The organism is Pseudoalteromonas aurantia 208, assembly GCF_014858725.1.
Taxonomy (GTDB): Bacteria; Pseudomonadota; Gammaproteobacteria; order Enterobacterales; family Alteromonadaceae; genus Pseudoalteromonas; species Pseudoalteromonas aurantia.
On sequence record NZ_AQGV01000009.1, the window covers coordinates 173,014 to 288,356 of the forward strand.

At 41.4% G+C, this 115,343-nt stretch carries 114 protein-coding genes and 1 tRNA gene (2 of these 115 only partly in view); 40 read left to right on the forward strand and 75 right to left on the reverse strand.

What is annotated here, in order from left to right; genetic code table 11:
• Window positions 1-596, forward strand: the 3' portion of a protein-coding gene (locus PAUR_RS00735) for a glycerophosphodiester phosphodiesterase (RefSeq protein WP_192505931.1). The gene continues 109 nt to the left of window position 1, outside the view; only the last 596 of its 705 coding nucleotides appear in the window; the start codon falls outside the window, past its left edge; its stop codon occupies window positions 594-596.
• A gap of 60 nt (window positions 597-656) precedes the next feature.
• Window positions 657-1,862: a methyl-accepting chemotaxis protein gene (locus PAUR_RS00740; protein WP_225738235.1), complete on the forward strand. Its 1,206-nt coding sequence runs from the start codon at window positions 657-659 to the stop codon at window positions 1,860-1,862.
• A gap of 14 nt (window positions 1,863-1,876) precedes the next feature.
• On the opposite strand, the gene epmA is transcribed toward PAUR_RS00740, so the two are convergent.
• Both epmA and efp read right to left on the reverse strand, forming a co-directional pair.
• Window positions 1,877-2,851 carry an elongation factor P--(R)-beta-lysine ligase gene (gene epmA / locus PAUR_RS00745; protein WP_192505933.1) on the reverse strand — a complete coding sequence of 325 codons (975 nt, stop codon included), beginning with the start codon at window positions 2,849-2,851 and terminating at the stop codon, window positions 1,877-1,879.
• A gap of 70 nt (window positions 2,852-2,921) precedes the next feature.
• A complete protein-coding gene (efp, locus tag PAUR_RS00750) occupies window positions 2,922-3,488 on the reverse strand; it encodes an elongation factor P (protein ID WP_192505934.1) in 567 nt (188 codons plus the stop codon).
• Window positions 3,489-3,529: 41 nt separating this feature from the next.
• Here efp and epmB point away from each other — a divergent pair, with 41 nt between their 5' ends.
• Window positions 3,530-4,543 (forward strand): EF-P beta-lysylation protein EpmB, encoded by a 1,014-nt coding sequence (gene epmB, locus PAUR_RS00755; protein ID WP_192505935.1) that lies wholly within the window; start codon window positions 3,530-3,532, stop codon window positions 4,541-4,543.
• A gap of 9 nt (window positions 4,544-4,552) precedes the next feature.
• Here the strand turns inward: epmB and PAUR_RS00760 are convergent, their stop codons facing one another.
• Window positions 4,553-4,762 (reverse strand): hypothetical protein, encoded by a 210-nt coding sequence (locus PAUR_RS00760; protein WP_192505936.1) that lies wholly within the window; start codon window positions 4,760-4,762, stop codon window positions 4,553-4,555.
• 72 nt (window positions 4,763-4,834) lie between these two features.
• Here PAUR_RS00760 and PAUR_RS00765 point away from each other — a divergent pair, with 72 nt between their 5' ends.
• Both PAUR_RS00765 and PAUR_RS00770 read left to right on the forward strand, forming a co-directional pair.
• Window positions 4,835-5,128 (forward strand): prephenate dehydrogenase, encoded by a 294-nt coding sequence (locus PAUR_RS00765; protein WP_192505937.1) that lies wholly within the window; start codon window positions 4,835-4,837, stop codon window positions 5,126-5,128.
• Window positions 5,129-5,303: 175 nt separating this feature from the next.
• Entirely contained in the window at window positions 5,304-8,471 is a 3,168-nt protein-coding gene (locus PAUR_RS00770) for an HD domain-containing phosphohydrolase (protein ID WP_192505938.1), read from the forward strand.
• 63 nt (window positions 8,472-8,534) lie between these two features.
• Here the strand turns inward: PAUR_RS00770 and PAUR_RS00775 are convergent, their stop codons facing one another.
• From PAUR_RS00775 to PAUR_RS00795, 5 genes are all read right to left on the reverse strand, one after another.
• Window positions 8,535-9,023, reverse strand: a complete 489-nt coding sequence (locus tag PAUR_RS00775) for a DUF3016 domain-containing protein (protein WP_192505939.1) — start codon at window positions 9,021-9,023, stop codon at window positions 8,535-8,537.
• 660 nt (window positions 9,024-9,683) lie between these two features.
• The gene (locus PAUR_RS00780; protein ID WP_192505940.1) at window positions 9,684-12,752 is read right to left on the reverse strand and encodes an efflux RND transporter permease subunit; all 3,069 of its coding nucleotides are present in this window, start codon (window positions 12,750-12,752) and stop codon (window positions 9,684-9,686) included.
• Window positions 12,752-13,822, reverse strand: coding sequence for an efflux RND transporter periplasmic adaptor subunit (locus tag PAUR_RS00785; protein ID WP_192505941.1), 1,071 nt, complete (start codon window positions 13,820-13,822; stop codon window positions 12,752-12,754). Before PAUR_RS00785 ends, PAUR_RS00780 begins: the two co-directional genes overlap by 1 nt.
• 9 nt (window positions 13,823-13,831) lie before the next feature.
• Window positions 13,832-14,533 carry a DUF3313 family protein gene (locus PAUR_RS00790; protein WP_192505942.1) on the reverse strand — a complete coding sequence of 234 codons (702 nt, stop codon included), beginning with the start codon at window positions 14,531-14,533 and terminating at the stop codon, window positions 13,832-13,834.
• 294 nt (window positions 14,534-14,827) lie between these two features.
• The gene (locus PAUR_RS00795) at window positions 14,828-15,028 is read right to left on the reverse strand and encodes a hypothetical protein (RefSeq protein ID WP_192505943.1); all 201 of its coding nucleotides are present in this window, start codon (window positions 15,026-15,028) and stop codon (window positions 14,828-14,830) included.
• 543 nt (window positions 15,029-15,571) lie between these two features.
• On the opposite strand from PAUR_RS00795, the gene PAUR_RS00800 reads away from it, so the two are divergent.
• A complete protein-coding gene (locus tag PAUR_RS00800) occupies window positions 15,572-17,755 on the forward strand; it encodes a winged helix-turn-helix domain-containing protein (protein WP_192505944.1) in 2,184 nt (727 codons plus the stop codon).
• 131 nt (window positions 17,756-17,886) lie between these two features.
• Here the strand turns inward: PAUR_RS00800 and PAUR_RS00805 are convergent, their stop codons facing one another.
• The 19 genes from PAUR_RS00805 to PAUR_RS00895 form a co-directional block, all read right to left on the reverse strand.
• Window positions 17,887-18,093, reverse strand: coding sequence for a hypothetical protein (locus tag PAUR_RS00805; RefSeq protein ID WP_119859938.1), 207 nt, complete (start codon window positions 18,091-18,093; stop codon window positions 17,887-17,889).
• A gap of 537 nt (window positions 18,094-18,630) precedes the next feature.
• Window positions 18,631-19,860 carry a helix-turn-helix domain-containing protein gene (locus PAUR_RS00810; protein ID WP_192505945.1) on the reverse strand — a complete coding sequence of 410 codons (1,230 nt, stop codon included), beginning with the start codon at window positions 19,858-19,860 and terminating at the stop codon, window positions 18,631-18,633.
• Window positions 19,861-20,678: 818 nt separating this feature from the next.
• The gene (locus PAUR_RS00815) at window positions 20,679-21,170 is read right to left on the reverse strand and encodes a hypothetical protein (protein WP_192505946.1); all 492 of its coding nucleotides are present in this window, start codon (window positions 21,168-21,170) and stop codon (window positions 20,679-20,681) included.
• Between the two features lie 43 nt (window positions 21,171-21,213).
• Window positions 21,214-21,852 carry a hypothetical protein gene (locus tag PAUR_RS00820; protein ID WP_192505947.1) on the reverse strand — a complete coding sequence of 213 codons (639 nt, stop codon included), beginning with the start codon at window positions 21,850-21,852 and terminating at the stop codon, window positions 21,214-21,216.
• A gap of 3 nt (window positions 21,853-21,855) precedes the next feature.
• Window positions 21,856-22,056: a hypothetical protein gene (locus tag PAUR_RS00825; protein ID WP_192505948.1), complete on the reverse strand. Its 201-nt coding sequence runs from the start codon at window positions 22,054-22,056 to the stop codon at window positions 21,856-21,858.
• 39 nt (window positions 22,057-22,095) lie between these two features.
• Window positions 22,096-23,334, reverse strand: a complete 1,239-nt coding sequence (locus PAUR_RS00830; RefSeq protein WP_192505949.1) for an ATP-grasp domain-containing protein — start codon at window positions 23,332-23,334, stop codon at window positions 22,096-22,098.
• Window positions 23,335-23,371: 37 nt separating this feature from the next.
• Window positions 23,372-24,616, reverse strand: a complete 1,245-nt coding sequence (locus PAUR_RS00835; RefSeq protein WP_192505950.1) for a pyridoxal-dependent decarboxylase, exosortase A system-associated — start codon at window positions 24,614-24,616, stop codon at window positions 23,372-23,374.
• A 12-nt stretch (window positions 24,617-24,628) separates the two neighbouring features.
• Window positions 24,629-25,561, reverse strand: a complete 933-nt coding sequence (locus PAUR_RS00840) for a 3-oxoacyl-[acyl-carrier-protein] synthase III C-terminal domain-containing protein (protein WP_192505951.1) — start codon at window positions 25,559-25,561, stop codon at window positions 24,629-24,631.
• Window positions 25,548-26,519 (reverse strand): transglutaminase domain-containing protein, encoded by a 972-nt coding sequence (locus tag PAUR_RS00845; RefSeq protein WP_192505952.1) that lies wholly within the window; start codon window positions 26,517-26,519, stop codon window positions 25,548-25,550. The genes PAUR_RS00840 and PAUR_RS00845 overlap by 14 nt, the downstream gene beginning before the upstream one ends.
• The gene (locus PAUR_RS00850) at window positions 26,503-27,456 is read right to left on the reverse strand and encodes an alpha/beta hydrolase family protein (RefSeq protein ID WP_192505953.1); all 954 of its coding nucleotides are present in this window, start codon (window positions 27,454-27,456) and stop codon (window positions 26,503-26,505) included. Before PAUR_RS00850 ends, PAUR_RS00845 begins: the two co-directional genes overlap by 17 nt.
• 16 nt (window positions 27,457-27,472) lie before the next feature.
• Window positions 27,473-29,056, reverse strand: coding sequence for an AMP-binding protein (locus PAUR_RS00855; protein ID WP_192505954.1), 1,584 nt, complete (start codon window positions 29,054-29,056; stop codon window positions 27,473-27,475).
• A gap of 4 nt (window positions 29,057-29,060) precedes the next feature.
• Window positions 29,061-32,159 carry an efflux RND transporter permease subunit gene (locus PAUR_RS00860; protein ID WP_192505955.1) on the reverse strand — a complete coding sequence of 1,033 codons (3,099 nt, stop codon included), beginning with the start codon at window positions 32,157-32,159 and terminating at the stop codon, window positions 29,061-29,063.
• Between the two features lie 7 nt (window positions 32,160-32,166).
• On the reverse strand, window positions 32,167-33,240 hold the full coding sequence (locus PAUR_RS00865; protein ID WP_192505956.1) for an efflux RND transporter periplasmic adaptor subunit: 1,074 nt from the start codon (window positions 33,238-33,240) through the stop codon (window positions 32,167-32,169).
• A gap of 119 nt (window positions 33,241-33,359) precedes the next feature.
• Window positions 33,360-34,937, reverse strand: a complete 1,578-nt coding sequence (locus PAUR_RS00870) for a class I adenylate-forming enzyme family protein (RefSeq protein ID WP_192505957.1) — start codon at window positions 34,935-34,937, stop codon at window positions 33,360-33,362.
• A gap of 45 nt (window positions 34,938-34,982) precedes the next feature.
• Window positions 34,983-36,335, reverse strand: a complete 1,353-nt coding sequence (locus PAUR_RS00875) for an MATE family efflux transporter (RefSeq protein ID WP_192505958.1) — start codon at window positions 36,333-36,335, stop codon at window positions 34,983-34,985.
• 28 nt (window positions 36,336-36,363) lie between these two features.
• A complete protein-coding gene (locus tag PAUR_RS00880; protein ID WP_192505959.1) occupies window positions 36,364-37,461 on the reverse strand; it encodes an acyl-CoA dehydrogenase family protein in 1,098 nt (365 codons plus the stop codon).
• Window positions 37,454-38,113 (reverse strand): hypothetical protein, encoded by a 660-nt coding sequence (locus PAUR_RS00885; protein ID WP_192505960.1) that lies wholly within the window; start codon window positions 38,111-38,113, stop codon window positions 37,454-37,456. Before PAUR_RS00885 ends, PAUR_RS00880 begins: the two co-directional genes overlap by 8 nt.
• Window positions 38,110-39,021 carry a hypothetical protein gene (locus tag PAUR_RS00890; protein WP_192505961.1) on the reverse strand — a complete coding sequence of 304 codons (912 nt, stop codon included), beginning with the start codon at window positions 39,019-39,021 and terminating at the stop codon, window positions 38,110-38,112. Before PAUR_RS00890 ends, PAUR_RS00885 begins: the two co-directional genes overlap by 4 nt.
• Window positions 39,022-39,318: an acyl carrier protein gene (locus PAUR_RS00895; protein WP_192505962.1), complete on the reverse strand. Its 297-nt coding sequence runs from the start codon at window positions 39,316-39,318 to the stop codon at window positions 39,022-39,024. It lies immediately after the preceding gene.
• Window positions 39,319-40,408: 1,090 nt separating this feature from the next.
• Between PAUR_RS00895 and PAUR_RS24015 the strand changes: the two genes are divergently transcribed.
• The 4 genes from PAUR_RS24015 (at window position 40,409) to PAUR_RS00910 (ending at window position 41,293) form a co-directional block, all read left to right on the forward strand.
• Window positions 40,409-40,672 (forward strand): DUF7151 family protein, encoded by a 264-nt coding sequence (locus PAUR_RS24015; RefSeq protein WP_450091385.1) that lies wholly within the window; start codon window positions 40,409-40,411, stop codon window positions 40,670-40,672.
• Window positions 40,575-40,811 carry a hypothetical protein gene (locus tag PAUR_RS00900; RefSeq protein WP_192505963.1) on the forward strand — a complete coding sequence of 79 codons (237 nt, stop codon included), beginning with the start codon at window positions 40,575-40,577 and terminating at the stop codon, window positions 40,809-40,811. The genes PAUR_RS24015 and PAUR_RS00900 overlap by 98 nt, the downstream gene beginning before the upstream one ends.
• Before the next feature lie 13 nt (window positions 40,812-40,824).
• Window positions 40,825-40,998, forward strand: a complete 174-nt coding sequence (locus tag PAUR_RS00905) for a hypothetical protein (protein WP_192505964.1) — start codon at window positions 40,825-40,827, stop codon at window positions 40,996-40,998.
• A gap of 127 nt (window positions 40,999-41,125) precedes the next feature.
• Window positions 41,126-41,293 carry a hypothetical protein gene (locus PAUR_RS00910; protein ID WP_192505965.1) on the forward strand — a complete coding sequence of 56 codons (168 nt, stop codon included), beginning with the start codon at window positions 41,126-41,128 and terminating at the stop codon, window positions 41,291-41,293.
• A gap of 179 nt (window positions 41,294-41,472) precedes the next feature.
• On the opposite strand, the gene PAUR_RS23505 is transcribed toward PAUR_RS00910, so the two are convergent.
• From PAUR_RS23505 to PAUR_RS00930, 4 genes are all read right to left on the reverse strand, one after another.
• Entirely contained in the window at window positions 41,473-41,694 is a 222-nt protein-coding gene (locus PAUR_RS23505) for a hypothetical protein (RefSeq protein WP_225738237.1), read from the reverse strand.
• Between the two features lie 693 nt (window positions 41,695-42,387).
• Window positions 42,388-44,037 carry a chaperonin GroEL gene (groL, locus tag PAUR_RS00920; protein WP_192505966.1) on the reverse strand — a complete coding sequence of 550 codons (1,650 nt, stop codon included), beginning with the start codon at window positions 44,035-44,037 and terminating at the stop codon, window positions 42,388-42,390.
• A 47-nt stretch (window positions 44,038-44,084) separates the two neighbouring features.
• The gene (locus tag PAUR_RS00925) at window positions 44,085-44,372 is read right to left on the reverse strand and encodes a co-chaperone GroES (RefSeq protein ID WP_010365634.1); all 288 of its coding nucleotides are present in this window, start codon (window positions 44,370-44,372) and stop codon (window positions 44,085-44,087) included.
• A gap of 111 nt (window positions 44,373-44,483) precedes the next feature.
• Entirely contained in the window at window positions 44,484-44,990 is a 507-nt protein-coding gene (locus PAUR_RS00930; protein ID WP_192505967.1) for an FxsA family protein, read from the reverse strand.
• 400 nt (window positions 44,991-45,390) lie between these two features.
• Between PAUR_RS00930 and PAUR_RS00935 the strand changes: the two genes are divergently transcribed.
• From PAUR_RS00935 to PAUR_RS00955, 5 genes are all read left to right on the forward strand, one after another.
• Entirely contained in the window at window positions 45,391-47,181 is a 1,791-nt protein-coding gene (locus PAUR_RS00935; protein WP_192505968.1) for a protein-disulfide reductase DsbD, read from the forward strand.
• Between the two features lie 207 nt (window positions 47,182-47,388).
• Window positions 47,389-47,850 carry a type II 3-dehydroquinate dehydratase gene (aroQ, locus tag PAUR_RS00940; protein WP_192505969.1) on the forward strand — a complete coding sequence of 154 codons (462 nt, stop codon included), beginning with the start codon at window positions 47,389-47,391 and terminating at the stop codon, window positions 47,848-47,850.
• Window positions 47,851-47,869: 19 nt separating this feature from the next.
• Window positions 47,870-48,325, forward strand: coding sequence for an acetyl-CoA carboxylase biotin carboxyl carrier protein (accB, locus tag PAUR_RS00945; RefSeq protein WP_192505970.1), 456 nt, complete (start codon window positions 47,870-47,872; stop codon window positions 48,323-48,325).
• 24 nt (window positions 48,326-48,349) lie between these two features.
• Window positions 48,350-49,693: an acetyl-CoA carboxylase biotin carboxylase subunit gene (gene accC, locus PAUR_RS00950; RefSeq protein WP_192505971.1), complete on the forward strand. Its 1,344-nt coding sequence runs from the start codon at window positions 48,350-48,352 to the stop codon at window positions 49,691-49,693.
• Between the two features lie 216 nt (window positions 49,694-49,909).
• Window positions 49,910-49,986 (forward strand) — tRNA-Ile (locus PAUR_RS00955).
• A 745-nt stretch (window positions 49,987-50,731) separates the two neighbouring features.
• Here the strand turns inward: PAUR_RS00955 and PAUR_RS00960 are convergent.
• A complete protein-coding gene (locus tag PAUR_RS00960; RefSeq protein WP_192505972.1) occupies window positions 50,732-51,223 on the reverse strand; it encodes a hypothetical protein in 492 nt (163 codons plus the stop codon).
• A gap of 123 nt (window positions 51,224-51,346) precedes the next feature.
• Window positions 51,347-51,511 carry a hypothetical protein gene (locus PAUR_RS00965; protein WP_192505973.1) on the reverse strand — a complete coding sequence of 55 codons (165 nt, stop codon included), beginning with the start codon at window positions 51,509-51,511 and terminating at the stop codon, window positions 51,347-51,349.
• Between the two features lie 300 nt (window positions 51,512-51,811).
• Here PAUR_RS00965 and PAUR_RS00970 point away from each other — a divergent pair, with 300 nt between their 5' ends.
• Both PAUR_RS00970 and PAUR_RS00975 read left to right on the forward strand, forming a co-directional pair.
• Window positions 51,812-52,246 carry a transcriptional repressor gene (locus PAUR_RS00970; protein WP_192505974.1) on the forward strand — a complete coding sequence of 145 codons (435 nt, stop codon included), beginning with the start codon at window positions 51,812-51,814 and terminating at the stop codon, window positions 52,244-52,246.
• Window positions 52,247-52,326: 80 nt separating this feature from the next.
• On the forward strand, window positions 52,327-52,794 hold the full coding sequence (locus PAUR_RS00975) for a chemotaxis protein CheX (RefSeq protein ID WP_192505975.1): 468 nt from the start codon (window positions 52,327-52,329) through the stop codon (window positions 52,792-52,794).
• Window positions 52,795-53,061: 267 nt separating this feature from the next.
• Here the strand turns inward: PAUR_RS00975 and PAUR_RS00980 are convergent, their stop codons facing one another.
• The gene (locus PAUR_RS00980; protein WP_192505976.1) at window positions 53,062-53,247 is read right to left on the reverse strand and encodes a hypothetical protein; all 186 of its coding nucleotides are present in this window, start codon (window positions 53,245-53,247) and stop codon (window positions 53,062-53,064) included.
• 730 nt (window positions 53,248-53,977) lie between these two features.
• Here PAUR_RS00980 and hisI point away from each other — a divergent pair.
• The 6 genes from hisI (at window position 53,978) to PAUR_RS23875 (ending at window position 59,382) form a co-directional block, all read left to right on the forward strand.
• Entirely contained in the window at window positions 53,978-54,406 is a 429-nt protein-coding gene (gene hisI, locus PAUR_RS00985; protein WP_192505977.1) for a phosphoribosyl-AMP cyclohydrolase, read from the forward strand.
• Window positions 54,406-55,734 carry a dihydroorotase gene (locus PAUR_RS00990; protein ID WP_192505978.1) on the forward strand — a complete coding sequence of 443 codons (1,329 nt, stop codon included), beginning with the start codon at window positions 54,406-54,408 and terminating at the stop codon, window positions 55,732-55,734. Before hisI ends, PAUR_RS00990 begins: the two co-directional genes overlap by 1 nt.
• Window positions 55,721-56,632 (forward strand): GTP cyclohydrolase FolE2, encoded by a 912-nt coding sequence (gene folE2, locus PAUR_RS00995; RefSeq protein ID WP_192505979.1) that lies wholly within the window; start codon window positions 55,721-55,723, stop codon window positions 56,630-56,632. The genes PAUR_RS00990 and folE2 overlap by 14 nt, the downstream gene beginning before the upstream one ends.
• A 12-nt stretch (window positions 56,633-56,644) precedes the next feature.
• On the forward strand, window positions 56,645-57,013 hold the full coding sequence (locus PAUR_RS01000; RefSeq protein ID WP_192505980.1) for an SgcJ/EcaC family oxidoreductase: 369 nt from the start codon (window positions 56,645-56,647) through the stop codon (window positions 57,011-57,013).
• Window positions 57,014-57,136: 123 nt separating this feature from the next.
• Window positions 57,137-58,153 (forward strand): tetratricopeptide repeat protein, encoded by a 1,017-nt coding sequence (locus tag PAUR_RS01005; protein ID WP_192505981.1) that lies wholly within the window; start codon window positions 57,137-57,139, stop codon window positions 58,151-58,153.
• 62 nt (window positions 58,154-58,215) lie between these two features.
• Window positions 58,216-59,382, forward strand: a complete 1,167-nt coding sequence (locus tag PAUR_RS23875) for a GGDEF domain-containing protein (protein ID WP_192505982.1) — start codon at window positions 58,216-58,218, stop codon at window positions 59,380-59,382.
• Between the two features lie 25 nt (window positions 59,383-59,407).
• Here PAUR_RS23875 and PAUR_RS01015 read toward each other — a convergent pair whose 3' ends face one another.
• Window positions 59,408-60,448 (reverse strand): sensor domain-containing diguanylate cyclase, encoded by a 1,041-nt coding sequence (locus PAUR_RS01015; RefSeq protein WP_192505983.1) that lies wholly within the window; start codon window positions 60,446-60,448, stop codon window positions 59,408-59,410.
• Between the two features lie 201 nt (window positions 60,449-60,649).
• On the reverse strand, window positions 60,650-62,275 hold the full coding sequence (gene panP, locus PAUR_RS01020) for a pyridoxal-dependent aspartate 1-decarboxylase PanP (protein WP_192505984.1): 1,626 nt from the start codon (window positions 62,273-62,275) through the stop codon (window positions 60,650-60,652).
• A gap of 499 nt (window positions 62,276-62,774) precedes the next feature.
• On the opposite strand from panP, the gene PAUR_RS01025 reads away from it, so the two are divergent.
• A complete protein-coding gene (locus tag PAUR_RS01025; RefSeq protein ID WP_192505985.1) occupies window positions 62,775-64,640 on the forward strand; it encodes an EAL domain-containing protein in 1,866 nt (621 codons plus the stop codon).
• Here the strand turns inward: PAUR_RS01025 and trmB are convergent.
• The 7 genes from trmB to rph all read right to left on the reverse strand — a co-directional run bounded on the left by trmB (window position 64,637) and on the right by rph (window position 70,814).
• Window positions 64,637-65,302 carry a tRNA (guanine(46)-N(7))-methyltransferase TrmB gene (trmB, locus tag PAUR_RS01030; RefSeq protein WP_192505986.1) on the reverse strand — a complete coding sequence of 222 codons (666 nt, stop codon included), beginning with the start codon at window positions 65,300-65,302 and terminating at the stop codon, window positions 64,637-64,639. The genes PAUR_RS01025 and trmB overlap by 4 nt on opposite strands.
• Complete coding sequence (locus PAUR_RS01035; RefSeq protein ID WP_192506074.1) at window positions 65,302-66,069, reverse strand: ABC transporter permease; 768 nt, start codon at window positions 66,067-66,069, stop codon at window positions 65,302-65,304. The genes trmB and PAUR_RS01035 overlap by 1 nt, the downstream gene beginning before the upstream one ends.
• 2 nt (window positions 66,070-66,071) lie before the next feature.
• Complete coding sequence (locus tag PAUR_RS01040; RefSeq protein WP_192506075.1) at window positions 66,072-66,992, reverse strand: ABC transporter ATP-binding protein; 921 nt, start codon at window positions 66,990-66,992, stop codon at window positions 66,072-66,074.
• 1 nt (window position 66,993) lies between these two features.
• Window positions 66,994-67,617, reverse strand: a complete 624-nt coding sequence (locus PAUR_RS01045) for a flavin prenyltransferase UbiX (protein WP_192505987.1) — start codon at window positions 67,615-67,617, stop codon at window positions 66,994-66,996.
• Window positions 67,618-67,645: 28 nt separating this feature from the next.
• Window positions 67,646-69,028, reverse strand: coding sequence for a UDP-N-acetylmuramate:L-alanyl-gamma-D-glutamyl-meso-diaminopimelate ligase (mpl, locus tag PAUR_RS01050; protein ID WP_192505988.1), 1,383 nt, complete (start codon window positions 69,026-69,028; stop codon window positions 67,646-67,648).
• Between the two features lie 378 nt (window positions 69,029-69,406).
• On the reverse strand, window positions 69,407-70,051 hold the full coding sequence (gene pyrE, locus PAUR_RS01055; protein ID WP_192505989.1) for an orotate phosphoribosyltransferase: 645 nt from the start codon (window positions 70,049-70,051) through the stop codon (window positions 69,407-69,409).
• Between the two features lie 49 nt (window positions 70,052-70,100).
• Entirely contained in the window at window positions 70,101-70,814 is a 714-nt protein-coding gene (gene rph, locus PAUR_RS01060; RefSeq protein ID WP_010363685.1) for a ribonuclease PH, read from the reverse strand.
• A gap of 169 nt (window positions 70,815-70,983) precedes the next feature.
• Here rph and PAUR_RS01065 point away from each other — a divergent pair, with 169 nt between their 5' ends.
• Entirely contained in the window at window positions 70,984-71,844 is an 861-nt protein-coding gene (locus PAUR_RS01065) for a YicC/YloC family endoribonuclease (RefSeq protein WP_192505990.1), read from the forward strand.
• Window positions 71,845-71,983: 139 nt separating this feature from the next.
• Here PAUR_RS01065 and PAUR_RS01070 read toward each other — a convergent pair whose 3' ends face one another.
• Complete coding sequence (locus tag PAUR_RS01070) at window positions 71,984-74,896, reverse strand: immunoglobulin-like domain-containing protein (RefSeq protein WP_192505991.1); 2,913 nt, start codon at window positions 74,894-74,896, stop codon at window positions 71,984-71,986.
• A 505-nt stretch (window positions 74,897-75,401) separates the two neighbouring features.
• Between PAUR_RS01070 and PAUR_RS01075 the strand changes: the two genes are divergently transcribed.
• From PAUR_RS01075 to PAUR_RS01110, 8 genes are all read left to right on the forward strand, one after another.
• Entirely contained in the window at window positions 75,402-75,668 is a 267-nt protein-coding gene (locus PAUR_RS01075; protein ID WP_192505992.1) for a helix-turn-helix domain-containing protein, read from the forward strand.
• Window positions 75,669-75,891: 223 nt separating this feature from the next.
• Window positions 75,892-76,497, forward strand: coding sequence for a hypothetical protein (locus tag PAUR_RS01080; protein WP_192505993.1), 606 nt, complete (start codon window positions 75,892-75,894; stop codon window positions 76,495-76,497).
• A gap of 442 nt (window positions 76,498-76,939) precedes the next feature.
• A complete protein-coding gene (locus tag PAUR_RS01085; RefSeq protein WP_192505994.1) occupies window positions 76,940-77,764 on the forward strand; it encodes a helix-turn-helix domain-containing protein in 825 nt (274 codons plus the stop codon).
• A gap of 410 nt (window positions 77,765-78,174) precedes the next feature.
• Window positions 78,175-78,507 carry a hypothetical protein gene (locus tag PAUR_RS01090; RefSeq protein ID WP_192505995.1) on the forward strand — a complete coding sequence of 111 codons (333 nt, stop codon included), beginning with the start codon at window positions 78,175-78,177 and terminating at the stop codon, window positions 78,505-78,507.
• A gap of 1 nt (window position 78,508) precedes the next feature.
• The gene (locus tag PAUR_RS01095; RefSeq protein WP_192505996.1) at window positions 78,509-78,793 is read left to right on the forward strand and encodes a helix-turn-helix transcriptional regulator; all 285 of its coding nucleotides are present in this window, start codon (window positions 78,509-78,511) and stop codon (window positions 78,791-78,793) included.
• 406 nt (window positions 78,794-79,199) lie between these two features.
• Window positions 79,200-79,379: a hypothetical protein gene (locus PAUR_RS01100; RefSeq protein WP_192505997.1), complete on the forward strand. Its 180-nt coding sequence runs from the start codon at window positions 79,200-79,202 to the stop codon at window positions 79,377-79,379.
• Between the two features lie 107 nt (window positions 79,380-79,486).
• On the forward strand, window positions 79,487-79,945 hold the full coding sequence (locus PAUR_RS01105) for a cyclic nucleotide-binding domain-containing protein (protein ID WP_192505998.1): 459 nt from the start codon (window positions 79,487-79,489) through the stop codon (window positions 79,943-79,945).
• Window positions 79,946-80,130: 185 nt separating this feature from the next.
• The gene (locus PAUR_RS01110) at window positions 80,131-80,301 is read left to right on the forward strand and encodes a hypothetical protein (protein ID WP_192505999.1); all 171 of its coding nucleotides are present in this window, start codon (window positions 80,131-80,133) and stop codon (window positions 80,299-80,301) included.
• A gap of 145 nt (window positions 80,302-80,446) precedes the next feature.
• On the opposite strand, the gene PAUR_RS01115 is transcribed toward PAUR_RS01110, so the two are convergent.
• From PAUR_RS01115 to PAUR_RS01220, 22 genes are all read right to left on the reverse strand, one after another.
• Window positions 80,447-81,688: a cysteine desulfurase-like protein gene (locus PAUR_RS01115; RefSeq protein ID WP_192506076.1), complete on the reverse strand. Its 1,242-nt coding sequence runs from the start codon at window positions 81,686-81,688 to the stop codon at window positions 80,447-80,449.
• 10 nt (window positions 81,689-81,698) lie between these two features.
• Window positions 81,699-82,331, reverse strand: a complete 633-nt coding sequence (locus tag PAUR_RS01120) for a 2OG-Fe dioxygenase family protein (protein WP_192506000.1) — start codon at window positions 82,329-82,331, stop codon at window positions 81,699-81,701.
• Between the two features lie 220 nt (window positions 82,332-82,551).
• The gene (gene acnB, locus PAUR_RS01125; RefSeq protein ID WP_192506001.1) at window positions 82,552-85,149 is read right to left on the reverse strand and encodes a bifunctional aconitate hydratase 2/2-methylisocitrate dehydratase; all 2,598 of its coding nucleotides are present in this window, start codon (window positions 85,147-85,149) and stop codon (window positions 82,552-82,554) included.
• Between the two features lie 503 nt (window positions 85,150-85,652).
• Window positions 85,653-86,051: a 50S ribosomal protein L17 gene (gene rplQ / locus PAUR_RS01130; protein ID WP_192506002.1), complete on the reverse strand. Its 399-nt coding sequence runs from the start codon at window positions 86,049-86,051 to the stop codon at window positions 85,653-85,655.
• Window positions 86,052-86,090: 39 nt separating this feature from the next.
• Window positions 86,091-87,077, reverse strand: coding sequence for a DNA-directed RNA polymerase subunit alpha (locus tag PAUR_RS01135; protein WP_192506003.1), 987 nt, complete (start codon window positions 87,075-87,077; stop codon window positions 86,091-86,093).
• Between the two features lie 24 nt (window positions 87,078-87,101).
• Entirely contained in the window at window positions 87,102-87,722 is a 621-nt protein-coding gene (gene rpsD, locus PAUR_RS01140; protein ID WP_119861573.1) for a 30S ribosomal protein S4, read from the reverse strand.
• 21 nt (window positions 87,723-87,743) lie between these two features.
• On the reverse strand, window positions 87,744-88,130 hold the full coding sequence (gene rpsK / locus PAUR_RS01145; protein WP_010363724.1) for a 30S ribosomal protein S11: 387 nt from the start codon (window positions 88,128-88,130) through the stop codon (window positions 87,744-87,746).
• A gap of 13 nt (window positions 88,131-88,143) precedes the next feature.
• A complete protein-coding gene (gene rpsM / locus PAUR_RS01150) occupies window positions 88,144-88,500 on the reverse strand; it encodes a 30S ribosomal protein S13 (protein WP_010363725.1) in 357 nt (118 codons plus the stop codon).
• 127 nt (window positions 88,501-88,627) lie between these two features.
• Window positions 88,628-88,741, reverse strand: coding sequence for a 50S ribosomal protein L36 (gene rpmJ / locus PAUR_RS01155; RefSeq protein ID WP_002959476.1), 114 nt, complete (start codon window positions 88,739-88,741; stop codon window positions 88,628-88,630).
• A 23-nt stretch (window positions 88,742-88,764) separates the two neighbouring features.
• The gene (gene secY, locus PAUR_RS01160; protein ID WP_192506004.1) at window positions 88,765-90,093 is read right to left on the reverse strand and encodes a preprotein translocase subunit SecY; all 1,329 of its coding nucleotides are present in this window, start codon (window positions 90,091-90,093) and stop codon (window positions 88,765-88,767) included.
• Window positions 90,094-90,104: 11 nt separating this feature from the next.
• Window positions 90,105-90,539 (reverse strand): 50S ribosomal protein L15, encoded by a 435-nt coding sequence (rplO, locus tag PAUR_RS01165; protein ID WP_192506005.1) that lies wholly within the window; start codon window positions 90,537-90,539, stop codon window positions 90,105-90,107.
• Between the two features lie 5 nt (window positions 90,540-90,544).
• Window positions 90,545-90,727 carry a 50S ribosomal protein L30 gene (gene rpmD / locus PAUR_RS01170; RefSeq protein WP_016710201.1) on the reverse strand — a complete coding sequence of 61 codons (183 nt, stop codon included), beginning with the start codon at window positions 90,725-90,727 and terminating at the stop codon, window positions 90,545-90,547.
• A gap of 6 nt (window positions 90,728-90,733) precedes the next feature.
• Entirely contained in the window at window positions 90,734-91,240 is a 507-nt protein-coding gene (gene rpsE, locus PAUR_RS01175; protein ID WP_010363754.1) for a 30S ribosomal protein S5, read from the reverse strand.
• Between the two features lie 9 nt (window positions 91,241-91,249).
• Window positions 91,250-91,600: a 50S ribosomal protein L18 gene (gene rplR / locus PAUR_RS01180; RefSeq protein WP_010363756.1), complete on the reverse strand. Its 351-nt coding sequence runs from the start codon at window positions 91,598-91,600 to the stop codon at window positions 91,250-91,252.
• 9 nt (window positions 91,601-91,609) lie between these two features.
• On the reverse strand, window positions 91,610-92,140 hold the full coding sequence (rplF, locus tag PAUR_RS01185) for a 50S ribosomal protein L6 (RefSeq protein ID WP_010363759.1): 531 nt from the start codon (window positions 92,138-92,140) through the stop codon (window positions 91,610-91,612).
• 13 nt (window positions 92,141-92,153) lie between these two features.
• Entirely contained in the window at window positions 92,154-92,546 is a 393-nt protein-coding gene (rpsH, locus tag PAUR_RS01190; RefSeq protein WP_138593396.1) for a 30S ribosomal protein S8, read from the reverse strand.
• A 21-nt stretch (window positions 92,547-92,567) separates the two neighbouring features.
• Entirely contained in the window at window positions 92,568-92,873 is a 306-nt protein-coding gene (gene rpsN, locus PAUR_RS01195) for a 30S ribosomal protein S14 (protein WP_010363762.1), read from the reverse strand.
• Window positions 92,874-92,883: 10 nt separating this feature from the next.
• Complete coding sequence (gene rplE, locus PAUR_RS01200) at window positions 92,884-93,423, reverse strand: 50S ribosomal protein L5 (protein ID WP_192506006.1); 540 nt, start codon at window positions 93,421-93,423, stop codon at window positions 92,884-92,886.
• Window positions 93,424-93,438: 15 nt separating this feature from the next.
• Window positions 93,439-93,753 carry a 50S ribosomal protein L24 gene (gene rplX, locus PAUR_RS01205; protein ID WP_138593398.1) on the reverse strand — a complete coding sequence of 105 codons (315 nt, stop codon included), beginning with the start codon at window positions 93,751-93,753 and terminating at the stop codon, window positions 93,439-93,441.
• A 10-nt stretch (window positions 93,754-93,763) separates the two neighbouring features.
• Entirely contained in the window at window positions 93,764-94,132 is a 369-nt protein-coding gene (gene rplN, locus PAUR_RS01210) for a 50S ribosomal protein L14 (protein WP_010363768.1), read from the reverse strand.
• A 554-nt stretch (window positions 94,133-94,686) separates the two neighbouring features.
• Window positions 94,687-95,505, reverse strand: coding sequence for a phytanoyl-CoA dioxygenase family protein (locus tag PAUR_RS01215; protein WP_192506007.1), 819 nt, complete (start codon window positions 95,503-95,505; stop codon window positions 94,687-94,689).
• Window positions 95,506-95,595: 90 nt separating this feature from the next.
• Complete coding sequence (locus PAUR_RS01220; RefSeq protein WP_192506008.1) at window positions 95,596-97,548, reverse strand: AsmA family protein; 1,953 nt, start codon at window positions 97,546-97,548, stop codon at window positions 95,596-95,598.
• A gap of 317 nt (window positions 97,549-97,865) precedes the next feature.
• Here PAUR_RS01220 and PAUR_RS01225 point away from each other — a divergent pair, with 317 nt between their 5' ends.
• Window positions 97,866-99,032 carry a hypothetical protein gene (locus PAUR_RS01225; RefSeq protein WP_192506009.1) on the forward strand — a complete coding sequence of 389 codons (1,167 nt, stop codon included), beginning with the start codon at window positions 97,866-97,868 and terminating at the stop codon, window positions 99,030-99,032.
• 265 nt (window positions 99,033-99,297) lie between these two features.
• A complete protein-coding gene (locus PAUR_RS01230) occupies window positions 99,298-99,969 on the forward strand; it encodes a TorF family putative porin (RefSeq protein WP_192506010.1) in 672 nt (223 codons plus the stop codon).
• Between the two features lie 58 nt (window positions 99,970-100,027).
• Here PAUR_RS01230 and PAUR_RS01235 read toward each other — a convergent pair whose 3' ends face one another.
• Entirely contained in the window at window positions 100,028-100,915 is an 888-nt protein-coding gene (locus tag PAUR_RS01235; protein WP_192506077.1) for an aldo/keto reductase, read from the reverse strand.
• An 8-nt stretch (window positions 100,916-100,923) separates the two neighbouring features.
• A complete protein-coding gene (gene purT, locus PAUR_RS01240) occupies window positions 100,924-102,111 on the reverse strand; it encodes a formate-dependent phosphoribosylglycinamide formyltransferase (RefSeq protein WP_192506011.1) in 1,188 nt (395 codons plus the stop codon).
• A gap of 185 nt (window positions 102,112-102,296) precedes the next feature.
• Here purT and PAUR_RS01245 point away from each other — a divergent pair, with 185 nt between their 5' ends.
• Window positions 102,297-103,319 (forward strand): sulfite exporter TauE/SafE family protein, encoded by a 1,023-nt coding sequence (locus PAUR_RS01245; RefSeq protein ID WP_192506012.1) that lies wholly within the window; start codon window positions 102,297-102,299, stop codon window positions 103,317-103,319.
• Between the two features lie 8 nt (window positions 103,320-103,327).
• Here the strand turns inward: PAUR_RS01245 and PAUR_RS01250 are convergent, their stop codons facing one another.
• Entirely contained in the window at window positions 103,328-103,999 is a 672-nt protein-coding gene (locus PAUR_RS01250; protein ID WP_318782590.1) for a fumarylacetoacetate hydrolase family protein, read from the reverse strand.
• A gap of 119 nt (window positions 104,000-104,118) precedes the next feature.
• Between PAUR_RS01250 and PAUR_RS01255 the strand changes: the two genes are divergently transcribed.
• Window positions 104,119-104,796, forward strand: coding sequence for a nitroreductase family protein (locus tag PAUR_RS01255; protein WP_192506013.1), 678 nt, complete (start codon window positions 104,119-104,121; stop codon window positions 104,794-104,796).
• A gap of 112 nt (window positions 104,797-104,908) precedes the next feature.
• Here PAUR_RS01255 and PAUR_RS01260 read toward each other — a convergent pair whose 3' ends face one another.
• Window positions 104,909-105,211 (reverse strand): ArsR/SmtB family transcription factor, encoded by a 303-nt coding sequence (locus tag PAUR_RS01260; protein WP_192506014.1) that lies wholly within the window; start codon window positions 105,209-105,211, stop codon window positions 104,909-104,911.
• A 132-nt stretch (window positions 105,212-105,343) separates the two neighbouring features.
• On the opposite strand from PAUR_RS01260, the gene PAUR_RS01265 reads away from it, so the two are divergent.
• Together PAUR_RS01265 and PAUR_RS01270 are read left to right on the forward strand one after the other, a co-directional pair.
• Complete coding sequence (locus PAUR_RS01265) at window positions 105,344-105,691, forward strand: rhodanese-like domain-containing protein (protein ID WP_192506015.1); 348 nt, start codon at window positions 105,344-105,346, stop codon at window positions 105,689-105,691.
• A 168-nt stretch (window positions 105,692-105,859) separates the two neighbouring features.
• Window positions 105,860-108,421 carry a serine hydrolase gene (locus tag PAUR_RS01270; protein ID WP_192506016.1) on the forward strand — a complete coding sequence of 854 codons (2,562 nt, stop codon included), beginning with the start codon at window positions 105,860-105,862 and terminating at the stop codon, window positions 108,419-108,421.
• A gap of 240 nt (window positions 108,422-108,661) precedes the next feature.
• Here the strand turns inward: PAUR_RS01270 and PAUR_RS01275 are convergent, their stop codons facing one another.
• Together PAUR_RS01275 and PAUR_RS01280 are read right to left on the reverse strand one after the other, a co-directional pair.
• Window positions 108,662-109,285, reverse strand: a complete 624-nt coding sequence (locus PAUR_RS01275) for an OmpA family protein (RefSeq protein WP_225738239.1) — start codon at window positions 109,283-109,285, stop codon at window positions 108,662-108,664.
• A gap of 67 nt (window positions 109,286-109,352) precedes the next feature.
• The gene (locus tag PAUR_RS01280; protein WP_225738240.1) at window positions 109,353-110,153 is read right to left on the reverse strand and encodes a substrate-binding periplasmic protein; all 801 of its coding nucleotides are present in this window, start codon (window positions 110,151-110,153) and stop codon (window positions 109,353-109,355) included.
• 178 nt (window positions 110,154-110,331) lie between these two features.
• On the opposite strand from PAUR_RS01280, the gene chrA reads away from it, so the two are divergent.
• Window positions 110,332-111,456 carry a chromate efflux transporter gene (gene chrA / locus PAUR_RS01285; protein ID WP_192506018.1) on the forward strand — a complete coding sequence of 375 codons (1,125 nt, stop codon included), beginning with the start codon at window positions 110,332-110,334 and terminating at the stop codon, window positions 111,454-111,456.
• On the opposite strand, the gene PAUR_RS01290 is transcribed toward chrA, so the two are convergent.
• The 3 genes from PAUR_RS01290 to speA form a co-directional block, all read right to left on the reverse strand.
• Window positions 111,418-112,638: a mechanosensitive ion channel family protein gene (locus PAUR_RS01290; protein WP_192506019.1), complete on the reverse strand. Its 1,221-nt coding sequence runs from the start codon at window positions 112,636-112,638 to the stop codon at window positions 111,418-111,420. The genes chrA and PAUR_RS01290 overlap by 39 nt on opposite strands.
• Window positions 112,639-112,799: 161 nt before the next feature.
• The gene (locus PAUR_RS01295; protein ID WP_192506020.1) at window positions 112,800-113,675 is read right to left on the reverse strand and encodes an acyltransferase; all 876 of its coding nucleotides are present in this window, start codon (window positions 113,673-113,675) and stop codon (window positions 112,800-112,802) included.
• A 124-nt stretch (window positions 113,676-113,799) separates the two neighbouring features.
• Window positions 113,800-115,343, reverse strand: partial view of a biosynthetic arginine decarboxylase gene (speA, locus tag PAUR_RS01300; RefSeq protein ID WP_192506021.1) — the 3' portion only. 337 nt of this gene lie beyond the right edge of the window; the window shows 1,544 of its 1,881 coding nt (coding positions 338-1,881); the start codon falls outside the window, past its right edge; it ends in the stop codon at window positions 113,800-113,802.

Sequence of the window (115,343 nt, forward strand, 5' to 3'; positions counted from 1 at the left end):
AAAGTTGCCAAGATAATTACGCCATTATTCATGACACTTGGTTAGATAGAACCACTTCAGGTCAAGGGAAGGTTAATACAACTTCGCTCGAAACAATTCAATCATATGACGCAGGTATGGGTGAAGCAGTCCCAAGTTTACAGCAAGTACTCAGCACCATAAGCACCAGAACAATTATCAATTTAGAACTCAAACATACCTTTGAGCTAAACAAATTTGTATCATGCATTGAGCGTAACATTAGCGATGGCACATTAACACGTTCCCAACTTCTCATATCCTCCTTTGACCATCATCAATTATTGTGGTTAAAGCGGCAACTGCCTTGGGTTAAAATTGGAGCACTGACAGCTTCAATCCCATTACAGTATGCACAATTTGCTCAACAGTTAAATGCCTATAGTATTCATATTGATAAAAACTTTATTAATCATGAGTTTGTTCACGATGCAAAACAAAGAGGTCTAAAAGTCTATGTGTATACTGTCGATAAGCAACAAGATATCGAAGATATGCTCCATCTCGGTGTCGACGGTATTTTCAGTAATTATCCTTGTTATGCGAAAATGATTTTAGCGCGTTCAATGAATAAATAATCCACACTGTTCTATAATAAAAGAAAATGGCACAGTGAAGAGCCTAAAATGAGTCTATATATGAGTATATATAATCAAATCGAACAATCTTTTTTCTTTACTTTATCTCGCAAGATATTTGGCAACCTCAGTTTCGTCTTTTCTTTTCAGATCTTCACTTTGTTTTGGTTGTACCATGAAATCAATGATAATGACCAAGCATTAAACTGGTTTTGGATAATGGCATTTGGTGCTGTTGCTGGCTTTATTTTCACCTTATTCTATATGCGGTTTTTAATCGTTCGTCCTGTTCGAGCCATGCGAGACACACTTCAACAAATAAACCGTCAAGAGGGTAACCTCAATGCAAAATTACCGCACTTTACCTATGATGAATTTAGAGAGCTGAGCGAGCAATACAATACCTTCACCCATAACTTGAGCCAATTACTTGCCACTACATACGAAAGTGCTCAAACCGCAGCGAGCAGTAATCAAGATGTCACACATTCAATGGAACACACTGCCAAATTTGGTGCCCAACAAATACAGAACAGTGACTCCATTATTGCTGCCAGCGATCAGGTGACCCATAGCCTACAAAGTATTGTTGGAAATACAGATCAGGTTTATCAGGCGAATACTGAAAGTTTAAAATTCGTCAAAACATCGTCAAATTCACTGGCTGCACTGGTCGGTGAAGTAAAGCAAATTACCACGTTACTCGGTAAATTTTCTACAACGGTCTCAGGGTTAAAAGAAAATAGTGAGAACATTCGTAGCATTTTAAAAATGGTTGAAGAGTTTTCAGATCAGACTAATTTATTAGCTCTAAATGCTGCTATTGAAGCAGCGCGTGCCGGCGAAGCTGGACGAGGGTTTGCCGTGGTTGCCGACGAAGTGAGAACATTATCAGTCAAAGTAAATGAAGCGACTCGGCAAATTAGTGACTTCATCAATCAAATGAATACTCTAGTAGGGGAAACAAACCAAGAGTCGGAGCAACTGATCAACCACTCTCAAGGAGCTGAGCAAGCGATCAGTAAAACGTCTCAAGGCTTTACTGATATGAGCCGTGAATTTGAACGGAATCAGGCACAATTAGAAGATATTGTTAGTGCGGTACACCAACTGGAAGCAACACAAAATCGCACTCATCAAACCGTGCAGAAAATTGTTGAGCTAGGCCAACAATCAAAGGCACAAATAGATGATGCAGTCACGCAGTGCCAACAAGCACAATTACGTACTGAAGCAACGCAAAATGAATTAGAACGCTTTGTATAGCATTTGATATCGCGCTAAGCACGCGCTATATCAAATGCGATGACTTCTTTAATTGATGCTTTCTTCGTTGCAAGCATGACTAACCTATCAATACCCAATGCCACTCCAGAACAACGCGGTAGTCCATGTGTTAATGCTGCCAAAAAGCGTTTATCAATATCAACAGGTGTTAACCCCATTTCATTTCTTAATTTATTGTCTTGTTCAAAACGGGCCGTTTGCTCTGTTGCATCCGTAAGTTCATTAAAACCATTCGCCAGTTCCATTCCCTGATAGTAAAGTTCAAAACGCCCGGCGACCCTAGGATCCTCAGTACATAACTGCGCCAACGCAGCTTGCGACGCAGGAAAGTGATATACAAAGCAAGGAGCTCTTTGACCTATATTGGGCTCTATCTCCATGCAAAACAGTAGCTGTAATAGAGTATCTAAATTCGTTTCAGTATCAGCTATATCAGCATAACCATACTTTACTGCTATCGATTTCAACTCATCTAAGTTCACCGATAATGGGTCTATACCTATAATATCCAAAAACACTTGTTGGTAAGAAATCGACGTACATGGCTGACAATTAAGAATGTGTATCATCAGGTCATTGATCTCTGCCATCAAAGTAAACTCGTCGAAGTCTGGGCGATACCACTCCAACATCGTAAACTCAGGATTATGGTGTTTACCCGACTCCTCATTGCGAAATGCTTTGCCTATTTGATAAATAGCCCCACTGCCTGCGGCAAGCAACCGTTTCATAGCAAACTCAGGAGATGTTTGTAAATACAGAGGCAATCCGGTGCTATTTCCCGGCCCAACAAACTCCGTGGTAAAAGTCGCCAAATGAACATCGGTTACGCTGGCAGCACATAAGCTTGGCGTCTCAACCTCCATCACGGATCGTACGTTAAAAAACGCACGAATTTTTCCGAGTATTTTGGCTCGTTCCTGTAGTGTTTGAATTTCACAACTCGGGGCCCACATATTATCAGACATGATGTTTCCTTTATTTACGTGCATAAAAAATCCCAGCCAAAGCTAGGATTTTTATCATTAATATCGTGTATTACTTAACACGACCTTGATATTCATTAGTACGCGTATCAACTTTAATGACTTCGCCAATTTGCACAAACAAAGGCACTCGTACTACGGCACCTGTAGAAAGTGTCGCTGGCTTGCCACCCGTTCCGGCAGTGTCACCTTTTAGACCTGGGTCTGTTTCTGTAATTTCTAGTTCAACAAAATTGGGGGGAGTGACTGCAATTGGGCTGCCATTCCACAATGTAATGGTACATACATCATTTTCTACGAGCCACTTTACATTCTCACCAACGGCTTTTTCATCCGCAGCAATTTGCTCAAATGTGTCGTTGTTCATGAAGTGCCAAAACTCACCATCTGTATATAGATAAGCTAATTCTGTATCCATCACATCAGCACCTTCCACTGAATCACCAGATTTAAAGGTTTTTTCTAATACCTTACCAGAGATCAATTTACGGATCTTAACACGGTTAAACGCCTGACCTTTGCCTGGTTTAACCATTTCATTTTCTAAGATGGCACATGGTTCACCATCTAACATAATTTTTAAGCCGCCCTTGAACTCGTTGGTGCTATAATTCGCCATCGTATCCTCTAACTGTCTTTTTCGAGTAAGTAAACTTGCTAATGATACAAACAAATGAAGTAAATTTGCAGAGCAACTGGCAAAAAGAATTGGCAAATGTGATCACAAACCCTAAATCACTAGTAAAAATGCTGGGTTTAGAGGCACATTTTAATGCAAATGACTTGGAAGCTAGGTCCTTATTTCCAGTTCGAGTTCCTTTACCCTTTATCAAAAAGATGCGCTATGGTGATCCTAGTGATCCTCTATTGCTACAAGTGATGCCTCTACATAAGGAGTTTTTAACCAAGGCTGGTTTTAATAAAGATCCTTTAGAGGAGCAACAAAGTGCCCAACCAGGATTGTTGCACAAGTATCGCTCTCGTCTTTTACTGATGTTAAAAACGGGTTGCGCTGTAAATTGTCGCTATTGTTTCAGACGGCATTTCCCTTACCAAGAGAATCAGCTCAATAAGCGAACCCTGCTCGAATGCATTGATTACCTTAAAGCACACCCTGAAATAAATGAAGTGATTCTCAGTGGTGGTGATCCGCTTATGGCCAAAGATGACACAATTGATTGGCTATTAAATGAGCTGGAACAACTTCCCCAATTAAAACGCATCCGAATTCACAGTCGGTTACCCGTGGTAATACCGAGTCGAATAACATCTCAGCTTTGTACACGCCTCGCTGCTAGCCCCTTAAAAGTGATCTTCGTTAACCATATTAATCACGCGAATGAAATTGACGATGACTTTATCGACGCGATGACAATGCTCAAAGCCGCAAACGTCACTTTATTAAACCAAGCTGTATTACTAAAAGGTATAAATGACTCAAGTGACATACAAGTCGCATTAAGTGAACGATTATTTGAAGCGCATATTTTACCGTACTATCTACATGTATTAGATAAAGTTGAAGGTGCCAGCCATTTTGATATTGAGCAAGCCCATGCGCGAGAGATAATGGCGGGCATGCTTGAAGAATTACCCGGATTTCTAATGCCTAAGCTTGTGAGAGAAATCGGTGGCAAAACAAGTAAGACACCGATTGATTTACAGCTACAGTAACTTCATTGTTTACACATATGTATTAATGTTATTACCTAACGTTGCTGTGGTTGATTTTGCGGGGATTTGTGCGCTAGCACTTGACCCTGCGGCTTCAATCAAAGCAAGGGCAGCTTTACCATCTGCTTGCTGTTGCTTTTTGGCCAGAGAAGCGCTGTAAACTTCGCCACTAGGGCCTGCTCCAGACATCGCAGGAAGGTTATTTCCAGAAATATTCATTGGCATATACCTGACTTTTTAAGTGAATCCACGTAGACTATCGGCCGTTTAAGCAACAACTTTAGGAAAAATATGCACGCTGTTATTGAAAAACTCAATGAAAATTTAAAAGTGGTTTATCGTCAAGCACTTGATGCAGACAAAAAATTAGATGAGTTGCAGCAGCAAGGTCACGGTAAATTTAAAGCTTTATTCACTGAAGAAGCCGGCTTTACTTTTGAAGCGAAGCGATTTAAGCCTTATGTGTTAGATGTTGCCGCCGATGTTGAAGCATTAAGTCATCACGAAGAACTTGATCAACACAAGCTCACCCTTGCGGTCACTAAATTACAAAACTTATTAAAGCTGCTTGCTACGTTTAAATAGTCATTGTTAGTCGCTTAATACCGTAAAAGGCCGCTAGGCCTTTTCATCTTCCTTCCCAGTTACGCAAAACCCCGCTAAAAAGATTCCGTTAACAACTTCAAGTGTTTATTGGTAATCATTAAATATCCATCTACGCTATGTGAGGTATATCAATTTATATTTTCACGGAAGGACTATGCAACGTCGTAAGCATTGGCGCTTCTCTGTACGGATCACGGTCGTCACATTATTTGCCGTGGTCTGTAGCATTGTTGCCGCCCTCACAGTTACACTGCAGTACTACAACAGTATTGCCCAGTTAGAGCAGCAAACCGTTCAGCAGTTTGATCTATTTGCCACGAGCGCAAAGCAAACAATTCATCAAAATGATTTAGCGGCAAGTAGAATGGTTGATATGTTGGCACTCACACCCAATATAGAACGGCTAAATGACTCACAAAAATTACGCCTTCTCGCAGAACTCATCGCTACTAACCCTGCAGTGGAGGGTATCTACTTTGCAAACGACAGTGGGAGCTTTTTCGAGGTCATTAATCTCAAAAATAAAACCCTAAAACAAAGTTATCGGGCCTTAGAAAACGATGCCTGGGTGATCATGCACATTGATGGGCTACGTAGTCCAAATCAGCGTAAACTGTCATTTTTTAATACCGAATTCGAATTGAGCTCAACACGTATTGAACCAACAAATTATAACCCCACTAAACGCCCTTGGTATATTAATGCTAAAAACGTAAGTCAGCGAAGCACGCCTTATTTATTTCAATATACCCAAATACCCGGTGTTACTTACTTTAGAAAGTTGCTCAACCAAAACGGTGTTATTGGCCTTGATATTCCTCTTCATGCTTTAGCTGGTAGCCTAGAGCGCCAAGTCAAAGGGTTTGCTGGTGAAGCCTATTTGATAAAACCACAAGGGGACATCATCGCCACCAATCGATTAAATAATAAAGCGCAAATGACGCCCATGCCCCCGATGCAACTCACTCACCAGCAAAAAGAGATTATCGCACGTCATTCGCCATTAACCCTCTCTAATGAAACGGATTGGTTTCCAGTTGATTATGCCGTTACGGGTGAACCAAACGGCTATGCGGTAGAAGTTATGAGACAAGTTGCTGCATTACTGCAGCTAGATGTTAAATTTATCAACGGTTATAGCTGGCCTGAATTCATTCATCGCTTTAAACAAGGCAATATCCACGCTTTAAACGCCACGTTTGATAATCCAGAAAATCAGCAACTCGGTATAGTGAGTAACCCTTATGGTAATCTAAAATTTGCTTTAATTTGGCCCAACAACGCTATAGATATTACTTCTATTGCACAGCTAGGTGGTAAAACATTGGCAGTTGCTGAAGGTTGGTCCGTTATTCAACAGATTAAAGATGCTTACCCTACCATAGAGATCCTTGAAGTTAACACGACCATCGATGTAGTTAACGCAGTGCTAAATGGTCAAGCGAATGTCGGTATTGAAAGTGATATAATCGTACGTAACTTACTCAATGAATATGCGCTTAGCGGCCTCAAGGTCAGTAATGCATTTTCATTTGCTCAGGCAAATGTGAAATCTTCCATTCACTTACTACTTTCACACAACAAAGCAGAATTGATGCCACTCATTAATTTAGCGATTGCTCATCTCAGTCCTGACTATTTAGCTCGACTCGATGAAAAGTGGCTTAATGAAGAAGCGAATAGTCATGAAATTGGTCGAATTGTACCTTACTTATCTTATATCAATACGATGCAAAGCACACAATTTGGCGCATTGCACCACTTTATCCATCAAGGTAAGAAGAAATTAATCTATGTTGATATGCTTAAAAGTGCGATGTCATCAGAGCAATTGATTGTTTTTGTTATCGATCAACAAACTTTATTTGCACCAGTCTATCATAGTGTCACCACCAGCAGCCTCATTACTCTGCTCGTTGTTACGATGTTATTACCACTGACTTGGTTGTGTGCATCGCCTATTGTTAAACCCATTACTGAGTTACTTGAAATGACTCACTTTATTCGAGCTCATGATTATTCTCAGGTTAAAGTGATCCCCAGTAAAGTCATCGAAGTAACGAGACTCTCATTGGCAATGAAGCGTATGGCTGATGAACTCAAACGTCATGAATACGCGCAGCGCAATTTAATTGATTCTATCATTAAGTTGATAGCGCAAGCTATTGACGAAAAATCACGATATACCGCTGGACATTGTAAACGAGTGCCTGAATTAGGTGAAATGTTGGCCCAAGCTGCGTGTGATAGCCATGCTAAACCCTTTAAGCACTTCTGTTTTAATAATGCGCAACAATGGAGAGAATTTAAAACTGCAGCTTGGCTACATGACTGTGGAAAAATAACCACGCCAGAGCATATCGTAGATAAAGGATCAAAACTTGAATGTATTTATAATCGTATTCATGAAATTAGAATGCGCTTTGAGGTGCTATATCGCGATGCGGAAATAAAATACCTTACCTTATCAGCAAAAGACCCTGAACATTCCACTAACTATGCACACCAAAAAGCACAAGCACAACAACAGCTATTTGACGACTTCGCTTTTATCGCGAACGCCAATATTGGCAGTGAGTTTATGTGTGACGCTGACAAGGCAAAAATACACGCATTGGCCGCACAAACTTGGGTGCGTCATTTTGATGATAGTCTAGGCCTAGCACCATTAGAAGCACTTCGCTATCAACGATCCTCCCCCTCAAAACTCCCTGCGGTAGAGTCATTATTAGCAAATAAGAACATACATATCGTCGAACGACTTGAACCTTATCAGTGTGCTGAACATTTTAATATTAAAATGTCGGTTCCTGATAACCTGGCCAATAGAGGGGAAATATATAATCTGTGTATATCTCGGGGTACACTTACTGCTGAAGATAGGTTTAAAATCAATGAACATATTATAAGCACCATAAAAATACTCGATAGCGTACCGTTTCCTCCTGAATTGGCCAATGTGCCACGTATCGCTTCAACGCATCATGAAACAATGCGAGGCGATGGTTACCCTCGGCAACTGTCCGCAGAGGATCTCTCTATACCCGAGCGGATCTTAGCCTTAGCTGACATCTTTGAAGCACTAACAGCGGCCGATAGACCATACAAAAAAGCCAAACCTCTAAGCGTGGCACTGAAAATACTGCATACCATGGCTATCCAGCGACATATTGATATTGATGTATTTGAGTTGTTTATTACCAGTGGAGTGTATCTAGATTACGCACGTCAATTCTTACCGCCAGAACAAATTGACGATGTCGACATTAATGCACTACTGACGATTAACGAGCACGACCAAAAAAGCGCTCGCTTCAATTAGCCCCACAAAATGCAAAAGTGATAGAGACTCAGCTCTATCACTTTCAAAAAACACGTGTACATATCAGGATTGTTGGATATATGATTCAATATCCTCTTTAAACCATTCTGTTATTAATCGTTTATCAAAGTACAATACTTCGTCTCGACCAATACGAACTCTGTCCATAAAACCCATATCTTTAATCACTTTGGATTCAGCTTGAGTAAGCACCTCACCCGCTTTATTGGTTAACTTGTAAGTTAACTTCATGCGAGGAAAATGAATCGACTTTATAACCCGGATATCATGCATGTTAAAACGTACATCGCCTGCAAGGTCGATATCTTCAAATGTCATATTTAATTTATACCCTTGCGGTAAGCGCGTGACGAGCTTATTTACATGCTTATCTAGTTGCCTTTGCACACGTTTATGGAATGCACCTTTTGTTTCATTTGCCGGTCTGACATCTCTATAGTCATTGAAATCTAACCACTTTATTGACACTTCACCCGCACTTACAAAAAGTGGAAAGCAAGTCATTAATATCACTAAACATAGTTTGTTCATCTCTTTCTCCTATTAAGCTAACACAGTCAGTTTGCCCAAATTTTACTGAACGAAAACTTAACTTTTTGTGCTTTTACTTAGCTTTACTTGCGTTTACATGTTCATCGTATGTGTAAACGCAAATATTACCTTACCATAAAATAGACAGCGTAAAGTTTGAAAAATATTCACACGTCACACATTTAAATATTCCAATAAATTGCCGCCTGTATTAAGGGCTGTTGATCTTTGCTGTTCTATTTTTTGTTCTCTTTGAGCATGCTTTTATCGCGGCGCTTAATATGTGGCCTAGTAATCTAAGCGAATATTAAGCAACAAAGAGAAAGGGGTGCTCAAAAGAACCGGTAGGCAGCGTTTGATTGGCTTTTCTACTATGTTATCGGCTGACTCACATGGAATAACCATGCTACGCAGCCTCTGCCTTGTATAAAAGCCAATCAAACTGCTGCAAAAATGAACCTAAAAGATCAACAGCCCCTAGTGAATGACAGAGCGTCACCGTTATACCATCAACTAAATCTAGCGCACCACATTGAATAGATAATACCTTTTTTAATAAGAGTAATTACAGTAAGTTAAATACGAAGTATGAGCACTGATACAGAAAAAATGAGCGCTTTGCGCTCATTTTTTATTAAAATTACATCAAGAATACAATCACTACCCCGGCTTATGAGGTAGCCTGAAAAACAGTGCGTACAATACGGGGATAACACCAAGCGTCAATAGTGTTGAAAACAATAGCCCCCCCATAATACTCAATGCCATCGGCTCCCACATTTCCCCTCCACCTAAATAAAGAGGAACCAGGCCTAATACCGTTGTGGCAGTCGTCAATAAAATAGGCCTCATACGCGCCTGTGCTGCATTAACGATGGCCTCTATGGGTGAATCTGGTAACTCATCCAATTCAATCTTAATCCGCTCTAACAACACAATCGCGTTATTAATAACGATACCAGCGAGAGAAATAACCCCTAACAATGTCATAAAGCCAAAGAAAGATTGGCCAATCAACAACCCTGCAACAACACCTATGAACCCAAGTGGTATGGTGGCTAACACCATTGCCGATTTGCGAAGTGAATTAAATTGACCGATTAGCAATATAACAATAATTAGAACTGCAATTGGTAGCTTATCTGCGATGGATTGATTTGCTTTCCCCGATGACTCAGCTTCACCACCTAGCGCATAATCATAGCCAAACGGCCACTGTTGCTTTTGCTCATCTAGCCAAGGAGTAATTGCAGCAAACCCTTCGCTTGCCGTGATCCCTTCAACTTGTGCACCTACGACCACTGACTTTAATCTATCACGACGGAATATCTGCGCGTTTTCCCATACCACATGAATATCGGCAACTTGCTTAAGCGGAACCGAGTTTCCAGATGATTGTGAATAAACAACCATCGCCTCAAGTTTGCTAATATCTTGTCTATCTGCTGCAATTGAGCGCAAAGTAACGGGAATGATATCATCCCCTTCTCGATACTGCGTTAGCTCTAAACCACTTAAGCCGGTTTGCAGTGATGTCGCAATATCTTTACTTGATACACCCGCTCTGCGTGCTCTTGTTTGATTAATATCAATCTGTAGTTTTTTTATCGGCATCCCCCAGTCATCGCTAATTGACTTCAAACCAGCTGTTTGTCGCATTTTATCTTTTAACTGGGCAACAATTTGCATTACTTCCGCGGTATCACTACCAGACACTCTAAATTCAACAGGGTTTGCGATAGGCGCGCCATTTTCAATTTTCCGCTGCTTCAGTAATAAATCAGGGTGACGTGCTAGCGCATAGCCTTCAATGTTCGCCATCATTTCATCGATGATTTTATAAGAAGTCACTGACACTATCATCAGAGCGTAATTTGAACTTGTTGACTCTGGTGTGTGTGTTAACAAAAAGCGAGGACCACCATTACCGATATAACTTACCCATTTAGTGACACCTACTGGTTGCTTTTCATTCACTTGCAGTTGCGATTGTAAATAACCTTCCATATCAGAAACCAATGCTTCAGTCGTCTGCAACCGTGTACCTACAGGCAATTCCAGCTCAACTTTGAAGTAAGCGCGATCTGAGGGAGGGAAAAAAACATTTGGAATTAACTTCAACCCTTGAATGGCCAACAATAGCATGCCAATGCAAACGGCAACTGTTAGCCACCTAAACTTCAGTAGCGTATATAGAATACGCCTGTAACTACTATAAATCCCCCCCGCGTATGGGTTAACATCTTGTTTAATATTCACTTTGGTAAAATAGACACACAGCATCGGGATCATCGTCATCGCCAATAACCAAGAGCACAGTAAAGTGATCGTCACAACTTTAAAGAGTGAGGCTGTATATTCACCCGTTGATGATTCAGCAAGAAAGATTGGCAAGAATGCCGCACCGGTAGTCAGTGAAGAGACCAACAAAGGGACTTTTAATTCGTTGGCAGAATCCACAGCAGCATCTATGGCTCGCTTGCCTTTTTCCATTTGAACCATGATATTTTCTGACATAACAATGCCATTATCTACCAACATTCCCAGCGCGATGATCAATGCAGCCAACGATATTTGATCAATCGAGATATCAAAGAACGACATCACTAATATGCCAAATACCATACTCATGGGGATCAAGCTAGCAACAATCAAACCAGTACGAAAACCTAAGCTAAACAACATAACTAAGGTCACAACTAAAATAGCTTGAAATAAGTTGGAGACAAAATCATTGACTTTTTGTTCCACCTCTTGTGGCAGGAAAGACAACAGCTTAAACTCAACCCCTATTGGGTAAACCCCCTCTAAATAGCGTATACTTTCAAGAACTTGTTCACCTAACGCTAGATTGTTTCCACCTGCCCGCATTGAGATAGCCAATGTGAGTCCAGAGTCTGTTCCTACCCGTACTTTGCTTTTCGCCGGATCAACATAATCTCGGTACACCTTAGCGATATCAGCCAAAGAAATAACTTGATCACTGCCTGGAATATTTATAATCGTTTGTGCGATATCTTCTATGGACTCAAAATTACCACTTGGTTCAAGGGCTAACGTTTCATCATCAATATACAATGACCCACCTGGATTAACGATATTTCTCGCCGACAATTGGTCTTTTAACTGATTTGCCGATAACCCAAGGGCCGCCAATCTAGTATTTTCAAACTCTATAAATACACGTTGCTCTTGCGTACCGTAAATATCAACCTTTGCCGCCTCTGGTAGGCGTAAAAAAGCATCTCTGACTTGCTCAGCCACTTCTTCCATTTCTCGATAACTGTATCCTTCGGCCGTTAAACCTATCACGATGCCAAAGACGTCCCCAAACTCATCATTTACGATAGGTGTTTGCGCTCCATTGGGTAAATCTCCTTCAATACTTTGAATTTTTCGTCGTAGGTTATCCCAAATAGGCCGCATATCCTTGTAGCTTTCTTTGATATTCACACTAACAATTGACACACCCGTTTTTGAAGTACTGGTAATAAAGTCTAACTCGGGGATTTGTTGCGCCACCTTTTCAATTTGATCAGTGACCAGCTCTTCAACACGCTGTGGACTCGCACCAGGAAATTGCGTAACCACTTGTGCAGTACGAATGATAAAACCAGGGTCATAATCTTTTGGCATGTTATTAAAAGCCGATAAGCCAAATAGTAACAATGCGGCAAAAATAACCCACGCAGTTCGGTTATTCTCTAATGCTAAACGCGTTATATTCACTATACACCCTCACTGAATTTTACAATTTGCCCTTGCGTTACTTTACTCATACCTGCAGTAACTACATGCACACCTTCCGTCAAACCGGAAATTACCGTAAATCCAAATGGTGTAATATCACCAACATTTATAGGTGTTTTAACTACTTTTCCTTTACCTTGCTCAACACTTGTTACTGTCCAAACAAAGTTACCGCTGCTATCTTTTAATACCGTTTTAATTGGCACATAAATTTTGTTTTTCTGACCTTTTCGTACACTGGCCATGACTCGAGCTGTCATGCCTGGGAGCACGTTATAGCCTGCAGGAGGAAGCATACTCAATGTCACCTCATAGGTTTTAGTCACATCATCGGCTTGTGTACTTACTTCAACAAAACTCAACGGAAACTGTTTCCCAGGTATCGCAGCAAACTCAGCAAATATTTGTGCTGGCGTTTCTTTTGATACTCTCACCATCATACTTTCTGGCACATTAATTTTTAGGTTAATACGCTCGATATCCTGTAACGTTGCGATTGTTTGCTTCGCCTGCACCTCTTCAAATTTTTCTATATGTGTTCGTGCCACCACCCCACTAAACGAGGCATGCAACATCGTATAGTCCAAATTATTATTCGCTGTTGCCAGCTTACTTTTTGCACTGGCAAACTGTGCTTTTAGCTGATCATAATCCGCCTGAGAAATAGTACCCGAAGTTATGAGCTGCTTTGCCCGCCCAAAATCAGCTTCAGCTTTATCAAATGCTGCTTGAGCTTCATCTAAGGCTAATTTATAGTTGGTATCGTCCAACTGAGCAATCACGTCGCCTTTTTGAACCTCCTCTCCTTGTTTGAACAATAAAGAGATAACTTCTCCCGCGACTTTAAAAGATAAGTCAGCCGTATTTGCCGCATCCACCACTGCAGGAAACTCTTGCAGAGGACCATCATGATGAACAGCCACAGTCATCACTCGCACAGGTCTAAGTACCGGTTCGTCACTCTGTTGAGTCACTTGCTCACTGCATGCGCTGACCATTGCTAATAAAATGCCGGAAAACAACACGTGCTTAGTTCGTTTATAATTCATATTGGGCTCCTAGTTTTGCGCCATTTTATTTTTTGTCATACTGCTAACAAAGTTGTTAACCCAAATATCCAATATAGCTTTCACCGCTTGGACATTTTCTTCGCCATTCGCTTTAATGACCGCTTCAAGTTGCTTGCTGGCCGTCATCATAAATACAGGTTCAATTTGCTCAGCAATATAGAAAGCTGACTCTAAAGATACTGAAGTAACCACTTCGGTTTGCTCTGTCGCAGCTAAGTACGCGCTTTTACCAGCGTTGTAAACAAGCTTAACGGGAACAAAATCTCGCACATCTAACGATGTTTCTTGAAAATCAATATTCGTAAAGGCACCTTTTACAACCAATGTATTCTCGCTAAGTACCGACGGTTTAACAGTAACGACTTGGTAATATGGTGACAGCTTCTTTTGCAACTGAGATTGCATATAATGACTTAACTTAATTATATGAGATTGATTAATCGATAAAAATTCTGCGTTATCATTCGCGTTTAGCCACACTTCAAACTTCGGCAAGTAGATGGTTTTGATTTGCTGCATTCGCGCTTTATTCAGTTGAGGCGAACGGTACATTAACACATCAGGGTATTCTTCATTTGGTTTAAGTAATTGATAATCTTCTAAGAACCCCGTTTGTGTGTGTTGCACTGAACTACACGCACTAACCAACAAGCCAAAAAGAATGATACATATCATACGAATGAGAGGCATATAAAAGCTCCATTTAGAACACTTAATAACAATTGCACTATAAAAACATCAATTAGCTTATCCATACATGACGTAAATGTACGTATTTGCAAATAAATGTAACCTAGTCGATTAAATTGCAAGTATAGAGATAAGGTAGAAAAAAAGAGACGAGAAGTCTATGAGTATATTTAGTATGGGTTGAGTATGTACTGCAAATTGATCCCCAGTGTGATCGTGTGTTTACCTTCGAGTATTACCACTTTTATTACCAAAAAGCAGCTCTATTGAGCTGCCCAAACCTTAGTAAATGAATTAACAGATACCTGTAATATTACACACTTGATCAGGCCCTGGTGCCGAAAAGCAATCAGCTGAACAAGCTTGTGATTCAACTGGACAGCGATAAGATTGGTAACTGCTACCACCAGCTATATTCGGTGTCATATGATCTGCAATTGCAGTGCTATCTTTGGTCAAGGTTTTTAATTGCGTTTTTTTTAGTTTGATATTCATTTGTTATTCCTTTTATTTTTCCTTGGATATAAATATTTTCATATCCCCCAATTCAAAATTACAGATAAAAGGAACAAAAAACAACAAAAAATATACAACTAGTACAAATAAACACCTAGCCGTCACATCCTCTATCAGCTAGCCACTTATCATACCCCTCTTTTTTATTATCAATACCCTAACATCGCAACCAAACTGATCATATCAATATGAATTGTATTACCCCTTTTCTTTCCAGTTTGCTTTAACCTGCAATGATAATTTATTAATGGTAACCTTTTGAATATAGAGTGCGGGACTACACCCCCTTAATATTCAGAATGTTAGATTACTTTTAAATGATACGTAATAGTGTCGTACCAACAAACTTAATCGGTATTGCGTCAAACGCTTAGTGTTAGCATAACACCGTGCCACCAAATAAAATCGCATTAATATCAAACCGTTGCAATATTTAACTTGGTAGTAATTGCAAGTATGCTAAAGTGCTTTTTCGTTAAATGTACATTTTAATTATTCATTTTCTTTCTTAATAGAGGCTATATGGCAGAGCAATATTGGATTGGTGACTTCTTTATTGACGTTTCTAGAAATCAAATTACCAAAAGTATGCAACCTCAAGTCATTGCACCCAAAGCATTAGCTGTTTTGACCTACTTAGCTGAGAATCAAGGCCAAGTTGTCAGCCATGACGCACTATTAAGCGCTGTTTGGCAAGATACCATTGTATCCACTAACACACTCCAAAGAAGTATCGCACAATTGAGAAAAGCATTAGGGGATGATGGTAAAGGTCAGGCTTATATTAAAACCCATGCCAAACAAGGATACAGTTTAGAATGTGAAGTAAAGTGGCATAAAGATGCTCAACCCACAACATGGCAGGTAAGTAACCCAAGTCCCATACAAGACAATCACACTGATGCCGCATTAGTGAGTAAATCGCCCATTACTGATGTCAAATGCATGCACACAGTACATGACGAACCAAGCGAACATAGTCATGATCCACACCCTTTATCACGCTTGAAGCGCATTTCTCTACCACTTATGCTTTGCATCATCATGCTCATGACTATCGGATACTTCTCGTATACTGCTCAGCAACGCCCAACACTCTCTTTTTCTGAGCTGCGCGCATTAACCGCTACCGACAATAAAGAAAGCGCAGGTATTTATTCACCGGATGGCCAATACATTGTTTTTCATCGTTATTCGCAAGCCTACTGCGTTAACAATATTTGGGCTAAAAATATCGAAACACAACAAGAATTTCGGTTAACCAAAAACTTAGATACATTTGGTAGCCATAGTTTTTCCCATGATGGTAAAACATTGGCTTTTATTCAAAAAATTGACTGCAGCAAACCTATCACTCAAAAAAAATGCTATAAGCTTATGAGTTTGGATTTTCACGAAGCCATTAAGTCTGCTCAATCGCCCCGTCAAATGATGGAATGCAATAACTCAGAAATAAGAACGCCAAGATGGCTAAATAATAATGCCATCGCCTTATTACAAAAAACGTCAGATCGTTGGAAGTTAATTAACTATTCCGTCAGTGACAATACCACTGAAGTTATCTATGAACTCACAAGTGGAAACATAATCTATTATGATTACTCTGTAGCTGACAACCTCTTTGCAGTCACCACGGTGCATGAGGATGGTCATTACTATATAAAAATCTTAGCCACTGATGGACACCTTATTTCCAGTCATCGCATTAAAAAGCCACCTGGCATAAAAAGCTTTAGATTTATTACCCCGAACTTCTCCCCGCTTAAAGAACAACTCGTTTTTAGTACGGGTAAGCAATTGTTTACCTTGAGCTATGATGGTGAAGTACGTCAAGTAAGCTTACCTTTGGATGAACCGATGGGCACGCCCATATTCCATCCGAATGGGGAGCGTATGTTAGTCATTAAAGGATACTACGACAGTGATATCGCCACAAAATCACTGTCTCCAATAGCACAAGAAAACGACCCGTCCATTATTGAACGCTCCAACGTCGGAGAAGCAAATGCTGTGCAACAGCCTCATGGTGAATTGATAGCCTACCGTTCTGAACGCTCTGGTGAAGATCAAATTTGGTTAACTGATGGCAACCACTCAAGACAACTCAGTCAGTTCCCTATGGACACCTATATTTATGGTATTGATTGGTCAGCCGATGGCCAGAGCCTGTTGGTTAATGCCAATAATACCTTAGTAAAAGTCGAGCTTAATTCAGAACATCACCCTTATGTCTTCCCTTTTCAAGTACGACAGCTTTTTCAGTGGGACAGCGATGCGCATAAGGCTTTAGCGCTCGTAAGAGTAAAAGGTATCATAGAGTTTGCAGAGCTTAATTTAACCGACTCGACAATGCGGATCCTCACCGATAAACCTGTTTATTGGGCTGTAAAGAGTGACAATGGTACGCTTGTCTATCTAGACCATATGGAGCGATTTTGGCGTTCCGGACCTATTGAAGACACAATCATTGACGCCCTGAATAATCAAGGTAGCGATACTTATCGCTTTGTAATACAAAACAATACGCTTTATGGCGTTAACGATGACCTACAATTGTGGTCGTACTCGCTTGCAGAAAACCAGTTTAAACACATTGGAGAATTACCTAAAACCTTAGATTATTTAACCGATATCAATCAAACCCAGCTTTTTATGACTTTGAGAATTTCAGCAAAAAAAGAAGTGGCTGAACTCCTTTTAAAATAATGGAGCCGTCGTATAAGGCGATACGCTTGAATGTAAAAAAGCCCAAGCAAACGCTTAGGCTCTTTTACATCTAGTAATACGTAAAATAACTGACTAAAAGACAACTGTCTCTGAGCCTATTCACGATAAACTTACCAGTTTATCTCTACATAATATGATTCATTTGATAACCAGATGCTTACCCGCTCTACATTGGCCGCAAATAAAGTCAGGGCTTGTTTCAATTTTTTTTCTTCAACCTCATGACTATTAAATACCACACTCACACTTGAAAGTTCTTGCTCACTACTCACTTTCATCGCGTTTGAGATACGGTTAGTAATTTCATCAATCTGCATATCACATTCTCATCAGTAAACTGTACTTTATAATTGCTGCCCTCAAGAACCCATTATAGGCACAATTCAAGTTCAGCGACACTAAGTTACTAAGTTACTAAGTTCATTACTACCGATTTTTTCATTTTTAGCAATAAAGTTAATATTTTACCTTTTTGGGATAGCGCTTCCAAAGCCATCACTCTACTTTGCTGAATGTATTTTCTCGCCTGCATCATGGTATTTTTTTAATCGATGTGCACTTAAAAATACACATAAGGCCCATGTCCTTCATTTTCTATTTTTACCCTATTCACCAAGCCTTTCATTTTGTTTGATCATTATTTAATGGCCTTTTCTAAGCTGCAAATCAAGGTGCCACAAAATACTAAAACTGGCCATAAGTAGGGCTAATTAAGATACAGCCAAACATATCGCGAAATGACTGTTGCCTATTAGTTGGCGGTTTATTATTTTACTAGACTGCTCGCATATTTCATCATCTAAGTCGTTCAATAAACAGCGTCCTCCCTATTAACTCCAAAGTTCAAGCTCTCTCTATTTGCTAGCTTTTAATGATGAACAATGCTGTTTGCGAAACTCCCTCGGGCTCAACCCCACCTCTTGTTTAAATGCTTTATAAAAGGAAGACCTAGCATTAAATCCAACTTCAAGTGCCACTTCCAAGATGGTACTTTTATTTTCTAAAATTTTAGGCTTAGCTGCTTCAATACGCCATTGATTAATAAAATCAAAAAAGTTTGTTGATAACGTTTCATTGAGTGTTTGAGAAATGTAATTTGGTGAAATAGTAAGATGCCGTGATAGTTTCTGTAACGATAATGTCGAATCTAAATATAGCGCTTCGGTTTTCATTACCTCATTCATTTTGATAGCAATTCGATTAGCCTGCTCAACACTCAGCGCTGAACGTTGATACTTTTTATTTTCTCTCTCTGCTAACGCTATCTTATTAACCTTTATTGCCTCAGCGCGTTCGTTACACTCTAGCCTATCCTCACCTTGACACAATTCGCGATCACTCTCTTCCTCATATTCCAGTAAGCCAGATTTTTGCTGCAAACCATAATGAGCCGCGCTCCAAATTAATAACAATGACAACACAGCCTCAGCTCTAACATTAAATAGCAAGCTATTCATTATATTAGAATAAAAGGCGGTCGACAGGATCAAAAGCCAAATACTCCCCGCTATGAAAAGCAGCCAATTTAACTCTTTTCCCTCATGATTTGAAAAAGTATCTTTTAATCTCTTTTTATAAAGAATTAAACGGCGCGCAATAAGGTAAGTGGTATAAATACATTGCCCGAGCCAAAGTACCATAATGACTAACAAGCTAATACTAACAACAATCCCGATAAGGGTTGTCGCATCCAGATCATCAATAAATAGTGCCGTATGTTCCTCCTTTGATAGAAACAACATCATCGCGCTCACTAACAATCCAGGTAAAAGCAATGCAAAGTGGCGGCTATGACCTCGGTTTGGCTTCCACCGCTGGTGCGAAGTTATTCCTTCAACATAAAGCCATAAACACGGACATAACAACAAAAAAGTAGGAAACGCCAATGCACTAAAAACCTGATACTCTTCCAAAAATTGAATACGTACAATCGGCACCATGGCTAAAACACCACATGCTAATAGAAACAATGCGAGTGGTAAATTCACAGGTAAATGCTTCACCTTCCCAAGTAATACTGGAACGCTTAACAACACCTGCCCAACCATTACTAAAGTCAATACCAGTATTACTGGATCAATCAAACCTTACGCCCTACTAAAATAGCAATAAAAACAAAGCACTGATTATATTTATTTTAATTAAAATAAACATAAAAATGTCCACGCTTGCAGTCAAAGATGACAATAAAAGTTAAAAACTATACCAAGGCAACCTTCAGCGAACATGACAATCTCAAACATTATATGTGAGCAGCCTTAATGATGCTCAATCAGTGCACACCACTTTTGCAGTTTATTTAGTCGCTTACTTAGATTAGTGATTAGCGCTTAATAACAATTAAAAAAGGGAGTTGTAAGTGTAGACTGGGCAATAAAAAACCCGAATATTGCTATTCGGGCTTTTTATTACATGATTTGAACTACAGATATTTGGGTTAAAACCCGCTTACATCATGCCGCCCGCACAAAGATTAAACCATTGTTTTTATTTAGTTATTAACAGAGTAAAAAGTGGTAACACCCCACTTTATACCCCTAGGAGAAAATAAAAGATAAATTTAGTTATCTATGTTAAAAATTAAAAAGCCAAAACTTAAACGGTAGTAAACCTACTCACTTCCTTCATATGGGGCATTAGCACAGCAAGTAGCGTTCAAAGTAAGGGCAGCAGTCAAGCAAAAGCCAACAAGCGTCGCAAGCGCATAATATGAAAGTCAAAGAGGCATTTACCTAGAGCAAAGAGCAAAACGGTGCCAGGCGTATTCAAGCCGAGCTTGAAGTGTACTAGCTTAACAAAGTGTCCAGTTTGGCTGGTTCAGATCAAATATCTAATTGCCAATCAATGCATCTAGCGCAAACACACTAAATGCATAAAGCTCAGCTTGGCTACAGCTAAAAACTTATGGCTCAAAGCCACAGCGCCATACTCGCACTGTTTTTTGCTCAGTTCTACAATTTGTTTCTACTGTTCGTATGTGATTCGTGGTTTTGAGCTGATCACTCACTAAATTCAAGCTTCCGCTATATGAATACCAATCTACGCTTCTTGAACCATCTGAGCGAGTATACCAATAAGTTCCACTCTCAGTTTCCCATGTAGATAATGGGCAACTCGTAGCTGAATTTAGGACACTACTAACTGACTTGACTGATACTGATGGCAAATAAAAGTCAGGCTTATTCCATAAATGCCCGAGTTGGAGCATCCCCGAATAACCACAGTGCCTTTTAGTCACAGTATAGTTTTCCATTACCCTATCACATACTCGAACATTGCGAGTGATTTCTTCCCAATACCCACTACCTCTATCACACGATTCCATGCGAGCTTGTGCAGAATTGACTCCTACTAATAGCAAAGCCGCCAACGCTGTTACTGGCAAGTTTTTCATAATTTTCCTTTTTTATTTATAATGTTAAAGTTATCAAACACCATTAAAGATTAATGCTTTTTAGTTGTTCATCGGTGAAAAGCGCTTTGATTTGGTTTAACTTGTCAAAATCAATTCGTGCCTGCAAGTTTGCATATGGACTACCTGCCATTCCCAATTTAATTTGTTTTGGCAAAGCATAAGCCTCTGCTGATAGTCGCTTAACGTCTTCTTTTTGATAATCACTTAGACCCACACGTTTAAGAGTATTAATAAGCATGCTGCGTTTTTGCATCACAATGAGCTCCGCTTGCTTTTGTTCATATCGCTGATATTGTTCAAGCTGATCTACACTCAAAGTGTTTTTCAAAGCATTTTGATACTCTGAACTATTATTAACCATTTGCTCTTCATAACGCTGTTGGTAATACTCAGTGTCATCCGCATTAAATGTCGCGGACTTTGAAAACAGTTGCCAAGCCTCAAAGTCTGCTTGAGCTTTCTCTTTCAAAAGCTCTTCTAGCTTACTTTGCTGCAGAGGTTCCAAGTTCAATTGATGACTCAAAGAAAACACTGTGGGTTTTACAGAAAAGAGATTTATTCCACCTTGCACTTCCGAAAGTTCGGGTATGGTCGTACTCACTTCTGTATCAACGCCATCCGCTGATATTCCGTCTAGGCCTTCATTATTCTGCGCTAACACAGGCTAGTTAAGTAACTCTACTTCTTGTCTAAGCGCGATATTTACTTTTGACAATTCCGAGATTTGTTTTTCCAAGGTTGTCACTCGTTTTTGCTCTTTTAATGATTGAGCAACACTTTCAACTTCACTGGAACTCATCCAGTAAAATGACGCCAAAAATAAGCCCAATAAAAAAGACATAAACAATCGGATAACCCCCATCAACAACTCTCCTGTATTAATAAAAAACTATGCATGCCACCTTCACGATGACACTAACTGCAGTGTTCGAATGTAATTAATGTCTTTCGTAAGTTCTTCGAAATCACTATGAGTTAGCATAAAAGTCACTGCAGCCTGCTGTTGTAGATCTTTTGCCGTTTGTTCTATCCACTCACCAAGTTTTACCGTCATTTCGAATTTGTAGCAGCTACTGGGGCATACAGACTCATCCATAATAACTGTCCCCTGCTTACGTGGTAAATCAATCCAAGCGCTATATGCATGCAGTGATGTTGAAACATCGTTAGAGCTCTGAGCAGAGCGTAGTTTGATATGTGCTTCTTCAATATTGAAGCCGTAGCTATTTAGGTATAAATGGGCAGCTTCACCACCAGGGGGCCTTATGTGGCTTTCAAGGAAAACGATTTCTTTAGATAACGTCACAAAACATTCTGTATGTACAGCACCTGATGGTGGTTGCATAGCATTTATGACTGAGGCATGAAACTCACCTAGAGCCTGACTCAACTCATCCTCTTTTGGCATACAAACAAGGCCATGAGCTTTGCCGGCCGATACATCAATTATCGGACTGATATTTGAACAAACTGAACTCCAAATAATACGACCATTTTCAACGAGCGCATCACAGGTATAAAGCTCACCTTCAATAAACTCATCTATTTCATATGTATTTCTATCTCGGATACCACTAGACCAAACAGCCCAATCTTGAAGCTCCTCAATAGAATGGATTTTCTGCACATCAATGCTACCCATCCCATCTACCGGTTTGGCAATCATAGGAAATTCAAGGTGACGAGCTACCCCAAGGCAATACAACCCCCCTTGTTCACGAAATTTAGCTTTATCAAAAACCTGATACTTCGGAACACGAATTCCATGCTTAGATAAACATTCCTTTGCAGCTACCTTATCACTAAAAGCAGCAATATTTTTTTCGTCATAATGAGGTGCTGTTTTAGAGAAGGCTCTGTAAAGCTCTAATGCCATTGCTTCTGATGATTCATCATTTGTAATTACAGCAATGTCAGAAAAGTTATCCCTCACATTTTTTGTATTCAAGAAGCACGATATGGATGTCAAAGAGAAATCTTCCATTACTTCAACATGAGAAAAACTCTTTAAGTTTTTTTCCTTTATACGGGGAAAGCAAAGTTCACTCACTACCAACCAATAGCAATGCTCTTTATCTTCTTTTAGCTTTGCTAGGTCAGATCGGAAAATGTTCTTTCCACACAATAGTACAATTAGTTTCACTATAATTTCCTTTTGATAAATCGGTGGCACTAACCAGTTAGATCAAAAACTCGATTGGCATAGGGTGGCTAAGAAAGTGGTGAGGGCTAGCTGTATAACCATAAGCACCTGATTGGTATATGATTACGTAATCACCGACGTCTGCTTTTTGCAACTCCATATTGCTTGCCATCAAGTCTAGGGGTGTACACAATGGGCCAACTATAGAAACCTTTTCGACTTCTGCGGAGTAACTGTTACTCACAACTTTCACAGGGTAATTTTTACGGATCACCTGTCCAAAGTTTCCTGACACGGCGAGATGATGATGCATGCCACCATCCACAACTAAAAAAGTCTTTTCTCGCGATACTTTTTTATCGATAATTTTTGAAATGTAATAACCCGACTCACCAACAATAAATCTCCCCAACTCACTGATAACCTTGCATTTTGGATATGTCCCATGCCACTTTTCTAACTCAATTCTAATTACTTCGGCAATATGACTAATGTCGAGTTCTTCATCACCAGGAAAATAAGGGATCCCCAAGCCGCCACCAATATTAAGATGGCGAATGTTAATGCCAGACTCTTGTGTTAGGCGATTAGCGAGCTCAAAAGTTTGAGTTATGATCCCTTCCAATGCTGTGATATTTAAATTTTGTGAACCCGAAAAGATATGAAATCCAATAATGTCTGATTGGCATTTATGGCGCTTGATTACATCACTTACTATTTCTGCATCGATACCAAATTGCTGCGATCCGCCTCCCATTTGCATACCTGCACCTGACACTTTAAAATCGGGATTAACTCGTAATGCTAGCTTAAGAGGCTTATTCAAAGATTCGTTTAACATGTAAATACGAGATAACTCATTTTCCGACTCAACATGCAAAACAATACCAGCACATATCGCAGCCTTAAGTTCTGCGTCTGTTTTTCCTGGTCCTGCCATGCTTATATGCTCTGGTGATATACCGCTGGCAAGCGCTACACGTAATTCTTTATGACTTGCGATATCTAGCCCATCAACTCTAGGGGCTACAAAATCTACTACCGCAGGCATTGGGTTTGCTTTCATGGCATAGTGAATCTTTAGACTGTCGGGCATAACACGACGTAAGTACGCAATTCTTTCGCCTAGTTTCTCTTTATCGTATACGTAAAAAGGGGTTTGACCTGCTAATTCAATTAAGTCAGCTAGCGTATAGCGGCCAACTTTAAACGTTTTTGACATTACTGTGTCAAACAAACTCCCTTGGGGAAACATGTTTGCCGGTGTTACCACATGGTTCATAATCTATTCCTTCTAATATTTAATTACTGCAGCACCAAACACACCACCCACACCAGCCGTTACTAACAAGCATAGGTCGCCTTTTTTGACTAAATTATTCGTTTTAATATCGTGGTAGTTGATAATGAGATCTGAGCCAAAACAATGGCCAATCAAAGGTATGTTGCTCAGGTATATTTTCTCTAACGGAAAAGGGAGATTGGTTGCTATCTTTTTCCACACATTTATATTGACGTTATGAGGTGCAATATAGCTTACATCTTCTAAGGTCACGCCCGCATCTGCAAGCGCAGCGTCTATAACTGTACGAAAATAATCAACTAGGTATTTGTTATACGCCTCTTCAGATTCTGTTGTATCCCAAATCCCCCTAAAGTAGCGGCCTTGGGTATGTGTCGCTAGCCCTAAAAGTTGATCACTATCTCCATCCAAACTTATCAAAATAGCAGTGGCACTATCACCACATATCCCAGCATCAATTAGCCTCATCTCTTTGGTATCCGCCACTTCTCCTAATAATAATAGGGCTTTCGAACCTTTTGGATGAAGCTTGAGCAGTTTTCTTAACATGTTAAGAGAAGAAATCAGTGACACACATTTATTTGATTGTGTACCAAATGAAATACAATTCTTCGCGCCTAATTTACGCTGTAGCGCGGTAGGTAGCGAATCCCCATGAACACCGATTTGCTGTCCAGTATGAGCGTGAATAATGTATCTAATATCCTGAATATCGACTTGCTCTCTCTTCACTAAATCCACCGCCGAAGACATCAAATACAGCCGCTCAGTTTGATTAGACGAGATCACTGGACACTTTCGAAACCCATACATACGGCTATAAACAATCGACGTTCTTCTATCAATTCCTAGTTCTTCAAAATCATGAGCAATATCTAAACGTCGTTCAGGGAGCGATATGTTCATAGCATCAAGCGATAGCATAATGACACCTCCCTTCTTCTGGAATTCCGGCAATTATTTCATCTATGCACCTATTATTTGGTGCATATAGGTAATCCCCATTTAAAGGGCTAGAACATCGTATTAATTGCGGCAAACGAAGGTTAACGTCCTCATATACAAATCGCTCAAGTGCTTGTATGTCAATATCATAACTCGTGCATAGCTTTGCTAATTTATCTAACTGTGATAATTCAAATGGTTCTGATGGAGCTTGACCAAACCGCTCTCTGAGAGCATATCCCCACGCATCCCACATCAGCGGCTCTCTGCCTAATAAGCTAGATGCATCTTGCATCATTAAGTTTCGGATCAAGCACAAACCGATAGCGCCGTCTAGACGCAATCCACTGAATGCTCTTGCAGCCTTAATATCATGATTTACTTTTAACCACGCTTGTCCCGCCGTATAAAATTGTTCATCCGCCAAATCCGTAGGATCACAGCCTCGGATATTAAAGCGGTGCATTTTTTCTTCACTCAAACGCGGATCACATGTTTTCCATCGACTTGTCACATCACACCAATATTGAACAAATATATGGTCAAGAAGTGGTTTAGTTGTATCCATCCCAAAATGGGTAAAGCCATAACGCAGCCGACAGGCAATCCCTTTGTGGCGTAGGATACTACACAGCAAAACGCCACCATCCCGACATGTGCCAAATAATCTCTGTGCTCTTAACTTGGAAGTTAACAAAGAGTCATCGCAGTGAGTCACTATGGCGCGAAGCATATTCTTTGCATAGCGACTATCAACCTCGTGACTACGCTCTGGTGGCAAACTAATTCCTTTGTCTAAAATATCAACTTTATAATGTGCAATTTGGTTATCCAATATGCCTATTAGTGACATTATGTCGTTTGGTAATTCATCGAAATAAGTCGACCACCTACTAGGGTCTGTAACCGAAGTTTGTTGTTTATAGTATTTGTTCATATAGCTCTCTTTTTACTTTAGCCATAGGTGAGGTCCATGCAGTCATAAAGGGCTTTGCTGTGTACTTGTTTAGTACGAAACCAGCAAAAAACCCCAGTGTTTTCTTAATCAGGAGTTTGTGTACATCTTGCCGAGATACATACCTATCCGTACAAAACTGCGGATAGAGTTTTTGAAATACCTTGGGACTTGGATGGTTGTAAACAAAGTGTCCGCATTGCTTTAAGCAATGGATGTAAGACATATCTGGAAAGATGTGCTTATAATTTTTAGGAGGCCCAAAAGTTCGAGCGTCTTCAAGTTCGGAATACACCATACCAACTTCGGCTTTCCCGTCTAATAAACACAACTCCAACACATCAGACAGTGCCGGATCCAACAACAAAAATTTATGGAATCGCCTGTCACGTACTTGTTTAAAATCTACCTTTTCATTAGCACCGTGTACCCCTGCGAATTCCTTGTGACGTAAGAAGTTGGGTTGCGCCCCTGCAAGCAGTGCTCCCGCAAAACCACCGATAGAGTGTCCGATAAAGCCAACATGTTTCAGATCAATAACACTGCTAAACTGCTCATTTTTCGATAAGAAGCTCAGCACAGAAGAGCACAGGCCACTTCTACGCCATATTTGTTCACGTTCAGCGGTCAACGCTTCCATTTGTGGAGCCACAACCACAAGTCCGCATTGTGCAAGTGCTTGTGCAAGATATGCATGACTATATCGGTTAGCTTCACTTCCATGCATCAACACTATTAACGGGAAACGCCCAGGAGCAGTCGGAGCATTTGGGGAAGCGAGCGACTGATAAACTCCCAGATAGGGCTGACTAGGAATATGCGTGTGTGTTGGATACCAAAGTGCAGCGATATTCACTCCAACTTGGTCCCGCCACTGTATTTCTTTTACACCGCAAAGATATTGCTGATTAATGCTCACCACCATCACTCCCAGCCTATGCCTGCTGTACTTGCTTATTATGCGTTGAGGCCAAGCTCAGCTGCTTTTTTAAAGCGGGATAGTCAATCTTAAGACTTTTTGTGAGTGGAATATCTTGCAGGTACACTTTGGAAGGCCACATATATTCTGGCATATGTTTGCGACACGCTTCTTTAATTGCACTACTGCTTAAATCTGATCCTGATACAAAAGCGACCAAGCCACCGCATACATTTGCATCGAGGATCGGCCACCCGACCACAGCTAGCGACTCAATACCACAAGCTTGGCGCATCAACATCTCAACTTCTAAGCGCTCTACCCGATAACCTCTAACTTGCAATTGGTCATCACATCGGCCTGTAAATTGAAAGCCATCATGCTCGGTTCGCACTGCTAAGTCGCCTGAACGATACCAAACCCCATCTCTTTGTGGAAAAGTGACAAACCTAAGTAAGGTTTGCGCTTCATTGTTGTAATAACCCTCTACAACTTGGCTACCACCAATAAATATTTCTCCTTTATCACCATCACTCACTTGTTGGAAATTAGCATCCAACAAGACTATCTCTTGCCCTGGAAATGGAACTCCAATAGGTACAATGTCCGAGGCATTATCTCGCATAGACCAAACATAGCAGGTCATCGCTATAGTACATTCTGTGGGGCCATAGATATTGCATATCTCACCGTTAGGTGCAGCTTTGTGCCATGCTCTTGCTAACGACTCAGGTAATGGCTCTCCACAAAACAGTGTATATTTTAGTTTTTCAAATCGACCTTCCGTTAATAGGTTCAAATCGTTCAGATTAATGCCAGTAGTCGGCACGGATAACCAAAATGTAATCTCGTGTTCTGCTAGATATTGAGGAATTTTGAAAAATGCATTTTCAGGCACAGCATATAAGCTGGCCCCTACACTCCACGCCAAAAAAATATCATGTACAGATAAGTCAAATGTATAACTGTTAAGCTGTATTACTCGGTCACTTTCATCTGGATTAAAAAGTTCAATCGCACCACGCAGGTATTCTTGAACATTTTCATGACTTACCATGACACCTTTAGGAACCCCTGTACTGCCTGATGTAAACATGAGGTAAGCGTTTTCGTTGTTAAAAGTATCAAAATGAGCTAGTTCACCACCCACTAGCTGCTCTTTACCCACAACCTGCAGATTCAATAACGACTGACCAAATGCACTCGTGCTTAATGATGGAAAGACAACCTGGGTGCCAAGTTTCAGCTTAGATGCAATATGCATATCTTTTGCTTCACTGGACGTATCAATAATGAAACAATCAGAATCAATAACATTGAGTACCCGCTCCAGCACACTATCAGGAGAGTTAGGGCAAATTGGAACATAAGTTTTGTCAGCTAAGAGCGCAGCCAAAATGCCAACGTACCTATTAATATTTTTTTCACAGACCAACACACAAAATGGTGATGTCGTTTTGACTAATTGATCTGCTACGGGTAATACAAGTTCTAAGAGTTGCCTGTATGAGAAATAACGACCGTCTACAAACAAAGCGACGCGCTCCTTATACTTCTCTGCATTTTTTAGAAAGTTCTTTGCTAATGACTGCTTATACATAACCTTAATTCCTAGTTCCTGACTTGGTTGTATGTGAATGTCCCAGCGTAACCTCACATTGTTTTTCATTTGTAAGACGCATCCGTAATCCGTTAATGCCTAAATAAATAGCGGGTAAAATAATGAGGGTCAGCACGGTACCAAATGCCATTCCCCAAATAATGACTCCCCCCATTTGCTCGCGCCCAACAGCACCCGGACCAGACGAGAAATACAAGGGTAAAGCGCCTAAAACCATTGAAAGGGTCGTCATGAAAATTGCTCTAAACCTCATCACTGCGGCTTGCGTAATTGCAACTTTGTGGTCAACTAATTGTTGAGCTCTAAACACTTCCGCCTGCTTGACTATCAAAATGCCATGTTTGCCAATTAGTCCTAACACAGTTAGCACCGCAATTTGGGTGAAGATATTGAGTGATTGGCCCGTCACATAAAGGTATGTAAAGCAACCGAATAATGATAATGGCGTACTACTAAGGAGGATGATCAACGGATCACTCCCTCTGCCATATAAAAAGATGAGCACCAAGAAGACTGACATGATTCCTAAACCAAAGGTCAGTACAGTTTGGTCTTGTTGTTGAATTAATTGCCGCGTTTCTCCAGCGTAATCCAAATCTACATCGAATGGATTTATATTCGCTAGCGCTTGTTCAGACAACCGCAGTGCTTGCTCCATTGAAGTATGAGGCAACAACACTCCGGAGATCATAACTGCATTTCGACCTTGAAACGTTTTGATAGCAGAAGGGCGAACTTGAAGCTCTACTCTCGCAAAGCTAGATAAAGGTATTAATTCGCCATTTTTACTACGTACGTGCGTATTTAATAAATCGTTATCAATATTAAACTGATGCTTTGGCTCCACCATGGGTACAACCTGGTAACTGTTCGTCCCAAATGTAGCCATTTGCACATGACGATCTGAATATAATAAAGAAAGCGTGGTTGCAAGCTCGTCAGTATCAACCTCCAAACGACGAGCCATTTCTTTGTCTATCTTAATTTCATAATAGGCAGATTCATATTTGAGATCTTTGAATACAAAAGCAAACTGGCCACTTCTACGTAACTGAGAAAGCAAAGCGTCCGTTATTCTATCTAAACTTTTATAATCCTGCTCTTTGTGTTTAACAACTATTTGAAACGGCAAGCCGGTACTATCTGGTAAATAAGATGGAGAGATAGCAATAGCTCGTAGACCCGTTATGCTTTTTAGCTTAGCGCTCAACTCTTGCTGAATTTGAGTGCTTGTTCTTTGGCGTTCATACCAAGATTTTAAGCGAACGTAAGAAACAAATTGGTTGTGAGTTGGGTTGCCTGTGATGTAGTTAAAGTTCTCAACTTCGTCAATAGACCGTAAAACCCTCTCAAGCTCATTCATATAGCCATTAACATAAAGGTTACTTTTTGAAGATTGCACCGAGCCGAATACAATGAGCATGCCTTGATCTTCTGCTGGCGCAGTCTCTTTAACAACCTTTGAAGGCAAATAAAAAGCGACTCCACATGCCAACACCCATACCAAAATTAGCCATCGATAATGTCGAACCGCGCCAGTCAGCATATACTGATAGCCTTTTTTTAAGTAAGTAAAGTTCGCTTCAAGTAGCCGGCTAACTCCATTACTACGCTGCTGCTCTTTAACCAGCAATAAACATAAAGTCGGTGTCAACATTACAGCAATAAACCCTGAAATGATCACCGACCCAGCCAAAGTCACTGCAAACTCAGTGAACAACTCTTCAATCACGCCTCCTACGAACATAATTGGCACATAGATTATTGAGAATGTTGCAGTTACAGCGATGATTGGTTTCAATATTTCAGTTGTACCATCCACAACCGCACTGTATAAAGGCTCCGAAGCCTCTAAACGCATTAGAATATTCTCATACACCACAATGGCATCATCCACCACAATGCCAATAGCAAGAACCATGGCGAGTAATGTTAAACTATTGAGAGAATAGCCAAGTAACAGCAATACAATCGCAATGCTGAGTAATGACAGTGGAATAGTTACAATTGGGATAACAACACTTTGAATATTTCCGGTACATACGTAGAGCATAATAAATACAATCAACAAAGAAAGAAGCATCGTATGAATAACTTCTTCCAACGACCCTGCTATATACTCTGAACTATCGACGATTACATCAGCTTGTAAATCATATGGAAATTGATTCGATAGTTCCTTTAACGTTCTTTTTATTTGCTCTGCGGCTTCGATGGGGTTGTGTCGAGGATCAAATTTGACACTCACTACGGTTGAGTTTACCCCTTTATAAATAGAGCGACGGTTACTATCTGCACTACCAAGCTCCACTTTTGCTACATCTGACAATCGAACTACACCTTGTTTCGTATCAGATAATTGAATATTAGCGAGCTCATCAATACTAGTTGCAGCTGTATTTACATCTATATTAAAATGTATGTTGCTATTTTTTAAGCTGCCAGCAGTAGGTTGTATATTATGCTGATGCAATGCATCCAACACATCCGTAACACTCATATTATGCGCTAGCAATAGCTTTGGTTTAAACCAAATACGCGCTGTATAACGATCGCCAAGTACACGAGCCCAGCTAACCCCATCAATCGACTCTAACTTTGGTTTAATTATTCGAGTCAAATACTCGGAAGTTTGTGCTGAGTGCATTTGAGCACTGTAAAATGCTAACGCAAAATCTGGTGCTCGCTCTGGCTCAATGAGTTGTACCGTTGGAGGTTCAAGATCAACAGGCAGGCCTACCGCAGACTTAACTTGCTGTAAGACATTCACAAATACATGCTGATAGTCAGCCCCTAACCTCAAATGCACGGTAACGCTGGCATAACCCATTGCCGACATACTACTGATATAATCGATGTCCGCCGTTTTTTCTATCGACTCTTGTAAGATAGACGTTACTCGACTATCCATTACATCGCTGCTAGCCCCTGGATAGAAAGCACTCACATTAACGCTATACATCGTAGTTTCAGGAAACAGTCTGAGAGGCAACTTCCCTATTGAGAATAATCCTGCAATCATCAAAATAACGAAGATGGAAAACGTTGCTGCAGGTTTTTTGACAAAATACTCTACAAACATAAGATCCTCACAAACGCGCCTTGTTAAGTACATTAACAGCGAGCCCTGGATACAGCTTGCTTTGTCCAGCTATCACTACTTCTTGGTTTTCAGAAAGTCCCGATAGCACAACAATGTCTTCTCCAATCCTTTCACCTGTTCGGATAAACTGATTGGTCACCACACCTTGCTCTAAAACAAAAAGTGACTCGCCGTAAGAGCTAAATTTAATGGCTTGTTCTGGCACAACCAACACTTGCTCATGATGATCTTTTACAATCGCGACATCTACCGCATCACCGGGTATAAACCCTCGAGAATCATCTAAATAAGCTCGTACATTCAAACCCAGGCTCTTCGCATTTACACTAGTATCAAGTACCTTGATAAGCGCGCTCGATGAATGACCATGCTGACTGCTTACTTGTACTTTTTGACCATAGCTAATTGCCGTAATGAAAGACCGAGGAACAACAAAATCTATATATAGCTGGTCACGGTTTTGCAAAGGCATAATGCCTTTACCAGCTTGGATATGCTCACCTAATTGAGTATCAAATACACCTACAATCCCTGAAAATGGCGCACTTATATGATGTAAGCGGATCTGCTCTCGTTTTGCTTCTAATCTTGCTTTCACTTGCTCATACTGAGCCATTACTTTATCGAGTTCCGCCAAAGAGGAAAGTGACTTTTCAGCCAACTGGGCTTCACGCTCAAAGTTCAGTTTTGCCAACATTAAATCGGCCTCTAACATCTTTTTTTCCGCATTCAAAACACCAGACTCAAGTGAGATAATTACTTGGCCCTCGGTAACTTGCTGCCCAGAGCTAACATGCACTGCTTTTATAACTCCTGATACTTGACTGGTTAGCATGATGTTTCTGTTCGACTTAACCGTCCCCAGCACTGATATTTTTGTTATGTTATTAATGTAACGACTACGAGCACTTTCAACAGTGACAGCACTACGTATTGGCTTTTGTGATTGTTGTTTTTCTGTTTTTTTAGCCTGTGCAGCAACCGGATTAAGTGTCCAAGCAGTGATCACAAATATCAATAAGCTTGCAAACCACTTAAACAATAGCGGTACATTTTTCATCTTATCCTCCTTAATTCATGTCTACCAAGTAGACATATTGCCGTTTGATATTGAAGCTACCTACTACGCGGTAGTCATGGGTAAATACTCCATACCTATTTACCCATCGAATCATATTGCTAGCTTGCAACTAGTTGTAATGAATTAGCTTCCAAATCCTTACGTAACTGCGGTTTGTCTATTTTTCCATTTTGGTTTCTTGGAAAAGACTTCAACATGTAAAAGTCTGTAGGAACTTGAAATGCTTCTAAGTTTTTAGTGCAATGTAGTTTCAAATCTGCAGAACTCATTTCGGAGCCAGATATAAGTGTCACCAACGCAACGACATTTGGATCCGAGTCTGGGTTCTCAAGACAGATCACCGAAGCTTCCTCAACTTCGTTAAGTTGCACCAACGTTTCCTCTATTTCTTTCGGAATTAGTTTTTTCCCTCTCACTTTTAAAACTTCATCCATGCGTCCTTTGAAATAGAAGTAGCCGTCTTCATCTAAATATCCATAATCACCTGTAAATAAACACTTACCACCGTAGATAGGATGTTCTTTAATCCTTGCATTAGTCGCTTCGTCATTATTCCAATAGCCACGCATAACCGTTCCACCGCGCACCACAAGCTGCCCAACTTCACCAGCAATACAAGGCGTACCACTGTCACTCAGTACCATAATTTCAGTGTTTGGAATGGCGATACCAACGCTGCCAGGTTTACGCTCAAGATCTTCAGGAGGCAAGTAGGTACACCGCTTGCACTCAGTTAAGCCATACATTGAGTAAATATCAGCTCTGCTGAATAGGGATTTAAGTGCACTAATATGGCTTTCTCTTAATGCCGCTCCAGTATTTGTAACACAACGAACTGTAGAGAAATCGACCTTGGCTAGCGCATTAAACTTTTCAAACAATTCAACCAATACGGGGACAGCTGGCAACACGGTACATTTATATTGAGCAACTTTTTTCATTACAGCGAGAGGCCATACAAGATCCTTCTCTAGTACTAACGTTGCACCTTTGGAAAAAGCCATAATCATTTGATACAGACCATAATCAAATGACAGCGGAAGCACATTTAGAAAGACATCGTCATTGCTATTTTTTAAATAAGTATTCAACGAATCTAATGCGCAACACATATTTGCATGCGTTAAAGTAACCCCTTTAGGTTCACCCGTAGAACCCGATGTATAAACTAATGAAGCGAGGTCTTCACTGATTATATTTTCATCAAACTTAGCTTCAACGCAGCTACTTGACTCAGGAAACGCCGCGCACTTGATATGTGAGCCTGAAATAGCATCGCTACTATCAATTGTATACAAGCACTCTAGGCTGCTTTGTTTTGGCAACTGACGAATAACGTCATTGGCTAGTGATGCCGTAGTTATGAATACTTTCGCTGAACAGTTTTCAATAATGTAGGCAATTTTAGCTGCTGGCTGTTCATCACTAACAACTGCAACACATGCTCCACATAGCAACACAGCCCAATAAGATACAGCCGTTTCAAATGTGTTCCCCGTACAAATTACTATCCGATCGCCTTTTTTAATACCTTGTTCAATGAACAAATTGCTTAACGCAGTAACTTGATCCAATAACTCAGTGTAGGTAAAACTGCCTCTTTCACAGATCAATGCAGTCTTTTGTGGGTAGCATTGCGCTGAATTTAGAAAATACTGTCCTAATGAATGTTGCATAAACACAACTCCCAGTTTAAAAATTAATAAATAAAATAGAATTTCTTACGGCGTGATGGCGGTTAAGCTGTCCCCAATTGAATTACTTTTTGCGCGCCGATATTGGAGATGAGTTCGCCTAATTTCGTAAAGTAAGTAGCCCAAGATGAGAATGTTTGTGCTGACTAATACTTGATACATCAACTCAAGTGAATCGTGAACAAAGACCGCATAACTTGCCAGCGACATCTGTACAACCAATGCACTAATATTAAAGAGTAAACTACGAACTCCCTGACCTGTCTCCTGCATATACACAAGCAGCACTAGTAATGGACCAGTTACAATGTAGGTTGGTGCAATATAATGTAGGTAAAATGACGCAGCTTTCAAAATCGTTGATGAATTAGTCAACAAGCTAAGCAGGAACTCTTTATAAACAAAAACTAGAGGGCTCACGACAACGTAGATCAACAAGACTGACCCCATAGCTACGTTAATAAACCGCCTCACCAATGCAAATTCTCCACTGGCCTTTAATCGGTTGGCATGTACACCAAGTGCAACGCCTGTTGCGATTGCAGGCATTAGAATGATGTTTTGAATTCTATATGCCACACCAAACCCAGCTACATCGTTTTGCGAGAATGTAGCTAATAGCTTATTAAGTAAAAAGAGGTTTAAGAACATAACTAAGTAACTAAAAAAAACAGGGCCACTAAAGTGCTTAATACTCAATAAATGCGCTTTTATCTGTGAAGGAAAATCACTAAACAAATGAATAACTCTAGTTCTCTTCAACATAAATAACGCAATTACTATTGATAAGACAGATGTAATCACTGTTGAATAAACTAGAGAATACAATCCCGCTGACGAATAGGTAACCAAAATATAAGTCAACGTGACATTGGCCCCGAATCCCACTACCGTGACCACTGTGACATGAAAAGGCTTACCCAATGCATATAACGAAGACATCAAGATAATACTCAACATAACCAATGCGCTAAGCAAAATCTGTGCTCTAGTGAAGTCAACTACCTGAAAATAAGTATCATCAGCAATGTTATATAGGGACAGTAAGTCGAACTTCAGCACCTCAAATAGAAGATAAATCCCCAGAAATATTAATGAGCTAGCAACCACCAAAACTTGTAGCCTTTGATTCAGCAAGTCATATTGCTGATTACCAGAAGCTTCCGCAGAGAATGCTATTGCCGAGACTCTCAAACTCTCGTGTACAGCCATAAACACAATTGATATTGGTAAAAATATCCCCAGTACATATAAACTATTCGGTACGGCATGTCCGACAATTGCCGTATTTAAAAATATGGCCAGCAATGCCACTGAAGACGATATAAATATCGGTACTGCAATGCCATATAAGCGCTTAACTATTTGAATATTGCTCATCGTGAGCACCTCATTAACGTCTCTTAACTTACAAAGTGAATTCGTTTCTCTTTAACCCAGAGTCAACGTTTAAATGATGTATATGTGTTGTACCTTCCATGTATTCGTAACCATACATGTCAGCAGCTGACTTCATTAACCATGGATGCTCTAACAACTGGCCACCTTGCAGTGAACTCAAAATACCTTGAGAAATTTCTTCGCAAATAGAGGTCGCCTTAGCCTTAATCAAAGACACAACTGCACCTTTCAACGGCTCAATATCCACCTGTGCAGCAGCACTTAAGTTTTGCTCTCGCACTATTGCTAGTTGATGATCATATTTATTCAGTAAGTTAACGGAAACAGAGTTACAGTTTAAGCGAACGTAATCCACCATAGCCTGCGCTTGGCCGATAGCCAGTGCTGATACACCGGGGCGATAACGATGAAATGTTTTGAGCATCGACATCATACCTCTCTCAACTGGACTTAGGTGCTGCCCGAGTAATAAAGACTCTTCAATCGGCGTATTTGCAAAGTGCATGTATGAGATTTGGGCTCCACGTAGTCCATATGTGGGTAACACCATACGTTTAATTGAACCACTTGATAAAAGCTCAGGAGTAATAATTGCTGCGCACATGCCAAGCATGCCACTCCCCTGTTTAAATAACACAGTTCCAATTGGGGCTACAGCACCGTTGCCAAAAAGAATTTTTTCTCCACTTAACTGCATATCAGCATTTAGGCTAGCAGCCATGTTTGCTGCATCTGAGCCTTTTTCTGGTTCAGTTACTGCAAAAAATGAGCGGCAGGCATTGTCCTTAATATAGTTAAAGAAATACTCCTTCTGTTGAGGTGAGCCAATTTCGTTGAGCAACACCCCAGACAGTGAAGAGCCAGGAGCACTTAGTAATACACCAGGATCCCCATACGAGAGAGCTTCTAGCATTTGCGCACGTTTTACTGCTGAGCAAAACGTTTCTATTTCTATACGCTTTTGTACATATTTATGATCTGAGAATTTTAAAATGGCATCTGGATTCTGTGCTGTTTCAAGTGCAAGTGAACGATACCAAGCTGCAAACTCTACCCATTCATTTGTGTAAGTTTTGCTTGCTAACTCTTTATTAATTTCAAACACTTGCTTTCTCCAAATAAACACTGTTAAGCGCTTTAAACATGACATCCATTTGCACTAGGTTTCCGCACAACATACTTCTACCTCCGGCTGCTTTTATTAGTCTGGAGACAATGCTGTAAAGTTCTTCCGCCACAAATTGCTGGTTTTTTTTATCTTTTAAATCACCAACTTGACTAATTACATAAATATCCTGAGCAATTCCAGCCATTAATTGTGTAATCACAGGGTGCTTTGCGGCACTCGCACTTTCTATCGAACGTCCCTTTAAATATTCACCGACATGCTCAAAAGCACGTTTAACCCAAAGAATCTCGTACTTAAGTAGCTCGGTAACGAAGCGCTCCGCTGATAACGAGGAAGTTGACGTTTGTGCATCGCTCGCAACCCGCCCTACAACGAGTTCATCTTGTTCGAGTAAAAAGTTTGGTACTAGCTCTGAACCAGACAACTGATATTGAGATGGCGAATAACTATCAAGTAGGATGACACCTTCATTACAATAAATATTTTTTGATGTAACAAACCACCCGTTATTAACCACTATAACCGGCCTCAACTCGAAGCAGCGACGTGTCAACTCATTAAAATTTAGCGAAAAGTTTAGATTTAGCAGCATAGCGTTATCTAGTTCTATAAGTTGCTGTGTACTCATTTATGCTCTCCTGATTGAGCTAAGTTTTGAATCACTAAACAATGTGCACTGAGACTTTCTTCATCTTCGTCTATTAAAATAGCAAACTCGCTCAACCAAATTGGTGTATGTTGTTTTTGATGTAACCACCGTATAACCGTCATACAAGAAGCTGTCGGATCAACAAAGTCCATTGCATAACTGGTAAGACAATCCGTTTCGAGATGATAGTTGTAAGTTTTGAATATTGATGTGTTACGTTTAAAGCTCAGTATTACCTGCCCTTGAGGCACGCCAAGTTGCTCCAGTAACTCTTCTAGATAGTGTGCTAACTTAAAGTTTTCCCTAGATACTTCAAACTCACTTATAACTCTACTAGCTAAAAGCTTGATATGATTACCTTGAGGTTCAGCAGTTAGCTTAACAATGCCACTAGACGAAAATTTAGGTAAAGCATGATAGGAGTTTTCTGCTACAGGTACTGTGCTTTGCTCGAATGACATTAGTAATGCTTGTTCTACTAAGTCATCGGCAAGTGCGTATTGCATAGCTACTGTCAGTGCAACATTTGGAGATAAGCTGCCACGCTCACTTACATCAAGAAAAGGACAGCTCAACTCACATTTATTCTGCACGTAGGTACCAAAGGCTGAATATTCCGGATCAAACTCTGGTATCCAATAACTCATAACGGCTAATTGAATGTTGTCAAAAAACGATGATGTTACTTCCGCATATAAGGGATCGAATAAATCAACGTGATTATATTGATCGCCTCTAAGCATACTGTCATGTTCTAACTTGATACCAGCCATTCGATGTATATCTTGTTGAGTGACCACAAAACGTTCTCTGGGCTCTAAAGCTAAAGATCTAGAGTCCAGACTTGCAAGAATAACATCCGAAATATACAAACCTTTGTACGTCATTTAGTTAATCCCTAACTGATCCGCAAGGTAATCACAAATGGTTCCTATCGTCGCAAAATGTTCACCATCCAATGTATCTGGATTAATCGAATATTCTTCAATGTTCTCTTCTAGCGCAACCAAGAAAGTAAGTGAAGTCATTGAATCAATTCCGAGGTCATTTTTTAGTGACGTACCTAGAGGAAGATTTACAACTGCTTCATCATTAGTTACATCAGCCAAAACCGCTTTCACTTTGTTCACTAGTGCTTTTTTGTCAAGCACTGCGCTTTCTATCGTTTTTTCTTTGGTTTCCATATTTTTCCTCTTACATTTAATTGTTAATAAAAAAATCTTACAATTCGCTTAACCAGTTAGCTCCGACTTAGTGAAGCTAGCTACTGAAATATGCTAGCTAGTGAGCACTGCTCAACCAACCCACAATGCTATAAAATTAAAAAACACCAAAAAATCAATACAATAAATAAAATCCCACTCCTTTGGCACTAGAGAATTCACCTCTCTATTTTCATAGTTAGGGCTAAAAAACATGCAATCAACAATTGCAATTAACTGTAAAATTACAATAGCAACAATACGCAATTAACCATTAATCAACATTGGTTAATATTGTTGATTAAAAACATATCAAGTTAAAAATAGGTGCGCAAGCACCTTTATTGGTTACATTCATTCACAAAAAAAACCGCGAACCCAAAAAAATTGAAACAAAAACGAAGAGCCGGAGAAAGCAAAAATAAAAAACAATGAAATTATTCACTTCTTCAGTTTGTATTTTTTCAAACACCTCAAAGACCATAAAAAAATTAAAACCATATAAATCAAGCCATTAATTAACAATCTTTAAATTTACATTTTTAAAGTTACTTTTCAAACTGGTAAAATATGCCTTCCCCAAAAACGAACCTTTTAAAATAGTCAAAAATACATCCACATTAGGAATAATTAATTACACAAGAACAACCCAAAAAAGCAGATTTGAATTTATGAATTTGTTTTATTTTCTTTATCAAAATCTATAAAAATACGGATAATATAAGTGGTTTTAAATACCTCCTTACACGTGAAGCAATAATGTTATTTTTTGTAGTTTGATAAATACGAGTGTCGGGAGAATTAAATTACCGCGAAAAACTGAATAAAACTTATCTAAATTTCTTGTAAAAACCTTCAACCTTTCATATTCAAAACATGCCTTACACCACTTATCATTTTTACTATATATAACGAACAAATATGAAATCCCTCAGTCTGTAAACACACGCTATCGCCACAATATTTGCTTTAACTGAGTGTAGTGACGGTGCCAATGGCCGCGATGGCAGCAATGGTGTCCATGGTATAAGTGGCTAAAGGAGCATAGTATTACAAACGCAATTAGCGGCGGGTGATACACAATGTTGGCTCGTGGCGTAAAATTGACTCCGGCATAGACATAAATCGTGACAGCATATTGAACAGCGATAAAATAACTGGCACCTCCTATGTTTGTAACCCAGATACTTCTGCAAACAGCGGCGTGCGATTGCCTTACTCAGTATTAAGAAGTGACCTTGACAACGGCAATATTGCTGGCTCTACCTTTGAGGTACGCAACGGCGGCTATGGTTCTGAAGTGGATGATCACTCATCTCACAGATCGTGGCCCTAGCGCCACTTTCTCGGGTGAGCAAGGTAAAGGAAAATATTCCCAACGCCTGATTAAACACCGTACATTCGCTGATTTTAAGTACAAACAAACGGGTCAATTAAGTTGGTTAGAAATATTTTTTAAAAGACAAAACGGGTAATTTCATCTGCGGTTTGCACAATAGCTCAGCATTGGGTGGCACGGGGGACACACCCTACGGTGCCAAAGTTGAAGTGATCAGAAAAGATATAAATAAACCTTACTATAAAACGGCTAATCCAATTCGCATCGATGATTATGGCCTAGATGCAGAAGGTCTAGTAGCGATGAATGATGGAATATTTTGAACAAGCGACGAATATGGTCCACACATAGTGAATTATAGAATTAACATGTATAAGCCCATTCAATGACGAAACACGCAATCTACACTTCTTACCCGTAAAGTTCGGCAATCGCTGGGCAGACCGTGACATGGAAGGCCTAACTATCACATATGATGAAACAACACTCGTTGGGAGCATGCAATCTAGTCTTGATAACCCAAGGAAAAATAGCACCATTGTGACTCGTCTTGTTACCGTCAATATCGCTACGAGTGAGACTTCACAATACTTATATATAGACAAGAAAAAACTATGATGGCCATGATATGGAGTTAATTTTATACCGTGATGATAGAGAGGTTGATCGAGGTATCCATATTAGGAAATATTTTCCTCGTGGCAGCTATCGATTAACTCTGATAAACAATGGCGGCGGTACACGTGGCGGTATGCGTTACGAATACCGCGAAAATTAATTTATATCACGCGGGCTAATTAGGCCTGCGTATTAACAAGTTTAGGTTCTTGGCTTTTTAGGAAGTTAATCGCTTTCTCTTGATACTCTTGGAGAAAAGATTCTGAAGTAATTTTAGCCACTGTTTGCTGCTTCTTTTGAGCATTACCCAACACACCATGAAATGAGCGGTAGTTTTGTGCTTCCATTTGCCTAGCTTTATCTACACTTTGCTCAAAAAATTCAGGTATGCTTATTTTCACATCAGGCTTAAAACCTTTTTTCAAAATTAATGCTATCTAAAGAACCTTTTACCCCCATCACATCATACCAAAACGTGTCACGTAAGCTCCCTGTATACCCACTCACCGTGCTATATTAGACTCCAACGTTCGGATTGCGTCAACAATACCGTTAAATTCATTGATAGACATATTCTCAAAATCAAAGCCTTCAGGATTAAGTAGGACATTGTATGGTGAACTGCTCGGCGCATCACCTGAAAATGCAGCAATAGAAACAGGCTCGTCAGATACTTGTTTCTCTTTGGTAACTTTAACCTGATTAGGCTCTGACTCCGTTTTTGCGGGCGCAGCAAGCGGTTGTATCGGTGTTGATGTTGGCGTATTCGTTGTTGATGCCGAGTGGATATTAAATAAAAGCTCCTTATTGTACTGCCTTAGTATCGGCAGTATTCCTATTTTACTTTAGCACATTGTGTTGGATTTTATGGCTGTTATACATCGGCTTGTTAACCCATCTAAGCATGTTGCCGATTATGAGTCTATTTGTGTGCAACAGCACAAAGCACATTTTTTACAACACATGGGCGTTAAATCGATACCCTATGTAACTCCCCCCTAAAATGATAAGCTTTAGCAAATTCCAGACACAAAAAAAACCCTAACATCAAACTGTTAGGGTTTTTTCTAAAAAGCGATTTGGGCCGACTTTTACTACATCATACCGCCCATTCCACCCATGCCGCCCATGCCGCCCATATCTGGTGCTGCTGGTGCTGCTTCTTGTGGAATTTCTGCAACCATTGCTTCAGTGGTGATCATAAGACCTGCAATCGATGCTGCAAATTGTAGTGCAGAGCGTGTTACTTTAGTTGGGTCAAGAATACCCATCGCAATCATATCGCTGTATTCACCGTTTGCTGCGTTGTAACCATAGTTACCCTCACCACCTCTTACGTTGTTTACCACAACAGAGGCTTCATCACCCGCATTTGATACGATTTGACGCAGTGGTGCTTCCATCGCACGAAGTGCTACTTTAATACCGTGGTTTTGGTCTTCGTTGTCACCTAGTAGTTCTGTAAGCTTGTTCGCTACACGTACTAGCGCAACACCACCACCAGGTACCACACCTTCTTCAACCGCTGCACGTGTTGCATGTAATGCATCTTCTACGCGGTCTTTTTTCTCTTTCATTTCAACTTCAGTCGCTGCACCAACTTTAATCACTGCAACACCGCCAGCAAGTTTCGCCATGCGCTCTTGCAGCTTTTCTTTGTCATAGTCTGACGTTGCTTCTTCAATTTGTGCTTTAATTTGTGAAACACGACCGTCAATACCGTCTTGCTCACCCGCACCATCAATGATGGTTGTGTCATCTTTGGTGATCACAACGCGTTTAGCAGTACCTAAGTCTTCAATCGTTGACTTCTCAAGCTCTAGACCAATCTCTTCAGAGATAACTGTACCACCCGTTAGAGTTGCGATGTCTTGTAGCATTGCTTTACGACGGTCACCAAAGCCTGGTGCTTTAACCGCAGCAACTTTAACAATACCACGCATGTTATTTACAACTAGCGTTGCCAGTGCTTCACCTTCAAGGTCTTCAGCAATAATAAGTAATGGCTTACTTGTTTTAGCAACCGCTTCTAAAGTAGGAAGTAATTCACGAATGTTTGAAACTTTCTTATCTACTAAAAGAATCAGTGGGCTATCTAGTTCAACAGCGCCTTTTTCTGCGTTGTTGATGAAGTAAGGAGAAAGGTAACCACGATCGAACTGCATACCTTCAACAACATCCAGTTCATTCTCTAGAGATTGACCTTCTTCTACTGTGATAACGCCAGACTCACGGCCTACACGCTCCATTGCATTGGCAATGATTTCACCAATTTCTTTATCTGAGTTTGCAGAGATAGTACCTACCTGCGCAATGGCTTTTGTATCAGCACATGGCACAGACAATGTTTTCAGCTCAGCAACCGCAGCAATAACTGCTTTGTCGATACCGCGCTTAAGGTCCATTGGGTTCATACCCGCAGCAACGGCTTTTAAGCCTTCGTTTACGATAGACTGTGCTAATACTGTTGCTGTCGTTGTGCCGTCACCTGCTGCATCATTTGCTTTAGATGCAACTTCTTTTACCATTTGTGCACCCATGTTCTCAAACTTGTCTTCAAGTTCGATCTCTTTTGCAACCGATACACCATCTTTAGTGATAACTGGTGCGCCAAATGACTTATCTAAAATAACGTTACGGCCTTTAGGACCTAAAGTAACACGTACTGCGTTCGCTAACGTATTTACACCTGCAAGCATCTTTGTGCGTGCGTCGTTTGCAAAGAATACTTCTTTTGCTGCCATGATTGAATTCCTCTAAATTTGAATGCTTTGAAAGTTGAAAAGTAGGGTTAGCCTACAATGCCTAAGATGTTGTCTTCACGCATGATCAGGTACTCTTGACCTTCGATCTTTTCAGTTTTTTCAACGTAAGAACCAAACAGTACTGTGTCGCCTGTTTTTACTTCTAGTGCTCTTACTTCGCCATTGTCTAAAACACGGCCGTTACCCACAGCAACCACTTCACCGCGTGTTGATTTTTCTGCAGCAGAGCCAGTTAATACAATACCACCAGCAGATTTTGTTTCTTCTTCAAGACGCTTGATGATTACACGGTCATGTAAAGGACGAATATTCATAAAATTTGTTCTCCTAACAGTTTCTGCACATAACAGAAAAAAAGTTCATTTTCAGTTGCCATCATTAATGGGGATGGCATTTTTAAAATCCAAGTAAAAATTGTAATTTTTTTAATCTTTTCGCTGATACTCGCCTTCAATTGTGCTTGATTGCTCTTGCACACCTTCCGTTTTATCAAACGATGATTGTGGTTGCTCAAATGGACTTTGTTGCGCATGATGCGAAAAGCCACCTTGCTGAGCTGACATTTTTGCATGCATTTGCGCACCAATTTGTTTCACCAGTGCATTCGCTAAATGCACTCGAATAGGGGGCGTTAATAACATAAAACCGATTACATCAGTCATAATCCCCGGCGTCATCAACAATACACCAGCGATGATCACACATAAGCCACTGAATAACTCACTTGCAGGCATTTGCCCTTGCGCCATTTGCCCTTGCACATTTGAGAATGCACTGAGACCTTGTTGTTTTACCAACTTGGCACCCAATACCGCAGTCAATACCACCAATGCAATGGTTGCGACGCCACCAATAACATCGCTCACTTGAATCAACAACGCAATCTCTATAATGGGAACAACAATAAACAGCACAAATAAAATTCGAAACATACTTTCTCCTAATTCCTATGAAAGATAAATATGGGTGACAAGGTCTCATTTCAAGCCAGCGCAATCTGCTTGGGAATTTTGAGTCTATCCGCTACTATGAAGCTGATTCAAACGACCCAAATATAATGTCTCTATGATGCCATATTTATGAGTATGATTTAACTCACTGTGTCTATCATATCCACATTCATATGCAGGCTTAATAAATAATTGATTTCATTCAATGTAAAAGGGAACATTTCTTTCACATTGAGGTCTGCCATAGATATGGCAAAAGTTAAGTAACACGCAATATAACATCTGTGTTGTTACTCACACACAATCAGATAACATCACACCTTAATGCCAAGCATTCGCAATGTGCATAAGTCGTTACTGATATAGATGAGGTACTCAATAAATGAGATTGTTGGTTTTTCTTTTTTCTTTACTGTGGTTACTGCCAGTACATGCATCAAATACTGTCTTGGATAGCTTACTTGCACCTAAGCAAGATACGTTTTTACCCGTTGATGAAGCGTTCAAGTTTGACTTTGATCAACAAGGCAACATCCTGTTTATTGGCTGGGAAATTGAACCTGGTTACTACATTTATCAAAAAAAGATTGAAATTATAGCCAAAGAGGCGTCTATTTCAGTGCCTGAGCTCGCACCAGGTCAAGAGATTGAAGATGAATTTTTTGGCAGAACGCAAGTGTATTTTGATTCATTTTCAGTGGTATCTAAACTTAGTGCCATACAAGACAATGCTGTTGTTAAAATTCGCTATCAAGGCTGCGCCGAGGCTGGCTTATGCTACCCACCAGAAGTCATCACTGTGCCACTTACACCGCTTTTGACTGAATCTGATGCAAACACCACGAACACAGCTCAGGAAGCGCCACTCAAGGACGCCAACACTCTCACCAGTAGCGATGATTTATCATTTACGGAGCAACTCGCCCAACAAAGCTTTTTAACTAATTTGGCGATCTTTTTTGTGGTTGGTGTTGGCTTGGCATTTACACCCTGCGTTTTTCCTATGTTTCCCATTTTGTCGAGCTTAATTGCAGGACAACAAGGGCTATCAACTAAAAAGGCATTTCGATTATCATTTGTTTATATCCAAGGTATGGCTGTCACCTATGCCGCTTTGGGTTTAGTGGTTGCCGCACTGGGTGGTCAAGTGCAGGGTTATATACAACACCCCGCCGTGTTAATTAGTTTCAGCTTATTGTTCGTATTATTAGCCATGTCGATGTTTGGTTGGTACGAAATTAAACTACCCAGCGGTATGATGAATAGACTGACCTCTGTCAGTAACAAACAACAAGGCGGGAGCTATTTAGGTGTATTTTCTATGGGTGTATTATCTGGTTTAATCGCCTCACCTTGCACAACGGCGCCTTTGTCCGCTGCATTACTCTATGTTGCACAAAGTGGTGACTATGTTGTTGGCGGTGTAACCTTATATGTTCTAAGCCTAGGTATGGGGCTGCCCTTACTATTACTCGGTACATCAGGCGGTAAACTATTACCAAAAGCTGGCGGCTGGATGGAACAAGTCAAGACCCTGTTCGGATTTATCATGTTAGTGGTGCCATTGATCTTGCTTGAGCGTATTTTAGCGTTTGACACTATTTTACTCATGGCTGCAGGCTTAATGGCCGCAACAGCGCTGTATTTACATTATTGGCAAAGCACGCAAACCGCGGGCAAGCTCAAAACACTACTCTGGGCACTCGCAAGTGGTTTACTGCTAACAAGTGTATTAACAGCCAAGTACGTTGTGCTTCCGAGTCAAAATGCGTCAGTGCAATCCACTGAAGTAGCCGGCAAAAAAGGATTTACCCTACTCGCTGATTTGGCAGCGCTTAAAGTTGCCACCAAAGAAGCAAACGATAACGGCCAAATTGCGATGGTCGACTTGTATGCTGACTGGTGCGTAGCCTGTAAAGAATTTGAAAAATACAGTTTCCCTGCAGATAACGTCCAAGCTGAGTTTAAACATTTCTCGCTATTGAAACTTGATCTCACCGACACAAATGATACCAGCATTGAGATCATGGAAGAGTATACGGTATTCGGATTACCCAGCATTTTATTTTTCGACAAAGATGGTAATGAAATGCCCGAACTACGAGTAACAGGCTTTTTAGGTGCCGATGAATTTTCTGCTCACTTAAAAAAAGTACGTAACGCGCTACAATAAACTCTCTAAAGGTTAAGCAAACGCTTAACCTTTTTCCCTTCAAGCCTCTCTCATTAGACCAGTATTTTGCTGCTATTTACCCCGAACTCTCTATAATAGTCTGCGAACGTGAGAAAAAGTTGCTATTTCTCGTTGAACAGCTTAAGTTAACTAACATCATAAGCTAAATTATTCGTTAGTTTTAAATTTAAGGGAATTTCACGCATTATGTCTACACAGTTAAAGATTTTAGTCTTAAATGGCCCAAACTTGAACATGCTAGGTCGCCGCGAGCCTCATAAATATGGTACGCAGACTTTAGACGATATTATGCAGCCCCTAACGAATTATGCACAGCAACAACATGTGACACTGACGCACCTGCAAAGCAATAGCGAAGCAGAGCTCATTAATGCAATACATGACGCTTGGCAAAACATTGATGCCATTATCATTAACCCAGCCGCTTTTACACATACCAGTATAGCGCTGCGCGATGCATTACTCAGTGTCTCGATACCTTTTTACGAAGTGCATATTACGAATGTATATGCACGCGAATCCTTCCGTCATAAATCGTACTTTTCCGATGTGGCGCAGGGAGTAATATGTGGATTAGGCGCAATGGGCTATCACGCAGCGTTAACAGCAGCGATTAGCCAATTGCACAGCGAAAATAACTCAAATTAACTAACAGGCGGGTCATTGTATGGATATTCGCAAGATCAAAAAACTTATCGAATTAGTAGAAGAATCAGGGATTGCTGAACTGGAAATCACTGAAGGTGAAGAATCAGTACGCATTAATCGCTTTAGCAGCGCACCTGTTGTTGCTGCACCGCAACAATTTGCTGCACCAGCTCCTGTGGCACCAGCTCCAGCTGCTACAGCCGCACCAGCAGTAGATGCTCCAGCTCCAGCTGCGCCTGCAGGTCATCAAGTTCTTTCGCCGATGGTTGGTACTTTCTATTCAGCCGCTTCCCCTGAAGCACCTTCATACGTTGAAGTAGGCACTAAAGTAAACGTTGGTGATACACTTTGTATCGTAGAAGCCATGAAAATGATGAACCAAATCGAAGCTGACAAAGCGGGTGTAGTTAAAGCGATCCTTGTAGCAAATGGCGACCCAATTGAATTCGACCAACCGCTATTCATCATCGAATAATCACGCACTCAGAAGGCAAACGCTATGTTAGATAAAGTAGTCATTGCAAACCGAGGTGAAATTGCACTTCGTGTATTGCGTGCCTGCAAGGAACTTGGGATTAAAACTGTCGCTGTGCATTCTACAGCTGACCGTGATCTTAAGCATGTCTTGCTTGCAGATGAAACCATTTGTATTGGTAAACCAGCAGCGACCGAAAGCTATTTAGACATTCCACGCATTATTGCAGCCGCAGAAGTAACTGATGCCGTCGCAATTCACCCAGGATACGGATTCTTATCTGAAAATGCTGATTTTGCAGACCAAGTTGAGCAAAGTGGTTTCATTTTCATCGGCCCGACAGGCGATACTATTCGCATCATGGGTGATAAAGTTGCCGCGATTGAAGCGATGCGTAAAGCCGGAGTACCTTGTGTACCAGGCTCAGATGGTCCTTTAACGGAAGATCAAGAACGTAACGTTCAGATAGCCAAACGCATCGGTTACCCTGTTATCATCAAAGCCGCAGGCGGCGGTGGTGGTCGAGGTATGCGTGTGGTACGCAGCGAAGCTGAATTAATTGATTCAATTGCTCTAACACAACAAGAAGCCAAGCAGTTCTTTGGTAATGGCATGGTTTACATGGAGAAATTCCTAGAGAACCCTCGTCACATCGAAGTACAAGTGCTGGCTGATGGCCAAGGTAATGCCGTTCATTTAGGTGAGCGCGATTGCTCAATGCAACGCCGCCATCAAAAGGTCGTTGAAGAAGCACCTGCACCAGGTATTACCGAAGAAATGCGCAAATTCATTGGCGAACGTTGTACGCGTGCATGTATTGAAATTGGCTATCGTGGTGCGGGAACTTTTGAGTTCTTGTATGAAAATGGTGAGTTCTATTTCATTGAAATGAATACGCGAATTCAAGTTGAGCACCCTGTTACTGAAATGGTGACTGGTGTCGACTTGATCAAAGAGCAGCTAAAAATTGCAGCGGGGCAACCTCTTTCATTTACTCAAGATGATGTGGTGATCCGTGGGCATGCTGTTGAATGTCGTATCAACGCAGAAGACCCTGATTCATTTATTCCATCTCCAGGTAAAATCACACGATTCCATCCTGCTGGTGGGTTAGGGATCCGCTGGGATAGTCATATATACGCAGATTACACTGTACCACCGCATTATGACTCTATGATTGGTAAGCTTATCACTTATGGCGAAAACCGCGATGTGGCTATTGCACGTGCACGCAATGCGTTAAATGAGCTTGTGATTGACGGTATCAAAACCAATACGCCATTGCATAAGAAAATATTGGCTGATGAAAACTTCCATAATGGTGGCACTAACATCCATTATTTAGAGAAGAAACTCGGTATTGCCTAATTTCATCACCCTAAAAAGCCAGCTCTGATGCTGGCTTTTTTGTTTTAAAAACCGGTATTACGCTGAAATTGAAGAAAAATTAACCGTTTGATTTACAGATAGTTAAATTTATTACATTTACTAGTGACAAGGCTTTTAAAAGTTTTTATACTGCACCCCGCTTGATAACACTTTCAAGCGAAATAAAATATGATTAATCTAAATCGTATTGTCTATGGCCCCTTAGCTCAGTTGGTTAGAGCACACGACTCATAATCGTTAGGTCCCCAGTTCGAGTCTGGGAGGGGCCACCATTTCAAAATATTTACCTCCCTCTAGTAACACATACTGATTAATTCAAACCAGTTATCTTTGTATTTAACTATTGATTGGTGAACATGATATCTAGCATGTCAAAAAATACAGTTTCGCACACTTTCCAAATACCGTTAACCTATACCAACATGAGTAATTTACCCTTCTTAACGCTGGTGGATTAACTCGCGATGTCGTTATTTTAAAGCGCCACCTCAAAACTAATGATCCCTTGCTATAAGATACTTCTACATAACCACGATATACCCATGAACATACTTTCCATCACCTCCTGCTTTACAACATAGCACTAGAGTCCCTTGCCCCACATGACATAGAGCATAATTCATGACATTCTAAACTCAGTATTTCACTAAAACTATCGAAGGCAAGTACCATGAACATACTATCAAAAGAAACACTGAGTAAAGTAATGGGTGGATCAAATAACCCACACTCCGCACCAACACTACCTGCCAAAGGGGGTTCATCGGCTCCTCCATGGGGCCGATACTAAGCAGCATGGTTAATGCCAAAAACTGGCAATCACTTAGGGCTTCTTAAAAACCATTACGATAAAAGAAGCCTTTATACAAAATGACAAAAATCAGCTGAGCTACCAGCCTTTACTGAGCTGAATGAGTACACAATAAAAGTACGAGGTAGATATATGCCGCCCCTATTTTAAATCATCACAAAATCATCGATTACCAGTAACTCAGAGCGAAATTTAGCAGACTTTGTTTATAACAATATACTGCGGATGATTTTTGAAATCGCATCTAAGCCCGCTAAACGCTTTTCAGCTTCGGTGCTGTCTATGCCTTGAATGGCTTCATAATCGTCTAGAAAAAAAGCACTATCGTAATACTTTGTCTGGGGATCTTTTACGTACACTAAAACATAACAGTACATTGAAAGGTGATCTAACGAGCGAAAGAAATCGATATCAGCCGCTGTTATTACGGGCTTTACTTTGCCTTTTATCTTATCAATAAAGACATGTTTAACATAAATTGACTGTGTATCTCGTGTATACTTTACAACATCTTCAACGCCATAATGGTGGACACGATATGCTTTCACATCATCAAGGCACAACAGTTGCTGGGAGCATGTATTTTGAAAATCAATAGCTTCCATCTCTTTGTCGATTTTTTCATAGCGACCATAATTCGGCCTTGCGGCTAAGCGCTGAAACCAACATTTCAATTTAGCTTGCGTATCAGTAAACACTCCCACTCCCCATCCGTCTCTTTTTAAAGATCCGTCAACATGCTCAATATCAATCGAACTACGATAATAAAGTAAACCTCGTTACCATAATGTTAAATTATACATCTTTAAATATTAATATGTTCATATGTGCGGCTCTTCTAAAATAATTAATGTGTCAAGGTCCATTAATTGCCCACTGGCGGCTTGCTGACATTTCCCCCACAGCCCTATCGCTTCGCTGCTACTTTTACGCAACAAAATTAATGCCCAGATTAATTCAGACTGTCTAATACGCACTAGGTTCATCTTTGCTTTCCCCTTAAACCTATGAACAAAACCATCACCTAATCGCATGTCGTAATATGAGGTCTTTTATTACGAACTATATATAGGCTTTTGCAGGACCAAACATGTGCTTTTTTCAATAACATCACTAAAACTCGCACATTCAGCCAGATTCACTTACAATATGTTTCTATCCACGGCAATGCTCTGCTTCTGTGCAGCTATATAACTCCGCTTTGTTAAATTAATAATAATTTTTAACAACACAAGACTATTAAAAAGAATATGTTAGTATTGCTAAGCAGTGTAAGGATCTAAATTATGAATGTTGAACTATTGGTGAGTAAAGCCAAACAAGTTTGTGATAACAAAGGTGCACGTTTCACCCCCATTCGCGAGAAAGTATTTAGGCTACTCGCAAGTAAGCAAGGTGGGGTTGGAGCATATGATTTACTAGAAGAACTTAAACTAACGGAATCTGGAGCAAAACCAGCCACGATTTATCGTGCGCTCGACTTTTTGTCTGAGTTAGGGTTCATTCACAAAATTGAAAGCGCGAATGCATTCATGTTGTGTCACCATTTTGATCACATTCACCCTGTACAGCTACTCATCTGTGACAGTTGTGGCCACGTTGATGAATTGCATTCTAGTATCATTTCTCATGAACTGAATAACTTAGCTGCAGAGAAAGGCTTTACAGTCAGTGCTCAAACTATTGAAGCCCACGGCCAATGCAAAAAATGTAAACAGTAGAGGCAACTACATCTAAAACGCACTACACTTACATATTGGTTATATGAATTATTAAATAAGAGAAAACAAGGGAATCCCTAATGAAGGTAGAGTTCATCAATCCTTTTTTGGCGTCTTTAATTAATGTGCTGTCAACCATGGCACAAACTGAGTTGACTCCAGGGAAGCCGAAAGTCAAAAAAGACGAAGTCGCACGTGGCGATGTATCTGGTTTAATTGGTATGGTCGGCCCGCAAACGAAAGGCTCTTTCTCAATTTCCTTTGATGAAAGCCTAGCACTCACAATTATGGAACGTATGTTAGGTGAGCGCCCTGAGGGTATTAATGAAGAAGTCACTGATATGGTTGGTGAAATAACCAACATGGTCACAGGTGGTGCCAAAAATTTATTAGGTGAAAAGGGCTATGATTTTGAAATGGCTACACCGATTGTTGTGTCTGGTACAGGTCATACAATTACACATAAGTGTGAAGGCGCAAAATTAATGATGCCTTTTACCTCAGACGACGGTAACGCCCATATTGAAGTTAGCTTCGACACATTATGAGCTGGCAACAGCAAGATATAAAAATCTCGGCTAAAAGCCGAGATTTCCGTTAAATTGATAATGAAATAAGCACCCAATTGCCACAAATATCGCAATATAGCATTCGGCTACTGCACCTTTTTCTTCAACATCTTTCTGCAAGCCTCTAGGTTAAGGGAAATGCAGATCCCATTGTTCTTATGAACTTTAAAAGTCACTTTAACCTCTTATCTTACTTCATTCTCTAAATAAAAGGTGTGTACATTATTAGGGGAAGATCATGACGTTTTAGCATACGCCAGAAGGGCCGCACCATTGGTTTACCGTTCTGCAAGCAGCCTTATAAGTGGGTACACAGCCAGCTTGAGTGTCCCATAAACCACCGCCGACTATTTTTGGTGTCATATTCTCAGGTAAAGCGCTTTTATCCTGAGATAATGTTTTTAACTTACTTTTATTCAGTATTAATTTCATAATTATTTTCCTTAATAAGGTTAACTAACCTCAGCTCTGGATAAGCGAATTTGTCCAATAAAGCTATTTTTCTCACTCTCGCGTTGCTTTCATTTGTAATAGCCCGCTATTCCTGCATAAAAGTGCCTTGATATTGAACAAAATATCATCATTGGGTTGTACGTAAGTTTGTCTACAAAATAGTTCCTATTCCAAAACCCTTATCCAAACCTGAGGTTAACCATGTATGTTCAAATAATGAACAATGACAATTTAGCACTGTATATTTTATACCGCAACATCCCGCCCCATGAAAATGCAATGTGCTCTGTGTGAATACGAAGCCCATGCCAGAAAGCTCATACCCTGAAGCGTTACTCCACTAGATGCATGAGTTAAAAAGTAAGAACTCAGCCCTGATGTAAGTAACACCTTAAGCGCGCTATACCGCCCTATGTCGTAAATAGTATGTGCCCACTTTTTACTTTAACTTTCAAACTTTAAATGATATGTTATAACATAATTAAACTATACTATATATAAATATAAAGAGATGGCACTCTGAACGTGCTTTGCACCTTTCAGGAGATTCTTCGCTTTTCACTTTAAGAAAGTACATAGCACTGATAAAAAAATAATTACCAGTAAATGGGCCATGGTCGTGTACCACTAAACACGCTTATTTATCTGAAGGTAAATAACGATATATGCACAAGTATTGGCAGCTAACTTTGTGACATGAGGAAAAGCAATGCAGCATACGTACTTTCAATCCATTGAATATCATCCCAAAGAACAGCCTATTCCCCTTGATGAAGTACTCGCTCAACTGGCTTTTAATCAAGATGGGCTTATTCCGGTAATTACCCAAGACACTGAAACTAAGCAAGTACTCATGATGGCATGGATGAATATCGACGCGCTCAAGCGTACTTTAAACACCGGTCGAGTTACGTATTGGTCCCGCAGTCGGCAAAACTTTTGGGTCAAAGGTGAAACCAGCGGTCATGTGCAATTACTCGTTAATTTGTCATTTGACTGCGATGGCGATGCCGTGCTGTGTGAAGTACACCAAACAGGTGCCGCTTGCCACACCGGTCGTCGACATTGTTTTTATCTAAAGGTCGAAGAAGACCATGTCCGAGTTACTGGCGAATATCAAAAAGTAGAGGAAGTTTAATGTTAATTAAAAACGCAAAGCTCGTCAATGAAGGGCAAATAGTCAGTAGCGATGTGCGTATTGTCGGCGAGCATATCGAGAAAATCGCCTTTTCAATTACGCCAGAGGCCAACGAGCCTGTATTAGATGCGAAAGGCAAATATCTCTTACCAGGTATGATTGATGACCAAGTACACTTTCGTGAACCAGGTTTAACACACAAAGGGACTATCGCAAGTGAATCTCGGGCAGCAGCAGCGGGCGGTATAACCAGCTTTATGGAGATGCCCAATGTTAACCCAGCTACTACCAGCATTGAGGCACTTGAAGCTAAGTTTGATATCGCAGCGCGCAGCAGTATCGGGAACTATTCATTTTATCTGGGGGCTACCGAGCATAATTTAGAACAAATAAAGCGTTTAAACCCGAGCAAACACTGCGGCGTAAAAGTCTTTATGGGCGCGTCAACGGGTAACTTGTTAGTAGAGAATACCAGCGCATTAGAAGGGATTTTTCGTGAAGCCCCGACCTTAATCGTCACGCACTGTGAAAGCGGCCCCGTGATAGCAAACAATCAAGCACAGCTTGATAAACTACACAGAGACATTGTCATTCAAGATCATCCCGTTATTCGTGATGACGAAGCCTGTTATGCCTCTTCATCCTACGCAGTTAATCTTGCAAAACAGTTTGATAGCCAATTACATGTATTGCACATTACAACAGCAAAAGAGCTGAGCTTATTTACACCCGGTGCGATTCACACTAAAAAAATTACAGCTGAAGCATGTGTACATCACTTATGGTTTTCAGAACTCGACTATGCACGCCTTGGCAATCAAATAAAATGTAACCCAGCAATAAAAAAAGAATCAGACCGACAAGCACTTCTTAGTGCGGTACAAGATGGTCGTATCGATATCATCGCAACCGACCACGCACCACATACGTGGGAAGAAAAGCAAGTACCTTATCCCAGCGCCCCTGCCGGATTGCCATTAGTGCAACATGCCTTATTAACCTTGCTGGACCAAGTTCAGCGCCAAACAATGACTCTTGAGCAGGTGGTAGAAAAAACCGCACACAACCCCGCTATTCGCTACAACATCAAAGAGCGAGGCTATATTCGCGAAGGCTACTATGCGGACTTGGTGTTAGTCGATACGACTCAACAATATCATGTCACATCAGAAAACATCCTCTATCACTGCGATTGGTCTCCCTATATGGCACACCAATTTAGCGCCAGTATTGTCAGCACTTGGGTGAATGGTCAGCTGGTATTTAATGGCAAAGAAATTATAGAGCAACCGCTTAGCGCACGGAGATTAACCTTTGAAAAACAATAATTCACTCCCTGATATACAAAGCCAGCATACCCACCATAAAAACCTGCCGTTACAATGGGTGGGTATGGAAAATATCGCTGTGCCACTGAACTTAACGTTGGCGCAAGGTAGCCAGCGTTCAAGTGCCCACGGCCATATCTTTGTCAATTTAGTGAACTCTCAGGCCAAAGGCATTCATATGTCTCGGCTATATCGATTACTCAATCAGCTCAGTGCTGAAGAATGTGATCAAGCCAATATCAATACCTTACTTCGGCTTGCTGTTGCATCGCAAGCGGGTATTAGTGACAGCGCCAAATTACAACTAGACTTTGACATCATTATCGAAAAATCAGCCTTGCTGAGTCAAGAAACTGGGCTGCAACGTTATCCAATCAGTTTAATCGCCACGAATGAACAAGGTCGCATTCATTATGAGCTGAAACTCACGATACCTTATTCCAGCACCTGCCCTTGTTCGGCATCGTTATCGCGCCAACTGAGTGCCCAAGCCATTGATAAGCAATTTACCCAATCACACATTGATAAAGCTCAGCTGTTAAAGTGGCTGCAATCAGAGCACGGTTCCATTGCAACACCTCATAGTCAACGCTCTTACGCATATCTGCATTTACATTTAGAGCACAACAGTCAAGCGCAATGGAACCCATTAGATAAATTCATTTTTCAATTTGAAGAAGTCATAGGCACTCCAGTACAAACCGCTGTCAAACGTCAAGATGAACAAGAGTTCGCTAGGCTCAATGCCAAAAATTTGATGTTTTGTGAAGATGCTGCTCGGCGCTTAAAAGCAAACTTAGAAAGCATGGACTTTGTCAAAGACTACCAATTTAAAGTAGAGCATCAAGAAAGCTTACATGCGCACAACGCCGTCGCTTATGAACAAAAATACTATTAAATAGGAAGCAATATGGCCTCAGAACTGGTCCTTACCTTATTTGAACAATGGAACCAAGCCTTACAAAGCGGCGACCCAAAACGCGTTACTGAGTTATACGCTCACGACGCGGTTTTACTACCCACCATTTCTGATCTGGTGCGCCACAACCCACAAGAGTTTGAAGATTACTTCATTCTATTTTTAAAGAATGAGCCCAAAGCTCATTTAGTGGAAAGTAATGTTCGTACTTATACCAACATTGCCATTCATTCAGGAATTTACCATATTCAGTTAAACCAGAACCGACAAGTACAAGCACGGTTTACTTTTGTATATCAAAAAATTAAGACACAATGGCTTATTGTAGAGCACCACTCTTCACAAATGCCTGAACAATAAGATAAATACGCCGACCATCCCCCTTCAGGAATAGGCTCTTCTCTTATTCCTGCCCCCTAATTGGTGTGTCATCCCAAGCTAACCTATACTTGAATAACGCTGTTTAATACTGGGTACATTTCATTGTACAAAACCTTTATTCTTTTCACCCTTTTCGTCTGTGAGTTATGTGCCGCTGCACCGAGTGACCAAAAAGCTGAGAATGAATATTTGCTGCAACAAGCAAAATACTTTCTGTCGTCAGACCCAACACAAACGCTACATATACTGGACACTAACCTTGATCTTGCCCAATTGACCCCGCAGCAACAAATTCTTTGGCATATGGTCAACACGCGAGCATCCACTAACACCAATCAACTGACACGTGCGGGTGCATCAATAGAATACTTGCTTTCACACCCTACACGCCCTTTCTTTTTACAAAAGCGCGTCGCTATTTTGAGAATGGTGGGAATTTGGCTGCGAAAGTCTTCGTATTTTAAAGAGGCCGAACTCACTTTTCATTGTGCACTCAAGCAACCTTCATCTTCTGTTCAGAGAATCGGGTTAACAATCAGTTCCGCCATTATTGCGCGTCGGCAAGAGCACTATCGCAGAGCTAAAACACTCTATTTAGAGGCATTGGATATTGCTAAAAAGTTAGACAAAAAAAGCGCTGTAGCAACAATCACCAATAATTTGGGGGTGCTTGCGTTAGATAACGGCAACCTCGAGCAGGCTAACGCCTATTTTAGACTTGCATTGGCCGGACATCAGCTACAAGGAAAAAAACCGGGACATATCAATTCTGGCATCAATTTACTCTTTGTTTTCTTACTGCAAAAACAATTTGTAAACTATCAACGCCTGTATGAACCTATCGCGCAGCTCGTTAATGAACTACCCGATAAACCGAAAAGAATTTACTTATTTTGGGTAAATAGCACTTATAAATTTGAGCAAGGTGAAAAAATCAACCAAGCTACTAAAGAGCAACTCATTTCACAGTTTTACCAACTAGAAAGTCGAGGCCTCAAAGCATTAATAAAACAACACTTAGCGTCACGGTTAAATTTAAGTGTGACTTTACCGGCTAAGGTGCCCAACAAAGTATTCACTGCACCTTGGTTTGACACAGTCAAATCATGCACTTGGTAGAGAGTAAGTAAAGCAACTGAAAATAAGATACAGATAAAAATAATCACAAGGTGACTAAAAAAGTGGAGTTTCACGATATTACGTTGATGTTTGCATTAACGCTCGCCGCACTCATTGGTGCCGTTATGATCGCTGCCATTGGAAAAATGAGCGACTCAGCTCTGGGAGCCAGAATGTGGGCGCTGGGTTATAGCTGTTTAGCGATTGCCTACGCAATTAATGTTTTTGTTTCATCTGAGTGGAACCCCATTAGGGGTTTTACTTATAACACCATGTTGATTGCTGGTCACACTTGGTTACTGGCGGGCACTTGGCAATTTATGAATAAACCTTTACTCCCTCGTACTATTTCCCTGCTATTTATAACCATTTTTGCATCCACCGTTGTGTTTACCTTTGTCATGCCGATACGCGATGTGCGCCTCGTAACCATTGGTATCTGGCTGATCGTAGTACGAACAAGCTTTGCGTATTGCTTATGGCGCTATGCTAACAATAATCGCTACGAAAAAACCATTTCGCGCGTGGCAGCATCGCTTGTGCTCATTGAAGTCATTGCCACCATCATTTATACCACCAATGGCGCGCTTGGTGAGCTGCCTCTTATCGGTAAACAAACAGGTACCGTGGCTGTTATTACTTGGTTAGGTGCCTTAGTTGGCATTATGGTCGGAGCGCCGATTTTAATGCTGCTCAGTACCAGCCGCTTTATCGCTGAATTAGACAAAGCTGCTCATCACGACCCTCTCACAGGCCTATACAATCGACGTGGTTTTTACTACGCAATAAAGCCGCTGCTTACCATTGGCGCACGCCAGCACAGCAACATACATGTTTTTATGCTTGATATTGATAATTTCAAACTGTTAAACGACTCACACGGCCACCTCGTTGGTGATACAGTTTTAGAGCTGGCTGGCAAAACACTGTCAGACATCATTCGCGAAAGTGATGCGGTTGCCAGATGGGGAGGAGAAGAGTTTTGTGTACTGACTTATGCCATGCATACGCATCATGCTTTAGAAGTCGCCGAGCGTATTCGTCAGGTCTTCACTGAAAAATGTACGCAGCACCCAGCATTCATGCATGAAAGCGTCACACTCAGTATCGGTATTGCGATTAATCAAAAGAATAATGAACGCTTTGATGCGATTCAAGCACGAGCAGACAAAGCACTTTATACTGCCAAAGAAACCGGCAAAGACAAAACTATTCTCTACAATGAGTAATGTGCCTTAACGCAATAAAATGACTTTAGCCTCTTACAACGCGGTTTCGCCCTTCAGCTTTGGCTTGGTAAACCGCGTGATCGGCCTGTTTTAGAGATTGACTAAAAGGCAGTTGTAAATTGACTTGCGTCACCCCACAACTGACGGAAATCATGATTTTTTCAGGACCATAACGAATTTGCTCCTGTGATAAAGCGATACGTAAACGCTCAGCAACATGATACGCATTATCTGCATTGGTGTGAGGTAAAATAGCAATAAACTCTTCACCACCGAGCCGACATAAGCAGTCTTCGGTTCTGAGTACTTGTTTACAACACGACGCGAAAGCCTGTAATACAATGTCACCCACCTCATGCCCGTAGGTGTCATTAATTGCTTTGAAATGGTCAATATCAACCATCACCATACTTAATGGCAACTCCGCTCGCGTATGGCGGCTAATTTCTCTATCAGCATAATCCATCAAGTAGCGGCGATTTTTTAGTCCCGTCAGCGCATCTTGAAATGCCAAGTCTGTCAGTTGTTGTTGTAACGCCCACAGCTCACTCACCAATATCCTACGGCTACAACAATCCGCAATTATTTCCGCATAAGACACTTCGGCCATTTGCCACTGCCGAGGCCCTCCATCGCCTTCACAGCAAACAATGCCATGGGGCACACCATTTTTAAAAATAACGGTATCCAACATGGTTGTTATGCCATTAGGGCGTAAATACTCATAGGTGAATTCAGCGGTACGAGCGTCTGTTTCAGCGTCATGGGCGGCAATAGATTCACCTGTCATTAACGCATCAAAATAAGCAGGGTAACGCTCATAACTCAATTTTGCATAATCTGTTTGATCCGCATTACTTGACCAATCAGTATTGGCAACATTGAGTAAAAAGCAAGGTTGAGTATGATCGTCAAACAGCCAAACAGAGACCCTGCTAACCGCAAGTGTTGTTCGTCCTTCGTCAATAATATCCTGTAAAAATGCTTGATAACTACCTGAAACGTCAACTTCTTGAGAACATACACGTCTCAAACGTTGCGTTACTTCACTTAAATCATTGAGCATAAGACACCAAAGCCACTAAGAATACACACAACAAACACTTTTTATACCTCTACTAAGCATACGCAATAATTCAAGAAAGTAGGAACTATTTTATTCATGGAAGGTATATTTACGTATTATTATGTGCTTTTCGGGGGGTTAAGCACAATCTAACCATCCGCTGGTTTGGCTTAGATTAGATTGTGAGAAAATACCTAAATACTACAGGTACTTTGCCAAGTACTTTTTAAAGATGGGATCTGTTTGCGCCAAAGTTTTTTGTTCGGCTAAAATCTCTTTCAAAATTGTTTTAGACGTTAACGGATTTGCCAACACCACTCTGAAAACCACCGTCGGTTGATTGTCATATTGTGGTGGTGTCAACCGAGTACGTGAAACAAATGAACGACCCGTTTCACGCTGACGCTTTTGCATACTCGCAGTAAAGCGGTTTAACGCTGCATATATTTCAATGCGCTCAGCTTCATTCGCTTGTGCAATGGTGCGCTTTATTTGGCTGGGCACATACCGATACGTTAATAAGCACAACTCAGGTTCAGAAATAAGCTCAAAGTCCGGATCACTTTTTATCAACTCGGCAAAGTAACCTGCTTTATCTATCCCTTTATCAATGAGCATTTCATAGCCTTTGCGGCCAATCACACGCATACAAGCATGCACCAGCATCGCCATACCTGGGCGGCTTCCTTCCAATGTATGGCTGCCTAAATCTTTTGAGCCTTTACGTAGAATATATTCAGCATGGTGTTCTATCACATCGGCGGCTTCAGGGTCTTTAAATAACACCAACCCCGCCCCCATTGGCACATACATTTGTTTATGGGCATCAATGGTAATTGAATCAGCGCGTTCAATACCAGTGAGTAAATGACGGTTATTGTCTGACAACAAGGTCGCTCCGCCCCAAGCGGCATCGACATGAAAATAGCACCCCAGTTCCGTACTGAGATCTGCCATCTCATTCAACGGATCAATATTGCCAGTCTCCGTTGTGCCTGCCACACCCACTAAGGCTAATACCTTAATGCCTTTAGCTTGCAGTTCCAACGCTTTTTCACGCATTTTTTCGACGTCAACTTTGTTGTTATCTCGGGTTGGAATGCCAATAAAATTATCTCGCCCTAACCCCAAAATGTCAGCGGCTTTACCCAATGAGTAATGGCCACGCTCTGACACCAACACTGCTAACCCTTTATAACCGTAATGCAGCATGCCTGCTAACACACCTTGTGCGGCAATGCCTTTAAACTCGCCATCGGCTTTGAGCAAACGATTTCGTGCAATCCACAGCGCGGTAATGTTGGCAATGGTGCCACCAGAGCAAAACGCGCCCAATGATGTTTTCGCGCTGTGCATCCATTTATCGTAAAAACTCGCCTCGTTACCATAGGCTAAATGATGCATCATGCCTAAAACTTGGCGCTCTAATGGGGTGAATGCTTTAGACGTTTCGATTTTTACGAGGTTTTGATTTAAACCTACCATCAATTTCGACAGTGGAAGCACAAAATGAGGAAGCGCTGAGGTCATATGCCCGATAAAGCTCGGTGCGGCAGTGTGCACTGAATGGGCAACCAACTGCTCCATAATGTCCTGCGCATAGTCAGACACAAACATAGGCTCTTCAGGGATCACAGCATCCTGAAAGTCCTTTTCTATTTCATGTAAAGGCTTCTCAATGGCCGCGATGTTCTCATTTAAGAACCCGGCTAAATTATTAGAGATTTCTAACTCTATCTTACTCAGAGTCGAATCTGGCGCTTCTGGCACCGTAAAAATACGCATCAAACTTTCTTCAGAAGCGACAGCACAACGCTTTGGACCCATCTTGCTACCTAATTACCCCTACAGATCTATTGCGTTTACCACAATGCCCGTAAGTTTGTTATGACGAAATGGCTAACTTTACTTCAAGTTGCTAGGTTTGTCTCGCTTTGAACGCTGAAAAGTCGCGAAATACCTTAATGATTAGTGGCATTATCATTTAAATATAACGACACTTTATTGAAATTTACATGTATATTTAAGTTTATAAATAACCTCAGGTTTGGATAAGGGTTTTGGAATAGAAAATGTTTTGTAAACAAACTTACGTACAATCCAATGATGATATTTTGTTCAATATCAAGGCGCTTTTATGCAGTAATAGCGGGCTATTACAAATGAAAGCAACGCCGAGAGGGAGAAAAATAGCTTTATTGGGCAAATTCGCTTATCCAGAGCTGAGGTTAAATAGTAAAAATAACATCAATATGTGCTATCAATCCTTTGCATTGCTTTAGCTTCTAAGTTTAAAATTAAGGGACAGGATTAAAAAGGGAATTATATGCTCAGAAGGACCTCTCTCGTTGTTTGGCTATTTATTGGGTTCTCTACCTTTATTGCAAGCCTTGCGGCTTATGTTGGGTATACCTACCATACAACACGCCAAGCCATTATGGATGATATTGATACGCGCCTATTATATGCGGCTAAAAGCGCACAACTTATTGTCGGTAATGATTTCCATAACCAATTAGAAAACATTGAGCAATATCAATTTCAGTCACTCAGTGCCAAGTTAACCGAACTTAGCGAAGCGCTCGGTGTTGAATATGTCTACACCATGATCTACGACTCGCCATATGTGCGCTTTACATCGTCCAGCTTCACCAAAGAAGATTTAGAAAATGGGCGTGTCACCCAATTCTTAGACCCTTATTTAGAAGCCACCGTTATTAATAAAGGGGCATTTCGCTCAACAGAACCTGTTTTTGAAGTCTCTGAAGACCAGTGGGGCTACTTTAAAACCATTTTAGTGCCGTTTGTGAGCGCAGACGGCACAATTTACTTAGCCGGTGCAGATATCACCATTGACAACGTGCAACGTCAATTAAGGTCAAGCGTGGCAAAGGCAACGCTCACCGCCAGTTTCTTTTTCTTTATTTCTTTGCTCGTCGCTGGGCTCTACTTGTTGCTTTATCGTAAAGCCATGACCTCCGATACCCGAACGGGCTTTGCTAATCGCATCGCTTTAGAGCGTGATTTGGCTAAAAACCAAAACCAGCACCTGAGTCTAGCGATTGTGTGGGTGAGTGAGTTAGAAGATATTATTAGCTTTTATGGGGCGAGTATTGGCGACCAAGTCATTCAACGGGTCATGCGCCATTTTAGCGAGTTTACTTATCCTTATCCGGTATACCGTCTTGCCACCTCTAAATTAGTGATCATGTGCGACACCGATAAAGGAGAGCATTACCTGAATAATTTGATCAGAGAGTTTCCAAGCTCGCATCCTGTCATAAATAGCCCACACCTATATATTCAATTGTGTGCAGGTATCGCCTCAGGTAATAAAGCTTTATTGCTAGACAACGCCTATGTGGCATGTCGCCAAGCCAAACAACAAAATAAAACCGTCTGTATGTACACCACCAACAACCAAGAGGCGAAACAGCAACAAGCGAGTCATCTGGCAATGGCTAATACCTTACAAAATGCCTTTGAACACAACCGTATTGTCGCTTACTTTACACCGCGATTTGACGTACAAAAAAATCAAATTACGCAACACATTTGTACAGCACGTGTTATCAACGAGCAAGGTGCAATTCTCAATGCCGATATGTATCAAAAAGTTGTAACACGCTCGCGCATGGAAGGCAAAATGACCCACAACATTTTGACGCAATGTGTCACTCGCTTCAGAAAAACCAATACAGCATGGAGCTTAAAGCTCAGCTATCAAGATGCAAGTGACCCACAACTGATTGACTTTATTAATCAAGAATTAAGGCGTTACCCGCAACCTGCACTGGTGACCTTTGAATTTGATGAGCAGGCGGTGCTCAATAACTTCAATTCAATGGCAACCTGTATTAATGGCCTCAAAAGTAAAGGGGTGAAAATTTTAATCAATGCGGTAAGCAGTGGCTTATTAACCGTCAGCCGAGTTATGAAACTCAATATCGATGCCATCAAACTCGATGAGAGTATTTCGGCACATATGCACAGAGATGATCAAGTGTTTGAGTTTATTTCTCACTTGGCCAAGCTATGTAGTGACCGAGATATAAGATTGATTGTGGGGGCCGTGCAAGATGAAACACAGTTTCAGCGTTTTATTGATGCGGGTGTGAGTATGATGCAGGGTCGCTATATTGGCAAAGCGACCCCTCACATCAAAACAGACTCACGTAATCTAACTCACTAAAGGTTTATGACTAATCGCGTGCTCGACTGACCACTCATCCAGTATTTTCGTTCAAAGGGGGTAATGGCTTGGTCACTACTATAGGGTTCGACAGCAGTCGGATGCCCTGATAATTGTAAAGCACGCGCAAACTCTTTAACGTAAATATCCCAATTACTGCGTACTTCGAGTCTACCACCCAGTTTAACAATAAAAGGAAATACCCCAGCACCATGCCAACGACGGCCAATGTGCTTTGCTTTTGGCCATGGGTTTGGGTAAAGCAAGTAATGATGGGTTGGCTGCCAATTGGCCGCCACAGCCAAACGCCAAAAATCATTCAAGTCGGCTCGCACCAAAATATACTGTCCTGACTCCGTTTGCTTATATTCAACATCATGTTTGTCTAACCGATGTGCCGACTTATCGATGCCAATAATTAATGCATCTGGATGCAGTTTCGCCAAATTAGCGGTACTTTCTCCGACGCCACAACATGAGTCTAAAACAATACCGCCAGTAAAAGCCTGAACACGCTCATTAACTTCATCAAACGCTTTTTGAGTATGTGCCGCAATGGGCTTTTTAAACTCAGCCGTTAGGTGTTTATTTACAATCTCATCTAGCTTTTCATGTAAGCTAGGCTGGTTTGAGACAATACTTCTCGAATTTGCTTCTGTCATCAGTGACGTAGTCCTACTCCTCGGCGAATTAATGTAAGCGCCAAGATAAATAACCCAGTAATAAGTGCCAATAATACCGTAAATGCCACATAAATGTTGACATCTGATACCCCTAAAAAGCCAAATCTAAACGCATTAACCATATAAATAATGGGATTCGCTTGTGAAACGCCTTGCCAAAACTCCGGTAACAGCGTGATCGAATAAAACACCCCACCTAAATACGTTAAAGGTGTCAGAATGAAAGTAGGAATAATACTAATGTCGTCAAAACTGTTAGCAAATACCGCATTAATTAACCCACCGAGGGCAAACACCGCAGACGTCAGTACTACCGTCGCAACAATCACGCCAATATTATGTATTTGAATATCCACAAAAAAGAGTGATACCAAAGTCACAATGAAGCCCACCAGTATGCCTCGTGCCATACCACCGCCCATATAACCCAGTACAATTATGTAGTTTGGCACGGGCGCAACCAACAGCTCTTCAATGCTTTTTTGAAATTTCGTCGAATAGAAGCTCGACGCAACATTCGAATAAGAGTTGGTGATCACCGACATCATAATTAAGCCTGGAACAATAAATTCCATATAACTAAAGCCCCCCATTTCACCAATGCGAGAGCCAATTAAGCTGCCAAAAATAACAAAATAGAGCGTCATTGTGATGGCTGGTGGCACCAATGTTTGCACCCAAATACGCAAAAATCGAATACACTCTTTAATCCAAATACTTTTTAATGCTACCCCGTAGCGAGTAATGCTCATGACGCGCGCCCTTGCTCTAATAACCCAACAAATAACTCTTCTAATCGGTTTGCTTTATTACGCATACTTAATACCGTGTTGCCTTGTGCACTGAGCTGCGCAAACACCTCATTAAGGCTTTGTGATTTTCTAACTTCCACCTCCAGCGTGTGCTCGTCAGTTAAGTTAAATGCATACCCGTCAATGTCTACTGGCTGTACTGGCATTTTTAAATCCAGCACAAAGGTTTCTTTGTCTAACTTCGCCAGCAGTGCCTTAATGGTGGTGTTCTCGACAATCACCCCTTGATCAATAATGGCAATGTTTTTACACAGCAGTTCCGCTTCTTCAAGGTAGTGCGTGGTCAAAATAATGGTCACTCCTTGCTCGTTTATTTCACGTAAGAAGGTCCACATAGAACGGCGTAATTCAATATCAACCCCCGCGGTGGGCTCATCTAAAATAAGTAACTTTGGCTCATGCATCAAAGCGCGGGCGATCATTAAGCGACGCTTCATGCCACCCGATAACGTACGTGCCTGTTTGTCTTTTTTCTCCAGTAGCCCCAATTGTGCTAAATATTTATCAGCACGTTTATGGGCTTCTTGCCTTGGCACACCATAGTAACCAGCTTGATTGACCAAAATCTGGCTTAAGGTTTCAAATTGGCTAAAGTTAAACTCCTGAGGTACTAACCCCAGCTCAGCCTTTGCATCTTCAAGGGCGGTATCAATAGAATGCCCAAACACCTGAACATCACCGGCGGTTTTATTCACCAATGAAGCAATTACCCCGATGGTGGTTGATTTACCCGCGCCATTTGGCCCGAGCAAGGCAAAAAAGTCTCCTTGCTCTACCTGTAGGTCGATGCCTTTTACCGCTTCAACGCCATTTTTATAGACTTTTTTCAAGCCTTTTATATCTAATGCAACCGTCATGTTATTTTTGTTCTCCATAACCCCACCGCTTGGTCAGGGTATGCTCTATATTGAGGTGATCTAAAATGCGTGCCACCATAAAATCAACCAAATCATTAATGGTCTCTGGCTGATGATAAAAACCGGGCGCCGCAGGCATAATTGTGACGCCTAACTGGCTCAGCTTCAGCATGTTTTCTAAGTGAATTGAGCTAAATGGTGTTTCTCTAGGTACTAAAATGAGCTGCCCACGTTCTTTAATCACCACATCGGCAGCACGCTCTAATAAATTGTCGGAGGCGCCCATGGCAATGGCTGAAACAGCTCCAGCACTACACGGGCACACCACCATCTTTTTAGGCGCTGCAGAACCCGAGGCAACTGGGCTAAACCAATTGTCTTTGCCAAACACCTTAATTTGTTCAGGTTGGGCATTAAACATGGCCGTTAGTTGCTCTGTGGCTTTTTGCTCATTACCTGAGAGTTTTACATTTGACTCAGTATCAAGCACAACGCGTGCAGCACTGGAAATAAGTACAAACACTTGGTAATTCATGGCCACTAATACATCTAGTAATCGCAACCCATAAGGCGCACCTGATGCACCACTAAACGCCAGCGTAATCGCAGGTTTAAAACTATTCACGACATTGACCCTTATTAATTAAACCGCACTATTGTGACAAGACACGCGTTGTTTTGAGCGCGCTAAGTAATTTTTGATGTAACCCACCAAAGCCACCATTACTCATAATTAAAATATGTTGCCCTGCTTGGGCATGCGCACACACTTGCTGAATGATTTCATCAATACTCGAAAAGCACTGACGCCCCGCTTTGCTGGCTTCTTCTCGCAGCGACCACCCCAAATTATCAGGCTCAAACAAATAGGCTTCATCGGCTTCACTCAGCGATGCCAATAAAGTGTATTGATGCACCCCCATTGTCATGGTGTTTGAACGCGGTTCTAAAATGGCTACCACGGGGGCGTTACCCACTTTGGCTTTTAACCCTGCCAGCGTGGTTTTAATCGCGGTTGGATGATGCGCAAAATCGTCATACACACTGATGCCATTCACTTCCCCTAGCAACTCCATACGGCGTTTTGGTGAAATAAACTCACTTAACGCGTCAATCGTTACGCCAACAGGAATGCCCACATGGCGCGCCGCAGCAATGGCCATCATGGCATTTTTTACGTTATGCTCACCAATTGCTTGCCATACAACCTGCCCCTCAACTTGGCCGTTTAAGCACACTTCAAACTGTGAGCCATCTGCTTCGAGCAAGTTATACGACCAATCACCGTTTAAAGTTTCCTGCTCACTCCAAAACCCTCGCTTTACCACTTCAACCAGTGCGCTATCGTCCGCAGGGTAAATGGCTTTACCTTGGGCGGGTAACGTTCTTAACAAATGGTGAAACTGAGTTTGAATGGCGTTTAAGTCAGCAAAAATATCTGCATGATCAAACTCTAAATTGTTCATGATCAGCGTGCGGGGCAAGTAATGCACAAATTTGCTGCGCTTATCAAAAAAGGCGGTATCGTATTCATCGGCTTCAATCACGAAGAACGGTGTATCACTGACCCGTGCCGACACCCCAAAGTTTTGCACTATACCACCGATTAAAAAACCGGGGCGCAAACCCGCGTACTCCAATACCCACGCCAACATGCTGGCGGTGGTGGTTTTACCATGGGTCCCTGCAACGGCTAATACCCAACTGTCTTGCAGCAAATGGTGCTTTAACCATTCTGGGCCTGAGGTATACGGAATGTTTTTTTCAAGCACGTGCTCAACACAAGGGTTACCTCGGCTCATGGCGTTGCCAATTACTACCACATCGGGGGCGGGGTTTAACTGTGCAACGTCGTATCCTTGGGTGAGTTCAATGCCAAGTGCTTCAAGCTGTGTACTCATAGGTGGATACACATTTTGATCAGAACCTGTTACTTTATAACCAAGCGATTGCGCAATGGCGGCAATGCCCCCCATAAACGTGCCACAAATGCCCAAAATATGAATATGCTTGTTATTATTTAGCGTTGAGACCATGAAAATGTGTGCCTTATGTAAAGATTTACGCTGCCCTGTTCAGCAAGGTGCTTACTATGCCAAATTTCTGGTCAACAAACCATAAACCTAACTGCAAAACAGCTGTGCAAAAACGGCAAGAATAGCTGACTCTGGCTGAATTCGTGATGAGTACCGGTATTTATTGCTGTGTGTATTGCGATTTCTCTGAGCGCTTTTTATAAATAGTTGCTATAAATGCTTTCTATAAACGCTTTCGCCCACCACCGTCTTCAACAATTTATTATGATAAAACACCATAAAAAAATGCCAGTCAGAGACTGGCATTTTTCGGTGTAAACTTTTAATTTGCGTGTTTAACTTACGCATATCAATTCACGCTTTTTACGCAAACAGCGGTTATGCTACGCCGTATTGATCTCGATATGCTTTTACCGCATCAAGGTGTTCACCCATGCTACCTTGCTCTTCAAGATACACAATTAAGTCAGCCAACTTGACGATTGATACTACCTGAGTACCAAAGTCACGCTCAACTTCTTGAATCGCTGATAACTCAGCTTTGCCTTTTTCTTGACGGTCAAGCGCAATTAACACCCCTGATAAGTCAGCACCCGCTGCGGCAATGATTTCCATTGACTCACGGATAGCCGTGCCTGCGGTGATCACATCATCAACCAGCATAATGCGCCCTTCCAAAGGCGACCCCACTAATGAACCGCCTTCACCATGTTGCTTCTTCTCCTTACGGTTAAAGCAATACGGTACGTCTTTGTCATAGTGATCAGACAATGCCACCGCCGTGGTGGTTGCTATTGGAATGCCTTTATATGCAGGGCCAAACAGTAAGTCATATTCAATACCCGCATCTTCAAGCGCGGCGGCATAAAAGCGACCTAAGCGTGCCAAATCACGACCGGTATTAAATAACCCTGCATTAAAAAAATACGGGCTAGTACGGCCTGATTTCAGGGTGAACTCACCAAACTTAAGCACCTGCTTTTCAAGGGCAAATTCAATAAACTCTTTTTGATATGCTTTCATATTCTTACCTACTTAACTGATACCTAAACTAAACTTGAACAACAACCGATTATGCTAATGCTTTCTTTTGCAGGTCGATAATTTCGCGAATTGAATGCTTAGCCAGCCCTAATAGCTCATCTAGTTCTTCAAACGAGAAAGGTTCACCTTCAGCTGTACCTTGCACTTCAATCAGCTTGCCGGTTTCGGTCATGATCACGTTCATGTCGGTTTCAGCTTCTGAGTCTTCTAGGTATTCTAAATCTGAGATTGCTTGACCGTTGTAAACACCAACAGAAATCGCTGCAATCATAAATTTAAGTGGGTTATTGTTGATCATGCCTTTCGCACGCATGTGCGTCAGTGCATCAACCAACGCAACACATGCACCACTGATTGATGCAGTACGTGTACCGCCATCCGCTTGCAATACATCACAGTCGATAGTAATGGTATTTTCACCTAGGGCTTTTAAGTCAACCGCAGCGCGCAATGCACGTGCGATTAAACGTTGAATTTCCATAGTACGACCGCCTTGCTTACCACGGGCCGCTTCACGGTTGTTACGAGTATGCGTAGAACGTGGCAACATACCATATTCAGCGGTGATCCAACCTTTGCCCTGACCTTTCATAAAGCGCGGTACACCGGCTTCAACGGTTGCAGTACAAAGTACTTTTGTATTACCAAACTCAACTAATACAGCACCTTCAGCGTGTATTGTGTAGTTACGTGTAAATGTTACCGGTCTGATCTGGTTTGCTGTTCTTTCACTTGGACGCATCCACGTTCCCCTAATATTCAAAATTTCAGTCATTATAATGGGTCAGCCTTTACGATGCCATGTAGAAATCGACAAAACAACGACATTGAGTGAAAATTGCTTGCTGCGTTGATTTTTTATTAAGCTATAATACCTGCTGGAAATTTTGTTAATAGATTAGGAACTTTACATGATCCATAGTATGACCGCCTACGCACGCCGAGAAGTTAAAGGTGATTGGGGCACAGGAGTTTGGGAAATCCGCTCAGTAAATCAGCGTTACCTAGAAACCTTTATCCGCGCACCTGAACAATTTCGCGGTATGGAGCCGGTAATACGCGAGCGCCTACGTAAACACTTACAGCGCGGTAAAGTTGAAGTGTATTTAAAGTTTACTGCCAACCCAGCACACGTGGGTGAGCTATCAATTAATGAAACCTTAGCTGAGCAGCTCATTAATAGTGCAAAATGGGTGCAACAGCAAAGCCAAGGCGACATCAATCCAGTAGATATTCTGCGCTGGCCAGGTGTCATGGAAGCACAAGAAGTTGACCTAGATACCGTGAATAAAGCCCTACTTGCAGGCTTTAACGAACTCATTGAAGAGTTTAAAGCCGCACGTGGCAGCGAAGGCGATAACCTTGAAACCATGATCACCACCCGCCTAGACGGAATTTTAGAGCAAGTGGCTATTGTAGAAACGCACATGCCAGAAATCGCCACGTGGCAACGTGAAAAACTCAATGCCAAGTTAGAAGACTTAAAAGCCGACATCGACGAAAACCGCCTTGAGCAAGAGCTGATTTACTTAGCTCAAAAGCAAGATGTGGCCGAAGAACTCGACCGCTTAAAGTCACATGTGAAAGAAACCCACAAAATCATCAAAAAAGGCGGCGCATGCGGCCGTCGTTTAGACTTCATGATGCAAGAGTTTAACCGTGAGTCAAACACCCTTGCCTCAAAATCAATTAACACCGACATCACCAGCGCAGCGGTTGAATTGAAAGTATTGATTGAACAAATGCGTGAGCAGATCCAGAATATTGAGTAAGATCGATATCTATCGACTTTACAGCACTGGATAAACGGTGCTGTACATGAAATACATTGGTATGTCAAAAAGATAAAGCCAGATTCTTGTATCTGGCTTTATCTTAATAATCCTAAATTGTCACTTGCAAGCTAACTTGTCAATCTCGAATTGAACATTTATCACCTATACACGTAACCCAGTTATCTAAACGAAGCCACGTAAGGTGGCCATTATTAGTTAAATCGATATAATTAATTTTATTTCCGGCTAAGTTTAGCGTTTCTAAATTAACATTATGACTCAGATCAATACTGGTAAATCGATTACCAGAAACACGTAAATGTTTCAGATGCACATTCTGACTAACGTCAAGGCGGGTAAGAATATTTGAATAGCTGGTGCCTGCCATGTACAGCGTTTCAAGCTTAATATTATGCTTCAAATCTATATCAGTGAACTTATTAAAGTCGAGCTTAAGTACTTCAAGATTAACAAGCTTACTTAAATCTATAGACGTCAATAAATTTTTCTCTAAAGAGGAACCACCGGCAAAATCAGAGCTTAAGTCTAATTTTTTCATGCCTACTAAGTGCTCAATTCCCTTGGCAGAAGAGACCCTTTTACTCATACAGCTCACTTCAACTACCTCAGATGCATTCACAAGCCCTGCGCTATGAAGGCAATTCAAAAAATAGCTGTCTTCAATAATTGAACTCAGTGCAATATCTTGTACAGTCACAGTCCGAATGGTTGAGCCTGTGTTTCCCGCGGAATCTGTCGCTGTATAGTGCACCGTATACACCCCAACGACATTTGGATTAACATTATTTGTCGTCTTAACTGAAATAATGCCATCTTTGATATCTGTTGCTACAGCGCCCTCATCTTGATAAACAGAACCGTAATTAATACTGACTGAGCTACTGCCCAATAGTGTGATAAAAGGCGGCGTATCGTTCACTTTTGCTATCGTGCATTTACTGCCGCTACAAGCGACTCTATCGTCATAGCTGAAGTCTGTAAGAGCGTCGTTATTATTCACATCCACACTTGTTAATAAGTTACCACTTAAATGAAGGGTTTCAAGGTTGGCATTATTGCTAACATCAATTGTCGTCAGTTGATTACCTACAACATTAAGCTTTTTCAGGTTTGTATTGCTGTGTACATCAAGCTCTATTAGCAGGTTGTTATATAAAGACAACCCCTCCAACGCCTGATTAGCATTAAGCTCAACGGCGGTGAGTTGATTATTTTCCACATTAAGCTGTTTCAGATTTGTATTATTACGTATGTCAATCTCTGTGAGTTGATTCTGATGTAAAGACAACGCTTGCAACGCCGTATTGGCATGCAGCTCAATGCTCGTTAATTGGTTGTCTCCTACATTAAGCTGTTTTAGATTAATATTATTGCGCACATCAATCTCTTTAAGTTGATTCTGATGTAAAGACAACGCTTGCAACTCAGCATGACCACTCACATCAATCTCTGTGAGTTGATTTTTATATAAAGACACACTCTCAAGTTTAGTATTACGGCTTACACCAATCGCTGTAAATTGATTATCACTTAAATCAAGAGATAACAAATCAACATTGTTATCTAACTCTATATTGGTCAACTGATTACTACTTGATAGTAATACTTCAAGCTTGCGATTATGGCTCACATCAAGACCGGTAAGCTGATTAAAACCGACAGACACATATTCTAACTTTATGTTTCCACTCACATCTAACTGAGTAAGTTGGTTATTTCCCAAATCAAGCCATTCAAGATTGCTGTTTTGACTTAAATCAATACTCGATATGGCATTAGGTGTGGCTACTTGCTTTGCGTGCAAAGGCGCTGTACTCGTATTTAGTGCACTGCCTAATTCTAATCTTCTGAGTCCCTTTAAAAACTCAATGCCTTTTGCCGAGTGTATTTGCTTGTCGTTACACTGGATCTCAATCACCTCAGATGCACTGGTTAAGCCGTCACCGAGCAAACAATTGAGTAAATTTTGATCCTCTATAATGCGCGTTAAAGCAATGTCTTTGACTGTCACCATTCTTGATGCGAATGCCTTATTTCCTGAGGTATCCACAGCAGTATACTCAACAATATATGCACCTATTTCCATTGTATTAACTGGGTTAGTCACCGACGAACTCACTGCGTCGCCTTCAAGGGTGACACCTGCATCTTGATAAACCGAGCCATATTCAATGACTACTTCACTCTCACCTTTCAATGTAATAGTGGGGGGAATGGTATCTGCGACAATCACCTCTCTCGTCGCTGTAGCGATATTTCCCGAATTATCAGTTGCTGTATACGCTGCTGTATATTTGCCAACTTTCGCTACATCTATGGTGCTTGTCATAACCACGGCTAGGTTGCCATCTACCGTGTCCAACGCGGTTGCACCTGGATCCTGATATACAACGCCTCGTTCAATCGTAATTGAATTGTCACCTAACAAGGTTATAGCAGGTGCGGTGGTATCTTTAACCAATACCTTTCTTGAAGCTGTCGCCTTGTTCCCAGAGTTGTCAGTCGCCGTGTACTCAACGGTATATTCACCCACTTTAGCCACTGTGACGTTATCTGTTATGGCCACAGTGATATTACTATCTACAATATCCAACGTCGACACGCCTGCATCATTGTATTCTCCACCCGCTTCCACTATAACAGGATTCCCCCCTAGAATGGTTATCTCTGGTGCCGTGGTATCTTCAACTATCACCACCCTTGATACAGTCGCTTTGTTCCCCGAATTATCTGAAGCAGAATATTCAACGGTATACTCACCAACTTTACTTGCATTAACATTATTTGATACGGTCACTGCAAGGTTACCATCAACAGCATCCTGAGCCGTTACACCTGCATCGCTATATTCACTGCCGCCTTCAATGATGACAGGATTATCACCTAACATAGTAATAACGGGAGATGTGGTATCTTTTTGAATATGATTGTTATTACCGTTGTCGGATCCGTTGTTCCCCCCTCCTCCACAGCCAGCGAGCACACTCACTAGAAACAATGATAAAATCAAGTTGAATTGGTTTTGCATGGACATTCTCATATGTATAAATTTTGGTTAAAACAACAAGCCTATGAACATTAATCGCATCGAAGCGGTAATGAAAAAACAAATCGTTCTGTTTGAATTAATGGGGAGGACATATCTTATTTCCATATAAAATAGTTGTTGCAGTGAATTCCTTGCCTAGGTTTTCCGTATGGTAAGAAATTCGGTATAGTATGATTTAAATCGCACTTTCCCAGTGGCCCTTATAATATATGCATTAAAGGAACAGGGCAAATTAATGTAGCCAAGCTATCATGCCCCAAAGTCAATGACTCAAACCCCACCAAACTCTGTCAACGGATGTAAACATGATGTTTACATTTTAGACGTTTCGAAATATTATGTATACCGAAGTCCTAATACAGTTAAACGCGCAATATTTCGCTGCTTTTCGCTGATACACTCCTTACCTTGAAGCATTCATTGTTAACAGTGTGTATGTGCATATATGGAACAACTTCTCCCCTAAAAAAATAAGGATAAGGATGTGATAGATGGTGATGACCTAAGGGCGATGAGAGTCAATGCAGGCATTTCTCAAGACACCATGGCTAAGAAACTTAAGTGTGATAGAAAAACCGTCATCAACTATGAGTTAGGTGTGAGTGATATTCGCTCTAAACAGCTTTTCATGTGGCTGGTATATTGTAAGATAGACTCAGGATCCTTGTTAAACGAAATTAAGCAGATCCGTGATCAAGTCAATCGTACAAAAAACCCAAGCTTACAGGATGAAGAAAAATGCAAAAAATAAGTCTACTTAAAACTCTTAGCGCTATGAATTTTTTAATAAAGGGAAATGGACTGCGTACGGAAAAGCTTGCAGGCGATCAAAGTTTCAATAAACTCGAGCTAGAATCCTGTATATTTGTGAATGCAGGTACTTTAGCTATAAAAATACCAAGAGCCGTGTCAGCTGGTCCTGATTATATCCCCATCCTCCCCATTACTCCGATAAAAGATTCACAAGGATAGATATGAAACTCTCAAACCTAATTTTGCTAAGCATAGCCTCAATAGGATTCTTTTACATTCAACTTTGGGAGCAACAATTAGTTACTCCTATTTATTTGTCGCTATTAGGTGTTGGTGCTGTTTATGGTCTGTATGTAAAAGATATCAATATGACTCATATTACTGGCTTTATTTTAGTTATCACTCTCATAAATCGAGCTATTTTTGAAACTAGTCTGATAAATTATATGACACCAGAAGAAGACCCTGTGCTGCAAGGTCTATTCATATACGGTACTCAATTCTTATTTAGCTTTATTGTGGCCTTAGTACTAATTTTCAGAGTACAACTGTCACGCCTACTGTCCAAATCCAAAAGTATCGCTTTGACGCATTTCGATGGCATATTCCATTGGTTGTACATATACACTTCGGTGATTTACCTGCTCGCTCTTTTAGAAAATATCGCATGGTCTTACTTTAACATGAAATCTTGGACCTTAATTTATGATAACTTTGAAGGACTGATTTATGTTGCATGGGCACTCAGTTGCGGGGCCATAATAACCATGATGATCACCTCTACAAAATCAAACCATCATGATGAAAAAGAAGAAGCTATTTCTTAAAGAAGTTAAATAAATTGAGAAGACGCAATAGGCTATGATTTAGCCATGAATTAGCTGCGTCTTCAAATTTCTTTATACCGTCCGCGTTTTATACGGCTTTCTTTCTACAACTTTTTAGACAGATATCATTTTCAAGTTTTAAGTGCCCCAGCGCTTGTAGTGAGATTATAAACGGGTGGTTATTATAACCTCCCGACTTACTGCCTGTCCTAAAACCATTTCGTCAGTCACTCTCCTCCTCTAACAAAATAGAGTCACATTTACCCGGTACACTTGCTCTATTCAGCATTGAGCTATTGCATGTATTTTCAGTAAACACTCCTTGTATACAGCGTCGGTTTACAGGCCCTGTATTTCAAAATACCATGTTTATTAAAAATACTATGTTCATTAAAAATATGATGGCCATTAAAAATACGTCGCTCATTAAAAAAGGAAAAATATGATAGATGGTGATGACTTAAGAGCGATGCGCATCAATGCCGGTATTTCACAACAAGGCATGTCGAAAAAGCTCAAATGTGACAGAAAAACCATTCACAACTATGAAATTGGTGTGAGTGATATCCCCTCTTCACGATTATTCCAATGGCTTACCTTTTGCAAACTCGATTTATCAATATTATTAAACCAAGTGAAAGCAGTACGTGGCGAAGCAAGTAAAAATGGTCAGTCGAAGCTGCTAGACATCATGTCAGTGATATTACTATTTAGCCCGTTATGGAATGAAACAGTTGTCACCCCGCTTTACCTGTTGCTGCTCAGTGCTTGTGTCATATATGGCGTATATAAGAAAAACATAAATATTACCCACATTGCTGGGTTTATCTTTATTCTAACTGCTATTTCCTATATCACCTTTGAAACTGGCCTAATAAATAATGTCACGCCCAGCGACAATAAATTACTGCAAGGTACTCTTATTTATGGCTTTCAACTATTAGTGAGTTTTACAACTGTATGTATACTTGTGTTTAGAGTACAACTCTCTCGACTCATATCTAAATCAAACAATGTCGCCTTAACGCACTTTGATGGCATATTCCATTGGCTTTACATTTACGCTTCTGTGATTTACTTGCTAGGGCTGCTGGAGAACGTTGCATGGTCCCATTTCGAACTGAAATCTTGGACGCTCATCTACGATAACTTTGAAGGATTGATTTATATTGGCTGGGCGCTCTGTTGTGGTGCATTACTGGCGATGATGATTAGCTCGACAAACTCAAACTGTTGTAACGATAAACAAACGACTGGCAATGAATAACCGAGGGCTATAAGTAAAAAAGGGGGATCAATTAAGTCACGCTTTCTGCTGCTCAGCGCTGGTTTAAACGGCGCTGATTTAAACCGCTTTGGCTTACGTTTGCTTGCCTTAAAAAGTATGATTTCAAAAGTATGGTTTTATGGCCGTGACATTCAATGTACTTCATTTCATCCGCTTGTAAACGAGCTTACCCATTATGTGCAACCGCATGAAAAAGCCTTTGCTCTCTACGCAACTACAATGACGTGGTTTTACCCGCAAAAACTCACGAGTAGTTGCACTATTTTCTTTATATTTCATCATTTTGTAACGTTATTTGTGATTTCGTCGGATTTTATTTTTCGATGAGGAGATTTTTCCACACCGAATAACACAATATATTAACACCAACACATAATTAGCTAAATAATATGTCAATACAATGCTTTAACATGGATATCGAAGCGAATACCCCGACTATTAACGGATTTAATAGCACTATCAATACGGCCAGTACAGTGCTTATGTGCCGACTTGATACGCATATTTCTTGTACAGAACGTCAACCACTGCGTGACTTGTTCATAAATACGCATAATACGCGATATAACCGTGCTTATAACGCACTACACAACAAGTTGTACACCCTTTGCTTACAAACTAGCCTAAGTGCATTTGCCATGCTGCGCTTTTTAGCTGGGTCCTCTGACGCACTTAAAGCAAACCCTCAGAGTGCTTCCCTTTACTCATCGGTCGAGGTGTAACATGAAAAACAACTCTAAAAAAAGACAAACCAAAATAAACCGATTTGAAAAAGAACTACAAAAGTCGATTCGCAATTTACGTAAAACCAAAGGGCTTACTCAAAAGCAGCTGGGTAATATGTTAGGTGTCGACCAAGCCACCATCAGCAATTTTGAAAGTGGTAAAACCGTGATGAGTATTACTCAGGTCTATGAGATGTTGCTTATTTTTGGTAGTGATTTTTCAAGCCCGAATATCGCGCAATTACTGGGAAATAATCAGGCTGGTGCAGCACTGGTTGCTTAAATGATATAAGCCGTAAACAGAGTAGCCCCTTCTGACTTATCGAGTTTACTGGGGCTCTGCTATAAAATGACAGACAACTTTGACTGGCATTTATCGCTACTGTAATAATGCTCTATCAATATTTCTTGCCCAATTGCTTATACTCTCTGGCTTAACGACCTCTGACTTAGCGACCTCTGACAACGACCTCTTGTAACAACAATGCGCACTATCTATTAAAACCCCCTATTAGAACATTTATTAGTATGCCCTTTTATTCACCTTGAGTTAAAAACACATTGTGTTACACATAATGTGTACCCACTGTATGAATTAAACTTGATTGAAAAACGTACAGCCATTGCGTAATTTATTTATACCGATTCGTTCGGTACAACATAAAAATACAACACGTAAAGGAATTAACATGAAAATAAAACTCAACAAGAAGTCACTAAAGCAACTAGATAATAGCCAACATACACTTGCTAAAGAGTTAACCCCGCAAGCCGCTGGTGGACAATATGCATCATCGCCATATAACGCGGGTTGCATGAGTTACCAAGGGTTAACCTGTCCTACTTCTCCGTATGATCCTGGCTGCTAATTATAAGTGCGCTAAGCCATACCCGTGTATGGCTTTTTAAAATACATTGATCCATTGATAAAAACCCGCCACTATTTACCCTATGTTACGTCTGTTATGCCATAAGCATGAAATTACTTGAAAATGTTCCACTGTTAAAGCAACTTGAGATCATCAATCGACTCAACTTTTTTAATGAATTTACCTTGTCTGAGCGGCAGGTGTTACTCGAGTCATTCAGTCGTTTATATTTAGTGCATGAAAAGCATCATGCCTTTAAACGCTTTGAGCTCGATAACCGCTTGTTTATTGTATTAAGTGGCGAGTTTATAATTTTCAAAAAAAGTCAGTTACTTGAATTAGGTCGTGTAGGCCCGGGGGAGTTTATTGGTGAAGGCGCATTTATTTGCCATAAAGAGCACTCTACCAGTGCCAAAGCACTCAAAGACAGTATTTTATTGGCCATTACCCCAGAAGCCATGACACGCCTACCCAATGTGATTAGAGAGAAAGTAAAAGACAAAATCATCGAAGGCATGAGTGCACGTATTAGTACTTTAAGTAACTTTATTGAAGATAATATTTAGCCTGTTTATCCTTTTCTTACATGGGTTTTAATACTTTGAGATATAAAACCCTTGTATGAGCATCAAAAATAACCCCGTTAAGTGCCATTAAAATCACCATTGTATTTATCTGTATAAATATTATTCACTTTACATGCATAGTGCACATGGTTAAATTTTGTACTCCACAATTAAAGGAATACAACATGAAACTCGTACTAAAGAAAAAAAATATGAAAGATTTAAAACATAATGCAAAAACATTACCGGCGGAATTAACGCCTAATGTAGCAGGTGCAGGCGACTATACGTTACCTGTATGGAAGTGTATGAGCTATTTAGGCTGTATTAGCAATAACCCACGCTTTGGCTGTTAATTTAACCATTTAATATTTAAATAACCAAAGATAAAAATTGAGCACTAAAATGCTTAAAATGTTTTAGCGCTCAACTTTTGGCTAACTTATAGCCTGTAGTATACCGAATTATTAATCGGCTATTTACCCGCTCTGTCTCAGCACATTATGGGCGATTAAATAAGGCCGTAAACGCACTAAACAATATTTCTAGTTCATCGATCGTATTGTAATGCATACACCCAATACGCACGACGCCGCCTTTATCCATTACACCCAACTGCTCACATAAGCCCTGTGCATAAAAGTTGCCATCCCACACACACATGTGCTGCTTACCTAAAAACTCTGAGACGTCTCTTGGGGCAATGCCTTCAAAGGTCAGTGCAAAGGTAGGCGTACGCTCAGCCAACCGCGTTAGGTCGCTTATGCCAAATAACGTAATGTCTGGAAACTCGGCCAAGCGCGTTAAAAAGTATTCACTTAATGCCATTTCATGTTGTTTGGTGTTTGCAAATGCTTCACTCAAACGCTGACGGCGAGGCGTTGTTTCAGGTAACGCGCTCAAGCTCGCTAGGTAGTCAATGGCTGCAACGACTCCTGCTAGGCCTTCAAAGCTCTGCGTCCCCGTCTCCCAACGACCAGGAATAATATCTTTGGCTGGCTCCACTTTATAAGGGGTAAAGCCTTCCAAATGCTCGCGTTTACCATACACAATACCCACATGTGGGCCAAAAAACTTATAGGCTGAACACGCTAGGAAGTCGCAGTTTAGCGCTTGCACATCAATGAGCTCATGTGGTGCATAATGCACCGCATCAACGTACACGAGCGCACCAACTTGATGAGCCAATTCAACAATGTGCTTAATGTTGTTAATAGACCCAGTGGTATTTGATGCGTAAGTGACCGCAACTAACTTAGTGTTACTATTAAGCAGCTGTTTATACTGGGCTAAATCAAGGGTGCAGTCAGCGTCATTCACTTGTAGTGCATGAACTGTTGCGCCTTTATCCTCTGCCGCTTGACGCCAAGACGATACATTCGAGAAGTGATCGGCGTTGGTGACAATAATTTCATCGCTTGCTTGCCATTCTCTTGAAATAGCACGACTGAAGCTAAAAGTTAAGCTGGTCATATTGGCACCAAACACGATCTGCTCTTGGCTGGGTGCATTGAGTAAATCAGCCACGGCTTGGCGCGCATTACTTAGTAGGTCAACGGTTTTTTCACTAGAGAAAAACGCCCCGCCTAAGTTAGAGTTGTAATACCCTAAATACGCCGACATGGCACTCAATACCGACTGAGGTACTTGCGAGCCACCTGGGCCATCTAAAAAAATCGGCGATTGGCCGTTTACTTGCTGCATTAATGCCGGAAATTGGCGTCGTAGTTTAGTTAGTTCCATCATTCACTCGTTATGCGGTAAATACAAAACAATCTAAATAACCGACTTCATCAGCATTTAGTTTATTCATTGGTGTTGCGTTGTGCCACACTTCACGGTCGTTGATCAAAGCAAACAACCCGTCTTTTATTTCCATTTTAAAACAAGGTTCAACATCTTTGTTTTCATACACCAATAATTCGCCGCCAGCGATATTTTCATGAGACACACCACATACACACACATGATCGAAACCATCTTGGTGAATACCTTCTGGTGCAGGGGGCGTATCGCTTTCAATAGCAAGCATGCGGAACTGGTGCACTTCAATATCACGCTCTTCAGCAATACCTGTCATCGCTCTAAATTCACTGAGCAAATGTTTAAAACCTGTACTTTGCAATAAGCTGTCTTCTAGGTTTTCGTATACTCGCTCGACATTACCCTGAAAAGTGTTAATGGCATCGTCTTGCACAAATGCTTTGGCTGGCTGAAGTGACACTTCATCTTGAACAAATTTAACCACAGAGTAACGGCGTTTCCTAAATGCACCATCGGCATAGGGGTTACTCGGTAATTGATTAAATGAGGGCTTCACTGCGTTGATATGCGCTTGTTGGATGAAACGTAGTTGAAGCAAATTCTGATTGTTTACTGCGGTCATTTTGCGCTCGCCTATTGATGAGAAATTGGCGATAATTCTAAGCGAATAGAAAATAAATACTGTCTAATTTACCTATTAAATTGCCAGCAAAACGCAACAACAAACCAATAATTGAATTATTTTTAGATATTTATTTCATATTATTTTAATGCTTTGATTACGGTGTTTCACCCACAAAAAAGCCGGCAATACAGCCGGCTTTTTTCAATGCATATAATGATCACACAGCTTGTTGAATGATCACATCATCGGCTTTTTTAGTGTACTGTGGCATTTTATGAAAGTTAAGGTAACGATAGGTATCAGCTGCCGTTGCGTTAATTTTCTCTGCGTATTCTTGATATTCCGCTGTTGTTGGTAGTCTACCAATAATGGCAGCCACTGCAGCCAGCTCAGCGGATGCTAAAAATACATTTGCGCCCGTACCCAAGCGATTCGGGAAGTTACGTGTTGAAGTTGATACAACCGTTGCTTTGTCGGCAACGCGTGCCTGGTTACCCATACACAATGAACACCCCGGCGTTTCTATTCGCGCGCCAACACGGCCAAAAATACCATAGTAGCCTTCATCGGTAAGTTGGTCTTTGTCCATTTTGGTCGGTGGTGCAACCCAAAGCTGTGTTGGTAAACGACCGCCATAGTTATCCAATAACTTACCCGCTGCGCGGAAGTGACCTATATTGGTCATACATGAACCAATAAAGACCTCATCAATGCTTTGCCCTTGTACGGTTGAAAGCAAACGCGCATCGTCAGGGTCATTTGGCGCGCATAAAATAGGCTCGTTAATATCAGCTAAATCAATCTCAATAATATGGGCATAGTCGGCATCGGCATCGGCTTCCATTAACTCTGGGTTAGCTAACCATTCTTGCATTTTAGTAATACGGCGCTCGATGGTTCGTACATCACCATAGCTTTCTGCAATCATCCACTTAAGCATAACAATGTTTGAGTTAAGGTATTCAGCGATTGACTCTTTAGAAAGCTTAACCGCACACCCTGCTGCAGAACGCTCAGCAGATGCGTCAGACAGTTCAAAGGCTTGCTCAACGGTTAAATGCTCAACCCCCTCAATCTCAAGTACTCGGCCTGAGAACTCATTGACTTTGCCTTTTTTCTCAACCGTTAATAACCCTTGCTTAATACCATAATACGGTATGGCATGGACTAAATCGCGTAGCGTGATCCCCGGCTGCATTTCCCCTTTGAAGCGTACCAAAATAGACTCTGGCATATCCAATGGCATAACCCCAGTTGCAGCTGCAAATGCGACTGCGCCCGACCCCGCAGGGAACGAAATCCCGAGCGGGAACCGCGTATGTGAATCGCCGCCAGTCCCCACTGTGTCTGGTAATAGCATACGATTCAACCAAGAGTGAATAACACCGTCACCCGGACGTAATGAAACACCACCACGGTTCATAATGAAATCAGGCAAAGTATGATGTGTATTCACATCAATTGGCTTCGGATAAGCAGACGTATGGCAGAAAGACTGCATGGTTAAATCTGCCGAGAAGCCTAAACAAGCTAAGTCTTTAAGCTCATCACGCGTCATAGGGCCTGTTGTATCTTGAGAACCAACAGTGGTCATTTTTGGTTCACAATATTGGCCAGGACGTATGCCTTCTACACCGCAGGCTTTACCCACCATTTTTTGCGCTAACGTAAAGCCTTTATTTGATACTTCAGCAGCGGCAGGCTTACGGAAGATAGTTTCAGCTTCTAAGCCCAAAGAGGTACGCGCTTTATCTGTTAAGCCTCTGCCTATGATCAAAGGAATACGGCCACCGGCACGTACTTCATCTAGGATCACATCTGACTTAAATGCAAAGGTAGAAAGTACTTCATCGCTACCATGGCGCTTAACCACCCCTTCATAAGGGAAAATATCGATTTGGTCGCCCATGTGTAAGTTTTCAACAGGCAGCTCAATCGGTAATGCACCAGAGTCTTCCATTGTGTTGAAAAAGATAGGTGCGATTTTTCCACCTAAACAAACCCCACCAACCCGTTTGTTTGGCACAAATGGAATATCATCCCCCATAAACCATAACACCGAGTTGGTGGCCGACTTACGTGATGAACCAGTACCAACTACATCACCTACGTACGCCAGTGGTAAGCCTTTTTTCTTCAAGTCTTCTAACTGTGAAATAGGGCCAATTTCGCCCGATTTCTCTGGATTAATACCTTCTCGCTCAATTTTCAGCATCGCCAAAGCATGCAGCGGAATATCGGGACGAGACCATGCATCTGGTGCGGGTGACAAATCATCCGTATTGGTTTCGCCGGTTACTTTAAATACCGTGACGGAAATCTTTTCTGCAACTGCTGGTTTATCAGTAAACCACTGTGCGTTTGCCCAAGACTCAATAACTTGTTGAGCGTATGTATTACCCGCTTTGGCTTTTTCTTCTACATCGTAAAAAGCATCAAACATTAACAATGTGTGCGACAGACCTTTTACTGCAATTGGCGCCAACGCGTCGTCATCAAGCAGCTCAATCATCGGGGCAATATTATAGCCGCCTAACATTGAGCCGAGTAACTCAGCTCCATACTCTTTACTGATCAGCGGTGATTGTGTATTGCCTTTAGCAACCGCTGCGAGAAAACCCGCTTTAATATAAGCAGCATCATCTACACCAGGCGGTACACGGTTAACTAGTAAGTCTAAGATGAACTCTTCTTCACCTGCGTTCGGTGTTTTGACGAGTTCGATTAAGTCTGCGGTTTGCTGTGCATCTAATGGCTTAGGGACGATACCCTGAGCGGCACGCTCTTCTACATGTTGACGATATTCTTGAAGCACAATTTTACCCTCTTGATGACGTAAATTGGCGCAGTGTTTGTGGAAATCCTAAACCTGTCGCCTTATATTCTTTAAGGTAATTATAAGGCCTTTGCATATCGATGAGAATAACGCAACTGGAACAAGCACTTATACTCATTATAAATACAATGAATGGGGATGGGTAGACATCTCTATTTTCATGAATATTTGTTAATTAGTAATCATTCGTAACTAAACCTAGCAAGATTTTGATTTTTATATTTTTTATGTGCTTTCCAAGTTTTACACACAAAGCAAACACTATAACTCTTAGCCAGCATTTCTACGCGTAAAAGGCAGGTATTAAAAGACCGTAAAGGTAAAACAATCCATGCTAAAAAGTAATCTGAACTTTATCTTCTTGATGTTATGAGCGTTATTATGAAAAAGTGTGAGATATAGCGAGTATATGTGAAATGACCAAAAATAAAATACAAAAAAGCCGAGCTATTGCTCGGCTTTTTTAGTGTCTTCTACAAGACTTACTCTGCAGACTGCGCGTCTTCTTGAGCTTCTTCCGCCACAGGGCGACCTAGAAGTTCAACATAAGCCATTGGTGCATTATCACCAGCACGGAAGCCACACTTAAGAATACGAGTGTAACCACCTGGACGGCCTTCGAAACGAGGACCAATTTCGCTGAATAACTTACCAACTACTTCATTATCACGCGTGCGAGCAAACGCTAAACGACGGTTTGCTACACTGTCAGTCTTAGCCAGTGTGATTAAAGGTTCAATTACACGGCGTAACTCTTTCGCTTTAGGCACAGTTGTTTTGATGATTTCGTGCTTCACCAATGAACTAGCCATATTGCTGAACATCGCTTTACGATGGCTGCTGTTACGGTTTAATTGACGACCACTCTTACGATGGCGCATGACCCTATCCTTCTAACTAAACTAATATAGTAACTTAGCTTATTCAGCTAAGCTTGCCGGAGGCCAATTTTCTAGGCGCATGCCTAGAGAAAGACCACGTGAAGCCAGTACATCTTTTATTTCAGTCAAAGACTTCTTACCAAGATTTGGCGTTTTCAGAAGCTCGACTTCAGTACGCTGTACTAAGTCACCGATATATTGAATTTGCTCGGCTTTCAGACAGTTTGCTGAACGTACTGTTAGCTCAAGATCATCAACTGGACGAAGCAAAATAGGATCGAATTCTGGCTTCTCTTCTTTCTCTTCTGGTTCAGAAACATCACGTAAATCTACGAATGCATCTAATTGCTCAGCTAAGATAGTAGACGCACGGCGGATCGCTTCTTCAGGATCTAAAGTGCCGTTTGTTTCCATATCAATGATTAACTTGTCTAAATCTGTACGTTGCTCAACACGGGCTGATTCAACCGAGTACGCAATACGTTCAACCGGGCTGAATGATGCATCTAGCAACAGACGACCGATTGGACGCTCATCGTCATCAGAGGATAAACGACTTGACGCTGGCACATAACCACGACCACGTTCAACACGAATACGCATGCTGATCTCGCTGTTATTGGCCGTTAAATGGCAAATAACGTGATCTGGGTTGGCGATTGTTACATCTCCATCGTGCTGAATGTCTGCCGCTGTCACAGGGCCTACACCAGATTTTGTCAGGGTAAGAAAAACTTCATCTTTACCTTCTAGAGATACAGCTAAACCTTTAAGGTTTAACAAAATTTCAATGATGTCTTCTTGTACGCCTTCTTTCGCGCTGTACTCATGCAATACACCATCAATTTCAACTTCAGTTACTGCACATCCTGGCATAGACGAAAGTAGTATACGGCGTAAAGCGTTACCCAGAGTGTGACCAAAGCCACGCTCAAGTGGTTCTAAAACAACTTTAGAACGCGTTGGGTTGATAGCGTCGATATCGACTAATCTTGGCTTTAGGAACTCAGTTACAGAACCCTGCATTTTATCCTCTCTTAACTCTTAACTTTACTTCGAGTAAAGTTCGACGATTAATTGTTCGTTAATGTCCGCAGACAGATCAGAACGCTCTGGTAGGCGCTTGAAGCTACCTTCCAATGTCTTACCGTCAACTTCAACCCAAGTAGGCTTTTCACGTTGCTCAGCCAACTCTAGAGCTGCAATGATACGTGCTTGCTTTTTAGACTTCTCACGAATTACAACAGTATCTTCTGGAGTAACTACGAATGAAGGAATATTTACAACACGACCATTAACCATTACCGATTTGTGGCTTACTAGCTGACGTGCTTCAGCACGTGTGCTTGCAAAACCCATACGGTAAACTACGTTATCTAAACGTTGCTCTAAAAGTTGTAATAGGTTTTCACCAGTATTACCTTTTAGGCGAGCAGCATCTTTGTAGTAATTACGGAATTGCTTTTCAAGTACACCGTAGATACGACGAACTTTTTGCTTCTCACGTAACTGTAAACCATAATCTGATAGACGACCTTTACGTGCGCCATGCTGACCAGGTGCTGTCTCAAGTTTACACTTTGAGTCGATTGCTCTCACGCCGCTCTTAAGGAACAGGTCAGTACCTTCACGACGACTCAGCTTGAGCTTAGGGCCCAAATATCTTGCCATGTTCTTTCTCCTAACCTATTGTTATACGCGACGTTTCTTCGGTGGACGACAACCATTGTGTGGAATTGGCGTCACGTCAGTGATGTTTGTGATACGGTAACCAGCAGCATTCAAAGCACGAACAGCAGACTCACGGCCTGGACCTGGTCCTTTAATGAATACTTCTAGGTTCTTAAGACCGTACTCTTGAGCAGCAGTACCTGCACGTTCTGCAGCAACCTGTGCAGCGAACGGAGTAGACTTACGTGAACCACGGAAACCAGAACCACCTGCAGTCGCCCAAGAAAGAGCATTACCTTGACGGTCAGTGATGGTTACAATCGTGTTGTTGAATGATGCATGAACGTGTGCCATACCATCAACAACTTGCTTTTTAACCTTTTTACGACGAATTGGTGCTTTAGCCATAACTTACCTCACCTTATCTTTTGATAGGCTTGCGAGGACCCTTACGAGTACGCGCGTTAGTCTTAGTACGTTGACCACGAAGTGGTAACGAACGACGATGACGTAAGCCACGGAAACAACCAAGGTCCATAAGACGCTTGATGTTTAAAGTCACTTCACGACGAAGATCACCTTCAACAGTGTACTTACCTACTTCTTCACGAAGTACGTCAAGTGTTTCGTCTGAAAGCTCACCGATTTTAGTATTTTCGGCGATACCAGTCGCTGCTAAGATAGCCTTAGAGCGAGTTTTACCTACACCATAGATAGCAGTTAAACCGATTACTGCATGCTTATGATCAGGGACGTTAATGCCAGCGATACGGGCCACTAACACATCTCCTATATTTCGATTCGATTCCCATCTGTTTGAAAAGCCCGTAAGGATACTCAAACGAAGACCGAACCACATTTAAAAACACAGGCTAAGTATTATTACTTAGCCTGCATGAGTTTTACTAGCCTTGCCTTTGCTTATGCTTAGGCTCACTGCATATCACTCGTACTACACCAGCACGTTTGATAACTTTACAGTTACGGCAGATTTTCTTAACGGAAGCACGTACTTTCATTGCTCAACTCCGTGAAAATAACCCTAGCGGCCGTAGCCTTTAAGGTTTGCTTTTTTAAGCACAGAATCATATTGATGAGACATCATATGAGTTTGTACTTGTGCCATGAAGTCCATGATCACAACAACGATAATCAAAATTGATGTACCGCCGAAGTAGAATGGCGTTTGCCATGCCATGGTCATAAACTCGGGCACCAGACAGATAAAGGTTATATACAAAGCACCTGCCAATGTCAGGCGTGTCATCACTTTATCAATGTATTTAGATGTCTGCTCACCGGGACGAATTCCTGGGATAAAAGCGCCAGATTTTTTCAGGTTATCTGCTGTCTCACGCGGGTTAAATACCAACGCAGTGTAGAAGAAGCAGAAGAAGATAATAGCCGCGGCTAATACCATCGCATACAGAGGCTGACCAGGAGTCAACACTGCAGAGATAGCTTGTAGCACATCAGCGACCGGACCTTCACCTTGGCCGAACCAGCTTGCTATAGTACCAGGGAACAGAATTATACTGCTAGCAAAGATTGGTGGAATAACACCCGCCATGTTTACTTTCAGTGGTAAATGCGTACTTTGAGCAGCAAATACCTGACGACCTTGTTGACGCTTTGCATAATTAACGACAATACGACGTTGACCACGTTCAAAGAACACAACAAGATAAGTAACAGCGAATACGATTACCGCAATCAATAGCAGTGCTAAAACATGCAAATCACCTTGGCGCGCCATTTCAGCTGTCGAACCAATCGCAGACGGCAGGTTAGCTACAATACCAACAAATATCAGAACTGAGATACCGTTACCGATACCACGTTCTGTAATTTGTTCACCCAGCCACATAAGGAACATAGTACCAGTTACTAAACTCACCACTGCGGTGAAGTAGAAACCGAAACCTGGATTAACAACTAATCCGTCCATCATGCTTGGTAAGCCAGTAGCTATACCAATTGACTGGAATGTAGCAAGCACGAGCGTGCCATAACGCGTATATTGACTGATCTTCTTACGACCTTGTTCACCTTCTTTCTTAAGCTCTATCATCGCAGGATGTATGTGCGTTAATAGCTGCATAATAATCGAAGCCGAAATATAAGGCATAATACCGAGTGCCAATACCGAAGCTCGCTCAAGCGCACCACCGCTAAACATGTTGAACATCTCAACAATGGTGCCCTTTTGTTGCTCGAAGAATTCGGCAAGTACAGCGGCGTCAATCCCAGGGATCGGCACAAATGAACCCAAACGGTATATAATGATAGCACCCAATACAAAGAGTAATCGACGCTTCAGTTCCGCAAGCCCACTTTGTGCACTTTGCATATCTTGACCTGGTTTAGCCATTTTGTACTTCCTTAGTCTTCTACCTTGCCTCCGGCAGCTTCAATAGCTTCGCGAGCACCTTTAGAAGCCTTAAGGCCTTTAACGGTAACAGCGCGTGAAACATCGCCAGATTTAACAACTTTAACGAACAAAACGTTCTTTTTAACTAGACCAGCTGCCTGTAGCGCGCTTAGGTCTACCACATCGCCTTCAACTTTAGCGATTTCGTACAAGTTTACTTCTGCAGATACTAAAGATTTGCGTGAAGTGAAACCGAACTTAGGTAGACGACGTTGCATAGGCATTTGACCGCCTTCGAAACCAACGCGTACTTTACCGCCAGAACGTGACTTTTGACCTTTGTGACCACGACCACCAGTCTTACCAAGACCAGAACCGATACCACGACCAACACGTTTAGCAGCAGTTTTTGAACCTGCAGCAGGAGAAAGTGTATTCAAATGCATTCGAATTACCCCTCAACCTTAACCATGTATGAAACTTGGTTGATCATACCACGTACACATGCTGTGTCTTCCAACTCAACAGTGTGATTGATACGACGTAAACCAAGGCCACGTAAAGTCGCTTTATGCTTCGGTAAACGACCGATAGAGCTCTTTACTTGTGTAACTTTTACAGTTTTATTAGCCATGGTTAATTACCCCTGAATCTGTTCAACAGTCAAACCACGTTTTGCAGCAATACCCTCTGGAGAATTCATGTTCTCTAGAGCTGAAATTGTTGCACGAACAACGTTGATTGGGTTAGTTGAACCGTAACATTTAGAAAGAACGTTCTGTACACCCGTTACTTCTAATACTGCACGCATTGCGCCACCTGCGATGATACCAGTACCTTCAGATGCTGGTTTCATGAACACTTGTGAACCTGCGTGACGACCCTTGATAGGGTGTTGCAGTGTGTTACCGTTAAGATCAACGTTGATCATGTTACGACGCGCTTTTTCCATTGCTTTTTGAATAGCAGCTGGTACTTCACGTGCTTTACCGTAACCAAAACCTACTTTACCTGCGCCGTCACCAACTACTGTTAGTGCAGTGAAGCTAAAGATACGACCACCTTTAACTACTTTAGACACACGGTTCACCGCAATTAGCTTTTCAGCTAAATCAGGCTGTTGTTGCTTTGCTTCTACGTTAGCCATTGTCTACTCCTAGAATTGCAAACCGGCTTCACGCGCAGCATCAGCTAGCGCCTTCACACGGCCGTGATATTTAAAGCCACTGCGATCAAAAGCTAGCTTTGCTATGCCTTTGTCAGCTGCACGTTCAGCAACCGCTTTACCTACAGCTTGTGCTGCAGCCACGTTGCTTGTACCTGTAACTGTTTCGCTAATTGCTTTCTCAACAGTAGAAGCAGCAGCCAGTACAGTACCCTCAGCATTAACAACCTGAGCGTAAATGTGACGTGGCGTGCGGTGGATAACAAGACGCGTTGTGCCTTGTTCAATAAAATTTCTACGTGTGCGTTTAGCACGACGTAGACGAGCTGTTTTTTTATCCATCGTCTTACCTTACTTCTTCTTGGCTTCTTTACGACGCACATGTTCGTCTGCATAGCGAACACCTTTACCTTTATAAGGTTCTGGTGCACGGTATGCGCGAATGTTAGCAGCTGTTTGACCAACAACTTGCTTATCTGCGCCCTTAACAAGAATCTCAGTTTGGCTTGGAGTTTCAATCGTGATACCCGCTGGGATCTCGAAATTAACTGGGTGTGAAAAGCCAAGAGTTAAGTCTAATACTTTACCCTTAACTGCCGCACGATAACCAACACCGATTAACTGAAGTTTCTTCTCATAACCTTCATTCGTACCAACAATCATGTTGTTGATAAGTGCACGAGCAGTACCTGCTTGTGCCCATGCGTTCGCAACTTCACGAGGTGTAGTTGTGATCACGTTATCAGTAAGAGTTACTTCAACAGCGTTGTTAATAGTACGAGTCAACTCACCGTTTTTGCCTTTAACTGTGATGTCCTGGCCTTTAATTGTAACTTCTACACCGGCAGGAACTGAAATTGGAGCCTTCGCTATACGAGACATTGTTCCCCTCCGATTAAGCTACAAAGCCAATGATTTCACCACCAACACCAGCACTACGTGCGGCACGGTCTGTCATCAAGCCTTGAGAAGTTGATACGATAGCGATACCTAGACCACCCATTACCTTCGGTAACGCGTCACGTTTCTTATAGATACGTAGACCTGGGCGACTAACACGCTGGATGTTTTCAATAACAGCTTTACCTTCGAAATATTTTAATTCGATAGTCAATTCTGCTTTTACGTCACTAGATACAGCGAAGTCAGTAATGTAACCTTCGTCTTTAAGTACCTTTGCAACTGCTACTTTCAGCTTTGAAGTAGGCATTGCAACAGCAACCTTCTTCGCAGTCTGACCGTTACGGATACGTGTGAACAAATCCGCAATAGGATCTTGCAAGCTCATTGTCTTACTCCCGTGATTCTATTACCAAGAAGCCTTTTTAAGGCCAGGAATTTCACCGCGCATAGCTGCTTCGCGAACTTTAATACGGCTCATGCCGAATTTACGAAGGAAACCATGTGGGCGGCCCGTAATGTTACAACGATTACGTTGACGTGCAGGGCTAGAATCACGCGGTAGAGCTTGTAGCTTTAATACCGCATCCCAACGATCATCTTCTGATGCATTTACATCAGAAATGATAGCTTTTAGTGCCGCACGCTTTTCAGCGAACTGAGCAACTAATTTAGTGCGCTTTGCTTCGCGCGCTTTCATAGAATTCTTTGCCATAACCCTACCCTTATTTCTTAAATGGGAAGTTAAACGCTTCTAACAACGCACGGCCTTCCTCATCAGTTTTCGCAGAAGTTGTGATTGTGATATCCATACCGCGAACACGGTCTACTTTATCATAATCGATTTCTGGGAAGATGATTTGCTCACGTACGCCCATAGAGTAGTTACCACGTCCGTCAAAAGACTTAGCACTTACACCGCGGAAGTCACGAATACGAGGCATTGCAATTGAGACTAAACGCTCAAAGAAATCCCACATACGCTCGCCACGTAGGGTTACTTTACAACCAATTGGGTAGCCTTCACGAATCTTGAAGCCAGCTACTGACTTACGTGCTTTCGTGATAAGCGCTTTCTGACCAGAGATTGATTCTAGATCTTTTACTGCATTTTCTAGAATTTTCTTGTCAGCTAGGGCTTCGCCCACACCCATGTTTAATGTGATCTTTTCGATCTGAGGGACTTGCATAACAGAGCTGAAACCGAACTTCTCTTGAAGTTCAACTACTACTTTGTCTTTATATACTTCATGCAGTTTCGCCATCGTCTACTCCAACTATTAGATAGTTTTACCAGTAGATTTGAAGATACGTAATTTCTTACCGTCTTCAATCTTGAAACCTACACGATCCGCTTTACCAGTTTCCTGGTTGAAGATCGCAACGTTTGATACGTCGATTGACGCTTCTTTCTCAACAATACCACCAGCTTGTTGCAACTGCGGAACAGGCTTTTGGTGCTTCTTGATTAAGTTAATGCCTTCGACAAATACTCGACCAGCTTCAGTTACAACTGAAAGCACTTTTCCGCGCTTACCTTTGTCTTTACCGGCTAGTATAATTACTTCGTCATCACGACGGATTTTTGCTGCCATGATAGATTCCTTATAGTACTTCTGGGGCTAGTGAAACGATCTTCATGAACTTTTCAGTACGCAGTTCACGAGTCACAGGGCCGAAGATACGAGTACCAACAGGCTGTAAGCTATCATTTAAGATAACAGCCGCATTGCTATCGAAACGGATCAAAGAACCGTCCGGACGACGAACGCCTTTTCTAGTACGCACAACTACCGCGTTTTTAACATCACCTTTCTTCACTTTACCGCGAGGAATAGCTTCTTTAACAGAAACTTTAATGATGTCACCAATCGCTGCATAGCGACGGTGCGAACCACCAAGGACTTTTATACACTGCACTTTGCGAGCGCCGCTGTTATCAGCAACGTCCAGCTGAGTTTGCATTTGGATCATCTGAATGAGCTCCGGTGTAGTTTTAACACGCTTTAATTTGTTTAAAATCAAAGCACTTCGATTAAATACCACTCAAAAAACAATTACATTGTCGTTCAAGGGCGGGCAATTGTACCAGCAAAGTGCTAGGTTGGATAGCTCAATTTTTAATTAATTTACGTATTCCACCGAGTTTCGCTGAGTACTTTTCTGATATGAGGACAAGGGGTTAGTTTTTCAAGATAGAAATTCAAACACACTCAACAGGTTAAGTTTTAACCAGCTATTTTGCATTTTATAAAAAAACTGTATTTAACTACTCAATTTAGTTACTCGACGCCCAACCTCTTCATTATTTGCAACAATGCCAGCAAACATTTTTAACGTGAGCTTTATACGTAGAGCAAAGCTCTTACAGATAAACTCCACCAATTACCACCGAGATTGACCGCCACTTTTTTGCGCTACTGTCTGATGTTGCCATTCGTGATTTTAATACCCCCCGTTATTTCCCCTAGTTAACGGGCCATTTTATGTCGTGTATCTTCCTATTCAATAACCCTTATTGGGGGCGCTCAAAACTTAAAGCAATACTCAGCAGGTTCTATACGCAGTTGCTCTTGATAAAAGTCTGTTGGCAGTACAATGGCATTTGAGTCATTACCAGTGGCCTTCAATTTAAGCTGTTCCATCAATTTGACTCTTTGATTAAGCCAATGCTCACTAAAGCGTGGATTGTTTTTTAAATGAGACACTGCCCTAAACTCAAAATAAATCGTTCGCCGAAGGTCATTCGTTAATTGCTTGTCTGAGCCATGCACAGTATTAACATGGTGAATAACCACATCTCCCGCCTTTACCGCTATATTTTGACTTGCCACAGAGCCCTGCTCCACTGCCTCTTTGAATTCACATACACTGTGTGCTTGCACCTGTGAACCAGGGATCACTTTTAATGCCCCTTGCTCTGCGAGTGAATCATCTAAATAAATCCCCATTGTCACAATCCTTTCATCTGATCTCACAGCCATGTCTCTATGCCAGTCAAATGACTCTGTGTTAATAGGGTCCTTGATCACAAGCGACTCATAAACGGGTAATACGGGTTCGCCAATCAATGCTTCAGCCACGTTGAGTACATTTAAATGGGTCAGCAAAGATGCAAAGTGTGCTTGATATCTAAATAAGTCATTAATACGAGATATTGATAGCTGCCCGCTTTGTTTATACACGGCAATATTGTTGAGGTCTTTTCCTTGCATAGCCATCACTTTCGCATCAAATAGCAGTTGCTGTGCGTAGACTTGAAGTTGTGCTAACAACGCTGCTTCAATGCCTTGCTCAATGACGATATAGCCTTGCTGAGAAAATTCATTTTGCCACTGTTGTTTCATATCTAAATATACCTTTTATTTTTATTCATATATGAAATAAAGGGCCGGTAAATCGGCCCTTTATTTAATACGCACTCTATATGTAACCGATTATCCCCCAAAAAGGCCTTTGAATTTATCTTTCAATTTATCCTTTAATTTGTCTTTCACGGTATCTTTTGCGGCACTACTTATATCTATATTGACATCCACCTGATGAAAAGGCCCTTTAATGCGCAGCGGCACTTTAAAGCCGGTGCTTTTATCCGCACTGGCTTGCCCTTCAACAGTATCGACAATACCGGTTACCAAACGATAATTAACATAAGTTTTAGGTAAATCCACATCACCAGAACCACTGATCCGTATGAGCGGACTCGCTAAGCTCAAATCATTGTTATGGCCAACACCGTTTTTGAATACAAAGCTGCCGGTTAATGCTGAGAAATCGGTTTTCTGTTGCGGATCATAGTCGGCATTTAAACCGTCTTTCAATGATGAGAAGTCACCTTTAAGCATCTCTTTGGCTTTACGAGTCATTTCAGCAATATTGGCGCCTTTAACCCCCCCATCTTTAAAGCTAAACGCCATCTTACCCGCAAGTGCTGAAACGAATTGCTTTTGACTTTGTCCGTGAGTTGTTAAGTTCCAATCGATACTGCCTTTGCCCAATACTTTATCAAAGCCAACGGCATCGGTAAGTAAAGGTTCCGCATTGATGTTTTTTAACGCAAAATTTGTTGCGACTTTATAAGGACTGGCTGTTGCATCCACTTTCACAGTGCCTTTACCGCTCCCTTCATACGCGTTGAACTCATCTAGACCTAGTTGCACAACGCTATTTTTGAGTCGCAATGAAAATTGATTCTTGCCCAACGTAATATCGTGGGCTTTTAAACCCGTAGAACGCACCACAACGTGCGCATTAAGTTGCCCCAATGCCGATAAATCAATTGGGGAGTCATCCCACACTATGGGCTCACTTGGTGTTTGAGTTTCGGCTTTTTCTGAGGTTTTTCGCTCTACTGGTTCAGGAAGGTAAGGATTTAAATCTAACATGCCTAAATCAATATTGGCGTTAATATCCGGTTTTTCCCCCAGTACAATTTTGCTTTGGCCTTTGATTTCTAACTCATCAAGTTTGGCAACCAAAGACTTCAGCGTAAACGTATTGCCAACAAACGACATACTTCCAGCAACACTAAATTGATTAAACGCGTTGTCTTTAGCTGATAACGCCATGTTTTGCCATTGAGTTATCGCTTTAACTGAGTCGCCAGCAAGGGTTAATTCGCCTTGAATGTTTTTACCTTGCTGCGCAATGACACCGTCGAACTCAACATTTAGTAATTGCGAATCAAGGCGCTGCTGAACACTGAACGTTTCTCCAACAATGGCCTTAGCGGGTGTATCAACCACCGAAGTCAATTCAAATTTCTGTGCTTGATAAGTAATTGCACCATTGATTGTCAATGCTTTATACAAAGACGGCAACTGAATACTTAAGTCAAGCTCATCGACGCGATGTTGTGCGCCGCTTTGGCCATCAATGTAAGCAATTGAGCCACCATAAATGGCCACTTCACCAAGACTGATATCAAAGCCGTTGGGTAATGACACAGCTGAGGCCGTTTGTGCATTTGGTTCTTGTGCAGTAACAGGACTATTTGGTTGGGTCGGAAATAGCTGCCAGTTGGGCAGGCCTTGTTTATCAGTTTCTAGCGTTATTGTTGGGTTATTAATAACAAAACGCTCTAATTTAGCCTCGCCTGATAGTAACGAAAGCCAAGGAATATGCACTGATAATTGCTCCATAGCGAGCATATGTTCGGTACTTCCCGATGGCATATTTGCAAAACGCACATTATTTAAGGTGATATTTAAGCTGGGCAATATCGATACCGTGCTATCACCCGCTATTTGCAAAGTCCTACCGGTTGTCGACTCAACTTGCTGTGATATTTCGTCAATAATCGTCTGTGTTGGTATCAAAAATGGCGCAGCGACTGCCGCCCCCACCACTACGACAACCAGGCCGCCAACAACTTTAACTACTGCGTTCATACCTTTCCCTATAAATCTGATTTGCGCTATGTCTATATAGTAGCCTTGCTACGCTATAAAATCATCAATGAGTTTGTGAGAGAATGTAGTCCAGTGCGCAAATCAATGTGATTGAAAAACAAGTATTTCATCTTATAAACACATGCCTAAACGCACTCATTACCTAACAACACCCCAATTTGCTGGCACAATTATCTATTTCGGTGATTGTAACTTTCACATTCTTCGGTATGATCCACGGCCTTGTCTGTTTAGCTCACTATTGGCTAAACTATTATGATTAAAATGTATGCATATGTGTGGAGGCTCTCGCCAATATGAAGAAGTTGCTTATTTCCCCATCAAAAATGGCTCTAGGTGAACAAGAAAGTCAGATTTACCAAAATATTTTAAAACAGGCCACCGAGATAAGCTTAAACCTCATGGCTGTTAAAGTTGAGCAACACCCAGAAGACTTTTTAAGTTGGTGTTATGAGCTATATGATATTGCTAAAAATCGTATCAACTTTGATTTGCTAGATGATCATCAGTTGCCTACAGTCAAAAAGCTTCAAGACTTATTAGGATCAGCCATCAGCTTTTTACAACTGAAAACGTTGCGTGTCACTCCATGGCCTGTACTGACCGGTTTCGTAACACAACATAGCGATGTGCTCGCACTTGAAGAACAACTCAAACTCACCGACTACATTGCAAACTTACGTGCAACACCATTGAAAGAAATGATTGTAGAAGACCGTTTAGCCTTTAGTGGTAAACATGCTGCTTCACTTGATCCTAGCATTTATAATTTTGATGTGGAGTGGTTTGCTTCAACTAAAAATGCCAAAGGCTTCCACCAATTGTTTGCAGATTTCCCTGGCGAGTTTGATACTGCACTCGCATACATTCCACTTGAAGGTGCGGTCAGTGAGCAAGATTATCAGCAATTTATGGTTGCCTATCTAACCGCCTTTGCTAACAGTGACGAAAAACCAACTCTGGCACCAGCTACCCGCTTACTTGCGATGCGCCGCCCTGATGTATTTACACCCATCACCAATGCGAAACTAGACGCTTTATGTTCTTCTTTAGGGATCACTAAACTAAACAATCGTGATTTTGAGCGCTATTGGACAGACATTGTTATGACAATTCACGCTATGCCTTGGTTTACTATGACCTCACCTGCAGATGAATTTGAGCAGCAGCTTGCCAGTATCAAAGCGTTGATCCCTTGTTGGTTTTATCATGCAGACAAAGAAACCGCCAATCAGTCTAACTACATAAAATTACTAAACAAGCCAGCACGCAGTGCAAGCTCAGGGACTAGAAAAGCAGTGCGTCGCGGTAAAGAGTCTGCCGAAATTCTAGTTGACCGAGCACTCAGTGATGAATCAATCCCTGAACATATTCGCGATAAACGTGACTCAATTGTGGCTGAAGTAGAAAAAGGCCGCAGTGTTGATGAGACCATCTCATTAATGCGTGCTATTTTTGGCTAACACGTCTGTGTGTGGCTCGCAATGAGCCATACACGCGCATTATGACTGTTAATAGAGCGATATCTGCATTGCGATATACCCGTGCAACTTTTCTTTCTTTGCACCACATTTGAGCAACTTTTTTACAACAACTTACCCCTTCACCCTAGCAAGAATAAAAAAATCAACTATACATCAATATATTGAACTAAAAATTCTTTGCTTTATTGCAACTGGCGCAACCATTGCAATATTCATGGCATCTCTAGCGCATTGAGGAATTACAATGAATAAACTACTACCACTAATCGTTGCATCATCATTTATGAGCGTTACTTCGTTTCACTCGATGGCCGAAGTGACCGCAAACGTCGCAGCCAGCTCGAATTACTTTTGGCGCGGTATAACACAAACCAAAGATGGCTCAGCAGTATCCGGCGGAATAGATTATAGCGACGACTCTGGGTTCTATGCAGGTACTTGGGTATCCAATGTCGACTTTGGCAATAAAACCAGTTATGAACTTGACCTATATGCTGGTTTCTCTGGCGAGCGAGGTCAATTTGGCTACGACGTAGGTTACATACACTATGCCTACCCTGATGCTGAGGGGAGCATCGATTTCGGAGAGCTATACGGCGCCTTAAGCTGGCAATGGTTGAGCTTTAAAGCAAGTTACTTAACGCATGCACAAGAAGACCAAAGTACGGAGGAAGAAATGCTGTATTTAGAGTTGGGCGCCAGTTTCACGATATTGAATGACACAGATCTGTCGTTCCATATTGGCCGCTCAAGTGGTGATACTGTTTTAGAGTGGACCAGTGAAGATGACGCTTATATGGACTATGGCGTCAGCGTCGCTAAAAATGGTTTTACCCTTGGCGTCGTCAAAACCGATTTAGATGCTGATGATGATGTCAAAGCCTATGTGAGCTATGGCCTCGACTTTGAGCTCTAGGTTCAAAATTCTTAATACATATTTTTAATTTAAAAAGGGCCCGTGAGCCCTTTTTTCTTTATGGCACACTGTGCCCTGTGGAAGCTTGCCATATTCGGTACCACTGCTCTCTATCCATGGATAAAGAAGCACTCTCTAGTGCCGCTTTAACCCGTGTGAGATTGCCGGTGCCAAGCACTATAGAAGGTTTACTGGGCAAAGTGGCCAGCCAGCAATAAACCACCTGATCGATTGACTTTGCCCCTATCTCCTGTGCGACCTTGCTTAATGTCGTCTGCAACCGTAACGCTTTTTCATCACGATTACTAAACAGTCTTCCTCCTGCCAATGGTGACCAGAGCATAGGATGTATCCTTAGCTGCTGACATTGATCGAGTGTGCCATCGTCTAGCCCCTTCATTTCATAGGGTGAGCATTCAATTTGATTGGTTACAAGTGGAAAATCACAGCGAGATTGCAGCATAGATAATTGAGTTGGGGTAAAGTTAGACACACCAAAATTCAAAACATCACCTTGACGCTTCAGTTGATTAAATGCCTTCGCCATTTCGTCAGCATCCATCAGGTAATCAGGTCGGTGGATCAGTAAAACATCTATTCTATCGGTATTAAAATGCTGTAAAGACTGTTCTACAGAAGCCATTATATGCGTATAACTTGAATCATAGTGATTTGCTTTACCTGTCAAACCGGTTTTAGCGATCGCCGGACGAATACCACATTTGGTAATAATCTTTATCTCATCTCGAATACTGGGCGCCAATTTTAATGCTGCACCAAATGCAGCCTCACACTCATATTGACCATAAATATCAGCATGATCTGTATGAGTTATGCCCAGTTCAATACATTCTTTCAAAAACGACACACATTGCTGATCAGACAGCTGCCAATCTAACAAACGCCAAAACCCCATTACTAAGGGGTCAATCACTCGAGAACTCATTGTTTCACTCACACGTCTACCTGTATTTTTTCAATTATATTTTTAGCTTTATTCACTGCTCGCTCAACAGACTCATCACGCGCAAGCGCCACACCCATACGACGAGTACCCGCAACTTCGGGCTTCCCAAATAGACGAATATCGGTGTGCGATTCGCTCAATGCCTCTGCCACGTTGTCAAACGCCACGCGATTTGAATTCCCTGTTACCAAAAGCACACTGGATGCTGAAGGCCCTGAAAAATGAATATGCGGAATGGGCAAACCTAAAATAGCACGCACATGAAGTGCAAATTCACTTAAATCTTGTGATATTAAGGTCACCATACCAGTATCATGAGGCCGAGGTGACACCTCACTAAAAAAGACCTCATCACCTTTAATAAACAGCTCTACCCCAAATAACCCACGCCCACCTAACGCATCAGTCACTAGAGTTGCCACGGCTTTGCTTCGCTCTAGCGCCAAAGCACTCATAGCTTGTGGTTGCCAACTTTGTTGATAATCACCATTTTCTTGTACATGCCCTATTGGCTCACAAAAACTCGTGCCTGCAATATGACGCACTGTTAATAACGTGATTTCATAATCAAACTCAACAAAGCCCTCAACAATTACGCGACCCTGCCCAGCTCGACCTCCCTCTTGGGCATGCTGCCACGCCAGTTCGATATCTTGAGAATGCTTAACAACACTTTGCCCTTTCCCTGATGAACTCATGATTGGTTTTATTACACATGGAAAACCAATTTCTGCAACGGCACGCTTAAAGTCATTTAAGGTATCAACAAATTGATACTTTGAAGTCGGTATATTGAGCTCTTCTGCTGCCAATCGACGAATACCTTCACGATTCATGGTTAGCTGAGTTGCTTTTGCACTGGGGACCACAGTAAAGCCTTGTGCTTCCAGTGCGACTAACTTATCCGTAGCTATGGCCTCAATCTCAGGCACGATATAATCAGGTTGCTCTAGTTGAATGATACGCTCCAGCTTGTCACCATCTAGCATAGACAATACATAGCGCCTATCAGCCACTTGCATGGCGGGGGCATTGTCGTATCTATCTAAGACAACCACTTCACATCCTAAGCGTTTAAATTCGATGACCACTTCTTTGCCAAGCTCTCCTCCCCCACATAGCAAAACCTTGCATGCAGATATAGAAAAAGGCGTGCCTAACTTTCTTATTTTCATAATATTTCCTTGGTAAGGTAGAATCGTATTCTATAGTGACTAATAAAAAAATGCTTGAGTAGTAAAGGTTTATTACAGTAAAAACGCTGGGTGACAAGTTTTTATAATGATGAATAATCAGCCAACCTTGATCCCTGTGGAGAGAACGGGCACAATACCCGCACCAAGTAAATGGAATGTTATTAATGTTAAGTACACAACCAAGGATTCAGGGACTTTACTGGTTTACACTTGTCGTTGGGCTATTATTTTGGGCCAGTAATTACTATTTATATTTCAACGTCGAACAGCTAACAGCCAGCTGGAAAACAGGCTTAACAATGTTATTCGGCTCGTTTGTCGCCGGATCGACACCGTTAGGCGGTGGCGCCGTTGCATTCCCTATTTTAACTAAAGTGCTTGCGGTATCTGCTGAAGACGCAAAGGTGTTTTCACTGTTCATTCAATCTATCGGTATGTCATTTGCAACGCTATTCTTTATCAGTAAAAGAATAGAAATTGACTGGAAAACACTCAGTTACGCTCTGGTTTTCTCAGCCTTAGGGCAATTTGCATGCTTATTTATTCATATCGAAAGCGGCCTAGTTATCAAGCACATGTACACTTGCTTTTTATTACTGGTTGCAATTATATTGCTTGATAGCTTTACCCATACACCTAAGATATATCACCTTATTTTTGCGCGTAAAAGACTGGCAACTGCGGCATTTATTGGCGGGGTGGTCAGCGGCTTCTTAGGAGCCGGTGCTGATACATTATTGTTTTTTTATTATGTCATTCTGATGAAGCAACCTGCAAAAAAAGTGATCCCCACAACGGTTGCTTTGATGGCCGGCAACGCGATCATTGGTTCTGTACTCGTCTTATCCAGCAACACTGCACCTTCACCATTTGTGATATCTAGCTGGTTTTTTGCTGCACCTATCGTGGCCATAGGCGCGCCATTAGGCGGGCTTATTATGACAAAGCTTCCGGCAAAATCTATTCTCGCCATGGTTATTTTTATTATTGCTTTAGAGGCCGTTACTACCCTCACACTACTACCACTTAATTGGCTGGAGGCTACCATAGTCTATTTGCTATTAGGGTTATTGCTGGTCAAAATAAAAATCGAGATATTCTTTACACGATACAAGCCTGGGGTACAAAATATCATTCTCACAACCGGGCTCATTAGCCGACGAACCCGTATTCCTCCCAAGCCTTAAAGTCTCTGTTATGTAATAATCGTGGTACTGTTATATTTTTCACCATTTTCATACTGCAGCTGAAGTTTATCGCCGTGGGCAAGTGAACCGACACCTGCTGGAGTTCCTGTCATAACAATATCACCAGGGTAGAGTGAAAAAACCTGCGCAATATTTGCTATGAGTGCCTCAACCGAGTTGATCATCAAAGAAGTGTCACCGTGTTGCTTGAGCTCTCCATTAATCCAAAAACGATATTCACTATCGTGTAAATTGTGATGCTGTGATACCGGCGTAAAAGGCGTCAATACACAACTCCCATCGTAGGCTTTCGCCCGCTCCCAAGGTAACCCTTGGCTTTTTAAACGCGTTTGTACACTACGTAACGTTAAATCTAACCCTAAGCCAACGCCAATCACAGCATCTGCATAATTCACGGTATCTCGGTCAACGACACTGCCAATTAGAATAACTAACTCTGCTTCATAATGGTGCTCACCTAAATCCTCTCGCAATGTTATTTCACTGCCAAATGATTGAAAACTACTGCTGGGTTTCATAAATAGCAATGGCTCATCAGGAATTGGGTTATTGAGCTCTTGTGCATGGGCAACATAATTCCGGCCAACACATATTGCCTTCCCTACAGGCAAGTCAATGATCCTTCCATCATCCCATGTCGCTTGATATCGCATATTCATTTACTCTCTGTATTTAATTAATTACATCACAAATTCACATTTTTATAACGCATGTTGCGCCTCAGCACTGCACAGGTTATAACTTGCCCATATACTAACTAAAATAATCAGGTGATCCTATGAAAGAGCATGCCAATATACCTTTGAGTGATTTTGTTGAATATCCTCAAGAGGAAATGCTGCAACGTGCTAATGAATACTTAGCAAACACCAAACGCCGTCATTCAATCCGCAGTTTTAGCGACCGCCCCGTCCCTCAGGACATCATTGAAGCATGTATAAAAACAGCCGCGACTGCGCCAAGCGGGGCAAACCATCAACCTTGGCACTTTGTCGCAATTCATAGTCAAGATGTCAAAAAGCAAATTCGTCACGCAGCGGAAGAGCTAGAGCAATCGTTTTATGAAGGCCGCGCGGGAGAAGAGTGGTTAGATGCGTTGAAACCTTTGGGTACTGACGCACAAAAACCGTATTTAGAGCATGCCCCATGGCTCATCGCGGTATTCAGTCAGAAGAAAGGCGGCATCCAAACCGAAGATAAAAATACCAATTACTATGTCCATGAATCTGTCGGACTCGCGACGGGGTTTTTAATTCAAGCGCTGCACAATGCTGGTCTTGCTACACTCACACATACTCCAAAACCAATGAGCTTTTTAACCGATATCTGCGGTCGAGACCGTGACAATGAACGCCCGTATATGTTGCTAATTGCCGGTTACCCCGCTGACGATGCCACGGTGCCAGAGCATGCACTGGTGAAAAAACCGTTCGATGATATTGCGACCATTTTATAGCTCAAACACTCACTCACATCTTTCGATGCTGAGTGAGTCATTGTATCTGTGGCACTCAATCACAATACCCGCTAAAAAGGTGCCATGACCAACACACTAACACCGTGTATACTCAAGGCTCTTTCAGGCAAAAAAGTTGATACAGTGACGTGACCAACGCAACCACTTTTTCATCACTTATCACGTAATAAATCGTTTGTTTCTCTCGACGCGTGCTAACAATATTTGCCTTTCTTAAACTCGCCAAATGTTGAGACAAAGCTGATTGTGAAAGCTGGACTTTATGATTAAGCTGCCCAACACTCATTTCGTTTTCAACAAGACTGCATAAAATCATCAACCGATGCTTGTTTGCCATCATTTTCAACAAGCTTGCCGCCTGCTCAGCATTGTCTGCCATATTTGTGAGAGTCATGCATCTGCCTATGTCAAATAGTATACCTTTAGTATAGTGTTCTAGCGCGCTTCAGTCTAACATTAGAACTTGCTAATGTAGTGATAACAAATATACTTAACATTCTATTAGTAAACTATATCAAGGTGCCTCATGCTCACTAGCGTACAAGATGTATTAAAAACAGTTAGCCCTAATCAACGCTGTATCAGTGCAACACAAGCTAAAGTTGAACTATCAAACAAAGAAAGTTTACTGATTGATGTTAGAGAACCTAATGAGCATCAACAACAAGCAGTAGCACATGCTATGAACATACCCCGGGGGTTGCTTGAATTTAAGCTACCAAATATAGAAAAAGATGCGCAAAAGCCCATCTACTTACATTGTGCGACAGGCGGGCGAGCCATATTTGCCGCTGAACAGCTGACACGATTAGGCTACCAAGATATTAGTGTCATTACCTGTAAATTTGCAGAGATATACGACGCCTTTAAATGATTTATCTTACGCTCGATTCTCTTTAACACAGTGGTTACGCCTTTTTGTATAAAACTGTAGGGACCCATTAACGCTTCATCACAATTGCTTAATAATTACTCACAGCATCTTCCTTATGCACATGTATAAAATATCTCCAACGTTACAAATGTGCAAAAGGAACCGGTTATGTTTGAAAAAACAAGATTCATAGGAATACTGCTAACCACACAACTGTTACTCGCTGGGTGCAACAGCCATAACGATAACAAAGATCAAGATCCCTTATTAGGTATTTGGAACAAAACAGCCTATGGGGAAGTGTTAGAAATCACCAAAGATAAGATCAGTCGATTCGAGTATAACCAACACGGTTGCATGAACACTCACTCATTTATCAGAGGAACAGCACTCCCTACCGAAATTGACCAACTTAAACGACATTCTAATAACGAATTACATGTTGCTTATCAAGGAGAGTTAGTCATCTCCCGGTTTGATAAAGTAACAGGATTGCCAACCTCTTGCTTAACACCTATAGACACCACCAATGACATATCTGCAGTCCAAACCTTTGACTACTTTTGGCATACATTTAATGATTATTATGCATTTTTTGAATTAAGGAATGTAAATTGGCAAACACAATACGAGACATTTAGACCTCGTGTTACAAACGCAATGAGTAAAGAAGCCTTGTTTGAGGTGCTTGCGGCTATGATTGCGCCGTTAAAAGACGGCCATGTCAGCCTCAGCTCTGACTTTTCAGCATTTTCGGTAGGCAAACCCTCTCCACTATTTGACGCAATACAAGGGTTGGCGAATAGCGCGTTACGACACGGTGAGCAACCCAATGAGCAAGCTGTCACGCACTACATATTGTCTACCTATGAAAATACACTCACTCAATATATCTCACCATCAAGTCTGAATACATTTCCAACGGGTGATACATTGAAAACCTTTATTTGGGGTAAAACCGCTGACAATGTTGGTATATTGACTATCAACAACATGGCGAACTTCCATACGCATCCTCAAGCAACATCGACTGAAAACATGGCTGCACTGGAGCGTCATTTAGATAAAATCATGCTTGATTTGGCCGAAACTGAAGCACTTATTCTAGATATTCGAATCAACACCGGCGGCAGTGATGACTTAGCATTGACTATCGCACAGCGATTTGCGACCCAAGACATTCTGGCTTTTAATAAACAAGCCATCAACAAAAGCGGCTTGGGTTCACCATATCGTTCACTTGTGAAACAACATAATACCCCGTATAACAAGCCTATCTACTTACTTACTAGCCAAATCACCGCAAGTGCTGCAGAAGTATTTGCGATGGCGATGCTACAGTTCCCCCATGTAACTCAAGTAGGTGAAGAAACTTCTGGAGAATTCTCAGATATTCTCTCTTTCAATCTGCCAAATGGATGGGAGGTCGGTCTCTCAAACGAAATATATCGTAATGCTCAAGGCGAAAACTTTGAGCAAGCAGGCCTACAACCCAATATTGATGTATCCGCCTTTTCAAGCTTTGAACTTGAGTCTAATCGGTTTGAAAGTTATGACCATGTACTGTCTTTATTAAATAAACAAAGCTACCTCCCGATTAGCGTTACGACTTTTGAAGAGCAGGTTAATCGTATTATGTCTGAGCATAACTTACCTGGACTATCGGCTGCAGTGATACATAATGGCTCAACGGTATTTGCAGGAGGCTTCGGTGTTAAAGACTTACAACATTCGCCAGTGTCAGCCGATACGCCTTTTTTCTTGGCATCAGTGACCAAAACGCTGGTTGGCGCCACCCTTGCTCAAGCAGTTCACAATAAGCAAATATTGTTAGACGAGACCGTCGCGCCTTTATTGCCGTTCCCACTCTTTATACCCAAAGAACAAGCTGAACAAATTTCACTACGCCATCTTATCACCCATACCAGTGGCATAATTGACAACCCGCAAGTCTACAATTGCACATATTACGTGTTAGATAACTATGTAAGCTTATATAACCTAATGACGCAAAGCAGTAACTGCGTTAACCAAGTGAATCCGAGCTTACCCAACTTATTCGAGCAATACTTAACAAGTAATGGAGAATTAAACAGTCCCCAAAATTTCATTCATCAATACAACTTTTCTGTTGGTGAGGTCCAGGTTTACTCGAACATCGCAACATCATTAGCAGCGTATGCACTTGAAAAAAAAACCAACGAGTCATTTACTGAACTCTCGCACCGTTATGTATTTTCCCCGTTAAACATGCAAGACACGAGTTGGGGACTCGCTATACCCTCAAACGACGTCGCCCAAAGGCTTTATATAGATCCGGAAACGATGCAACCAATGCAGTTCCCAAATTACCGCACCATTACGTATGCAGATGGCTCTGTTATTTCCACAGTGAACGACCTTACGAAGTTTTTGAAAGCCACAATGAATCAAGGGGTGTTAAACAATAAGCAAGTACTGCCCGCTAAGGTAGTCGAAGATATGCTGTCATCGCAAACAGATGTGCCAACATCAAGCCGAGATATTGGTTACTTCTGGAATTTAGATGGAGCCATTGTTCACCACGATGGTGCTGATCCTGGCGTGCTCACCTACCTCATTGGTGATACGCATACTCAAAATGGTATTGTTTTACTCAGTAACGGAGATTTTAATTCTGATTCCCATAGCGAAGCACTCTCACAAATAAAAGCACTGGCACTGCGTCTTGCATATACATATCAAAAATAAAGACAATGGCGGGGTAATACGTACCTCGCCAATTTACTACGCTTATTTAACCTCAGGTTTGGATAAGGGTTTTGGAATAGGAAATATTTTGAAAACAAACTTACGTACATTCCAATGATGATATTTTTTTCAATATCAAGGCGCTTTTATGCAGTAATAGCGGGCTATTACAAATGAAAGCAACGCCGAGAGTGAGAAAAATAGCTTTATTGGGCAGATTCGCTTACCCAGAGCTGAGGTTTATTTAGCCTTTATCTCTATTTCCACCCGCCGATTTAACGCACGTCCGTGAGCTGTTGTATTACTGGCAATACTTGAAAACTCACCCATGCCCACGGCTTGCAAACGTCCTGCAGCAATTTCTTGTGCAAGCAAATAATTCTTAATCGTCTCTGCGCGCTGCTCACTGAGGTGTTGATTAAATGCGGTGGTTCCCTCGCTGTCGGTATGACCCGTAATGATCAAGCGTGTTTTATCATACTGATGCATAACATCGGCGATGTCGTTCAACGTACTATAAAAATCTGCAGAGATAGTCGCTTGGTTACTTGAGAAAGTTATTTTACTGGGCATCACGAGTCGCATAGTATTCCCCTCTCGGACAATAGTGACACCTGAACCAGCAAGCGAGTCATTGAGTGCGGCTTCCTGCCTATCTATATACTCTCCTACAGCTGCGCCTGCGATTGCGCCAATAGCCCCTCCAATAAACCCCCGCTTATTCTTATGATTCCCCGTTGCTTTGCCCAATATAGCTCCGGCGGCTGCACCTAAGCTTGCTCCTTTATCTGCCTGTGTCATTTCACATCCAGAGAGCGATAAAAGGCCAGCACCCATAGCCACATAATACACCATAGCCTTCATATTATTTCTTTCATTCTGATCTCCCATAGGCATGAGTATGCTCAGAACAAATGAATAGAAAGTTAAGCTATGGTGATTCTGGCAGCAGCCTTTTTGGAATAGCAGGTAAATGGTAGGGTGCAATCACTTTATCAAGCGTACCCTGCTGAGCAATATCCACCATTCCCTGCATTAATTGTTTTGCCACTGTCGTTTTGGCAAATGCTTTACTAAATGCCATATGCCCATATATGGTGTTCGTATACCTATATGCGACCTTTTTTAATTTTGAAGCTGGTTGCTCAAGGACACTCATCGCGACTTCCGCCGTGTCTTCAACGGCTATAACAAGGTCAACTCGCCCTTTCAGTAATAAATCAACCGCAACACGTTCTGAAGGCACAGCGACTTTGTTCAGACTGCGATCTTCATTAAACTTGGTAAAATATACGCCTCCACGCATCACGGCAATGCGCTTATTTTTCAAATCTGCGTAGTTATTGACGACAATGCTACTACTTTGCTTAGCGTAAAATACAAAAGAGGATGGCAATGCCATATAGGCTGGCGTGACAAAACGTATTAGATTATCGCGCTTGGGGGTACGTATAAGCCCCCCTAATACATCAACTTCACCCTGTATTAGCATTCTCAAACAACGAGAAAAAGGGCATGGAACAGGCTCTATTTTATAACCTCGTTCTGCATACGGCTGTAGTTGCGTTAATATATCTATTATCAGCCCTGACACATCCCCCTCATCAGTGATGACACTATAAGGAGGCGCATGATCGATAGCCACATACACTTTATCATGGTCAGCATGTGCAATATTGACTAATAATAGTAGCAATATCAACGTCAATGAGCTGACAAAAGACCATTTCAAATTATTATACCTCTGTTCTTTAATCACAACCTGCAGCACACTTTTATCGCGCTTAAAAGACATAAACTATTTAAGTAAAGGCAACTTAAGCATAGCGAAAAAATACTACACCGCATAGTCACAAAAATGTCATAATTATATGTAAGGCTGAAGTGCTAACCATAACATAAGGTGAACCATGGTATTGAGTATTTTCTATCAGTTTTTCTTGTTAGGCTGCACAAGTTTTGGTGGCCCAGCTGCCCATCTTGGCTTTTTCAAAAAACACTTTGTTGATAACCTCAAGTGGTTATCAAACGAGCGCTATAGCTCGATGATCAGTTTATCACAAATATTACCAGGCCCAGGCTCCAGTCAAGTCGGCTTTGCTATCGGCGTAGAACGTGCAGGCCTGTTAGGAGGTATTGCAGCTTTCATTGGCTTCACGTTACCTTCTTTTTTAATCATGGTAGTACTGGCTTTGAGCGCAACCCAATTACAAGACAATTTGACTGGCGTCATTCATGGCTTAAAACTCTTTGCCGTGGTCGTTGTCGCCGACGCTATTTTATCAATGGCAAAGAGCTTTTGTAAAACCACCGCACTCAAACTCGTTACGTTTGCAAGTACCTTATTTATACTTATTTCTCCAAGTATATTTAGCCAAATTTGGTTGCTGGTGATTGCTGCATCTATGGGGATGCTCTACCGCTTCAGCCCTATACCCGATAGCACTACATCGAAAATCGGCAAATGGCACTGGCCTGCACTCGCTCTTTTCGTCGGGTTATTTGTCCTATCATTTTTCGGTTTCTCAGACTATCTCTATGCGCCTTTTTACCAAGCTGGGGCTTTGGTTTTTGGCGGCGGTCATGTGGTGCTACCCCTGTTGCAAAATAGCGTAGAGCACCTTTCTCAAGAAAGCTTTCTAACCGCTTATGCCGCGGCGCAAGCTGTGCCGGGTCCAATGTTTACTATTGCAACCTATTTGGGTGCTGTCACACAGCCTGATAATGTCTGGTTTGGCGCTATTATAGCAACCCTTGCTGTATTTTTGCCCGGTTTACTACTTATGTATAGCTGCCACCATAGTTGGCATGCATTGAGTAATTTACCAAAATTTGCCAGTGTAACTGCGGCAATTAATGCGGCTGTTGTTGGCCTACTCGCGGCTGCATTTTATCAGCCTATCTGGTCATCAAGCGTTACTAGTCTATGGCATATTGCCATTGTCGTTGCTGGGTTTTGTTGTATGAAACTGTTTAAACCACCAATTTGGATGATGTTAATCGCCTTCGCTTCGCTGGGTTTGTTCTTGTCGTGAGTTTATTTGTAGTTGTCCTGATACTGTTTGGTACGGGCGCAACTCAAATTCAGACATTGTAGCTATCATATGGTCCATAATATCGGCTTGTAAGTGTTCATAAAAAACCCATTGCTTATTCACACTAAAACAATAAAATTCAATTGGTAAACCATGGTGTTGAGGCGCGAGTTCTCGCACCATTAGCACACAATCTTGGTTAATATCTTTATGCTTACGCAGATAAGCTTCTGCATAACGGCGGAACAATCCAACATTCGTAATGGGCTGTGGTAACTCGCCAACGTCTAAAAGTTCAGGGAACACACTTTGCAGCTGCGTCACGCTGGCTGCATTTAACGTAACGACACTATGCATATCTAATAACAACGCCCGTTTTATTCTTCTACCCGCAGACTCTTGCATCGCACGCCAATTCTTAAAAGAATCCGTAATGAGCATATAAGTGGGGATGGTTGTTACCGTGTTATCCCAATTTCTCACTCTTACCGTATTTAGCCCTAAATCAATGACTTCGCCATCAGCACCAAATGCGTCGACTTGGATCCAATCACCAATTGTCACCAGTCGATTTGCAGCAATTTGAATGGATGCAACCAGCCCCAAAATTGTGTCTTTAAATACTAACAAAGTCACAGCAGCAATTGCACCAAAACCTGAAAGTATGTAAGTCGGTGATTTATCTAACAACAAACTGATGATTAAAATACTACAGACAATAAAAGTCATCAATTTAGTAACTTGCACAATGCCTTGTATAGGTACGTCTTTAGCGAATCGCAATTGACTGTAAATCCCATGAGCAAGATTCACTAAGCTGCTGAGTAAAAACCCAGAAATAACAATCAGAACAATTTGGCCCACTGATTTAAAGCTCAATAGCACCCATTCAGGCGCCACGAGCACACGCGGATAAAATGCCAAAAATGCCACACAACTGAGCATTGCCGCCATTCTACCAGTGAGTTTATTGAGGTGCTCTGTGAGCTGTCCCAAGCGCGATGGAGAAAACTTAGTGAGCGTATTTTGAATGGTTGGAAATACCAACCGACGGGTGAATATATATACAAAAATAACGCCGATAAAGCCAATGCTGTTTGCCGAAATAGCACTCAATAAAGCTTCTTTTGGTAGTCCATTAAGCCATGGTTCAATTAAGTCCGTTATATGTGCAATACTCATATTTTAATCACTCCTCATCAGCTTACGCTAATACAATCACCGTATTTCCACATCTTGGTTTTTGAAGGTGAGTGCTGTGTACTCATTAACTGCTGGCACCTAATTAGCTAAGATTTATTGAAGAGCGTATTTACACATGCTCCCCACACCTATCTTGCGGTCTATTTAACGTGCTGTAATTTTTCAAGCTGCTGATCTTTGTCGCTCCATAAACGATTTAATTCTGACTGAAAACGCACTCTAAATTCGTTGTCGTTACTGTAATCCCCTATTAGCTCTTCACTTACAGGCATTACATCAATGTGCACATCTACTCTTTTTACCTTGCCACTGACAAAGTCGATAAAGTTTGGGATCCCGTCTGGATAATGAATTGTCACATTCACCACTTTGTTAATTTGCTCACCCATCGCTTGCATCACAAATGCAATGCCACCGGCCTTTGGCTTTAATAAATGGTCAAACGGACTTTTTTGGCGCTGATGCTTCTCTGGTGTAAAACGTGTGCCTTCTACAAAGTTTACAATACTCACAGGCATAGTTTTAAACTTCTCACAGGCTTTACGCGTTGTTTCTATATCCTTGCCTTTGAGCTTCGGGTTTTTACGCAATTGGCTTTTGCTGGTTCGGCTCATAAATGGGAAATCTAGCGCCCACCAAGCCAAACCTAGCACTGGCACGTACAATAATTCCTTTTTCAAAAAGAAATTTAAGAATGGGATCTTTCTATGTAAAACGCGTTGCATAATCACAATATCGACCCAACTTTGATGATTGGCAATCACCAAATACCAATCCTTACGTTTAATATCTTCTAAGCCTGTTATATTTAGCTCAAATGGCGTGATTAAATTCTGATTACAGTTATTACCTGCAACCCACATGCTTGCACACTCTTTGGCCAGTTTACTGCAAAGTTTTTGCCATATAGGGACTGGTAACAACTTCAATAAGCCAAATAAGAAAATGGGTATAAACCAAACTAACGTATTCAGGGCATACAAGAATAAACTGATAATGCGACGTAACAACGACATTCAATGTTTCCTTTACAACAACCTAAGTCAAAAGGCTAACATCTTGCTACATATGCGAGCCTAATTCATGATGGAGAATAATACCTTGTTTTTATGCTACGAAAAACCTAAGCCAATAAAAAGCTTAATCTTCAAAATAGGTATACCCTGCTAATCCTGCGTTTAATTCAGCTAAATATTGCGCTTTTAAATCATGCTCAATATCCAATTTGCTCACTTGTTCAACAAAATTATTAGACAGCTTTTCATGATCATAATGCACAAATTTCAAAACATCAGCCACGCTATCCCCTTTAATTGCATTGGTTAACGTATATCCTTGCTCCGTCAACTCCACATGCACAGAATCCGTATCACCAAATAAGTTATGTAAATCACCTAATATCTCTTGATAAGCTCCAACCATAAACATGGCTAAATGGTATTGCTGACCAAATTGATAAGGCGGTATTGGCAAACTTGATTCAATTCCCGAGCCCTCAACATATTCTCTGATCTGTCCATCAGAATCACAGGTAATATCTTGGATAATGGCCCTTTGAGTCAATGGTTGATCTAAAGACTCTATCGGCATTACAGGGAATAGCTGTTGGATCCCCCAAACATCAGGTAATGATTGAAATAAAGAAAAGTTCACAAAAAGCTTATCAGCCAACTTCTCATTTAAATCATCCAACACTTCGCGGTGTGAACGTGCATTATCGCTTAATGTTTCACGAACTTGATGCAAAATAGTGAAATACATTAATTCAATTTGTGCCCATTGCGTCATGCTCACTAAACCATGCACATATTGACCATGCGCTTCGCTAAATAAATGCATTGCATCGTGATAAGCCTCTAATGCCAAGCGTGGTGTGATGCGATGGAGCACTTGCCATAACTGGTGCAAAATAGCATGATCACTTTTATTCGGTGGTGTATTTGACGTTTGCTTTGGCGCTTTTTCAATATCAATAACGTCTGTGATTAACACAGCATGATGCGCTGTAAGTGCACGACCTGATTCGGTGATAATCGCGGGGTGCTCTAGATCATGTTGGTCACATACATCCGCAAAAGCACTCACGACATTACGAGCATACTCCGCTACCGTATAATTCATTGAGCAAGCGCTTCGTGACCCAGAACCTTCGTAGTCCACACCTAGGCCGCCGCCCACATCCACCGTTTTTAAGGGCACGCCTAATCGAGAGAGCTCTGCAAAATGACGGGCACATTCCGTTAATGCCCGTTGAATATCACGAATATTGGCAATTTGCGATCCGATATGGAAATGCACCAAATTCATTAAATGTAGTTTGTTATGACGCTTTAAAGTCTCCACTGCTTCTAATACTTGCCCCGCAGTTAATCCAAACTTACCTTTTTCACCGCCTGTATTCTGCCATTTACCTTTGCCAACTGAGTTTAATCGGATCCGAATACCAATCGCTGGTTCAATGTCTAAGTCGTCAATTTCTTTAATGAGAGAGGTTAATTCAGAAAGCTTTTCAACCACCACGTTAACGTTATGACCCATCGCTTGCCCAATGCATGCAAGACGTAAAAACTCACTGTCTTTATAACCATTACACACAATGGTAATCGGTTTGTTCGCAAGACCTAAAATAGCCATTAATTCAGGCTTAGACCCGGCTTCCAAACCAACTAACCCGCTCGGGTGAG

Excerpts from the sequence above, each read along its gene's own strand:
- PAUR_RS00740 (WP_225738235.1), top strand. The coding sequence starts at position 657 with ATGAGTATATATAATCAAATCGAACAATCTTTTTTCTTTACTTTATCT.
- epmA (WP_192505933.1), bottom strand. The coding sequence starts at position 2,851 with ATGTCTGATAATATGTGGGCCCCGAGTTGTGAAATTCAAACACTACAG.
- efp (WP_192505934.1), bottom strand. The coding sequence starts at position 3,488 with ATGGCGAATTATAGCACCAACGAGTTCAAGGGCGGCTTAAAAATTATG.
- epmB (WP_192505935.1), top strand. The coding sequence starts at position 3,530 with ATGATACAAACAAATGAAGTAAATTTGCAGAGCAACTGGCAAAAAGAA.
- PAUR_RS00760 (WP_192505936.1), bottom strand. The coding sequence starts at position 4,762 with ATGAATATTTCTGGAAATAACCTTCCTGCGATGTCTGGAGCAGGCCCT.
- PAUR_RS00765 (WP_192505937.1), top strand. The coding sequence starts at position 4,835 with ATGCACGCTGTTATTGAAAAACTCAATGAAAATTTAAAAGTGGTTTAT.
- PAUR_RS00770 (WP_192505938.1), top strand. The coding sequence starts at position 5,304 with ATGCAACGTCGTAAGCATTGGCGCTTCTCTGTACGGATCACGGTCGTC.
- PAUR_RS00775 (WP_192505939.1), bottom strand. The coding sequence starts at position 9,023 with ATGAACAAACTATGTTTAGTGATATTAATGACTTGCTTTCCACTTTTT.
- PAUR_RS00785 (WP_192505941.1), bottom strand. The coding sequence starts at position 13,822 with ATGAATTATAAACGAACTAAGCACGTGTTGTTTTCCGGCATTTTATTA.
- PAUR_RS00790 (WP_192505942.1), bottom strand. The coding sequence starts at position 14,533 with ATGCCTCTCATTCGTATGATATGTATCATTCTTTTTGGCTTGTTGGTT.
- PAUR_RS00795 (WP_192505943.1), bottom strand. The coding sequence starts at position 15,028 with ATGAATATCAAACTAAAAAAAACGCAATTAAAAACCTTGACCAAAGAT.
- PAUR_RS00800 (WP_192505944.1), top strand. The coding sequence starts at position 15,572 with ATGGCAGAGCAATATTGGATTGGTGACTTCTTTATTGACGTTTCTAGA.
- PAUR_RS00805 (WP_119859938.1), bottom strand. The coding sequence starts at position 18,093 with ATGCAGATTGATGAAATTACTAACCGTATCTCAAACGCGATGAAAGTG.
- PAUR_RS00815 (WP_192505946.1), bottom strand. The coding sequence starts at position 21,170 with ATGAAAAACTTGCCAGTAACAGCGTTGGCGGCTTTGCTATTAGTAGGA.
- PAUR_RS00835 (WP_192505950.1), bottom strand. The coding sequence starts at position 24,616 with ATGAACCATGTGGTAACACCGGCAAACATGTTTCCCCAAGGGAGTTTG.
- PAUR_RS00840 (WP_192505951.1), bottom strand. The coding sequence starts at position 25,561 with ATGCTATCGCTTGATGCTATGAACATATCGCTCCCTGAACGACGTTTA.
- PAUR_RS00845 (WP_192505952.1), bottom strand. The coding sequence starts at position 26,519 with ATGAACAAATACTATAAACAACAAACTTCGGTTACAGACCCTAGTAGG.
- PAUR_RS00855 (WP_192505954.1), bottom strand. The coding sequence starts at position 29,056 with ATGTATAAGCAGTCATTAGCAAAGAACTTTCTAAAAAATGCAGAGAAG.
- PAUR_RS00860 (WP_192505955.1), bottom strand. The coding sequence starts at position 32,159 with ATGTTTGTAGAGTATTTTGTCAAAAAACCTGCAGCAACGTTTTCCATC.
- PAUR_RS00865 (WP_192505956.1), bottom strand. The coding sequence starts at position 33,240 with ATGAAAAATGTACCGCTATTGTTTAAGTGGTTTGCAAGCTTATTGATA.
- PAUR_RS00870 (WP_192505957.1), bottom strand. The coding sequence starts at position 34,937 with ATGCAACATTCATTAGGACAGTATTTTCTAAATTCAGCGCAATGCTAC.
- PAUR_RS00875 (WP_192505958.1), bottom strand. The coding sequence starts at position 36,335 with ATGAGCAATATTCAAATAGTTAAGCGCTTATATGGCATTGCAGTACCG.
- PAUR_RS00885 (WP_192505960.1), bottom strand. The coding sequence starts at position 38,113 with ATGAGTACACAGCAACTTATAGAACTAGATAACGCTATGCTGCTAAAT.
- PAUR_RS00890 (WP_192505961.1), bottom strand. The coding sequence starts at position 39,021 with ATGACGTACAAAGGTTTGTATATTTCGGATGTTATTCTTGCAAGTCTG.
- PAUR_RS00895 (WP_192505962.1), bottom strand. The coding sequence starts at position 39,318 with ATGGAAACCAAAGAAAAAACGATAGAAAGCGCAGTGCTTGACAAAAAA.
- PAUR_RS00910 (WP_192505965.1), top strand. The coding sequence starts at position 41,126 with ATGGAAGGCCTAACTATCACATATGATGAAACAACACTCGTTGGGAGC.
- groL (WP_192505966.1), bottom strand. The coding sequence starts at position 44,037 with ATGGCAGCAAAAGAAGTATTCTTTGCAAACGACGCACGCACAAAGATG.
- PAUR_RS00925 (WP_010365634.1), bottom strand. The coding sequence starts at position 44,372 with ATGAATATTCGTCCTTTACATGACCGTGTAATCATCAAGCGTCTTGAA.
- PAUR_RS00930 (WP_192505967.1), bottom strand. The coding sequence starts at position 44,990 with ATGTTTCGAATTTTATTTGTGCTGTTTATTGTTGTTCCCATTATAGAG.
- PAUR_RS00935 (WP_192505968.1), top strand. The coding sequence starts at position 45,391 with ATGAGATTGTTGGTTTTTCTTTTTTCTTTACTGTGGTTACTGCCAGTA.
- aroQ (WP_192505969.1), top strand. The coding sequence starts at position 47,389 with ATGTCTACACAGTTAAAGATTTTAGTCTTAAATGGCCCAAACTTGAAC.
- accB (WP_192505970.1), top strand. The coding sequence starts at position 47,870 with ATGGATATTCGCAAGATCAAAAAACTTATCGAATTAGTAGAAGAATCA.
- accC (WP_192505971.1), top strand. The coding sequence starts at position 48,350 with ATGTTAGATAAAGTAGTCATTGCAAACCGAGGTGAAATTGCACTTCGT.
- PAUR_RS00965 (WP_192505973.1), bottom strand. The coding sequence starts at position 51,511 with ATGAACCTAGTGCGTATTAGACAGTCTGAATTAATCTGGGCATTAATT.
- PAUR_RS00970 (WP_192505974.1), top strand. The coding sequence starts at position 51,812 with ATGAATGTTGAACTATTGGTGAGTAAAGCCAAACAAGTTTGTGATAAC.
- PAUR_RS00975 (WP_192505975.1), top strand. The coding sequence starts at position 52,327 with ATGAAGGTAGAGTTCATCAATCCTTTTTTGGCGTCTTTAATTAATGTG.
- PAUR_RS00980 (WP_192505976.1), bottom strand. The coding sequence starts at position 53,247 with ATGAAATTAATACTGAATAAAAGTAAGTTAAAAACATTATCTCAGGAT.
- hisI (WP_192505977.1), top strand. The coding sequence starts at position 53,978 with ATGCAGCATACGTACTTTCAATCCATTGAATATCATCCCAAAGAACAG.
- PAUR_RS00990 (WP_192505978.1), top strand. The coding sequence starts at position 54,406 with ATGTTAATTAAAAACGCAAAGCTCGTCAATGAAGGGCAAATAGTCAGT.
- PAUR_RS01000 (WP_192505980.1), top strand. The coding sequence starts at position 56,645 with ATGGCCTCAGAACTGGTCCTTACCTTATTTGAACAATGGAACCAAGCC.
- PAUR_RS01015 (WP_192505983.1), bottom strand. The coding sequence starts at position 60,448 with ATGCTCAATGATTTAAGTGAAGTAACGCAACGTTTGAGACGTGTATGT.
- panP (WP_192505984.1), bottom strand. The coding sequence starts at position 62,275 with ATGGGTCCAAAGCGTTGTGCTGTCGCTTCTGAAGAAAGTTTGATGCGT.
- PAUR_RS01025 (WP_192505985.1), top strand. The coding sequence starts at position 62,775 with ATGCTCAGAAGGACCTCTCTCGTTGTTTGGCTATTTATTGGGTTCTCT.
- trmB (WP_192505986.1), bottom strand. The coding sequence starts at position 65,302 with ATGACAGAAGCAAATTCGAGAAGTATTGTCTCAAACCAGCCTAGCTTA.
- PAUR_RS01040 (WP_192506075.1), bottom strand. The coding sequence starts at position 66,992 with ATGACGGTTGCATTAGATATAAAAGGCTTGAAAAAAGTCTATAAAAAT.
- mpl (WP_192505988.1), bottom strand. The coding sequence starts at position 69,028 with ATGGTCTCAACGCTAAATAATAACAAGCATATTCATATTTTGGGCATT.
- pyrE (WP_192505989.1), bottom strand. The coding sequence starts at position 70,051 with ATGAAAGCATATCAAAAAGAGTTTATTGAATTTGCCCTTGAAAAGCAG.
- rph (WP_010363685.1), bottom strand. The coding sequence starts at position 70,814 with ATGCGTCCAAGTGAAAGAACAGCAAACCAGATCAGACCGGTAACATTT.
- PAUR_RS01065 (WP_192505990.1), top strand. The coding sequence starts at position 70,984 with ATGATCCATAGTATGACCGCCTACGCACGCCGAGAAGTTAAAGGTGAT.
- PAUR_RS01070 (WP_192505991.1), bottom strand. The coding sequence starts at position 74,896 with ATGCAAAACCAATTCAACTTGATTTTATCATTGTTTCTAGTGAGTGTG.
- PAUR_RS01080 (WP_192505993.1), top strand. The coding sequence starts at position 75,892 with ATGAAACTCTCAAACCTAATTTTGCTAAGCATAGCCTCAATAGGATTC.
- PAUR_RS01085 (WP_192505994.1), top strand. The coding sequence starts at position 76,940 with ATGATAGATGGTGATGACTTAAGAGCGATGCGCATCAATGCCGGTATT.
- PAUR_RS01090 (WP_192505995.1), top strand. The coding sequence starts at position 78,175 with ATGTCAATACAATGCTTTAACATGGATATCGAAGCGAATACCCCGACT.
- PAUR_RS01095 (WP_192505996.1), top strand. The coding sequence starts at position 78,509 with ATGAAAAACAACTCTAAAAAAAGACAAACCAAAATAAACCGATTTGAA.
- PAUR_RS01100 (WP_192505997.1), top strand. The coding sequence starts at position 79,200 with ATGAAAATAAAACTCAACAAGAAGTCACTAAAGCAACTAGATAATAGC.
- PAUR_RS01105 (WP_192505998.1), top strand. The coding sequence starts at position 79,487 with ATGAAATTACTTGAAAATGTTCCACTGTTAAAGCAACTTGAGATCATC.
- PAUR_RS01110 (WP_192505999.1), top strand. The coding sequence starts at position 80,131 with ATGAAACTCGTACTAAAGAAAAAAAATATGAAAGATTTAAAACATAAT.
- PAUR_RS01115 (WP_192506076.1), bottom strand. The coding sequence starts at position 81,688 with ATGGAACTAACTAAACTACGACGCCAATTTCCGGCATTAATGCAGCAA.
- PAUR_RS01120 (WP_192506000.1), bottom strand. The coding sequence starts at position 82,331 with ATGACCGCAGTAAACAATCAGAATTTGCTTCAACTACGTTTCATCCAA.
- rplQ (WP_192506002.1), bottom strand. The coding sequence starts at position 86,051 with ATGCGCCATCGTAAGAGTGGTCGTCAATTAAACCGTAACAGCAGCCAT.
- PAUR_RS01135 (WP_192506003.1), bottom strand. The coding sequence starts at position 87,077 with ATGCAGGGTTCTGTAACTGAGTTCCTAAAGCCAAGATTAGTCGATATC.
- rpsD (WP_119861573.1), bottom strand. The coding sequence starts at position 87,722 with ATGGCAAGATATTTGGGCCCTAAGCTCAAGCTGAGTCGTCGTGAAGGT.
- rpsK (WP_010363724.1), bottom strand. The coding sequence starts at position 88,130 with ATGGCTAAAGCACCAATTCGTCGTAAAAAGGTTAAAAAGCAAGTTGTT.
- rpmJ (WP_002959476.1), bottom strand. The coding sequence starts at position 88,741 with ATGAAAGTACGTGCTTCCGTTAAGAAAATCTGCCGTAACTGTAAAGTT.
- secY (WP_192506004.1), bottom strand. The coding sequence starts at position 90,093 with ATGGCTAAACCAGGTCAAGATATGCAAAGTGCACAAAGTGGGCTTGCG.
- rplO (WP_192506005.1), bottom strand. The coding sequence starts at position 90,539 with ATGCATTTGAATACACTTTCTCCTGCTGCAGGTTCAAAAACTGCTGCT.
- rpmD (WP_016710201.1), bottom strand. The coding sequence starts at position 90,727 with ATGGCTAATAAAACTGTAAAAGTTACACAAGTAAAGAGCTCTATCGGT.
- rpsE (WP_010363754.1), bottom strand. The coding sequence starts at position 91,240 with ATGGCTAACGTAGAAGCAAAGCAACAACAGCCTGATTTAGCTGAAAAG.
- rplR (WP_010363756.1), bottom strand. The coding sequence starts at position 91,600 with ATGGATAAAAAAACAGCTCGTCTACGTCGTGCTAAACGCACACGTAGA.
- rplF (WP_010363759.1), bottom strand. The coding sequence starts at position 92,140 with ATGTCTCGTATAGCGAAGGCTCCAATTTCAGTTCCTGCCGGTGTAGAA.
- rpsH (WP_138593396.1), bottom strand. The coding sequence starts at position 92,546 with ATGAGCTTGCAAGATCCTATTGCGGATTTGTTCACACGTATCCGTAAC.
- rpsN (WP_010363762.1), bottom strand. The coding sequence starts at position 92,873 with ATGGCAAAGAATTCTATGAAAGCGCGCGAAGCAAAGCGCACTAAATTA.
- rplE (WP_192506006.1), bottom strand. The coding sequence starts at position 93,423 with ATGGCGAAACTGCATGAAGTATATAAAGACAAAGTAGTAGTTGAACTT.
- rplX (WP_138593398.1), bottom strand. The coding sequence starts at position 93,753 with ATGGCAGCAAAAATCCGTCGTGATGACGAAGTAATTATACTAGCCGGT.
- rplN (WP_010363768.1), bottom strand. The coding sequence starts at position 94,132 with ATGATCCAAATGCAAACTCAGCTGGACGTTGCTGATAACAGCGGCGCT.
- PAUR_RS01215 (WP_192506007.1), bottom strand. The coding sequence starts at position 95,505 with ATGAAACAACAGTGGCAAAATGAATTTTCTCAGCAAGGCTATATCGTC.
- PAUR_RS01220 (WP_192506008.1), bottom strand. The coding sequence starts at position 97,548 with ATGAACGCAGTAGTTAAAGTTGTTGGCGGCCTGGTTGTCGTAGTGGTG.
- PAUR_RS01225 (WP_192506009.1), top strand. The coding sequence starts at position 97,866 with ATGAAGAAGTTGCTTATTTCCCCATCAAAAATGGCTCTAGGTGAACAA.
- PAUR_RS01230 (WP_192506010.1), top strand. The coding sequence starts at position 99,298 with ATGAATAAACTACTACCACTAATCGTTGCATCATCATTTATGAGCGTT.
- PAUR_RS01235 (WP_192506077.1), bottom strand. The coding sequence starts at position 100,915 with ATGAGTTCTCGAGTGATTGACCCCTTAGTAATGGGGTTTTGGCGTTTG.
- purT (WP_192506011.1), bottom strand. The coding sequence starts at position 102,111 with ATGAAAATAAGAAAGTTAGGCACGCCTTTTTCTATATCTGCATGCAAG.
- PAUR_RS01245 (WP_192506012.1), top strand. The coding sequence starts at position 102,297 with ATGTTAAGTACACAACCAAGGATTCAGGGACTTTACTGGTTTACACTT.
- PAUR_RS01250 (WP_318782590.1), bottom strand. The coding sequence starts at position 103,999 with ATGAATATGCGATATCAAGCGACATGGGATGATGGAAGGATCATTGAC.
- PAUR_RS01255 (WP_192506013.1), top strand. The coding sequence starts at position 104,119 with ATGAAAGAGCATGCCAATATACCTTTGAGTGATTTTGTTGAATATCCT.
- PAUR_RS01260 (WP_192506014.1), bottom strand. The coding sequence starts at position 105,211 with ATGACTCTCACAAATATGGCAGACAATGCTGAGCAGGCGGCAAGCTTG.
- PAUR_RS01265 (WP_192506015.1), top strand. The coding sequence starts at position 105,344 with ATGCTCACTAGCGTACAAGATGTATTAAAAACAGTTAGCCCTAATCAA.
- PAUR_RS01270 (WP_192506016.1), top strand. The coding sequence starts at position 105,860 with ATGTTTGAAAAAACAAGATTCATAGGAATACTGCTAACCACACAACTG.
- PAUR_RS01275 (WP_225738239.1), bottom strand. The coding sequence starts at position 109,285 with ATGAAGGCTATGGTGTATTATGTGGCTATGGGTGCTGGCCTTTTATCG.
- chrA (WP_192506018.1), top strand. The coding sequence starts at position 110,332 with ATGGTATTGAGTATTTTCTATCAGTTTTTCTTGTTAGGCTGCACAAGT.
- PAUR_RS01290 (WP_192506019.1), bottom strand. The coding sequence starts at position 112,638 with ATGAGTATTGCACATATAACGGACTTAATTGAACCATGGCTTAATGGA.
- PAUR_RS01295 (WP_192506020.1), bottom strand. The coding sequence starts at position 113,675 with ATGTCGTTGTTACGTCGCATTATCAGTTTATTCTTGTATGCCCTGAAT.